This window comes from Actinomadura luzonensis, from assembly GCF_022664455.2.
GTDB lineage: Bacteria > Actinomycetota > Actinomycetes > Streptosporangiales > Streptosporangiaceae > Nonomuraea > Nonomuraea luzonensis.
Map to the genome: position 1 here is coordinate 449,075 of NZ_JAKRKC020000001.1, position 115,343 is coordinate 564,417.

Genomic DNA, 115,343 nt, shown 5'->3' on the forward strand with positions numbered 1-115,343 from the left:
GCGGACGACGCAGGTCACCTACCTGGGCTACGTCTGGGGCACGAAGGTCGCCCTGGACCTCATGGGGCCGCGCAACCAGGGCGCGATCGTGCAGACGGGCTCGGCGCTGGCCCAGCGCTCGATCCCGCTGCAGTCGGCGTACTGCGGGGCCAAGCACGCGATCCAGGGCTTCACCGAGTCGGTGCGCACCGAGCTGCTGGCCGACAGGAGCAACATCAGGATCACCACCGTGCAGCTCCCGGCGGTCAACACGCCGCAGTTCGAGTGGGTGCTGAGCAAGCTGCGCCGGCACCCCCAGCCGGTGCCGCCGATCTACCAGCCGGAGGTGGCGGCGCGGGCCATCGTGTACGCCGCCGAGCACCCGGAGCGCAAGGAGTACTGGGTGGGCGGGATGACCGCCGCGACCCTGATGGCGCAGCGGATCGCGCCGGCGCTGGTGGACCGGTACCTGGCGCGCACCGGCATCCAGTCGCAGCAGACCGACGAGAAGCCGCCGAGCGGCGTGTCCAACCTTTGGGAGCCCGCCGACGACGACCACGACTACGGCGCGCACGGCACCTTCGACCGGCGCTCGACCGCCCGCAGCCCGCAGCTCTGGCTGTCGCAGCACCGCGGCCCGGTCCTGATGGGGCTGGCCGGCGGCGCGGCCGCGGCGGGCGCGCTCGCGTTCCTGCGCCGCAGGTGACCTGACACGCGGAGGACGCGCGGGCTCCTCGGCCGGCTCGACGCGCTGCGCCGCGCGGTGACGGAGCAGGCAGGCCGCGAACCGCGACGGCCGTGACCGGCGCGGGCCCCCGTCCGCATCGGGGCCCGCGCCGGCGCTCACCGGGCGGCGGAACCGGCGGCCCTCACTCGGCCGCCTTCATCAGTTTGGCGTAGGCGAGCTGCAGCCAGTCCGACACCGCCACCGCCGTCATCGTCGCGCCGATCATACGGGTCGCCTTCGGCGCGAACACCAGACCGGCCGCGTAGCCGGTCGCCACCCACTGCGCCAGGCAGAACGGGCAGGCCAGCAGCTCGCCGAGCGCGCTTCGCGGGCTCTCCTGGAGCTCGGCGGGCCCGCTCTGGCCCTCGTACCGGGTGAAGGGGGCGCGGAGGGGGCTCGTGACGGGATCCTTGGCGATGCGCCGCGACACCTTGTGCGTGCAGGCCGCCATCAGCGCCAGGTCCATCACCCCGATCCGGTCCGGCGCCCGCCGCCCGGCCAGCGCGGCCGCCGCCGCGGCGACCGCCACCGTGCCGCCGTAGGCGGCCATGATCCCGAGGTAGCCGCGGAGCGGCCGGTGGTGCTCGCCCTCGTAGGCCCGTTCCGTCTTCTCCAGGATTTCCGTCATAGCTCCCGCGACTACCCTCTCGCGGCCTGCTCCAACGTCTACTTGACCTTTGCCTGGGTAGCCCGGACTCATGAGCAGCCACGGTCACGAGGTCACCGACGCCATCCTGGACACCTTGAAGCGCGCCAGCTCCGGGCTCAAGGACGCCGGGGTCAAGTTCGCGCTGGCCGGAGGTTGCGCGGCGTACGCGAGAGGCGCCGCCCCCTCCCTCCATGACGTCGATTTCGTTCTCACCGAGCACGACGTGCCGGCCGCCCTCGAGGCGCTGCGCGGGCTCGGCTTCCAGACCGCCAAGCCGCCGGAGGACTGGCTGGTCAAGGCGTACGACGAGGGCCGGCTGGTCGACCTGATCTTCCGGGTGTCCGACCTGGACATCACGGAGGAGCTGCTGGACCGGGCCGAGCCGTTGAAGGCGTCGGCGGTGATCGTGCCCGTGCTGGAGGCCACCGACCTGGTGATCTCGTGGCTGCTGCCGCTGTCGGAGCACGCCTGCGACTACGGGGCGCTGCTGGCCCAGGTGCGCGCGCTGCGCGAGCAGGTGGACTGGCCGCGGGTGGCGGCGGTGACGGAGCACTCGCCGTACGCGGCCACGTTCATCACCCTGCTGGAGCGGCTGGGCGTGCTGAGCGGGCCGGTCGAGCCGTCCGGCGACGCCAAGTGGCCCTGACCCGCGCCTCAGCTCAGCGTTAAGCGGGCCGGTGCGGGTAGAGGGCGGAACCATCACCGAGGAGGGTCCTTGAATGCCTGAGCGCGATCTCCAGTACCTGGCCGAGCTGGCCGCCCAACTACGCGTCGACTCCGTCCGCGCCGCCGCGGCCGCCGGCTCCGGCCATCCGACCTCGTCGATGTCGGCGGCCGACCTCATGGCGGTGTTGTTCTCCTGCCACCTCCGCTACGACTTCGCCAACCCCGGCAACCCCGCCAACGACCATCTGATCTTCTCCAAGGGGCACGCCTCCCCCCTGCTGTACTCCCTCTACAAGGCGGCCGGCGTCATCGACGACGAGGAGCTGCTGTCGTTCCGCAAGCGCGGCAGCAGGCTGGAGGGGCACCCCACCCCGCGCCTGCCCTGGGTGGACGTCGCGACCGGCTCGCTCGGGCAGGGCCTGCCGGTCGGCGTCGGCGTGGCGATGGCCGGGCGGCTGGAGCGCATGCCCTACCGGGTGTGGGTGCTGTGCGGCGACAGCGAGCTGGCCGAGGGCTCGATATGGGAGGCCGCCGAGCACGCCGGCGACGAGGGCCTGGCCAACCTCACCGTCATCGTGGACGTCAACCGCCTCGGCCAGCGCGGGCCCACCCGGCACGGCTGGGACACCGGCGCCTACGCCCGCAGGTTCGGCGCGTTCGGCTGGCATACCATCGAGATCGACGGCCATGATCCCGGGCAGATCGACTTCGCGCTCGCCGACGCCTGCAACACCCGCAGACGGCCCACCGTCATCCTGGCCAAGACCCGCAAGGGCGAGGGCGTGCTGGAGGTGGAGAACCGCGAGGGCGCGCACGGCAAGGCGCTGAAGGACCCCGGCAAGGCCGTCGAGGAGCTGGGCGGCACCAGGGACGTCCGGGTCGAGGTGCACGTCCCCGACGAGGGCCCGGCGCCGTACCGGTTCGAGGACGGGCCTCTGGAGCTGCCGGCGTACAAGGTGGGCGACGCGGTGGCCACGCGGACGGCGTACGGGGAGGCGCTGGCGGCGCTCGGCGCGGCCAGGGGCGACGTGGTGGCGCTGGACGGCGAGGTGGCCGACTCGACGAGGACGCAGACGTTCGCCGAGGCGTTCCCCGAGCGCTTCTTCGAGATGTACATCGCCGAGCAGCAGCTCGTGGCGGCCGCGGTCGGGCTCGCGGTGCGCGGCTGGAAGCCGTACGCGGCCACGTTCGCGGCGTTCCTGACCCGGGCCTACGACTTCATCAGGATGGCCGGGGTGAGCGGCGCCTCGATCCGGCTGGTCGGCTCGCACGCGGGCGTGGCCATCGGCGAGGACGGGCCGTCCCAGATGGGGCTGGAGGACCTGGCCATGATGCGGCCGGTGCACGGCAGCACCGTGCTCTACCCGTGCGACGCCAACCAGACGGCGGCGCTGATCGCCGAGATGGCCGAGCTGGAGGGCGTGTCCTACCTGCGCACCACGCGCGGCGACACACCGGTGATCTACGAGCCGGGCGAGCGGTTCCCGGTGGGCGGCTCGCGGGTGCTGCGGCGCTCGGCCGGCGACCGGGCCACGATCGTGGCGGCCGGGGTGACCGTGCACGAGGCGCTGGCGGCGGCCGACGAGCTGGCCGCGGCCGACGTCCCGGTCGGGGTGATCGACCTGTACTCGATCAAGCCGGTGGACGCGGCCGCGCTGGCCGAGGCGGCCACCACGACCGGCAACCTCATCACGGTCGAGGACCACCGGCTGGAGGGCGGGCTCGGGGACGCCGTGCTGGAGGCCGTCGCCGAGCTCGGTCCCCGGGTGGTCAAGCTGGGGGTGAGCGGGCTGCCCGCCTCGGCCACCCCCGAGGAGCAACTGGCCGACGCACGCATTGACCGCCGCGCCATTGTCGCGGCGGTCAAGCGCTTGCTGTGACAGGCCCGGTGATCGGCCGGGGGAAGGTCACCGCGCCTTCGCGGTGGCCTTCCTGTTGGCCTTCTTGATGGCTTCCACCAGTTCCTTCTTCTTCATCTTCGAGCGGCCGCGCACGCCCAGCCGCTTCGCCACGTCCCGCAGGTGCTCCTTGCTGGCGTTGGCGTCCACTCCCTCGGCCGTGCAGCCGGACCGGTCCGTCGCGCCCTTGTCGGACGGGCCCTTCTCGGCCTTCGGCTCCCAGTGGTCGCCGACCTTCTCGAAGGAGTGCTTCAGCGCGGCGAACGCGGTCATGTGAGCGCGCCTGCCCTCTCCGTACTCCTGCACGGCACTGTCGTGCGCCTTGATCCAGGTACGCTGCGCCTTCTTCGGCGAGCGCTTGATCGTGGACGGCAGCTCCTCGACACCTGGCATGCCGTTTCACCTCCTACAGCGGCGGCTCGTCGTAGTGGCGGCGTTCCTCGTACACGGTGGTGCGGCGGGTCTCGGGCTCCGCGATGATCTCGTGACGGTGCACCGGTTCGTCGATGGGACCGACCGCCCTGCGGGTGACGGTGATCCTGTAGATGCCGAACAGGAGACCGACCAGACCGCCGAGCATGAGGATGACCCCCACGACATTGATGTCGAGGCCGGCGAGGTCGAACTCGACGGCCCAGGTGAGGATCGCACCGAGCATGATGAGGATGATGCTTCCGGCGATGGTCATCTGATTTACCTCCTTGACACGAGGAACTTCTATCCCCATGTCGAAAAACAAACCAGTCGTGGTGATCGGGCTGATGGGCTCGGGTAAGACGACCGCCGGCCGCCTCCTCGCGGAGGCTCTTGACCTGCGCTTAAGCGACAGCGACCCGTTCCTGCGGGCGCGGTACGGCGGCACGGCCGCGCAGATCGCCGCCCGCGAAGGCGCCGACGCCCTCCACCGCCACGAGGCCGAGCACGTCCTGCACGAGCTGGCGACCGGCGAGCCTGAGGTGATCGCCGCGGCCGCCAGCACCGTCGAGGACCCCGAGGTGCGGCGGGCGCTCCGCGAGGCGTTCGTGGTGTGGGTGGACGCCGACGACGCCGTGCTCGCCGAGCGCATGAAGTCGGGCGACCACCGCCCCGGCTTCGACCCCAAGGCCATGCGGGCCCGCCGCGAGCCGTACTTCGCGGAGATCGCCGACCTGCGCTGCGACGTGGGCGTCCGGCGGCCCGAGGAGGTGCGGGACGAGGTGCTGCGGGAGTTGCGCTCCCGGGGCCTGGCATAATGATCATGACACATGGGCCCCCCGAGGCGCGCGGGGGGCCTGTGGCGTCCATCTCGTCAACCATCCACCCGCGTCACGCATCTAACCGCACGTGAGTATGCGCTTGGTGCCCGGCGACCCCGAACGGCTCGGCGGCTTCTGGCTGGCGGGCCGGCTCGGCGCGGGCGGGCGGGGCGTGGTCTACGACGCCTACGACGACGACGGCCGCCGCCACGCCGTCACCGTGCCGCGCGGGGAGGCCCCCGGGCGGCGCTACGAGCGCGTCTCCTGCCCGTCGCTGGCCGAGGTCGTCGCGGTCGGCGTGGACGGCCGCGTCCCCTACGTCGTCACCGCGTACGTGGACGGCCCCGACCTGCGGCGGGCGGTCGAGCTGCACGGCCCGTACGCGGGCGGCGAGCTGCTGGCGCTGGCCGACGCGCTCGGCGCGGCCCTGGAGGCGCTGCACGAGGCCGGGCTCACGCACCGGGGGCTCAACCCGGAGAGCGTGCTGCTGGCGGCCGACGGCCCCAAGGTCATCCAGCTGGGGCTGCCGGCCCCCGGCACGGTCGCCGGCACCTGCACCTACCTCGCGCCCGAGACGCTGACCGGCCGCGGCGAGACGGGGGCGGCGGCCGACGTGTTCGCGTGGGGGGCGGTCGTGCTGTTCGCGGCCACCGGGCGCGACCCGTTCGCCGGGGAGAGCCTGGGCGGGGTGATGCACCGGCTGCTGACCGTCGACCCCGACCTGAGCGTCCTGCCCGAGGAGCTGCGCGAGCTGGTCGGCGGCGCCCTCGCCAAGGACCCGGCCGACCGGCCCGAGGCGTCCCGGCTGCGGGTCGCGACCTCCGCGGTGCTGCGCCCGCCCGCCGGGCACGCCGGGCCGCGCTCGCTCGGCGAGCTGGCGGAGGAGGCGTACCAGGCGCTGACGCCCGCGCAGCAGGAGCAGGTGCCCGGCCTGCTGCTGCGGCTGCTGGACGGCGACAGCCCGCACGACGAGGGCGGCGTGCTCGGCCCGCTCATGGACGCCGGTCTGCTGGTGCGCCGCAGCGTGCGGGTGCCGCCCGCGGAGACCGCTGTCGGCAAGCTGGTGGCGGTCGGCGACGGCCGGGTGGCCCCCGCCAGCGCCGCGCTCTACCGGGCCTGGCCCCGGCTGCGCGGCTGGGTGGCCGACGAGCGCGAGAGCCTGCACGTGCTGCGCCGCATCCGCGAGGCCGCCGGCGCGTGGTCGGCGCACCGGCGCGGGCGCGGTCACCTGCTGCGCGGCGAGGAGCTGGACACCGCGCTCGGCTGGGCCGCCACCAAACGCCGCCACCTGCGGCTGAACCAGCTCGAACGGGACTTCATCAACGACAGCGTCACTCTGTCCAAGCAGCGCAGGAGGCTGCTCGCGCCAGCTCTCGGGGTGCTCGGCGCGGTGCTGGCCGTCGCGGTGTCGATGTCGGTGGCGTCCGTACGCGGCCAGCACGAGCTGCGCGGGCAGCTCATCGAGGCGAACGCGCGGGCGGTCGCGGCGCGGGCGGAGGCGCTGCGCTCCTCGGACCCGCGGACCGCGATGCGGCTGAGCGTGGCCGCCTGGCGGCTGTCGCCGGTGTTCGAGGCGCGGGCCGCGTTGCAGGCCTCGCTCACCCAGCCCGAGCTGGGCGTCTTCACCGACCCGGCGCCCGACTCGCGGGCCCGCTACCTGCTGCGCGGCGACGAGCTGGTCAAGTGGGGCGCCGACGCCGTCACCTTCTACGACGTGCCCTCCGGGCGGCGCACCGGCGTGCGGGGCCTGCCGCCGGGCAACCCGGTGCTGAGCGACGACGGGCGCTTCGCCGAGGGCGTGGACGGGCGGCCGGTCGAGCTGGCCACGGGCCGGGCGCCCGGTCCCGGCGCCGCGTACGTGATCAGCCGGGGCAACCGCACCCGGGTGTACCGGGGCGAGCGGGTGCTGCTGGAGGTCACCGACCGCAAGGTGGCGCTGGCCCCGGACGGGACGCGGGCGGCGGTGTCCCGGGCGGACGGGCGGGTCGAGCTGTGGGAGCTGGCGGGGCGCCGCCGGCGGACGGCCACCGTGTCGGTCCGGCCGCCCCGGATGCCCGCCCTGGCGGCGCCGTCGATGGCGTTCAGCCCGGACGGGCGGCTGCTGGCCGTGGCGGGGCGGAGCGGCGTCACGCTCGTGGACACCGCCCGCGCGGCCCTGACCCCCATGAGCCCGCCCGGCCCCGGCGAACCGGTGGTCCCCGGGGCCGAGGACGCGCCTGCCGTTCCCGACAAGTCCGGCCTTCCCGCCCACCCGACCGGCGGAGGCGACCCGGCCGACGGGGGCGACCCGACCGGAGGGGGTGCCCGCTGGACCGTCGCGGCCGGCGGACGGGCGGGCGCGGCCGGCGGGTACGCGACGCGGTTGTCCGCCCGGCCGCCCGCCACCCCCGAGGACACGCCCGTCTTCAGCCCCGACGGCCGCCTCCTCGCCCTCCCCGGCGCCGGCGAGGTCCGTGTGTGGAACGTGACCGAGCGCCGCCTGTCCGGCTCCTACCCCCTCCGCGACCCCCGCCCCGGCCTGACCTTCTCCCCCGACGGCCACTGCCTCCGCTACCTGAGCGGCACCGGCTCGGTGGTCTCGCTGGACGTCTCCGGCCTGCCGCTGCCGTCCGGCGAGCACGAGGCGGCGGCCTTCTCCGGCGACGGCAAGGTGGCCGCCAAGGCGGTCGGCGACGCGACCGAGGTCACCGACACCGAGGACAGCAGGAAGCTGGGCCGCATCGCCGCGGCCGGCGACCTGGCCTTCGACGCGGGCGGCAGCCTGCTGGCCGTCGCCGGCGACCCGGTGACCGTCTGGCGGGTGCCCGGCGGCGAGCTGATGAGCTCCGTCGACGCGGGCGGCGACGTCCTGGCCGTGGCGCTCTCCCCCAAGGGCGACCTGCTGGCCACCGCGCGCGGCGGCACCCTGGAGACGTGGGACGTGCGCACGGCCCGCCGCGTCCGCGTGTACGAGGGCGCGGGCGACCCGGCGCTCGCGTTCAGCCCGGACGGCGCGACGCTCGCCGCCGGCGCCACCCTGCTCGACCTCCGCACCGGCCGCCGCACCCCGCTCGACCTGCGGACCGGCACGCCCGGCCGGGCCACGGCCGACGCCCCGGTGCCGACCGCGCTCGCCTTCTCCCCCGGCGGCAGGACGCTGGCGTTCGGCCTGGACGGCGGCCGGGTGCTGCTCTGGGACACGCGCGGGCGCGAGCGCATCGGCACGATCGAGACCGGCGCCTCGGCCGTCGACGCGCTGCGCTTCTCCCCCGACGGCGATCTGCTGGCCGTCGCCGCCACCCGCACCTCGCTCTGGGACGTGCGCACCCTGCGCCAGGTCGGCCAGGCCGCCCCGGGGACGTCCGGGCTGGCCTTCAGCCCCGACGGCAAACGCCTGCGCGGCGTGGCGCTCGACGGCACCGTCCGCGAGAGCCCGGTCGACCCGGCGCTCGCGGCGCGGGAGGTGTGCGCGCGGGCGGGCGGGCCGCTGAGCCGCGACGAGTGGTCGCGGCTCATCCCGGAGAGCGGCTACCAGGACGTGTGCTGAGCGGGGCGGCGGCCCGTCAGTCGTCCGGGTACAGCTTCAGCACCTTGCCCGAGCGGTCGGCGACGAGGTAGCCGGAGCGGCTGTAGGCGTCGCTGAGGTAGACGAGCAGGACCTGGCGGGGGCTCGTGAAGGTGAAGTCGGGGTCCACGATCAGGTAGCGGGACGTGGGCTTGTCCACGTTGAGGTCCTTGTCCGCCCGCTTGAACAGGGCCGGGAGCGCGTCCCAGTCGTAGCTGTTGAGATCGACGGTGGGGCCGTCGATCTCGCTGCCGAAGCCGGCCGACTTGGTGACCTGGCCGTCGCGGTAGTCGTAGCGCTCGGAGACCTCCGGGTCGCCCTTCTTCGGGGCCTCGACGACGGCGTACGTCGGGTAGACCGTCAGGCTGACGACCTTGGTGCCGCCGATCGCGGGCTTCAGCTTGGCGATCATGGCCTTGACGCCCGCCGGGGTGTGCAGGTTCTCCTGCCGCGACGGGCCGGTGTCCTCGGTGGCGGTCGGGTCGGCGCTGCTGCTGGATAACGGCGTGAACCGCAGGCCGGTCGGGTCGAGGCCCGTGGGCGTGCCGCTGCCGCCGCCGAACGGGAGCAGCCGCCACAGCAGCACGCCGATCACCACCACGGCCGCCACGGACACCGCGCCGAGGGCGCCGCGGCTGGAGCGGCGGGAACGGACGGTGTCCTGGTGCGCCACGGGCACCGCGCCGTACGGGGGCGGGGTGGCCTTGCCGTACGGGGGCGGGCCCGCCTGGCCGTAGACCGGCGGGGCCGCCTGGCCGTACGGGGGCGGGGCCGCCTGGCCGTACGGGGGCTGCGGCGCGGGCAGTTGCCCATAGCCGTGCGTCAGCGGCCCCTGCCCGGCAGCCCGCCCGACGCCCTGCCCGGCACCCTGGCCCGGCCCCGTACTCGGCCCCGTACTCGGCCCGGTACTCGGCCCGGGCGGCGCGCCCGGGGCGGGATCGGCGCGGAACGCTCCATCAGACGACCCGGCCGCGGCGGCGAGCATGCCGTCCAGCGTCTCGACGTCCGGCCGGGCCGCCGGATCGCGCTGGAGCAGGGCCCGCAGGACGGGAGCCAGCGCCCCGGCCCGCTCCGGCGGCGGCACCTCCTGGTTGAGCACGGCGGCCAGCGTCGCGAGCGTCGTGGCCCGGCGCATCGGGTGCCGCCCTTCGACGGCCACGTACAGGAGCATGCCGAGCGACCACAGGTCGGAGGCCGGATCGCCTTCCTGCCCGTTGATCCGCTCGGGCGCTATGTACTCGGGCGAGCCGATAAACGACCCGGTCGCGGTCAGGCTCGTGGACTCCCGCACCGCCGCGATGCCGAAGTCGGTCAGCACCGAGCGGCCGTCCTCGCGCAGCAGGACGTTGGCCGGCTTGACGTCGCGGTGCTGGATGCCGACCGCGTGGGCGGCCCGCAGCGCCGACAGGACCTCGCGGCCGAGCCGGGCCCCCTCGGCGGGCGTCAGCGGGCCGCGCTGGAGGCGGTCCTGGAGCGAGCCGCCGGTGACCAGCTCCATCACCAGCCACGGGTAGCCGTGCTCGCCCGGGTCGACGATGTGGTGGATGGTGACCACGTGCGGATGGTTGAGCCTGGCCAGGGCCCGGGCCTCGCGCAGGACGCGGGCCCGCAGCTCACGCGCCGCCGTGGAGTCCTGCGCCTCGTCGTAGGCGGGGTCGGGCGGCCGGACCTCCTTGAGCGCGACCTCGCGGTGCAGGGCCACGTCCCGGGCGCGCCACACCAGGCCCATGCCCCCGCCACCGAGCCGTTCCAGAAGCTCGAAACGACCGTCGATCACCCGATTGTGCATGGAGAGCAGCGTAGAGCCGCGACGCTCCCCGCGTCATCAGCGTCTCGCCCGCGCCGGCCTCGGCGGCTCACTCGCCGAGATCGCTCAGCTTCCCGATCAGGGCGGTACGCGAGGTGATCCCGAGCTTGGTGTAGATGTGGCTCAGGTGGTACTCGACCGTCTTGACGCTCAGCACCAGCTTGCGGGCCGCCTGCCGGTTGGTGAGGCCCTTGCTGATGAGCACGGCCACCGTGTGCTCCTGCGGCGTCAGGCCGAGCCTCGCGGTGTCCTGCGGGCGCAGCACCGCGCGCCCGCTCGCGGCCAGCTCCAGGTCGCACTGCTCCAGGTACGGCAGCGCGCCCAGCCTCGACAGCGTGAGCTGGGCCGCCTCCAGGTGCTCGGCGGCGGCGGCCCGGCGGCCCCTGCGACGCAGGAACGTGCCGTACGCGAGCTGGATCCTGGCCTCCTCGAACGGCATGTCGAGCTTGGCCGAATGGCCGAGCGCGACCTGGTAGAGGGTCTCCGCCTCGGCCGGCTCGTGCCGGGCGGCCAGCAGGCCGGCGCGGGCGCGCGCGGCGGCGGCGAGCACGCTGCGGCACTCCCCCTCCAACGCCAGCAGCTCGCACGGCACCAGCGCCGCCTCGGCCTCGGCCGGCCGGCCGGTGTTGACCAGGGCGTCGGCGAGCAGCGTGCGCCACAGGACGAGAGCCGGGTCCGCGGGGACCCGGACCCTGGTGAGCGGCACGAGGGCGGCGACGACCGCCTCGTGGTCGCCCCGGGCGGCGGCGGTGAGCGCGTCCGCGCCCGCCGTGGCGACCTGGGCGGGGACGTTGCCGGGACGGCAGGCGGCGCGGGCCGCCCGGACGTGCGCGAGCGCCTGGTCCCACTCGCCGCGCGCGGCCGGGACCAGCGCGGCCACGGCGTGGGCGTAACCGGCCAGCCAGACCTGGCCGAAGTCGTCGGCCGTGGAGGCGGCCAGCTCGCCGTGGGCGGCCGCCTCGTCCCAGCGGCCGAGCCGGTACTCGACCTGGGCCAGGCCGGTCGCCACCAGGAGCTGGAACGCGGCCGAGGCGTCGGCGCCGGCCGCCAGGGCGCGGCTGAGGTCGGCGTAGGCGCCGCCCAGGTCGTCGGCCGCCAGGCGGAGCATGCCGCGGCCGAGCACCGCGTCCGGCTCGCCGGTCTCGGGCTGGCCTGGCGCGCCGAGGCCCGCGCACAGCTCCGCCGCCTCCTCCGGCCGCCCGGCCCACGCCAGGCCCACCAGCCGCGCGAACCGCACCAGCTCCCCCCGCGGCCCGCCCCCACCCCCGGCTACGCGCTCCAGCCCTGAACCGGCGGTCCCGGCCACATCGCCAGCGAGAGGGCTGGTGGCGGCGACCGGCTCCGAGGCGGGCGCCTGGGCGGCCACGGCCGGCGCCACAGCGGGAGGCGGATCGCCGGCGACCCACCCCGGCGAGGCGCCGCCCCGTCCCGAAGCGGAAGGGCGGGCGACGGCCAGGCCGGGGGCGGGAGAGCGGGCGACGGACGGGTTGGGGGCGGGAGGGCGGGTGGTGGCGGACGGGTCGGGGGTGGGGGTGGGGGGTTCGGGGGTGGGGGTGGGGGGTTCGGGGGTGGGGTGGGTGGACCAGTGGACGGCGGCGGGGCCGTCGCCGCGCAGCAGGGCGGCCAGGGCCTGGCGGGCGGCGATGCCCTCGGCCAGGAGCGGGTCCCCGGCGTGCGTCCAGGCGTCGTCGAGCCGCCGCCCCGCCTCCTCCAGCCGCCCCGCCACCAGGGCCACCGCCCCCAGCGCGTAATCGCGGACCGCCGGGTCGGCGGCCGGGCCGAGCTGGGCGGCCAGCGCGGCGGCGTCGGCGGGACGGCCGGCGGCGAGCAGCGCCTCGACCGCCTCGGCGACCAGCCGGTCGCGGCCGGGCCCCTCGTCGGTGAGCTGGACGGCCCGGGTGAGGCAGCCGCACGCGCTGGCCCACCGTCCGGCCGCCGCCTGCCGCCGCCCCATCCTGGCGACCTCGCGCACCAGTCCGGCGTCCACCTGGTCGGCGGCGGCGAGCCGGTGGTGCAGGCGCTGGACGACGTCGTCCACCAGGTCGGCGGCCAGCAGGTGCAGGCCGCGCCGGGTGGCCGGCCCGAGGTCGTGGTAGATCGCGGCCCGGACCAGCGGGTTGGGGAAGCCGGCCGAGACGCCGGCCGCGGTCCGCCACTCGGCCAGCAGGCCGGCGCCGGTCGCCTGTTCGAGGGCGGGCAGCGGCTCGGCCAGTTCGGCGACGCGGGCCACGAGGTGCAGCGGCGCGGAGGTCCCGAGGACGGCGGCGGCGGTGAGCAGCCGCTGCGCCGCGGGCCCGCACCGGCCGAAGCTCTGGAGCACGAGCGTGGTGTAGGCGCGGGGCGCGGGCAGCGGGGCGTCCACGTCGGCCAGGGTCTCGGCGCGTACCTGCTGGAGCAGGGCGCGGGCGTGCAGCGGCACGCCCTTGGTGTGCTGGTGCAGGCGTTCGGCGGCCTGCGGCGTCAGCCGGACGGGGCCGATGCGGGCGCTGAGCGCCTGGAGCTCGCGCGCGGTGAGGCCGTCGAGCGGCAGCCGGAGCGCGGCGCCGCTGCGCAGCAGCCGCCGCAGCCCGTCGGGCAGCCGCGGGTCGTCGCTCTCCCTGACGATCAGCAGCGCCATCACCCGATCGGTACGCAGCCGCCGCAGCGCGAACGTCAGCGCGTGCAACGACGGCAGGTCCGCCCATCCGGCCCCGTCCACGGCCATGACGACCGGCGCGCCGCGCTGCACCTGTCCCAGCAGTTCCAGCAGCGCGGCCCCGACGACCAGCGGGTCCGGGGGGCCGGCCAGGGCGTGCTCCGGGGCGGCGAGGCGGGCCAAGGGCTCGGGCAGGGGGTGAACCTGGGGGGCGAGCTGGCCCAGCACCCCGTACGGCAGCTCCGCCTCGCCCTCCTCGCCGCTGACGTCCAGCACCACGGCGTTCTCGATGGCCGACAGGAACTCCCCGGCCAGCGCCGTCTTCCCGATGCCCGCGGGCCCCTCCAGCACCACGAGAGCGGAGCGGCCCTCGGCGGCCCGGCCGAGCTGGGCGTGCAGGACCGCCAGTTCCCGGCTGCGGCCGACGAACTGGTCGTCCCGGGAGCGCTCGGGTCCGTTGCGGAGGGAACGGGCTGTCATGGACTCCTCCCCTGACCGATTCATCGTGGGCCTTGGCCCGGCGACCGTCCAGTGTCCGCGTTGACCCGAGTCAGCTCCCGCCGTCATCAGGGAGTGGCCCCGGGGTAATCCCCAGGGCGTTCCCTGATGCTCGGGGCTGGGCGCGTTCTTACCGTCCAACGTGGACGAATGCCCCAAGAGCCGGGAGAACACCATGCCGTCCTACATCGCAGAGGAACAACGGGGAGCGGAGGCGCGCATTCTCAACGCGCTGTTCCCCGAGATCCTCCAGGGTCTCCAGCTGACCCATCAGGCGGGTGACGAGTTCGGCGCGGAGCCGCGCCGCCAGCCCGCGGGTCCCCGGATGGAACACCGGCACCTGGAGTACCGGCAGCCGTCGCGGCAGCGGTACCCCGATCCCGAGTCCTACGCCCACATGCTGGCCGACCGGTCCTTCATGGACGTCGCGGCCGTGCTCATGCCGGTGGTGCAGGCGATCACGCCGCCGCTGGTGGAGCAGCTCCTGTCGTTCGGCCCGCCGAAGGCGGAGATCGACCGGCACGAGGAGGACCGGCTGGCCCAGTTCGTGCCGCAGCTCGTCGCCACGATCGCGCCCATCGTCACGCAGGTCCTGCCGGGCCTGCTCCAGTCGATGCACGGGGTCCGCGCCGGCCACCCGGTGCGCGTCACCGACCACGAGCTGAACCAGCGTTACCTCGGCCCGATCCTCCAGGCCATGCTGCCCGCGATCGTCACCCGCCTGCCGGAGCTGCTCGCCGTCGTGCACGGCGACCAGCGTCCTCCGGTCCGTCACGAGCGGCTGCCGGGGCACGGCGAGCTGCAGGTGGTCAGGATCTCCAGGAACGACCTGGTCCACGCCCACCGCCTGCCCGACGGCGACGTGATCCAGCTGAGCGAGACCGCCGCCCCGCCCGGCACGACCGAGGTGCGGATCAGCACCGCCCCGCACGCGCTGTGGTGGAAGGGCGTGCAGGTGACCGGCGACGGCGACCGGGAGATCTGCTTCGCCGGGACCGACGGCGAGCCGGAGGCGAGCTTCGACTCCCGGGCCGCGCAGTCCGGCGGCGTCGTGGTGCTGTGGAAGGCGCAGCTCTTCGGCGTCCGCACCCCGATGTACGTGATCCCGATCTCGGAGCTGTCGCCGGACGGCAAGTGCCTCACCTTCCACTGGGCGGCGGACTGATGGCCGCGCCGATGACCGGGCCCACGCTGCGGCTCGGCAGCACAGGGGAGGACGTCAGGCGGCTGCAGGAACTGCTGCGCTCGCGCGGCCACCGGGTGCGGGTGGACGGGTACTTCGGCGGCTCGACGTACGGCGCGCTGCTGAGCCTCCAGCAGCGCGAGGGCGTCCGGGCGGACGGCGTGGCCGGCCCGGAGACCTGGCGGGCGCTCGGCGAGCCCCGGCAGGAGCGGCAGGAGCGGCACGAGCGGCCCCAGCAGGAGTGGCCCCGGCAGGAGTGGCAGCAGCAGGAGTGGCAGCAGCAGGGCCGCGGTGAGCGCGCCCGCTGGACCCTCATGGTGTGCTTCGCGGGCGAGAACGACCTGTCCGACGCGGCGGGCCGGGACCTGGAGGAGCTGCGGTCCGCTCCGGCGCAGGACGGGGTGCGGGTGACCGCGTTCGTCCGGGAGAGCGGCGGCCGGGCCAGGCACCTCGTGCTCGGCGCGGGCGGCGAGCGGGACCACACCGAGGAGGCCCCGGGCTCCGGTGAGCCGGGCGACACGCGGGCGATGCGCGAGTTCGTCCGCTGGGCGGCGCGGCGCGCGCCGGCCGAGCGGTACGCGCTGGTGCTGTGGAACCACGGCCGCGGCCGGCGGGCCGACGACCTCGACCGGCTCTACGCCGAGGCGAGGGGCCGCCGGGTGCGGCGCGACGTCGAGTCCGGCTACGTGCGGCGGGCGCCGCGCACCGCGATGTCCGGCGAGGAGCCGTCCTTCTCGGAGCTGGTCGAGCTGGCCGAGCACCCGGCGGTGGCGAGGGCGGTGTTCACCGAGCCGGTCAAGCGGCTGCTGACGCTGCCCGCCGAGCACGAGCGCGCGGCGGCGGCCCGTGACGGCACGCTGCGCGCGCTGGACGCGATCGAGCTGCGCGAGCTCCTCGCGGGCGTCCAGCAGGACCTCGGCCGGCCGCTCGACGTGCTGGGCCTGGACGCCTGCCCGATGAGCGACCTGGAGGTCTGCTACGAGGTGCGCGAGCACGTCGGCGTGGTGGTGGGCGCGGAGGAGCCGGAGCCGGCCGGGTGCTGGCCGTACGGCGAGATCGTCGCGGCCCTCGCCGCCGACCCGCGCGCGGACGCGCGGAGCCTCGGCCGGATCGTCGTCGAGCGGTACGCCGACCGCTACCGGGGCACCCGGCACACCGTCACGCAGTGCGCGATGGACGCGACCCGCGTCGAGGAGTTCCTGCGGGAGTTCCACACGCTGGCCGGCGCGCTGCGCGGGCAGGTGCGGATGAACCGGTCCGTGGTGGACAGCGTCCAGTCGGTCGCCACCCGGTTCGCCTGGGACCGCTCGCTGGTGGACCTGCGGACGATGTGCCTGGGGCTGGTCGCGGACTCGCGGACGGACCCGACGCTGGCCTCGGTGGCCGACAAGCTGCTCGCCATGCACCAGCCGGGCGGGTTCATCGTCCAGGAAGCGCATCAGGGAGAAAAGGTCGAGGATTGCGGCGGCCTGTCGGTCTACTTCCCGATGGATCGCACAATTTCCCGCTATTACGCCGATCTCGGGTTTGCCCGGGACACCGAATGGGGTGAATTCCTCAGGGAATACGCGAACGCGCGTACCATCAAGCGTTAGAAGCCACGAGCCGGCGAAAATCACCGGCGCCAAAGGGGCTATTGCGGCCCGGGACCGGCCGCAATAGCCCCTACCTTTGTCCTATGGATCCCCTCATCAGCCGCAGGGCGCTCAACCGGGCCACGCTCGACCGCCAGTTCCTGCTGGCGCGCACCGACCGCGGCGTGCTCGACGTCGTCGAGCACCTGGGCGGCCTCCAGGCCCAGACCCCGCACACCTGGTACACCGGCCTGTGGACCCGGATCGCCGACTTCGACCCGGCGGTGGCCGGCGAGCTGCTGATGTCCCGGGCGCTGGTCCGCATCGCGCTCCAGCGCTCCACCATCCACCTCGTCACCGCCCGCGACTGCCTGGCCATGCGTCCCCTGCTCCAGCCGGTGACCGCGCGCATGACCCGCACCACGTTCGGCAAGCGGCTGGCCGGGGTCGACATGGACGAGCTGGCCGAGGCCGGCCGCGAGCTGCTGGAGTCGCGGCCGATGACCTTCGCCGAGCTGGGGCGCGAGCTGGCCGCGCGCTGGCCGTCGGCCGACCCGCACGCGCTCGGCCAGGGCGTGCGCTCCCTGGTGCCGCTGGTGCAGGTGCCGCCGCGCGGCGTGTGGGGCAGGAGCGGGACGGTCGCTCACACCAGCGCCGAGTCGTGGCTGGGCTTCGAGACGCCCGCGATGACGGCGGGCGAGCTGGTGCGGCGCTACCTGGCGGCGTTCGGGCCGGCGTCGGTCAAGGACGTCCAGACCTGGTCCGGGCTGACCCGGCTGAGCGAGGTGGTGGAGACGCTCGACCTCGTGCGCTTCCGCGACGAGTCCGGCCGCGTCCTGTACGACCTGCCGGACGCCCCGCGCCCGCCCGAGGACGTCCCCGCGCCGGCCCGGTTCATGTACGACTTCGACAACCTGTTCCTGTCCCACACCGACCGCTCGCGGGTGATCAGCGACCTGGGCGCGGGCGTGCTGACCCGGTTCGCGGGCACCAACGTGCAGCCGCGGGCCGTCCTGGTCGACGGCTTCACCGCGGCCGACTGGACCTACCGCAGCGCGAACGGCCTCGCCACGCTCAACGTTCACCAGTGGCAGCCGCTCACGGCGGCGGAGCGGGAGGAGGTCGAGCGGGAGGCGATGGCGCTGCTGGGGTTCCTGACCCCCGACGACAAGCACGAGGTCGCGTTCTTCGGCGCCTCCTCGATGGGCTGACCGCCGGGCCCGGCCGGGGTCAGGCCGACGCCGGTGAGGCCGCCGAAGCGCCGGACCGCCTGGTAGTACGTCCAGGCGAGCCGGTCGCAGGAGGCCCGGCCGGCCTCCGCGTAGCCGGCGCACACCTCACGCAGGTCGTGATAGAACGCCTGGTCCACGTGCGCCTTGTTCGCCGGGAACGCCCCCACGGCCTTGTAGTTGCGGTACCCGAAGTCGTGCCGCCGGCAGGGCAGGCGGAAGTCGAAGCCGAGCGGCCGGTCCGGGCTGCCGGAGCACAGGTCGCTCGACCAGTCGAAGCCGTAGCCCCCCCACGCCTCCTGGTCCTCCCAGGCCAGCCGCCAGGCGAGGGCGCTCGGCGTCGTGGGCCGGGTGAGCCCGGCGAGGGCGGCGAGCTTCTGCTCCAGCGTCACCGCGCGGGCGGCCGGCCCGGTCGCGGCGGTCAGCGAGCAGGCGGCGAGCACGAGCGTGAGGAGGCGGCGTCGGACCATGGCGACCAGAATGGCCCGGCGTGCCTCCGCCGGGCCGCACTTGCGGTTAACGCGGAGGCAGAATGTGCGTCATCACTCGCGCGGGAACGCGCATTTCCGGCAAGTCGCCCCCGCGTCTCGGGCGAAGGCGCTCAGGTCTCGTGCAGGCGGCGGATCACGGCCTGCTTGGCCGAGGCGAACTCCTCGTCCGTCAGCACGCCCGCGCGGTGCAGCTCGCCCAGCTCCGCCAGGCGGCGCAGCACCGCGTCGTGGGCGTCGTCGGCGACCGGCGGCGGCGGCGGCTCAGGCGCCTCGCGCGGGATGCGCGCCAGCACCGCCGCGGCGACCAGCGCGGTCGTGCCGCCGAAGCGCTGGATGCCCCACGACACGCAGCGCGGGTCCTTCTGCGGCTGCCGCGCGGGCCCCTCGCCCTTGACGCGGAAGCGCAGCGTGCCGTAGCCCATGCCGGACTGCGGCTTCCACTCCACGCCCGTGATCTGCGCCAGCGGGTATTCCTGCGGCCCCGCCTGCTCCTTCTCGGCGCTCGCGAAGCCGGTCCACTCCAGCCGCACCCGCTCCCCGTCGAAGATCGCCGTGCCGTCGCCGGCGGTGGCCGAGATAGGGAGGTCGGGGCCGGGCAGCAGGTAGCCGTCGCACGGGCCGGCGGGCTGCTGGTAGATCTCCAGCGTGTCGCGCACCTCGTCGGCGAAGTACTCGGCCGCGCCGGCCCGGGTCCTCGGGATCGCCAGCCGGTACGGGTCGGCGGGCGGCCCGAGCGCCCCGGCCACCGCGTCGGACAGCGGGTCGGCCCCCTTGCGCAGCCGTAAGCGCAGGTGGCCGCCCTTGCGGGCGGGCTCGAAGGTCACCCCCGCGACGGCCTCGCGCGGCACGGCGACCGCGCCCAGCGTGCGGCGCAGCTCGTGGATCTCCTTGCCGCTGCCGGGCACGATGCGCAGGATCTCACCGTTGAAGGTCCACGACCCGTCGGGGACGGCGATCTCGGCCATATCCTCAGCCTAGGACACGCTCGGGGGGTGATCACGTCGAGAGGAACCGCATGGAGATCTTCACGAGCTGGCCCTCCTGGCGGGAGGCCGAGGGCCCGCTGATCCAGGCGCTGCCCGCCCCCACCGTGGACGCGGTGCGCGAGGCGTTCGCGTTCGCCCGCCGCTGCCACGGGGTCCAGCAGCGGCCGACGGGGCGGCCGTACGTGGAGCATCTGCTGGAGGCGCTGGAGGTGGCGGTGGCCGGCGCCGGGCTGCGCGAGCAGGAGGTGCTGGTCGCCGTCGTGCTGCACGACGTGCTGGAGGACACGCCGTGCACCGAGCGGGAGCTGGCGCGGCGCTTCGGCGCGCGGGTGGCCGAGCTGGTGCGGTGGGTGAGCAGGCCGCGTGGCACGGCCAAGGCCGACCACCTGGCCGCGCTGGTCAAGGCGCCGGCGCAGGCCGTGCTGGTCAAGCTGGCCGACCGGGCGAGCAACGTGCAGGAGCTCCAGCGCATGCCGTGGCGGTTCCAGCGGCGCTACTACCTGGAGACGGTGGCGTACGTGCTGCCGCTGGCCGGCGCCCACCCGTGGTTTGCGGAGTGGTACGGCGAGTGGCGTCGCCTCTGGCGGCGTGTGGAGCGCTGGCCGGGCTGAGCCGGGCGGCCCGGTCAGCCGTGCATGCGGGCCAGCCGGTTGCGCACCCCGCGGAAGTGGGCCACGACGGCGGCGGTCGCGGCCGGCCCGTCGCCCGCGAGCACCGCCGCGTAGATGTCGCGGTGCCGCCTGGCCACGTCGGCGGGGGGTTCGTCCGGCGCGCCCAGGTGGTCGCGGAGCTGGTAGTAGACGTCCCAGAACGCGCCGAGGAGCTGGGAGACGAGGGGGTTGCCGAGCGGCCGGTAGAGCAGGTCGTGGAAGAGCCGGTCGGTCTCGGGCGAGACCAGGCCCTGCTCGGCCTCGGCGTCCATGCGGGCGATGACGTCGGCGACCGGGCCGAGCTCGGCCTCCGGACCGAGCGCGATGAGCCGCTGGACGAGCCCGGACTCCAGGATCTCGCGGATCTCGATGAGGTGCGCCAGGTGGTTCTTGCCGTTCTGCAGCGTGATGCGGCTGTGGAAGGCCAGCTCGTCCACGAGCCCGGCCAGGGACATGCGGCCGACGAACATGCCGAAGCCGTGCCGGATCTCGACGATGCCGACCGCCTGCAACGCCTTCAGCGCCTCCCGCACGGAGTTGCGGCTGACCTGGAGCTCCTCCATCAGCTCGGACTCCGTGGGCAGCGGATCCCCCGCCACCAGCCCGCGCCGGACGATGAGGTCCTTGACGCCCTCCTGGGCCTCGACGGCCCGGCTGGTCCTGGCCGGCCGCGCGGCGGGACGCGGGACTGCGGTCATGAAGGATCCTTTCGTCGTAGGTAACAATCCTGAAATCTTGTGTTGACCTCAAGCGACCCGGACATCTAGCGTCCATCTTACGCACGAGATAGGACATGGGATGTCCCATGTTCTACCTACCCAGGAGGCATCCGTGAGCTCTGAGTTCAGCCGCCGCGACTTCCTGCGCTACAGCGGAGCGACAGGTGCGGCGGCGTTCGTCGCGGCCACCCTCGCCGCCTGTTCCGGAGGTCCGGCCTCGACCGGCTCCGTCGGCGCCGGTTCGAACAAGGACCTGATCACCGCGGTCATCGGCTACGGCAACGACCAGAGCTGGGACCCGACGCAGACCGCCTCGGCCTTCGCCATGGCCGGCATCCAGCACGTCTACGAGGGCCTGCTCGACACCGACCCGATCACCCGCGAGCCGTACCCGGCGCTCGCCACCGCGCTGCCGTCCGACCTCAACGCCACGAGCTGGACGTTCACCCTGCGCGAGGGCGCCAAGTGGCACGACGGGCAGCCGGTCACCGCCGACGACGTCGTCTTCACCTTCCAGCGGGTGCTGGACCCGGAGGCGAACGTCCTGGTCGGCAACTTCTTCCGCGCCTGGCTCCAGGAGGTGAAGAAGACCGGCGAGCGGACCGTGGAGCTGGTGCTCAAGTTCCCCTTCCCCGACGCCGCGCCCCGGCTCACCATCGCCAAGATCATGCCGAAGCACGTGTTCGGCCAGCCGGGAGCCTGGGACCAGGCCAAGGGCGGCAAGGCGGTGGGGTCGGGGCCGTACAAGCTGGTCCAGCACAACCCGAAGTCCAACACCGCCTTCGAGGCGTTCGACGGCTACAACGGCCCCCGCCCGGCCACCGTCAGGAAGATGAACTGGCTGACCATCGTGGACGCCTCCGCGCGGGTCGCCAAGATCTCCGGCGGCTCGGCGGAGGCGCAGATCGCCGACAACATCCCGTACGCCAACGTCGACCAGCTCAAGCAGCAGGGCCTGAGCGTCGAGGGCGGCAAGGGCATGAACCACATGTTCCTGATGTTCAACACCGCCGCCAAGCCCTTCGACGACGTACGGGTCCGCCAGGCGCTGCACTACGCGATCGACAAGCGGAAAATAATCGACGTGGCGCTGAAGGGCCACGGCACGGCCTCCAGCTCCTTCCTCAACGAGGGCCACCCCGACCACCAGCGGGCCTCGGTCGTCTACGACTACGACCCCGACAAGGCCAAGGCCCTGCTCAAGGAGGCGGGCGTCAGCGGCCTCACGGTCAACCTCATGGCCGTCAACGTGAGCTGGATCGCCGACTGCCTGCCCACCATCGCCTCCTCCTGGGAGGCCGTCGGCGTCAAGACGACGCTGGAGCCGCAGGACACCGCCGCGCTGTTCACCAAGATGGACCAGTTCCAGGACTACCAGGTGGTGGCCGCCGCCTCGAACCCCAACCAGTTCGGCATGGACGCCGACCTCATCCTGCACTACAACTACGTGCCCGGCGGCCTGTGGATGAAGTACAGCCACTGGGACGGCACCGACGACGCCAAGAAACTCTTCGCCATGATGGACGAGGCGAGCAAGGAGACCGACCCGGCCAGGAAGCGCGACCTGATCCACAAGTACCTGGACCTGGTCGCCGAGAAGGCCGTGCTCTACCCGGTCGTCCACAACGAGCTGATGACCGCCTGGGACCCGAAGAAGATCTCCGGCGTCCGCGCCCAGCCCTACCCCGGCATCAACCTGCTGCAGGCCAAGAGGACATGACGCTCGTCGCCCGGATGCTGCTGCGGCGGCTCCTCATCCTCGTCCCCGTGCTGCTCGGCGTGGTCGCGTTCGTGTTCGTCGTGATGCGCTTCTCCGGCTCCAAGCCCGAGTACGCCTACTTCCAGGGCGCGAACCCGACCCCCGAGCAGATCCACCAGTTCCAGGTCGAGAACGGCCTGCTGGACCCGCTGCCGCTCCGCTACGTGCGCTTCGTGGCCGACCTCGCCCGGGGCGACCTCGGCACCAGCGTGCTCACGAAGAAGCCGGTGCTGGAGTCGATCACCACGGCGCTGCCGCTGACCCTGCAGCTCACCTTCCTCGGCCTGGCCGTGGCGGTGGTGCTGGCGCTGGCGTTCGGCGTGACCGCGGCGCTGTTCCGCGACCGGTGGCCGGACCAGGTCATCCGCATGGTGTCGCTGATCGGCGTGGCCGCCCCCGCGTTCTGGCTGGCGCTGCTGATGATCCAGTGGCTGGCGGTCGGCGAGGGCCTGTTCCCGACCGGCGGCTACATCAACCCGGCCGACTCGGTGCCGGGCTGGCTGCAGTCGATGACGCTGCCCGCCCTGTCGTTGTCGCTGCCGATCGCCGCCCAGCTCACCCGCATCATCCGCACGTCCATGGTGGAGGAGCTGGACCGCGACTACGTGCGCACCGCCGTCGGCAGCGGCCTGCCCCCGATCGTGGTCGTCGGCCGCAACGTGCTGCGCAACGCCCTCATCAACCCGCTCACCGTGCTGGGCCTGCGCATCGGCTACCTGATCGGCGGCACCGTCGTCATCGAGACCATCTACGGCCTGCCCGGCATGGGCCAGCTCATGATCAACGCGGTGCGCGACGGCGATCCCGCCGTCGTGCAGGGCGTCGTGCTCACCATCGCGGTCGGCTTCATGGTCGTCAACCTCGTCGTGGACGTGCTCTACCTGCTGGTCAACCCCCGTCTGAGGAGCGCCGCATGAGACGTGGACAGACCGCGCGCCTGACCCGGCCCGGCATCCGCTTCCGCCGGCTGAAGCCCCTGTCGTGGGCCGCGGTCGCCGTGGTGGCCGTGGTCGTGCTGGCCGCGCTGCTCGCGCCGTGGATCGCGCCGCACTCGCCGTACTTCCAGGAGGCCGCCGGCGGCGGCCCCTCGGCCGCGCACTGGATGGGCCTGGACAGCGCCAACCGCGACATCCTGTCCCGCCTGCTGTACGGGGCCCGCTGGTCGCTGCTCATCGGCCTCGGCGCGACCGGGCTCGCCCTGGTCGCCGGCGCGCTGGTCGGCGCGGTCGCCGCCACCGCGCGGCGCGGCGTGGACGAGACCATCATGCGGGTCCTCGACGTGATCATGGCCTTCCCCGGCATCGCGCTGGCCGCGGTCCTCGTGGCCGTCTTCGGCGGCAGCATCCCGGTGCTGGTCATGGCCATGGCCTTCCTCTACATGCCGTCCGTGGCCCGGGTCGTGCGGGCCAACGTCATCGCCCAGTACGGCGAGGACTACGTGGCGGCCGAGCGCGTCATCGGCGCCCGCACCCCGCACATCCTGCTCAGGCACGTGGCCGTGAACTGCGCCGCGCCGGTGCTGGTGTTCTGCACGGTGATGGTGGCCGACGCGATCGTGTTCGAGGCGTCGCTGTCGTTCATCGGGGCCGGCGTGCGCCCGCCGAACCCGTCCTGGGGCAGCGTCATCGCCGACGGCAAGAACCTGGTGCTGCTCGGCGGCTGGTGGGCCACGGTCTTCCCCGGCCTGCTCATCCTGCTCACCGTGCTGGCGCTCAACATCCTCGCCGAGGGCATCTCCGACGCCTGGGCCGCGCCCGCCGCCCGCCGCGCCCCCGTCCGCGCGGACGAGGACGCCTTCGAGCGGGCCAGGCCCGGCACCGGCGAGGTCGTCGAGCTGCCCGGCCTGGCCGAGGCCGCCCGGCGGCTGGCCGGACGCGCCCGCCCCCTCCCCGAGGGCCCGCCGATCCTCGCGGTCGAGCGGCTGCGCATCGGGTTCCCGGACGCGGCGGGCGGGGCCGGCGTGGACATCGTGGACGGCATCGGCTTCGAGGTGCGCCCCGGCGAGGTGCTGGGCCTGGTCGGCGAGTCCGGCTGCGGCAAGTCGCTGACCGCGCTCACCGTCATGGGCCTGCAGCCCCGCGAGGCCCGCGTCAGCGGCCACGTCCGCTTCGGGCAGCGCGAGCTGCTCACCGAGTCGCGCCGCGCCCGCCGCCGGCTGCTCGGCCACGAGATGGCGATGATCTACCAGGACGCGCTGTCCTCGCTCAACCCCGCCATGACCATCCGCGCCCAGCTCAAGCAGCTCACCCGGCGCGGCGGCCGGCGCACCCCCGCCGAGCTGCTGGAGCTGGTCGGCCTCGACGCCCGCCGCACGCTGCCCGCCTACCCGCACGAGCTGTCGGGCGGCCAGCGGCAGCGGGTGCTCATCGCGATGGCGCTCTCCCGCGACCCCAAGCTCATCGTCGCCGACGAGCCCACCACCGCGCTCGACGTGACCGTCCAGGCCCAGGTGATCGAGCTGCTGCTGCGGCTGCGCGAGGAGCTGGGCTTCGCGCTGATCCTCGTCTCCCACGACCTCGCGCTGGTCGCCGACGTCACCGACCGCGTCGTCGTCATGTACGGCGGCCAGATCGTCGAGGCCGGCGCCACCCCCGCCGTGGTCGGCGCCCCCGCCCACCACTACGCCCGCGGCCTGCTCGGCGCGGTGCTGTCGCTGGAGTCGGGCGCCGAGCGGCTCACCCAGATCCGCGGCGTCGTGCCGTCCCCGGCCGACTTCCCGCCCGGCTGCCGCTTCGCCGACCGCTGCCCGATGGCCACCGACGTCTGCCACGCCGAGACCCCGGTGCTGACCGGCGACGCCACCCACGCCGTGGCCTGCCACCACCCCGTCCGCGCGAGGAGCGAGCAGCATGCTTGAGCTGAAGGACGTGCACGTCGTGCACCGGGCCCGCTCGGGCGGGCTGTTCACCCGCGACCGCGTCCACGCCCTGACCGCCGCGAACCTCACGATCGCCCCCGGCGAGACGGTCGGCGTGGTCGGGGAGTCCGGCTGCGGCAAGTCGACGCTGGCCAGGGTCCTGGTCGGCCTGCAACGCCCGGCCGCCGGCACGGTCACCTTCCACGGCCGGGACCTGTGGGCGCTGAAGGAGCCCGAGCGGCGCGCGCTCGTCGGGTCGAGCGTCGGCATGGTCTTCCAGGACCCCTCCACCGCGCTCAACCGGCGGCTGCCGGTCCGCCAGGTGCTGCGCGACCCGCTCGACGTGCACCGCGCGGGCACCCCCGCCCAGCGCGAGGCCCGGGTGCGCGAGCTGCTCGACCTGGTCGGCCTGCCCGCCTCCGCCGCCGCCGCGCTGCCCGGCCAGCTCTCCGGCGGCCAGCGGCAGCGCGTCGCCGTGGCGCGGGCGCTGGCGCTGGAGCCCGAGCTGGTCGTCGCCGACGAGCCCACCAGCGCGCTCGACGTGTCGGTCCGCGCCCAGATCCTCAACCTGCTGCTCGACCTCAAGGAACGGCTGGGGCTGGCGCTGGTGTTCGTCTCGCACGACATCCAGACCGTCCGCCGGATGAGCGACCGGGTCGTGACCATGTACCTGGGGCGCATCGTCGAGCAGGCCCCGGCCGGGGACGTGCCGCTGCGGGCGCGGCACCCGTACACGCGGGCGCTGTTCTCGGCCACCCCCGGGCTGATCTCGCCGATCAACCCGATCCCGCTCGTCGGCGTCGTGCCCTCGGCCACCCGCCCGCCGAGCGGCTGCCCGTTCCGCACCCGCTGCTGGCGGGCGGACGACGTGTGCGCCGCCGAGATGCCCGCCGCGCGCACCGCCGACGAGCACCACCTCTTCCACTGCCACCACCCGGTGGCGGCCGGAGCGACCGACGTAGAACTGATCCAGGAGCGTTCATGAGTTTGACGGGTGTCATCCCCCCGGTCTGCACCCCTTTGACCCCCGAGTACGAGGTGGACGCCGCCTCGCTCGTCCGGCTGGTGGACCATCTGCTGGCGGGCGGGGTGGACGCGCTGTTCGTGCTCGGGTCGTCGTCGGAGGTGGCGTACCTGACGGACGCGCAGCGGCGGGTGGTGCTGGACACCGTCGTCGGGCACGTGGCCGGGCAGGTGCCGGTGCTGGCCGGGGTGATCGACATGACCACGCCCCGGGTGCTGGAGCACGTCAGGTCGGCGGTCGCCGCCGGGGCGAGCGGGCTGGTCGCCACCGCGCCGTTCTACACCCGCACCCACCCGGAGGAGATCCGCACGCACTTCCGGACCATCGCCGCGCGCGGCGGGCTGCCGCTGTACGCCTACGACCTGCCGGTGTCCGTGCACACCAAGCTGCCCGCCGAGCTGCTGCTGGAGCTGGCCGCCGAAGGGGCGCTCGCCGGGGTCAAGGACTCCAGCGGCGACGACGGCGCGCTGCGGCGGGTGATCCTGGGCCGGCAGCGCGGCCAGGGGACGCCGTTCAGCGTGCTGACGGGCTCGGAGGTCACCGTGGACTCGGCGCTCTGGATGGGGGCCGACGGGGTCGTCCCGGGTCTCGGCAACGTGGACCCGCACGGCTACGTCCAGCTCTACCGCAGCGCCGAGCGGGGCGACTGGGAGGCGGCCAGGGCGGAGCAGGAGCGGCTGGTGCGGCTGTTCGAGATCGTCCGGGTCGGGGGCGCGCGCATGGGCGGCAGCTCGGCGGGGCTCGGCGCGTTCAAGGCCGCGCTGCACCTGCGCGGCGTCATCGACTGCCCGCTCACCGCGCTGCCGCAGATCCCGCTCGACGACGACGAGACCGGCCGCGTCGGCAAGCTCCTCGCCGCCGCCGGGCTGCTCTGACCGGGCTGCACTTACCGGGCGGGCCCCTTCAGCCGATCACGCCGGGCTGGCGAGCTGCGCGATGTCCTCCGCGCCGTCCTCGATGAGCTTCGAGGCCAGGTCGGACAGCGCCCGCCCGGCGGCCAGCTCGTCGCCGATGCCGGGCACGGGCCGGTCGCCCGGGTTGCGGCGGGCGTGCCCCACGCTCTCGTGCCGCTTGCCGTCGGGCGTGAACAACACCGCCGTGGCCGTGGTCAGCGCGTCGTCATCGGTCTCGCTGATCCAGATCTGGACGTTCCACTGCTTGTACTCCACGACGAACACCTCCCTCTTCCGAGCTTCCTCCTCACACCCGTCGAGGTAAAGGCGGTCAGGCCGTGACTTGGGCCTCCGGGGCGACCCGGGCCAGCCAGGCCGCGGCCTCCCCGGCGGGCAGCACGCGCCGCAGCCGCACCGACGGGCGCATCAGCGGGTAGCGCCCGCTAGGGCGCCACGGGCGCTCGTACGGCGGCGGGCCGAGGACGACGACGCGGACCCCGTCCAGGCGGGGGATGTCGGCCGGGCGGCCCTCGTCCCAGACGCGCCTGCCGTGGCCGTCCGCCAGCGTGAACGGGCCGCGCACCGGCAGCCCGCCCGGGTCGTCCAGGGCCTCGGCCAGCAGCGTGCGGAGCTGGGAGTTGTCGCCGATCCCGCCGATCACCACCTCGTAGCCGCGGCCGGCCGGGCGGTGCAGCACGATCAGCCGCTCGTCGTCGAGCACGCGCAGCAGCCCGGCCAGGCACTCCAGGTCGGCGCGCTCGTCCAGCACCGTGCCGAGGGCGGCGATCAGCCGTTCGCGGCCCGGCAGGGCGCGCCGCAGCCGGGGCGAGAGCTGCAGGATCGACAGCACCGGCCGGGTCCGCAGGTGGGCGAGGGACCAGGCGCCGACCAGCTCCACCGCCGTCTCGCGGGTGAGCGGCGCGGCCGTCAGGCGGTCGGCGGTGGCCTCGGTCCAGCGGTGGTCGTCGGCCACGGGCTCGGGCGGCCGGCCGCCGGTCGCCGACCGCCAGTACGCGGCGAACGCGCCGGCCAGCTCCAGGCAGTCGCTCAGCTCGTCCACCAGCGGCCCGGCCACCGGCTCCGGGTCGCCGCCCAGCTCGGCCAGCGCGCCGCAGAGCACCCCGAGCCGGGCGCCGAGCCGTACGGGGACCCGCTCGAAGAGGTCCCCGAGCCGGGCCAGCGTGGCCGTCAGCGCCGGCTCGCCGGCGGTGCGGGCGGCGGCGTGCAGCCGCGGCAGGAGGTCGAGGAAACGTGCGGGGTCCCGGTCGGCCGCGGCGCGGTGCAGTTCGTCGGTGAGTTGATCGAGCATTGCGGCAGGCTATGACACCAGGGGTGACGGAGGACCCTCTTTGGGGGTGAAGCCGGTTACGACCGGCGGACGATCCGGTAGCGCCGCCTTGCCCCGGCCCTGCGCGGCCGGGGCCCGGCCGCGCAGGCCGGCCCCGGGCGGTGCGCATCAGCTCCGGCCCGCCATGCCGCGCTCGATCGCCTCGATGATGCGCGGCCGCATCTCCGCGGCGCTGATGATGGCGTCCACCGAGCCGACCTCCACCGCCCGCTGGATGCTGTGCACCCGGTCGAACTCGGCGGCGACCTCGCCCAGCTTCTCGGCCCGCACCGCCGCCTGCACCTCGACCAGCCGCGCGTTGAGCGCGGCCCGCTCGGCGCCGCTGGCCGCCGAGATGCGGCTCTGCAGGTCGGTGACCCGCTCGTCGGTCGCGGTGCGGTGGCTGACCTCGCTGGCGAACACCACAGCCGCCGCCGGCGCCCCGCCGAGCACCGAGGCGAAGGAGCCCTCCAGCGCCAGCACGGTCAGGTTGGGGTTGAGCGCCTTGGAGAACACCACGAACGCGCCGCCGTGGTAGCGGGAGATCACGCAGAACACGATCGGCCCGTCGAAGTTGACGATCGCCCGCCCGATCTCCGCGCCGTACTCCAGCTGGAGCTTGCGCATCGACTCGGGCGAGCCGTCGAACCCGGACAGGTTCGCCAGCACCACCAGCGGCCGGTTGCCGGAGGCCGCGTTGATCGCGCGCGCGGTCTTCTTCGACGAGCGCGGGAACAGCGTGCCGGCCGTGTAGGAGTCGGGGCCGTCCGTGGGCGGGAAGCCGCGCCGCGGCACCGAGCGCGACTCGATCCCGACGAGGCAGACCGGCCACCCGCCGATGTGCACGTCCTGGACGACCGAGGTCTCCGCGTCCTCCATGCCCGCCCAGCGCTCCAGCACCGGGTGGTCCTGGTCGGACAGGGCGCGCATCACGGTCCGGATGTCGAACGGCTTCTTCCTGTCGGGGTTCTTCGCGGCGGAGAAGATCTCGCCGACGGTGGCGAAGTCGCTGCCGGCGATCAGGTGCGGGTAGCCGGAGACGTCGCGGTCGGCCGGGTCGGCGGTCTCCGCGCGCCGGGGCGCGCTCTCGCCGGGCACGACGTAGGTGTGGTCGTAGTGCGCCATCAGCACGTCGCGGGCGGCCTGGAGGTTGGGCGCCCAGTACTGGGCCTGGCCGTTCGGGCCCATGACCCGGTCGTAGCCGCCGATGCCGTAGTTGTCCTCGGCCGACACGCCGCCGGAGAAGTCGAGGGCCTGCTTGCCGGTGAGCACCATCGCCGAGTCGGGCGTCATGACCAGCACGCCCTTGGTGTGCATGAGCATCGTGGCCTCGGCGTTCCAGTACGGCTGCGCGCCCACGTTGATGCCGGACACCACGATGTTGATCTCGCCGCCCGCCTGGGTGAAGGTGACGATGCGCTTGAGCGCCGCCGCCACCCAGTCCATGTTCTCGGTGCCGGAGGACATCGAGATGCGCGCGCCGGCCGACAGCGCGTACCACTCCAGCGGCACCCGCATCCGCTCGGCCAGGTCGAGCGCGGCGATCACCCGCGAGCACTCCGGCTCCGACAGCGCGCCGAGCGCCTTGGTCGGGTCGCCGAGCAGCACCACGCGGGTGACGCCCTCGGGGTGCCGCACGGTCGGGGTGGTGACGACGCCCGCCACGATCGCCGCCGAGTTGCGCCCCTTCGGCCGGTCCACCGGCACGAGCGCGCCGTGCTCGTCGAGGTCGTGCTCGACGAAGTGGCCGAGCATGCCGGTCAGCTCGTACGGGTACACGTTGCCGCGCCGGGCCGCGCGCAGCACCTTCTGGCGGTAGTCGTCGAGGGGCCGCACCGGCTCGGTGGACGGCTTCTCCACGAACAGGCTGGCGCCGCGGCCCGCGTCGAGCGTGATGCGCACCGCGACCTCGCTCAGCTCGCCCGCGGCGTTGCGCTGGCGGGCGACGAACTCGACCTCCTCCAGGCCGGCGCCCGCCGTGGTCGGCAGGATGCGCTGGACCAGGGCGTTCAGCTCGTCGTGGGACAGCTCGGTGGACGGCCAGACGTACATCATGATGCGGTTGGTGTCGAGCCGCCGGTTCTGCGGGCGTTGCAGCTGGATGTTGCGGATGGCGTCCAGGCCGGCGATGATCGCGTCCTCGACGGCGGGCAGCGCGACCAGCCGGCCGTCGGCCTCGCGCAGCGGCGTCAGGTCGCGCACCTGGCCCATCGCGATCAGCCGCTCGTCGGCGGCGTTGCTCTTCGCGACGGCCTTGAACAGGTAGATCTCCTCGTCGGCGGACGGCAGCCGGGTGAGGTCGAACTCGCGCCACCGCTGGAGCTGCAGGCGCCGGGCGATCTGCGGGTGAATCCCGCGAATCAGCCGATCCTCCACCAGCCCCTGCCCCCCACCGGTTTCCCGCGGCTCCTCGGGGCGGCCCGCATCCGTCCCCTGCCCATCGGGACGGCCACCGGTCGACCGCGGCTCCTCGGGGCGGCCCGCGTCCGTCCCTTGCCCAGCGGGGCGGCCACCGATCACCCGCGGCCCCTCGGGGCGGCCCGCATCCGTCCCCTGCCCATCGGGACGGCCACCGGTCGACCGCGGCTCCTCGGGGCGGAAGGTGAAGTGGTGGTGGATGACCGCCCCGCTGGTGCCCGCCACGATGACCGTGACCCGGCGCACGCCGGCCGGCATGGCGTGCTCGGCGAGCAGCCCGCTCAGCCGTACGGCCATCGCGTCGGCGTCGGGCTGGTCCTCCCAGGTGACGTAGAGGTCGGCGACCAGCCCGCGCTCCTCGGCGTCGGCGGCGAGCGCGCCGACCGCGCCGATGGCCCCGGGCAGGGCCTCGATGTCCACGGCGGTGGCGACGACCCGCGTCGGCCGGCCGCCCGGGTCGGTGCGCTCGGCGGTGACGAACCGGCAGCCGCCGCTGTCCCGGACGCTCACCTCCGACAGGCCGCGGTTGCCGTAGTAGCGGCGGGTCAGCACCTCCAGCAGCGGCGCGTGGTCGCGTCCCGCGTGCCCGATGCGCTGGCCGATCAGCCGGACCAGCGGCTCGGCGCTGGCCACCATCGCCTGGATCCGCTCGGCGCGGTCGGGCGCCTGCGGGTCGCGGTCGAGGTGGCGCAGGTGGTCGCGGACGGAGGCGTACACCCTGGCCCGGTTGCGGCGCAGCAGCGGCTGGGCGAACCAGCGGAACACCACGCCGCGGGCCAGGTCGGAGACCGTGGGGAAACGCACCTGGGTGGCCTCGACCAGGCGTTCCAGGGTGAGCCCGGCGGGCTCGCTCAGCGACTCCAGCGGCGGCGCGCCGGCCAGCCACTGCCGCAGCAGCTCCGAGACGATCGCGACGTCGGTGCTCATGCGCTGCTGGGCCAGGAAGATCCGGAAGACCGCGGCCTCCAGCTCCGGCGTGCGGTCGAAGCCGTCGACGCCGTAGTGGGCCAGCACCTTGGCGAGCTTGGCCTGGAAGCCCTCGGTCAGGCCGGCCCGCTCGACGTCGAGGCTCTTGAGGTAGCTGTGGAAGAACTCGCGCGGGCTGTGCACCGCGCTGTGCGGCTCGGTGTCGGCGTCGCCGCCCGGGGTGTTGCGGCTCAGCTCGCACAGGTCGGCGAAGACGGTGAGCAGGTCGAGCTCGCCCTCCAGCAGCCGCCCGCCCAGCTCGGCGCGGGCGGCCAGGTAGTCGGAGAGCGCCCGCTTGGAGTCGTACGGGTCGGCGTCGAAGCCGAGCAGCAGGTTGCGGAGGTCCTGCAGCGCACGCTCGACCCGGCCGGCGGCGGACAGGTCGGCGGGCTCGGCGGGCAGGTCGACCTCGACCGGGCCGGCCTCCTCGCGCGGCCCCTCCTCGCCCAGCGGCTCCAGGCGCAGGAGCGGCGCGCCGGTCCCGACCTGGCTGCCCACCGACACGGCCAGCTCCCGTACGCGGGCGCGGAACGGCGCGCGCAGCACCGTCTCCATCTTCATGCTCTCCAGCACCAGGATCGGGGCGCCCGCCTCGACCTCGTCGCCGACCGCCAGCGGCGCGCCCACGACCAGCGCGGGCGCCGGGGAGCGGACGACGCCGCCCTCGTCGCGGCTGATCCGGTGCGTGACGCCCTCGACCTCGACCAGGTGGATGGGGCCGTGCGTGGCCGACACCAGGCGGAAACGCTCGCCGTTGACCACGATCGTGGCGCTGTGCGCGTCGAACCGCTCCACCTCGACGTCGGCCAGGGCGCCGGAGACGGCCACCCGGTAGCGCCGCCCGCCGGTGCGGGCCACGCTCACCTGGTAGCCGACGCCGCGCAGCTTGAGGTCGAGCGGGCGGCCGGGGTCGTGCCTGACCTGGGGGCGGCCGCCGTACGCGGTGGACAGCAGCCGCCGGCGGCTCAGCTCCTCCTCCTCGCGGTAGGCCTCGATGGCGACGGCGGCCAGCGCGATCGCCGAGTGGCGGTGGCTGACCAGGCGGCCCTCGGCGCGCACCCGGTCGATCCAGCCGGTGTCGGCGCTGGCGTCGATGACCTCGGGCTGGTCGAGCAGGTCGAGCACGAAGCTCTTGTTGGTGGCGCCGCCGTCGATGAGCACGGTGGTGTCGGCCATGGCGCGGCGCAGCCGGCCGAGCGCCTGCTCGCGGTCGCGGCCGTAGGCGATGATCTTGGCGATCATCGAGTCGAAGTCGGCCGGGATGGTGTCGCCCTCGCTGACGCCGGTGTCGACGCGGATGCCGGGCCCGGCGGGCAGCGCCAGGCGGGCGATGCGGCCGGGGGACGGCGCGAAGTCGCGGTCGGGGTCCTCGGCGTTGAGCCGGGCCTCGATGGCGTGCCCGGACTCGACCGGCTGCGGGCCCTCCAGCCGGCCGCCCGCGGCCACGTGGAGCTGGAGGCGCACCAGGTCGGTGCCGGTGGTGATCTCGGTGATCGGGTGCTCGACCTGGAGGCGGGTGTTGACCTCCAGGAAGGCGAAGATCCGCTCGCCCGGGTGGTAGAGGAACTCGACGGTGCAGGCCCCGCGGTAGCCGACGGCCACGGCCAGCCGCTCGGCGGACGCCTTCAGCTCGGCCGCCTGCTCGGGGCTCAGCACCGGCGAGGCGGACTCCTCGATGACCTTCTGGTTGCGCCGCTGCACCGAGCAGTCGCGGACGCCGAGCGCCCAGGCGGTGCCCTGGCCGTCGGCGATGACCTGCACCTCGACGTGGCGCGCGCCGGTGACCAGCCGCTCCAGGAAGACGACGCCGGAGCCGAACGAGCGCAGCGCCTCCTGGCTGGTGCGCTCGTAGGCGTCGGCGAGGTCGGCGGCCGAGGCGACCATGCGGATGCCGCGCCCGCCGCCGCCCGCGGTGGCCTTGAGCATCAGCGGGTAGCCGATGCGCTCGCCGGCCTCCAGCGCCTCCTCCAGCGTGGCGACCGGGCCGCGGCTCCACGGCGCGACCGGGACGCCGACCTCCTCGGCGATCAGCTTGGCGCCGATCTTGTCGCCGAGCCGGCGCATGGCGTCCGCGCTCGGCCCGACGAAGGTGACGCCGATGCGCTCGCACAGCTCGGCGAAGGCGGGGTCCTCGGCGACGAACCCCCAGCCGACCCAGGCCGCGTCCGCCTCGGTCGCGACGAGCGCGCGCTCCAGGACGGCGTGGTCGAGGTAGGGCCGGGCGGCGGCGGGGCCCAGCGGGTAGGCGAGGTCGGCCTCGCGCACGAACGTGGCGTCGCGGTCGGCGTCGGTGTAGAGCGCGACCGTCTCGATCCGCTTCCCGGTCTCCGCGGACAGGTCACGGACGGTGTGGATGAGCCGCATCGCGGCCTCTCCGCGGTTGACGATGGCGACGCGACTGAACACCGGTTGAATCTCCCAACTTCTCGGCCAAAAGGCGACGTTCGTCCCGCGGCGTCGCCTCCACCTGTCTATACCTTGCTCGATCACCACCGGGCACACGATGTCCGTATCGCTCATGCCCGGGGCCTCGCGTTGTAGGAAACCTTCAAAAAGGCGCCGTGCCCCTGCCCTGACGCGGTCACCGCATTCCCGTACAACGCGAAAGGGGCCGAGCCATCGGCTCGACCCCTGTTCGGACTGGTGCGCCGCCAGGGACTCGAACCCCGGACCCGCTGATTAAGAGTCAGCTGCTCTGACCAACTGAGCTAGCGGCGCAACAGGTGTAACTGTATCAGCCGCGGCGCACTGCCCGCACATCCTCTCGCGATCAGCCGAGCCTGGCGGCCAGGCTGCCGTACGCCCCGATCACCAGGTCCCAGAACCGGGGCACGTCCAGCGCGGTCGCGACCAGCGCGTTCGGCCGGCGTCCGGCCAGGTCGAAGTCGGTGACGGTCATGCCCCGGGTGTAGAGGCCGGCCGTCTCGACGTTGACGACCGCGGGCACGCAGGTGAACAGGGACGGGTCCAGCGTGTACGCCACCGCGCACGCGTCGTGGATGGCCGGGCCGGAGTCGTCCGTCACCGCCTTGTACGACTGAGACCCCGCCACCAGCAGCTCGGCCAGCCTGCCGAGCGGGCGCATCCGCTCCAGCACGGCGGTGTTCACGACGGCGGTCAGGGTCACGTCGAGGCCCAGCATGGTGACCGTCCAGCCGGCCTCGAAGACGATCGCGGCGGCCTCCGGGTCGGCGAGCATGTTGAACTCGGCGGCCGGGTTGTGGTTGCCGCGCGTGTAGGAGCCGCCCATGATGACCAGGTCGCGGGCCCACTCCACGACGCGCGGCTCCTTGCGCACGGCGAGGGCGAGGTTGGTGAGCGGGCCGATGGCGACCAGCGTGATCTCGCCGGGCGCGGCGCGGAGGGTGTCGATGATGAAGTCGACCGCGTGGCCTTCGGCCGCCTTGCGCACGGCGGCGGGCAGCACGACGGCGCCGAGGCCGCTCTCCCCGTGGATGTGGCCGGCCCGTACGGTGTGCCGCAGCAGCGCGCCGGCGCTGCCCGGCGTCACCGGCAGGTCCCCGAGCTCCAGGAACTCCCGCAGGGCGAGGGCGTTCGCCGTGGTCAGCGGGAGGTCGACGTTGCCGCCCACCGTCGTGACGCCCACCAGGTCGAGGGCGTCGCGGGAGCCGGCGGCCAGCGCCAGGGCGAGGGCGTCGTCGATGCCCGGGTCGCAGTCGATGAGAACTTTCTTCACGGGATCGGAGGATACGCACCGCTTCGGGGGAGCCTGACCGGAGGCATGGATCGGGCCGGGCAGTTCCCCCAAATCTGCCCGGCCCGATCGGTGGCGGTCCAGGCCGACGCTTTCCCCCAAAAACGCCGGCGGTCCCGCACTGGCGGCTCGCGGTCCCCCTCCGCGTCCGCTTCGGTGAAGGTCGTTCGGTCAGGTGCCAGTGCTGTGCTCCTGACCTGCTATAACGCTACCGAGACGAATGCAACGGTCGCGTCATAACGGGGTCGAATATCTGTTTAATCCGACTACGGAAGTTCCCGACTAGGGCAGCTCCAGCCGAACCTCCGTACCCTCCTGCAACGACCTGCTCACCGTGCAGTACTTCTCGTGCACCCGCCCGGCCACCGCCCGGAACACCTCGTCGGCCGCCTCCGACGGCAGCTCGACGTCGTAGGTGACCGTCACCGGGCCGAGCTTGTTGGGCTCGGCCTTCTCCGCCTCCACCGTCATCGCCAGCCGGACCAGCCGGTGGCCGCGCTTGGCGGTGAGCGGCTCGACCGTCACGATGTTGCAGCCGCCCACGGCGGCCAGCAGCAGCTCCACCGGCGTGAACACGCCCTCGTCCGCGCCGCCGCCGATCCGCACCTCCGCCCCGCGGGCGTTGGTGGCCCGGAATCCGCCGTCCTCAGTCCGTTCGACACGCACGTTAGCCATGTTTCAGACCCTACTCAGAAAGCTTTCATGTTCGTTCAGGATCGTTGATGGCATGGCAAGCGAGGCGCATGCTCATCACGGTCCCGTTCTGTTCTGGTGCGGTGTCGCGGTAGCCGAGTTCGGCGCGATCCAGCCGGGGTTCGGTTATCCCTGGCGGCCCACCGCGTACGTCGCCGCCGCGCTGCTCGTGGCGCTCGGCCTGCTCACCGTGCAGGCCGCCGGACGCCTCCGCACCGAGGAGGCCAGGCAACGGCTGCGGCTGGCCTCCTACCTGGCCGGCGCGCTGCTGGTGGCCCATCAGTTCAGCTCGCCCGCGTACGTCACCGGCCTCAGCCGGGTCGGTTCGCTGCTGCTGTACGTGCTGGCCGCGGCGCTGGCGGTCTGGAGCCACTCGCTCCCCCGCTCCACCAAGGGCACCCTGCTGATCGCCGACGGCCTGGGCGAGGCCGCGCTGCGGGCCCGGCTGGCCGCCGCCGGCGACGACACGGTGACGATCTACCGCACCGACCGGGTCACCGACGAGCTGCGCGAGCTGGCGGCCCGGCACCGGCTCATCCTGGTCGAGGGCGGCGAGCACGACCCGCGGGCCAAGGAGCGCGTCAGCGCCTCCGGGCTGAGCCGCGAGATCCCCGACATCGCCGAGCGGGCCGTGGTGGTGGCCGGTCCGCGGCGTTTCCAGCGGTACGTGCGCGGCGCGTTGTCGCGGCTGGCCGTGCCGAGGTCACAGATCTATTTCAAATCAGGGCAAAACGTTTAGCCCCACCATACGTCCCGCGTGCAACGGTGGTTCGCGGACAAGGAGGCAAGGTGACGACTTTCCCCGGAACCGCCCGCGTCGAGCTGATCTCCGGCCTGCCGGTGAGCGTGGACATCCGCACGGCCCTGCCGGCCCGCGAGCTGACGCCCCTGCTGGACGACGCGTTCGCCTGGCTGCGTTGGGTGGCCGACACCTTCGACCCCGGCAACGTCGACAGCCAGATCGCCCGGCTCAACGAGGGGCGCACCATCCGGCAGGTCCCCGAGCTCATCGAGGTCCTGCACCGCTGCGACGAGCTGAGCGCGGCCACCGACGGCTGGTTCGAGGCCCGCATCAAGGGGGTCATCGACCCCTCCGGCTACATCAAGGGCTGGGCGCTGGAGCGGCTGTCGCGCGCCCTGTCCAACGCGGGGGCCGGCGACCACCGCATCACGGCCGGCCACGACGTCCGCGTGCGCGGCTCGGCCGCCCCCGGCGAGCGCTGGCGCGTCGGCGTCCGCGACCCGCGCCGCGACGTCGTCCGCAAGGTCGTCTTCGCCCACGACCTCGGCATCGCCACCTCGGGCGGCGCCCCCGTGCTCGACCCGCGCACCGGCGTGGCGCAGGAAGGGGTCGGCTTCGTCACGGTGCTCGGCCCCGACCTCGGCGTGGCCGACGCCTACGCCACGGCCCTGTACGCGATGGGCCCGGCCCTCGGCCGCCGCTTCGCCGCCGAGCTCGCGGCGAAGGGGCCGTACGAGAGCCTGATCGTGGGCCGCGACGGCCAGGAGTTCACCACGCCGGGCTTCGCGGCCCACGGCGGCGCCGAGTCCCGCCTCGCCGGCTGAGCGCGGTGCCGGGGCCGGGGGCGCGGGGTCAGGCGTCGGGGTGTTTGCGCAGGTAGTCGAGGTACACCGGGCGCAGCGCCTCGCCCAGCTCGCCCTCGCCCGCGGCGATCGCGTCGGCCAGCAGCGCCGACACCTTGGTGAGATCGGCGTCCGTCTCGTGCCCGGCGGCGGCCTCCGCGGCCGGGATGACCTTCAGCAGTTCCCACAGGAAACCGAGATCGCCATGGCGCACGGCGTAACGCACCGCGCGCTCGTGCAACTCGTGTGCCGGCAGAGACTCGAGCCCGTTCGCGTCCATCTCACTCCTTCTTCCCCGCACGCCTCTTCCCCTCGCAAGGGCGGCGATAACCGGTGACTACGAAGAGTGACGGCCGGGCACCTAATGACTTACGACCCTATCGCGGCGGCGATCACAAGTGGGAGGATCAACCAGCGTGAGATTCATCATCAGAACCGTCGCGGCGGCGGTGGCCCTCTGGGTGGCCATCCAGTTCGTGCCCGGCATCGACGTCAACGCCTCCACCAACTCCGCCAAGTACTGGGGCGTCCTGCTGCTGGTGGCGCTGATCTTCGGCATCGTGAACGCGATCGTCAAGCCCATCGTGAAGGCGCTGGGCTGCGCGATCATCGTCCTGACCCTGGGGCTGTTCCTGCTGGTGATCAACGCGGCCATGCTCCTGCTGACGAGCTGGATCTCCGGCCAGCTCGACATCCCCTTCCACGTGGACAACTTCTACCCGGCGGCGTTCTGGGGCGCGATCATCGTGAGCGTCGTGAGCTGGGTGCTGGGCCTGATCCTCCCCGACGGCGACTGACCCCGCGCATGCCGAAGGTGGTGCTGCTCGACGGCGCCGGGCTGACCTGCGCGCAGGTCAGCGACGTCGCCCACGGCCTGGCCCGCGTCGAGCTCGGCCCGGCGGACCGGGCCCGGGCCGCGTGGGTCACCGCCCGCGAGCTGACCACCCCGGTGTACGGGCGCAGCACGGGGGCGGGGGCCAACAAGGACGTACCGGTGCAGGAACCGGGGCTCGACCTGCTGCGCAGCCACGCCGTCACGGCCGGGCCGCCGGTCGAGCCGGCCCGGGCGCGGGCGATGCTCGCGGTCCGGCTCAACCAGCTCGTGGCGGGCGGCTCGGGCATCGACCCCGCCGTCCTGCCGGTGCTGGCGGACGCCGTCAACCACGGCTTCACGCCGCCGATCGGGACGTACGGGGCCATCGGCACCGGCGACCTGCCGGCCCTCGCCACCACGGCCCTGTGCCTCCTCGGCGAACTCCCCTGGCACCACTCCCCCTCCGGCGCCGCGGCCGGCCCTCACCCAGGGGACGTGGCCGAAGGGGCGCCCGCCGAGCCGCGGTTCGCGCTCGCCTCCGGGGACGCGTTGCCGTTCATCAGCTCGGGGGCCGCCACCCTGGCCGACGCCGCCCTCGCCTGCCACCGCCTCCGCGGCCTGCTCGAAGCCGCGATCGGCGTCGCCGCCCTGTCGTTCACCGCCGTGGGGGCCTCCGCCGAGCCGCTGGCCGCCGCCGTGCAGGAGGCCCGCCCGCACGCCGGGCAGGCCGCCGTCGCCGCCCGGCTGCGCGGGCTTCTCGCCCGCGAGCAGGCCGCCCGCCTCCAGGACCCGTACGGCTTCCGCGCCTTCGCCCAGGTGCACGGGGCCGCCGTGGACGCCCTCGACCGCGCGACCGCCGCCGTCGAGACCGACCTGAACGCCGCCACCGAGAACCCGCTCTTCGCCGGCTCCCTGGCCTGGCACAACGGCAACTTCCACGCCGCCCCGATCGCCCTGGCCCTGGACGCCCTGCGCGCCGCCGTCGCCCACACGGCCCAGCTCGCCACCGCCCGCCTGGCCACCCTTATGGACCCGGCCTACACCGGCCGCCACCGCTTCCTCGCCGACCGCCCGGGCGCGTCCGGCGTCCTGATCCTGGAGTACGTCGCGCAGGACGCCCTCGCCGAGCTGCGGCACCTCGCGAACCCGGTCACGACGGGCACGGCGGTCATCTCTCTCGGCGTCGAGGACCACGCCTCCTTCGCCGCCCAGGCCGCCCGGCACGCCCTGCGCTGCCTCGAACCGCTGGAGATCGTCCTGGCCTGCGAGCACGCCGCCGCCACTCGCGCCCTCCACCCCTCACCCCCGGACCGGCCCCTGACCACCGACCTCGCCACTTCCCGCCGAGCCCTCACCCACCCCGCCTGACCCCCGGCCCCGCCCGGGTGACTCCGGGGTGGGTGGGTCAGGAGGGGTGGCGGGCGACGGAACCTCGTTCGCGGAGGGTCGGGGACTGGGTGACGCGGCGGCGGCGCACCGGCCCGTCGGCGGCGGCCGCGACGAGCCGGACGGCCGCCCGCACGATGCCGTCGATGTCCCAGTCGACGGTGGTCAGCCCCGGCGTCAGCAGCCCCGACATCGGGTGGTCGTCGTAGCCCATGACCGACACGTCGCCCGGGATCGACAGCCCCAGCTCCTGCGCCGCCGCGTACACCCCGTAGGCGATGGAGTCGGCGAAGCAGAAGACGGCGCTGGGCCTGCGGGCGAGCAGGAGGTCGCGGGCGGACGCGGTGGCGGCGGCCAGCCCGTGGGGCGCGGTGGTGACCTCGATGTCCAGCCCCAGGCGGTCGGCCTCGGCGGTGACGTGGACGTCGGCGGGCCGGTCGGGGGTGCTGGCGCGGGTGGGGGTGAGGACGGCGATGCGGCGGTGGCCGAGGGCGCGCAGGTGCTCCAGGGCGAGGGTGACGCCGCGCCGGTTGTCGAAGATGACCTCGCCCGCCGTGCCCGGCAGCGAGTCGCCGATCGCGACCACGGGCAGCGACGCGCACAGCTCCTTCCAGAACGCGGCCGACGGGTCGAGCGGCTGGACGATCATGCCGTCGACCCGCTGGTCGCGGAGCTGCTGGGCGAGGGCCCGCTCGCGGGCCGGGTCGCCGACCGCGTCGAGGATCAGGGCGTAGCGGTCCTTCTCCCGCAGCCCTCTGCTGATGCCGACGGCCAGCGACTGCTGCCACAGGTCTTCGAGCGAGCCGCAGAGCAGGCCGATCATGCCGGTGCGCCCGCTGGCCAGGGCCCTGGCGATGGGGTCGGCCTCGTAGCCCAGCTCGGCCGCGGCGGCGCGGACGCGCTCCATCGTCTCCTCCGACACCTGCAGGCCGCGCAGCGCGTAGGAGACGGCCGCCGGCGACAGGCCGGTGGCCTGGGCCACTTCACGGATCGTGGCTCTCTTGCGAGGCATTACGCCAGCCTATTGCCTGCCACCGACAGAAACCGGTGACGTAGGACGACCAGCCGGATACACCGGGCTTGCGCGCGGGCCGGGCGGGCGGCGCGACGGCGTTGACAGCCGCGAGGTGAAGCGGTTCACTGAACCGTATCACTGAAGCGTTTCACAGGTTCGATTCCGCAGTGTAGGGTGTTTGCATGTAATACTAGTAGGAAATAGGGGAAGGAGTGATCGTGAGCGGCGGCGTGGACGTGCACCAGCACCTGTGGACGAGCGCGTTCGTCGAGGCGCTGCGGGCGCGCACCGCCCCGCCCCGCCTCGACGGCTGGACCCTGCTCCTCGACGGCGAGCCGCCGTACGAGGTGAACCCGGCCGACCACGAACGCCGCGACACCACCGGCCTGGACCTGGCGCTGGTGTCGCTGTCGAGCCCGCTCGGCATCGAGTTCCTGCCGCCCGAGGAGTGCCGCCCGCTGCTCGACGCCTACCACGAGGGCGCGCTGGCGCTCGGCGAGCCGTTCGGGGTGTGGGCGGCCACCTGCCACAGCGAGCCGGACCCGGACCTGCTGGCCGCCGACCTCGACCGCGGCTGCGCCGGGCTGCAGATCCCGGCCACGGCCGCGCCCGACGACCGGCTGCTGGAGGTGCTGACCGGCCGCGACCTGCCGCTGTTCGTGCATCCCGGCCCGGCGCGCGTCCCGGCCGGGGCGCCGGCGTGGTGGCCCGCTGTGGTGCCGTACGTGCAGCAGTTGCACGAGGCGTGGCACCACTTCCAAGCCGTCGTCCGGCCCCGGCACCCGCGGCTGCGCGTGTGCTTCGCGGCGCTCGCGGGCCTGGCGCCGCTGCACTCCGAACGGCTGATGGCGAGGGGCGGCGCCGGCCGGGGCCTGGTCGACCCCAACACCTTCGTCGAGACCTCCTCCTACGGGCCGCGGGCGATCGACGCGGTCGTCCGGGAGCTCGGCATCGACGTCGTCGTCAACGGCTCCGACGCCCCCTACGCCACCGCCCCCGACCCCGGCCTCGGCGCCGCCGCGGCCCACGCCATCCGCGTCACCAACCCCCGCCGCCTCCTGACCCCAGCACGGACAGGGGCGCCCGTTCCCGTTACCAGGAAGGAGACACTTACGTGAGCACCACCGCCACCGACCCGATCCAGCAGGCCGGCGGGGCCTGTGACGCCCTCCCCGAGCGCACGCTCGACCGGCGCGAGCTGCGTGACCTGGTGGACCGGCTGGCCGCCAGCCCCGAGGAGTGGCGGGAGCTGGTGGACTTCCCCGACGACGGCGGCCGGCACTACGCCTCGCTGCACCGCGACGCGTACGTGGACGTGTGGGTCCTGTGCTGGCGTCCGGAGGACGACACCGGCTGGCACGACCACGACATCTCCTCGGGCGCGGTGCACGTGGTGCAGGGCGCGCTGCGGGAGTGCAACCCGCGCATCGGCGGCGAGCACCTGGAGACGGTGGTGCCCGAGGGGCAGTCGTTCTCGTTCGGGCCGGACCACATCCACCGGCTGACCGGCGCGGTGGACCGCAGCGTGTCCATCCACGCCTACTCGCCGCCCCTGTGGCGGCTCGGGCAGTACTCGATCGACGGCACCGGCGTGATGCGCCGCGTGTCGGTGAGCTACGCCGACGAGCTGCGGCCGCTCGACGACGTCAACGTCGCCTGATCGGGGCGCGCACGTCAGCGGGGACGCAGGACGCAGCAGCTTCCGCAGGGCTCCACGTCGGGGAGCGTGATCCACAGGCAGCAGGTCCTGCGGAAGTAGCCGTCGCCGCCCGGCTCGACCAGGCCGTCCACCGGCTGCCCCACCTGCCTGAGCAGCTCCATGTAGTCGCCGGGCACGACGGTGGTCAGCGGATGGGCGAACGCCTCCGCCGTCGAGCCCCACAGCGTGCGCTCGCCCACCTTGGCCCGGGCGCTGATCGCGGCGACGATCGGCCGCTGCGTCTCCGCCAGCGCCCCGGCGATGGCCTGCGGCCCGGTGATGGCCTCCGCGCCGCCGGCCCAGGTGACGCTCGTGGCGGCGATCGTCACCCCGGCGCCGGACGGCTTGAACCAGGTCTCGGCGAGCCGCATGACCGGCACCCGCCCGTCCAGCGCCCAGCCGAGCGCCATGGGCAGCGTGTGCCAGTAGCCGAAGGTCTTCCAGAACAGCGCCGCGCCGACGTGCCGGGGGGCGTTCCAGCGCCGGGCCGTCTCGTCGATCAGCTCGTCCAGCAGCGTGTACGGCTCCCGCGTCAGCTCCGCGACCGGCGTCCAGGTCGCGTCGGGCTCGATGACGAGCTCCGGCTCGACGCCGATGACGCCGCCGCGCCCGTCGGCCATGCGGCGCAGCGTCTCGCTCAGCACGCCCCGAACCCCTTCCTCATCGGCCGGCCGCACCCAAGGTAGCAGGGCGGCCGGCGAGCCAGCCGGCCACGAGCTGCGCCACCAGCACGCCCAGGATCACCACCAGCGGCACCGTCCAGCCGCCGGACAGCTCGCGCAGATAGCCGAAGAGCAGCGGGCCGAGCGCCGCGATCACGTACCCGACGGACTGGGCCACGGCCGACAGCGCCGTCACCGCCGCAGGGTCCGCCGGGCGCAGCGCGATGATGAGCAGCGCCAGCGCGAACGACGCGCCCTGCCCGATGCCGAGCACCACCATCCACAACCAGGGGACGGTGGTCGGGGCCAGCAGCACGCCGAGGTAGCCGAGCACGGTCAGCACGCCCGCACCCACCACGTACGGCACCTGCGAGGCCCGCCGCCCGGCCAGCACGGGGATCGCGAGCGAGGCGGCAACCTGGACCAGGTTCGTCAGGCTGAGCAGGTAGCCGGCCTGGTCGGCGGGCAGGCCCCGCTCCATGAGGATCGTCGGCAGCCAGGCCAGGACGACGTAGAAGGTGAGCGACTGCAGGCCCATCAGGGCGGTGACGTACCAGGTGACGCGGCTGCGCAGGACGACGCCGAAGGGCCGCGGGCCGCCCTGCGGGCCGCTCCGCCTGCTGAGCGCCTGCGGCAGCCAGAGCAGCGCCGCGAGCAGGGCGGGCACGGCCAGCAGCGCCGTCACCCCGCGCCAGCCGAACCCGGTCAGGCGCTCGAGCGGGACCACCGCGGCCGAGGCGGCGGCCGCGCCGGCCACCACGGCGGAGACGTAGACGCCGGTCATCACGTTGATGCGGGACGGGAAGTGCTGCTTGACGACGCCCGGCATGGAGACGTTCATGACGGCGATCGCGGTGGCGGCCAGGGCCGAGCCGAGGTAGAGCACGGGCGCGCCGTCGAGGCCGCGGAGCGCCACCCCGCAGGCGATGACGAGCAGCCCGGCGAGCAGCGTGCGGTCGAGCCCGATGCGCCGCGCCAGCAGGGGCGCGACCGCGCCGAACACGCCCAGGCAGACGACCATGACCGTGGTGATCGCGCCGCCGCCCGCGGGCGACAGGCCCACGTCGTCCATGATCTCGTCGAGGAGAGGGGAGACACCGGCGATGGCCGGGCGCAGGTTGAGCGCGGTCAGGACGAACCCGGCCATGAGCACCGCTGATCGCAAGGACATGGGGCACCACTCTGGCACATACCGGTGACAACGTTGTCTACCCCCGTCCCGTGAGACATGATCCTGGCGTGAGACCGACGATGAAGGACGTCGCCACGGCGGCGGGCGTGGCGCTGAAGACCGTCTCGCGCGTCGTCAACGGCGAGCCGGGCGTGCACCCGGCGACCGCCGAGCGCGTCCGCGCGGCCATCGACCGGCTGGGCTACAGCCGCAACGAGAGCGCGCGGGTGCTGCGCAGAGGCAGGACGGCCACGATCGGTCTGGTCATCGAGGACGTCGCCGACCCGTTCTACGCGGGCCTGAGCCGGGCCGTCGAGGAGGTCGTGATCGCCCACGACTGCCTGCTGCTCAGCGGCTCCTCAGGGGAGGAGCCGGGGCGCGAGAGGGAGCTGGTCGAGACGTTCTGCGCGCGGCGGGTGGACGGGCTCATCATCGTCCCGGCCGGGGACGACCACACCTACCTGCGGCCGGAGCTGGAGGCGGGCACCAAGGTCGCCTTCGCCGACCGGCCGCCCGGGGCGGGGCTCGCCGCCGACACCGTGCTCGCCGACAACGCGGGCGGGGCCGGGCAGGCCGTACGCCACCTGCTGGAGCACGGCCACCACCGCATCGCCTTCCTCGGCGACGCCCCCGGCATCTTCACCGCCGCCGAACGGCACCGCGGCTACCGCGACGCGCTCGGCGGCCTGTACGACGCGCGCCTGGTCGCGATGCGCCCGCCCGCGCCGGAGACGATGCGGGCCGACCTGGAGCGCATGTTCGCCCTGGACCGGCCGCCCACCGCGCTCTTCACCGGCAACGGGAGGTGCACGGTGGCCGCCCTGCGGGCACTGGCCGGTCAACGGCCGGTCGCGCTGGTCGGCTTCGACGACTTCGAGCTGGCGGACCTGCTGCGGCCGGGAGTGACGGTCGTGGTGCAGGACCCGGCGTGGATGGGGCGGGTGGCGGCCGAGCTGCTGTTCCGGCGGCTGCGGGGGGACGTCGGGCCGCCCGAGCACATCCAGCTCCCGGTGCGGCTCGTCGCGCGCGGCTCGGGCGAACTCCCACCCTGACACCCCTGCGACTGCGGCACCCGGCCCGGCGAAGGGGTGGGAGTCGACCCGTCAGCGGGGGGAGGTCGGTCAGGGAGCGAAGGGGCGCGGCGACCGGTCAAAGGACCGGCGGGCCGCGAAGGGGTGGCGCTCGCACACACGACCGACAGGCGCAGAGGAGTGGGACCGGTCAAGAGGGCCGAAGGGCGGCGGGGGTCAGGGGTGGGGGTGGGCGGGTTGCGGGTGCGGGGTGGGCGCGGGGGGCGGGCGCAGGACGCCGGCCAGCGCCAGCGCCACCAGGACGCCCCCGCCCCCCGCGACCGCGATCGCGGCCCCCGGCCCCAGGGCCTCGCCGAGCGCGCCGATGAGCGCCGCGCCCACCGCCTGCCCCGTCATCAGCCCCGCCGACTGCAGCCCGAACGCCTGCCCGCGCACCTCCTCGGGCACCGCGTCCACGAACCGCCGCTGCAACCCGAGCTGGTACGCCAGCCCGGCCGCGCCCAGCCCCGCCAGGACCGCGGCCCAGCCGATGCCGGGCGCGAGCGCGAAGCCGATCCAGGGCACCCCGAGCAGCGCCGCCAGCGGCAGCGACAGCCGCTCGCGCAGCTCCGGCCGCGCGAACCGGCCCACGACGAACTCCCCCACCGCCATCCCGCCCGCGGCCGCCGCCAGCACCACTCCGGCCCGTCCCTGGCCGCCGAGGTAGGGCACGACCATGGCCTCGGCCCCGGCCAGGCACACGCAGGGCAGCCAGCCGGCGAGCAGCAGCCCCCGCACCCGCCGGTCCCGGACCAGCCGCCGGTTGACCCGCAACGTCTCCCGCACGGCCCCGCCCCACCCGCCGCCCCGGCGCCCGCCGGGCCGCCCGGACTCGCCGCCGCCGCCCGCCGCACTCGAAGCGCGCCCGCCGCCGTCCGCCGCGACCCGGGCGGGCCGGTAGGGCAGGCCCACGCGCAGCACCACCGCCGCCACCGCCGACAACGCCGCCGTGACGGCCAGCGCCCCCGACGGCCCGGCGAAGGCCAGGAACGCGCCCCCGGCCGCCAGCCCCACGATCTGCGCGCTCGCCGAGGCCACGTTGAGCACCGACCGCCCGAGCACGAACGCGTCCCCGGGCAGCACCTCGGGCAGCATCGCCGCCCGCGCCGCCAGGAACACCGGCGAGAACAGCCCGGCGGCCAGCACGACCGCGAGCAGCGCCCACACCGGCAGCCCCGCGTACGCGAGCACCAGGCAGGTCACCGCCCGCACCAGCTCACCGGCGATCATCAGCGCCCGCGGCGCCACCCGGTCGGCCAGTGACAGCAGCAGCAGCCCGCCCACGATGAACGGCAGCCAGCCCGCCATGTACGCCGCCGCCGACAGCCCGGCGGACCCGGTCCTGGCGTACACCAGCACGGACAGCGCCAGCATCTTGATCACGTCCCCGGCGATGAGCAGCACGAAGCTGCCGAACAGCACCCGGAACTCCCTGACGGCGAACACCTCGCCGAACGTCGCGCCCTTCACCCGACCGATGCTGCGGAACGCGCGCCCAGCAGCGCGACTTCTTCGGATATAACCGAAAGGTGCCGGTACGTATCGAGGTCACCCCGCAGGACCTCATGGCCAGCAGGTTCGCGATCTCGCCGCTGATCGAGACCATGCACGCCCAGTGGCGGCTGTCCGGGCGGCTCCCGGCGGGCCCGCTCGACGCGTGGGTGGCCCGCCACCACGCCACGTACGAGAGGCTGGCGCGGCGCCACCCGGTCCTGCGGGCGGGCGCCGCGGTGAGCGGCAACATGGGGGCGGGCAACGTCGACTTCATCGCCCCGCCCCCGACCGCCGTGGACGTGGCCTTCGCCGACGAGCTGGCCGCCGTGCGCGCGACGCCGCTCGCGCAGGCGCACGCCGAGATCGAGCGCGCGCTGGCCCAGCGCCCGCCGGTCGCCGGCTGGGTCAGGGACCTGCTGCTCGGCCCGGAGGTGGTGGAGCTGTTCGCGGCGGCGTACGAGGCGTTGTGGACGGAGATCCTGGCCGGCGACTGGCCGCGCTTCCACGCGGTCCTGCAGCGGGACGTCGCGCACCGGGCGGGCCGGCTGGCCGCCTACGGCTGGGAGGCGGCGCTGGCGGACCTCAGCCCGCGGGTCCGCTGGCGCTCCGGCGGCCACATCGAGGTGCGGATGCTCTCCGGCCTGGACCGCTCGGCCCGCCCCGGCGGCAGGGGGCTGCTGTTCGTGCCGTCGGTGTTCGTCGCGGCGATCGCGACCTATCTGGACGAGCCGTGGCCGTACGCGCTGCTCTATCCGGCCCGCGGCCTGGCGGCGGCCCCGCCCCGGCCGGACGCCGGCCTGTCGCTGCTGATCGGCCGCAGCCGCGCGCGCATCCTCGCCGAGCTGGCCGAGCCGGCCACGACCACGCAGCTCGCCGCCCTGCTGGGCCAGAGCGTCGGCACGACCGGCGGGCACATCGCGGCTCTGCGCCGCACCGGCCTGATCACCGGCACCCGGGTCGGGCGCGGCGTCCTCTACACCAGGACGCCCCTCGGCGACGCGCTGATCAACGGCTAGCCTGTGACGCGAAGGTATAGTCGTTGCGCATCAGTTCTGCAAATCTGTTCAGCTAAGGAGCGCGCGCATGAATGCCGCCGACGTCGCCCCCGACGCGCAGCAGGCCAGGTTCCCGCAGGAGCTGATGTACGCGGCGGCGCAGCAGTACTACATGGAGGACGCCACCCAGGGCGACATCGCGGGGCGGCTCGGCGTCTCCCGGGCGACGGTCAGCCGGCTGCTCACCGAGGCGCGGCGGCAGGGCATCGTCGAGATCAGGGTGCACCGGCCGGCCACGCTCGCCGACGGCCCGCTGGCCGGCGAGGTGGCGCAGGCGCTCGACCTGCGGCGGGTCCACCTGGTGCCCAAGGCCAGCGGCCCGGCCCTCGGCCCGTGGCTGGCGCCGGGGGTGGCCCGGGCCCTGGCCGGCGTGGGGCTGGAGTCGGGTGACGTGGTGCTGGTCTCGTCCGGCACCACCGTGTACGAGTGCGCCCGCGAGGGACTGGGCCAGTTCCCCGGCGTCACGATCGCCCCCGCGGTCGGCGGCCAGGAGGAGCCGCAGCCCTGGTTCCAGACCAACGAGACCACCCGCATCCTGGCCGAGCGCGTCGGCGGCGTGCCCGCCTACCTCTACGCCCCGGCGCTGCCCGGCCCCGAGCTGTTCTACTCGCTGCAGCACGAGCCGTCCGTGCGCCGGGTCATGGACCTGTGGGCGCAGGCCAAGTGCGCCCTGGTCGGCGTGGGCTCGGCGCCGCTGATGCGGCAGATGGTGCCCTCGCTCATGCCGCGCGACGCCGAGAGCCTGCGCCGGGCCGTGGGCGACGTGTGCATGCGGGTCTACGACCGCGACGGCGCCCCGGTCACCTATCCCGGCAGCGAGCGGCTGGTGGCCGCCAAGCCGGAGGAGCTGCGCCGCATCCCGTCCGTGATCGCGGTCGCCGTGGGCGCGGAGAAGGTGCTGTCCATCGTGGCGGGGGCCAAGGGCGGCTACTTCAACGAGCTGGTCACCGACACCCCCACCGCCGAGGGCCTGGTGGCGGCCGCGCACCAGCTCTGAGGACGACCTCCGTACAAGCCGTGAACATCTGTGCTGGACAAAGTTTCTGACTGCGCGCTAACGTGAGCCGCACCACAGGACGTGCCCTGTTGTGAGGGGCTTGTCCGTTTTCGGGGGCAGCGAGCTTTCAGAAACTCCCTAAGGAGCGTCATATGCGGACTTTCGCGTTCGCCGCAGCGGCAGTGCTCGCGGGTTCAATGCTGGCCGCGTGCGGCTCGGGCAGCGGCTCGGGCTCAGGCACGGGCACGGACGCCGGCTCCGGCGGCGGAGGCGCCACGGGCGACCTGCAGGGCGCCAAGGTCGCCTTCCTCATGCCCGACCTCGCCTCCACCCGTTACGAGCTGCAGGACAAGCCCCTGTTCGAGGCCCGGATGAAGCAGCTGTGCCCGAGCTGCGAGGTCATCTACCAGAACGCCGACTCCGACGCCGCCAAGCAGCAGCAACAGGCCAACTCGGCGCTCGCCCAGGGCGTCAAGGCCATCGTGATCGACCCGGTCGACTCCGCCGCCGCGGCCACCATCGTGCAGACGGCCCAGTCGCAGCAGGTCCCGGTCATCGCCTACGACCGGCCGATCCCGGCCAAGCCCGCCGACTACTACATCTCGTTCGACAACGAGAAGATCGGCCAGCTGATCGCGCAGTCGCTGGTGGACCACCTGAAGAAGGACTCCGCCAAGGGCGGCATCCTCCAGGTCAACGGCTCGCCGACGGACGCGGCCGCCGGGCTGATCAAGAAGGGCATCCACAGCGCCGTCGACTCCAGCGGCTTCAAGCTGCTGGCCGAGTACGACACCCCGGACTGGCAGCCGGAGAAGGCCCAGACCTGGGTCAGCGGCCAGATCACCCAGTTCAAGGACCAGATCGCGGGCGTGGTCGCGGCCAACGACGGCACCGGCGGCGGCTCGATCGCCGCGTTCAAGGCCGCGGGCGTGAAGGTGCCGCCGGTCACCGGCAACGACGCCGAGAACGCCGCCGCGCAGCGCATCATCGCCGGCGACCAGTACAACACGATCTCCAAGCCCATCAAGATCGTCGCCGAGGCGTCGGCCAACGTGGCCTGGGACTTCATGCAGGGCAAGAAGCCCGCCGGCAAGACCACGCTCTACGACACGCCCTCCGAGCTGTTCGTCCCCACGGTCGTGACCAGGGAGAACATCAAGGAGGTGCTGTTCGACAGCGGCATCATGAAGGCCGCCGACATCTGCACCGGCGAGTACGCCAAGGGCTGCGAGGAACTCGGTATCAAGTGATGAACGTGCTCTCCCTCCGTGGCGTCAGCAAGACCTTCGGGGCGGTGGCCGCGCTCACGGACATCGACCTCGACGTGGCCGCGAGCCAGGTCGTCGCCGTCGTCGGGGACAACGGCGCGGGCAAGTCGACGCTGGTCAAGATCTTGTCCGGGGTGCACCCGCAGGACGCGGGCACGATCACCTTCGAAGGCCGGGAGGTCGTGATCCCGACCCCGGCCGCCGCGCACCGGCTCGGCATCGCCACCGTCTTCCAGGACCTCGCGCTGTGCGAGAACCTGAACGTCATCCAGAACCTCTTCCTCGGCCAGGAGATCCGCCCGCTGCGGCTCGACGACGTCGCCATGGAGACCCGCTCGTGGGAGCTGCTGCGCCAGCTCTCGGCCAAGATCCCGAGCGTGCGGGTGCCGGTGGCGGCGTTGTCCGGCGGCCAGCGGCAGACCGTGGCGATCGCCCGTTCGCTGCTCGGCGACCCCAAGGTGATCATCCTCGACGAGCCCACCGCCGCGCTCGGCGTGGCGCAGACCGCCGAGGTGCTCAACCTGGTCGAGCGGCTGCGGGAGAACGGCCTCGGCGTCATCATGATCAGTCACAACATGGCCGACGTGAAGGCGGTCGCCGACGTCGTGGCGGTGCTGCGCCTCGGCCGCAACAACGGCACGTTCGCCGTGGACGAGGTCTCCACCGAGGACATCATCGCCGCGATCACCGGCGCCACCGACAACGCGGTGTCCCAGCGCGCGCAGAGGGGGAGGACGCCGTGAGCGCGAGGGAGCGCCGCCCCCTGGAGGAGCGGCGGGAGCGGAGCGACCACAGCGGAGGAAGGGGGCGGCACATGGCGACCGAGCCCGCCGCGCGAAGCGCGGCCACGGACATCGACAAGCTGGACGAGCGGCTGCGGCGACGCGAGGGGCTGCGGGGGGCGCTGGCCGACGTGGTCGAGCGGGCCCGGGGCGGCGACCTCGGCGTCATCCCCGTCGTGGCCGGCCTCGTCGTCATCTGGACGGTGCTGCAGATCCTCAACCCGGTCTTCCTGTCCAGCGCCAACCTGGTGAACCTCACGCTGGAGTCCGCCGCCGTCGGCGTCATCGCGCTCGGCGTCGTGTGCGTGCTGCTGGTGGGCCAGATCGACCTGTCCGTGGGGTCGGTGAGCGGCCTGTCGGGCGCGGTGCTCGCGGTGTTGTTCGTGGGCCAGGGCCTGCCGGTCTGGCTCGCCGTCGCGGCGGCGGTCGTGATGGGCGGGGTGATCGGCTGGGTGTACGGGCAGCTGTTCAACCGGTTCGGCGTGCCGAGCTTCGTGATCACGCTGGCCGGCCTGCTGGCGTTCCTCGGGCTCCAGCTCTACGTGCTGGGCACCAAGGGCTCGATCAACCTGCCGTTCGACTCGGGTCTGGTGAACTTCGCGCAGCTCGCCTTCGTGCCGGCCTGGTTGTCGTACACGTTCGCGGTGGTCGCCGCGGTGTGGCTGTTCGCGAGCGGCTGGCTGCACGCCAGGGAGCGGGCGCGGGCCGGGCTGTCGGCGCGCGGCGTGCCGGTGCTGGCGATGCGGAGCCTCGCGCTGCTCGCGGTGCTGGCGTTCGTGGTGTGGTACCTCGGGCGCACGCGCGGCGTGGGCTGGATGTTCGTCTTCTTCGTGGCGCTCGTGCTGATCATGCACTACCTGCTGTCGCGGACGAAGTGGGGCAGGTCGGTGTACGCGGTGGGCGGCAACGTCGAGGCCGCGCGGCGGGCCGGCATCAACGTCAAGGCCGTCTACACCTCGGTGTTCGTGTTGTGCTCGACGTTCGCGGCGGCCGGCGGCATCCTGGCCGCGGCCCGCCTCGCCGCCGCCAACCAGAGCAGCGGCGGCGGCGACGTCAACCTCAACGCCATCGCGGCGGCGGTCATCGGCGGCACCAGCCTGTTCGGCGGGCGCGGCACCGCGTTCGGCGCGCTGCTCGGCATCATCGTCATCCAGTCGATCTCCAGCGGCCTGACCCTGCTCAACCTGGACTCCTCCATCAGGTTCGTGGTCACCGGGATCGTGCTGCTGCTCGCGGTGATCGTGGACTCCGTGTCGCGGCGGTCCAGGACCTCCCACGGCAGGGCCTGATGACGATCATCTGCGTGGACGCCGGCACCACGGTCATCAAGGCGGTCGCCTACGACGCCGCCGGCGCGGAGTCGGCGCTGGCCCGCCGCGGCACCGCGGTGTCCAGGCCCGCCCCCGGCCACGCCGAGCAGGACATGGACGCGGTCTGGGACGCGGTCGCGGCCACCGTGCGCGAGGTCGCGGCGGGCGCCGGCCCCGTCGAGCTGGTGGCGGTGACCGCCCAGGGCGACGGCTGCTGGCTGGTGGACGCCGCCGGCGAGCCGACCGGCCCCGCCATCCTCTGGAACGACGCCCGCGCCGCCGCCGTCGTGGACGCCTGGACCCGCGACGGCCTGGCCGCCGAGGCGTTCGCGGTCAACGGCTCGTCGGCGGCCTCCGGGCTGCCGCACGCGATCCTGTCCTGGCTGCGGGCGCACGACCCCGGCCGGCTCGACCGCTCGGCCGCGATGCTGACCTGCGGCGGCTGGATCTACGCCCGGCTGACCGGCGAGCTCGCCGCCGAGGAGTCCGACGCCTCCGCGCCCTTCATGGACCTGCGGGCCCGGGCCTACTCCCCCGAGCTGCTGCGCCTGTTCGGCGCCGAGTGGGCCGAGCGGCTGCTGCCGCCGGTGCGCTCCTGCCCGGTCGCCGGGCTGACGCCGCGCGCCGCCGAGGCCCTGGGCCTGCCGGCCGGCGTCCCGGTCGTGATGGCTCCGTACGACATCGTGACGACGGCGCTCGGCGCGGGCGCGGTGACGGCCGGGCAGGCGTGCGCCATCCTCGGCACCACCCTGTGCACCGAGGTCGTCACCGGCGAGCCCGCCCTGGACGGCCCGCCGACCGGCATCACGATCGCGATGCCCGGCGGCTACCTGCGGGCCTTCCCGACGTTCGCCGGCACCGAGGTGGTGCAGTGGACGTGCCGCCTGCTGGGCCTGGCCGCCCCTGACGAGCTGGGCGAGCTGGCCGGGCGGAGCGCGCCGGGCGCGGGCGGGCTGGCGTTCCTGCCGTACCTGTCGCCGGCCGGGGAGCGGGCGCCGTTCTCCGACCCGCTGGCGCGGGGCGCGCTGCTCGGCCTGTCGTTCGAGCACGGCCGCGAGCAGGTCGCGCGCGCCGCGCTCGAAGGGCTGACGCTGGTGATCCGCGACTGCCTGGCGGCCACCGGGGCGAGCCCGGGCGAGCTGCGGGTGTGCGGCGGCGGGTCGGCCAGCGCGACCTGGCTCGGGCTGATCGCCGACGTCACCGGGCTGCCGGTGCGACGGCCGGCCGACGCCGAGGTGGGGGCGCGCGGCGCGTACGTGGCCGGGCTCGCCGCCACGGGCGCGGCGCCGTCGATCGCCGCCGCGGCCTCCGAGCACGTGCGGCTGCGCGACGCGGTGGAGCCGGACCCGGCCCGCCGCGCCTTCTACGACGGACTGTTCGAGGACTTCATGACGTTGCGCGGGAGCACCGCGGGCACCTGGCCGCTGCTGGCCGGGATGCGGGGCCGGGCATGAGCGTGTGGATCGGCATCGACCTCGGCACCCAGAGCGTGCGCGCGCTGGCCGTGGACGAGGACGGCGAGGTCGCCGGCACCGCCGCCCGCCCCCTGACCAGCCACCGCGACGGGCCCCGCCACGAGCAGGACCCCGAGCAGTGGTGGCGCGAGCTGGCCGCCGCCACCCGCGAGGCGCTGCGCGGCGTGGAACCGGCCCGGGTGCGGGGCGTCGCGGTGGCCGCCACCTCGGGCACGATCCTGCTCACCGACCGGCACGGCCGCCCGCTCACCCCCGCCCTCATGTACGACGACCGCCGCGCCTCCGCCGAACGCGCCAACGAGGCGGGCGCCGCCGTGTGGGAGCGCCTGGGCTACCGGCGCATGCAGCCCAACTGGGCGCTGCCGAAGCTGCTGTGGCTCCTCCGGGACGCCCCGCCGGGTGCGCGGGCCGCCCACCAGAGCGACTTCGTCAACCGGCGGCTGGTCGGCCGCGAGGTCGCCACCGACCTCGGCAACGCGCTCAAGACCGGCGTCGACCTCATCGCCGAGCGCTGGCCGGAGGAGGTGCTGGGGCTGCTGCCCGAAGGCGTCCTGCCCGAGGTGGTGCGCCCCGGCGCGCGGCTCGGGACGGTCTGCGCGACGGCCGCCGCCGAGACCGGCATCCCGGCCGGCACGCCGGTGGTCGCCGGCACCACCGACGGCTGCGCCGCGCAGCTCGGCGCGGGCGCGACCCGGGCCGGGAGCTGGAACTCGGTGCTCGGCACGACGCTGGTGCTGAAGGGCGTGACCGAGGAGCTGATCCACGACCCGCTCGGCGTCGTCTACTCGCACCGCGCGCCGGACGGCTCCTGGCTGCCGGGCGGCGCGTCCAGCACGGGCGCGGGCGTGCTGTCCCGCGAGCTGCCGGGAGCCGACCTCGACCTGCTCGGCACGCGGGCGCAGGCCCGCTACGGGCGGCGGCCGGGCATGGGACGGGCGGGCGGGCAGGGCGGGCCCGGGTCGGCGCCGCTGCCGCCGGCCGTCACCTATCCGCTGGTCTCGCGCGGGGAGCGCTTCCCGTTCGACGCGCCCGCCGCCGAGGCGTTCACGCTCGGCGAGCCCGCCGACGACGTCGAGCGCTACGCGGCGATCCTGCTCGGCGCGGCGTACGTGGAACGACTGTGCTTCGACTACCTGGACCAGCTCGGCGCGCCCGTGGACGGCGAGATCATCCTGACCGGCGGGGCCACCAGGAGCGAGTACTGGACCCGGCTGCGCGCCGACGTCCTCGGCCGGCCGGTGACGCTGCGCGAGAACGCCCAGCCGGCGCTCGGCATGGCCGTCCTGGCGGGCGGCGACCCGGCCCGGATGATCAGGACCAGGGCCGTCGTCGACCCGTCCGGTCCCGGTCCGCGGGAGCCGTACCTGCGCTTCGTCGCCGAAATGGAACGGCGCGGCTGGCTCGACCCGGCCGTCGCCGCGCACGCCCGCGAGAGGACCGCCCGATGACCGACCTCGTGCTCGTCCGCCACGGCGAGACCGTCTGGCACGCCGAGAACCGTTATGCCGGCGTCAGCGACGTCGAGCTGACCCCGCGCGGCCACGAGCAGGCGGCCGAGCTCGCCGGCTGGGCGGCCGGGGCGGGCCTGACCGCCGTCTGGGCGTCCACGCTCAGCCGCGCCGTGATCACCGCGACGGCCGCCGCCGGCCGGGCCGGCTGCGCGCTGCGTACCGACCCGCGCCTGCGCGAGCTGGACTTCGGCCAGGGCGAGGGCCTGACCTCGGCGGAGATGCGGGCCCGTTTCCCCGAGGCCCGCGCGGCCTTCGAGGCCGACCCGGCCGCGCACCCGCTGCCAGGCGGCGAGAACCCGGCCGCCGCCGCCGACCGCTTCGTGGCGGCACTGCGGGACATCGCCGAGGACATCGCAGGGGACCCAGCCGGGGACCCCGCCGGGCGGATGCTGGTCGTGGCGCACACCACCGCGATCAGGCTGGCGCTGTGCCGGCTGATCGGCGTGCCGCTCGGCGAGTACCGGCGGCTGTTCCCGCGCCTGGACAACTGCGCCCTGACCGAGCTGCGCCTCCGCGAGGGCGGACGGGCCGCGCTGCTGCAGTACAACTCCCCGATTGGAGCCGTTCGTTGACCATCCGAGTCCTTGCCGCAGGCGATCACTTCGTGAAGAACAGCCTGCTGATCGAAGCGCTGCGGCGCGAGGTGCCCGGCGAGGTGGACTTCCGCGAGCTGACGCTGCCGTGGCCGGTCGTGCCGTTCGGCCGCGTGGGCGAGGTGGACGAGGCCTCGGACGTCGAGGACGAGCTGATCGAGGCGCTGCGCGGCGTCGAGGTCTGCGTCACCCAGATGGCCCCGCTGACCAAGCGCGTCCTGGACGCCTGCCCCGACCTGCGGCTGTTCTGCGTCAGCCGGGGCGGCCCGGTGAACGCCAACCTGGAGGCGGCGGCCCGGGCCGGCGTGGCGGTGACGTTCGCGCCGGGACGCAACGCCGTGGCCACCGCCGAGCACACGCTCGCCATGCTGCTGGCCGCCACCCGCCGCATCCCGCGCACCCACGCCGACCTGGCGGGGGGCGTGTGGCGCGGCGACTACTACACCTACGACAACGTCGGCCCGGAGCTGGAGGGCAGCACCGTCGGCCTGGTCGGCTACGGCGCGATCGGCCGCCGCGTGGCGCGCATGCTCGCCGGCTTCGGCGCCGAGGTGCTGGTGCACGACCCGTACGTGGACGTCCCCGGCAAGGTGGAGCTGCCGGAGCTGCTGCGCCGCTCGCGTTTCGTCTCCCTGCACGCCCGCGCCACCCCGGAGACGGCCGGCATGATCGGCGCGGCCGAGATCGCCGCCATGCCGCCCGGCTCGGTGCTGGTCAACTGCGCCCGCGGCGCGCTGCTCGACTACGACGCGCTGTGCGACGCGCTGGAGTCGGGCCACCTGTTCGGCGCCGCGACGGACGTCTTCCCCGAGGAGCCGATCCCCGCGGGCTCCCGCCTGCTCACGGCGCCGAACCTGGTCATGACCCCGCACCTGGCCGGCGCGAGCAAGGAGACGGCGATGAAGGCGGCCGCGATCGTGGCGGCCGACGTGGCCCGCTACGTCCGCGGCGAACCGCTCGAGCACGTCGCTACCCCTTGAGCGCCCCCGCCATGAGGCCGCGCATGAAGAACCGGCCGAGCAGGATGTAGATCACCATCGTGGGGATCGACGCCAGGATCGACGCCGCCATCTGCTGGCTGTACGGGGTGGCCTGCGCGCCGGCGATGTTGTTCAGCATCACGGTCGTCGGCCAGCTCGTCGGCCCGGTGAGGAAGACGGCGAACAGGAAGTCGTTCCAGAGCGAGGTGAACTGCCAGATGATCACCACGGCGATCGCGGGCCCCGACACCGGCAGCACCACCGACCAGTACGCCCGCAACATCCCGGCCCCGTCCACCCGCGCGGCCTCGATGAGCTGGTCGGGGATCGTGACGTAGTAGTTGCGGAAGATCAGCGTGCAGATCGGGATGCCGTAGACGACGTGGGCGAGCACCAGGCCGGGGATGCCGCCGTAGAACACGCCGTCCAGCCCGGTCAGCTCGTTGAGCCGGACCAGGAGCTGCACCAGCGGGATCATCACGCCCTGGTACGGGATGAACATGCCGAACAGGAACAGCGTGAACAGCACGTCCGCCCCGGGGAAGCGCCATTTGGACAGCACGTAGCCGTTCATCGAGCCGAGCGCGCACGACAGCAGCGAGCCCGGCACGGCCAGCAGCACGCTGTTCCACAGCCCGGGGGCGAGCTTGTCCCACGCCACCCGCCAGGCCTCGACCGTCCACGTGCGCGGCAGGTTCCAGGCCTGGCCGGGATCGGCCTCGGTGAGCGGCTTGAAGCTGGTGACCAGCAGCACGTAGATCGGGATGAGGACGATCACCACGAACAGCGTCAGCACGGCGAACCGCGTCCACTGCGACACGGCCCCGCGCCGCCCGGCCACCGCCGTCATGACTGCCTCTCCTTGCGCACGGACCAGATCAGGTACGGGACGACGAAGATCGCCACGCTGACCACGATGTAGGCCGCGATCGTGGCCCCCTTGGCCGGGTCGTGGGAGTCGAACACCGCCACCCACATGAACACCGCCGGCACGTCGGTGATGATCTGCTTGCCGGACACCGCCACGATCAGGTCGAAGACCTTGAGCGAGATGTGCCCGAGGATGATCAGCGCCGACAGCAGCACCGGCCGCAGCAGGGGCAGCACGACGTGCCGGTAGACCCGCCACTCGGTGCAGCCGTCCACCCGCGCCGCCTCGCGCAGCTCCTCCGGCACGCCGCGGAAGCCGGCCAGGAACAGCGCCATGATGTAGCCGGACATCTGCCAGATCGCGGGCAGCGCCATGGCCGCCATGCCCCAGTCCTGGTCGCGGAACCACTGCCACTCCGGCAGTCCGAGGTAGCCGAGGAGCCGGTTGAGCCCGACGGCCCGCTCCCCCGTCCCCGAGTTCATCAGCCACCGCCACACGATGCCGGTGGCCACGAAGGAGATCGCCATGGGGAACAGGTAGATCGCCCGGAACGTCCCCTCGCCCTTGATCCCCTTCTCCATGAGGAACGCCAGCAGCCAGCCGAGCAGCAGCGCCCCCAGCACGAACACGATCGTGAACATGATCGTGTGATTCACCGACAGGTGCCAGCGCGGCTGGTCCCAGATGTCGACGAAGTTCTTCAGCCCGACGAACTGCCCCTCGGCCACCTGGTTGTGCTTGTCGGTCATCGCGAGCTGGAAGTTCCAGCCCAGCATGCCGTACACGAAGACGCCGATCGCGATGATCGACGGGGTGACGAGGAGCAGCCCGGGCAGCCACGCGCGTGCCCGCCTCACGTTACTTCCCTCCCGGGGCGCGGCGGCGCATGGCCGCCGCGTCCCGCTCGACTGCGTCACTGAGCGCCCGTCATCGGGCGCCCGTCATTGGGCGTTCGCCGTGGCGGCGTCGGCCAGCCCCTGCTGCAGGGCCTTGACGTCCTTGCTGCTGATGTAGAGCCCGACCGCCTCGGTGATCGAGGCCAGCCACGGCTGGCTCACCGAGACGCCGTGCTGGATGGAGCCGGCGAGCTTGTCGTCCGACCAGTCCTTCAGCGCGTCGGCCAGGTAGTCGGTGTAGAGGGACTTGTCGGCGTCGGTGCGCGCCGGGATCGAGCCCTTCTTCGGGTTGAAGGCGTCCTGGCCTTCCTTGCTGGCCGCGACCTTGAGCCAGGCGACGGCCCCGTCGCGGTGCTTGGCGCCCTTGGGGAGGGTGAAGCTGTCGGACAGCCAGAGGTAGGTGCCCTCGGTGCCGGGGGCGGGCGCCCAGTCGAAGTCCTTCTTCGAGGTCTTGCCGAGGCCGCCCTCGGGCGGGTTGTGGAAGTAGCCGTAGGCCCAGTCGCCCATGATGTTGAACGCGGCCTGGCCGTCGGCCACCTGCTTGGCGGCGGGCTGCCAGTCGTCCTGCGGGTCGCCCGCGTAGGTCATGATCTTGGCGAAGTTCTGGAGGGCCTTGGCGACCTCGGGGCTGTTCCAGTTGGCGCCCGGCTTGAACAGCGCGTTGTAGGCGTCGGTGCCGAGGGTGCCGAGCAGGACGTTCTCCAGCAGGTGGGTGACCGTCCACTCCGACCCGATGGACAGCGGGACCTTGCCCGTGGCCTTGACCTTCTCCAGCGCCGCGACGAACTCGTCGATCGTCTTCGGCGCGGCGGCCACGCCCGCCTCCTTGAGCACGGCGGGGTTGTACCAGAGGACGTTGGAGCGGTGGATGTTGACCGGCACCGAGTAGATCTTGCCCTCGACGCTGATCTGGTCGACGAGCTGCTTGGGGAAGACGTCCCTGAGCTTCAGCTCGTCGTAGAGGAAGGTGAGGTCCTCCAGGTTGCCGGCCTTGATGTAGCCCTGCAGCTCGGCGCCCGCGTGGCCCTGGAAGGTGTCCGGCGGCTGGCCCGCCTGGAGCTTGGACTCCAGCAGCGCCTTGGCCTTGTCGCCGGAGCCGCCCGCCACGGCGGCGTCGAAGAAGGAGTAGTTCGGGTTCTGCTGCTCGAAGATCTTCCGCATCGCCGCGAGGCCGTCGGCCTCACCGGGCCCGGTCCACCAGGAGAAGACCTCCACCTGCTGTTTGCCGCCGCCGCCGCTCGCCGCGGGCGACTGGGAGGTGCCTCCTCCGCCGCCTCCGCCGCCGCACGCGGCCAGGCCCAGGACGCCTGCCATCATGATCGAGGCGGCCGCTGACCACCGTCGCATCGCACACCATCCCTTCGAAGTCCCCCGAAGTAGGTGATTCTTGACAACGTTGTCAACGTGGCTGCGGACCGTCAAGGGATGAGGGGTAACAGCTCCGCATAGTCACCCGACGCGTTCGAGCGTGCCCTCGGGGCTCACGGTCACCGTGACGCCGAAGTCGTGGCGCAGACCGGGCAGGTCGAGGCCGCCGGCGGCCACCACCAGCGCCCCCTTGGACAGCGCCAGGCCCACCAGCGCCACGAGGTCGGCGCCTCCGCCCGGCCGCTGCGTGGTCAGCACCACGTCGGACTCGCCGAGCCGTACGGGCCGGTCGAGCTCGGCCATGCCGGCCAGCAGCTCGGCGTGCGACAGCCGCCGCCCGCCGGCCAGCAGCAGGGCGCTCTGCCGCCGGGCGTCCACGGCCGGCAGCGCGGTGGGCTCCAGGGTGAGCAGGGCGCGGAAGTCGATCGCGTCGAGCGCCGCGCCGAGCGAGACGACCTGCCGCACCCGCGACGCCTCCGCCGCCAGGGTCGCCGTGCCGGCCAGGTCGGGGGTGGTGATGAGGGTGCGGGCGTCGCAGCCGCGCAACCGGTCGGCCAGCAGGTCGGGGCCGAGCGCCGGGTCGAGCGGCGCGGCCACGCCGCCGGCCGCCAGCACGGTGTGCACGGCGAGGGTCTGCGCCCCGGCGGTCGAGACGTGCACGCCCACGACCTGGTCGCGCCGCGCCCCCCGGCGCACCAGCCCGGAGGCCGCCCGGGTCACCTCGGTCACCAGCCGCCGGTAGCCGTAGACGTGGCCGCCGCGCAGATCGACGAGGGCCGGCCGGTCGCCGCGCTCGTAAGCCCGGCGGAACACCTCGTTGATCACCGTGCCGGTGGTCGAGACCGTGGGCTTCATGCCCGCCAAGGTAAGGCCGCCGCCCGGCACGCGGCATCCACCGATGTATGTAGGCCGATGTGCATCTCACCATGCGTACGGAGCAGGCCGCCCTCGCGAGGGAACGTGGGCGGGCCCGGACCCTGCGCGGCCCGAGCCCGCTGTCACGCGCCCGGAGCCGGACCTCCACCCCTCCGGAGAGGCCCGACCCCTTGCGGACGCGTGACGTCCGCGTCGGCGCGGAGCCCCCTCCTCCCCGCGCACAGGAAGAAACGGTAGGCGTGCGCAGGGCCGCCGCGCATGAGCCGACCTGGCCATTCGACGATGTAACCGCGACGCCCCGCATTGTGTAGAGAACCGGCCCGCTCAGCGGCTCTCGATGACCCATGCGGCGATCTGTGTACGCGTGGCGAAGCCCAGCTTCGCCAGGATGTTGGCGACGTGCCGGGCCACGGTCGCCGGGCTGATCACCAGCTCGCCGGCGATCGCCCGGTTGCTCAGGCCCCTGGCCACCAGGTCGGCGATCTCGTGCTCACGCGGCGTGAGCCGGCTCCGCTGCCCGGCCGGGGGCGCCGCGGGCCGGTACGGCTCCGCCGGCTCCGGCGGCCGGCCGTCGAGCGCGCACGCCACCGCCCCCTCCACCCCCATGACGCCGCCCTCGGCCCAGAGCACGCCGACCACCGCCTCGCCGAGCGCGGCGCGGGCGGCGGCCAGCACCTCCTCGGTGCGCGTCCGGCTGCCGGCCGCGCAGCGCGAGCCCGCCGCGGCCAGCAGGACCGCGCGCCGGTGGTCGCCCTCGGCCGCCGCGAGCGCCGCCCACGCCTCCAGCCGCCGCCGATGCCGCCGCGCAGCCCCGCGTCGCGGCTGAGCAGCAGCGCCTCGGTGAGCCTGGCGCGGGCCTCGGCGAGGTCGCCCCGGTCGAGGGCGAGCCGGCCGAGCCCGGACAGGCAGCTCACGACGTGCTGCCGGGCGTCGATGCGGCGCAGCAGCCGCAGCCCCGCCTCGTAGTGCCGCCGCGCGGTCGCCGGGTCGCCCGAGCGGCGGGCCACCTGGGCCAGTCCGATCCGGGCGTAGGACTCGCCGTAGTGGTTGTCCAGCTCGCGGCAGGCCGCCAGCACCTCCTCGAACGCCCGCCGCGCCTCCAGCAGCCGCCCCTGGTGCAGGGCGAACTGCGCCCTGGTGCCCTGCGCCAGCGACTCCAGCACCAGGTCTCCGCGCTCCCTGGCGATCCGCAGCGCGCGGGCCAGCGCCTCCTGGTCGCCGGTGAGCTGGGCGGTCACCACGAGGCCGACGGCCTCGCCGTAGTCGTCGCCGGCCGCCACACACAGCTCCAGCCCGGCCCGGACGCAGCGCGCGGCCGGCTCCAGGTCGCCGGCCGCGAGCGCCAGCTCGCCGCGCAGGATCATGGCCTGCCCGCGCAGGGCCCGCGGCACCCGGGGCGCGTCGAGGGCGAGCAGCCGGTCCAGCCGCTCGGCCATGTCGAGCTTGCGCCCGCTGCCGAGCAGCAGGTGACGGGTGTCGTTGAGCAGGGCGAGCGCGACCTCGGGCGAGCCGGCCGCGACCGCCCGGTCGCAGGCGGCGCCGACCTCGGTCTTCAGCCCGTCGAACAGGTTGACGTGCCGTTCGAGCACCGGCCACGAGGTGCGCGCCCCGGGCGCGAGCGCCTGGCGGAAGCCGGCCGCCATCGCCGCCAGCGCGTCCAGGTGCCTGCGCCGCAGCCCGGCCTCCTCGCCGGAGCCGGCGAGCTGCTCCAGCGCGTACTCGCGGACGGTCTCCAGCAGCCGGTAGCGGGCCTGGCCGGCGATCTCGCCGTCGAGCACCACGAGGGACTTGTCGACCAGGTCGCAGAGCCGGGGCAGCACCTCGTCCTCGGCCAGGCCGTGCGCCGAGCAGACCGACTCGGCGAGGTCGAGCGTCCAGCAGGAGCGGAAGACGGCCAGGCGGCGCAGCAGCAGCCGTTCCTGAGGGCTGAGCAGGCGGTAGCTCCAGTCGACGGCGGCCCGCAGCGTACGGTGCCGGGCCGGGGCGGTGCGCGCGCCGCCGGCCAGCAGCCGGAAGCGGTCGTCCAGCCGCTCGGCGAGCTGGCGCACCGACAGCACCCGCACCAGGGCGGCGGCCAGCTCGATCGCCAGCGGCAGCCCGTCGAGCGCCTGGCACAGCTCCACCACGAGCGGCGTGTTCTCGCCGGTCAGCTCGAACCCGGCGCTGGCGGCGGCCGCCCGCGCCGCGAACAGCCGCACGGCCTCGCTGTCCGCGCCGTCCACCGACAGCGGCGGCACCCGCCACACCGTCTCGCCCGGCACCCGCAGCGGCTCGCGGCTGGTGGCCAGCACGGTGACCTGCGGGCAGCGGCCGAGCAGGTCGCGGCACAGCTCGGCGCACTCGCCGACGACGGGCTCGCAGTTGTCGAGCACCAGCAGCACGCGCCGGCCGCCGAGGGTCTCGACGAGGTCGCCGGCGATGCCGAGCGCCGCCGCCACGTGCCCGCGCAGCTCGCCCTTCTCCAGGTCGGCCAGCTCGACGAGCCACACCCCGTCGGCGTGGCCGGGGGCGAGCCTCGCGGCCACCCGTAAGGCGAGGCGGGTCTTGCCGATGCCGCCCGCGCCGCACAGGGTGACGGCGCGCGAGACGCGCATCAGGTGGACGAGCTCGTCCACGTCGGACTCGCGGCCCACGAACGCGTTGGGCTCGGCCGGCAGGTTCGGCGCACAGACGGATCGCAGCATCACCGTGAGTTTGTCACCAACTACTTCGCGTGCCCAGAGATAATCCGCGAGCCGGGCCGGGCACACCTTGAGTCATGGCCGACGAACCCCTTGAGCTCGGCGAGATGTCGATCTCCGACTGGTACGCCCACTCCGACAAGCTGGCCGAGGTCGGCTTTCTCACGATCGCCCGGCGGTTGCCGTCGCTGGTGTCCCAGGCGCTCGCCATCGCGTGGCGGGCCGACCGGCGCGACACCGTGCTGGCGATCACGCTCAACCTGCTGGGCGGGGTGTTCACCGCGTTCGGCCTGCTGGCCACGACCGGGGTGCTCACCGCGCTGTTCAGCGAGGGCCCCACGCCCGAGCGGGTCGTGGCGGCGCTGCCGAGCCTCGCCGTGGTCGCCGGGGCGGCGGCGCTGCGCGCGGTCGTGCAGGCCGGCGCGGGCTGGGCGCAGGCCCGCCTCGACCCGCAGGTCAGCCGGCTGACCGAGGAGCGCCTGTACGGGCTGACCAGCCGCGTCGAGCTGGCCGCCTACGACGACCCGGAGTTCCACGACGCGCTCCAGCGGGCCCGGCTGCGCGGCGTCTCGGTGGCCGACGCGGTGGTGTCGGCCACCGTCGACGTGCTGACCGCCGCCGTCGGCATCGCCGCCGTGGCCGGCGTGCTCGGCGTGCTGCACCCGGTGCTGCTGCCGCTGCTCCTGCTGGCGGTGCTGCCCGACGCCTGGGCCATGGTGCGCGGCGCCAGGATGCGCTACGCCACCCTGTACGCCCTCATCCCCGCCGCCCGGCGCAAGTGGATCATCGGCGACCTGGCGGCCGACCGCTCCCCCGCGGCGGAGGTCCGCTCGTTCACCATGCGCGGCTTCCTGCTGGCCATGTACGACGCGGTGGCCCGCGCCGAGCAGGACGTCATGCTCCGGCTGGCCAGGCGGCAGACGTACGCGAAGCTGGCCGGCGAGGCGCTGAGCGGCCTCGGCGCCGGCCTGGTCTACGCCGCGCTCGGCGTGCTGCTGGCAGTCGCGGCGATCCCGCTGGCCGTGGCGGGCACGGCGGTGCTCGCCATCAGGTCGGCCCAGCAGTCGCTGAGCAACCTGATGTACGCCACCAACCGCCTGTACGAGGAGGGCCTGTACTTCACCGACTTCCTGGAGTTCTGCGCCGACGCCGAGCGCCGGATCCCGGCCGGCCGCACGGCCGCGATGCCGGAGGGCTTCCAGCGGGTCACCGCCACCGGCGTCACCTTCACCTATCCGGGGGCGAAGGAGCCGGCCCTGCGCGAGGTGTCGGTCGAGATCAAGCGGGGCGAGATCGTGGCGTTCGTCGGCGAGAACGGCTCCGGCAAGACCACCCTGTCGAAGATCCTCGCCGGCCTGTACGAACCGGACACCGGAACGGTCCACTGGGACGACACCGACCTGCGCCAGGTCAGCCCCGACGACCTGCGCCTGCGCACCGCCGTCATCGCCCAGGACCACACCCGCTGGCCGCTCACCGCCCGCTACAACATCACCATGGGCACCGACAAGGGCGAGCCCGCCCTGCTCTCGGCCGCCGCCGTCGCCGGCGCCGACGAGGTCGTCGAGGGCCTGCCGCACGGCTACCGCACCCTGCTCGACCGCCGCTTCAAGGACGGCCAGGAGCTGTCCGGCGGCCAGTGGCAGCGCATCGCCGTCGCCCGCGGCTTCCACCGCGACGCCGACCTGCTCATCTGCGACGAGCCCACCGCCGCCCTCGACGCCCGCGCCGAACACGCCCTGTTCGAACGCATCCGCACCCACGCCGACGGCCGCACCGTCCTGCTCATCACCCACCGCCTGGCCAGCGTGCGCTACGCCGACCGCATCTACGTGCTGGAGCACGGCCGCATCACCGAGGAGGGCGACCACGACGCGCTCATGGCGCTGAACGGCCTCTACGCCGACCTCTACTCGCTCCAGGCCACCGCGTACCGGTGATCAGGACAGGGCGGCCTGGATCACTGAGCGCGCGATCGACGCCACGGCGGCGGCCCGCGGGCCCGGCCGCTCCAGCACCACGCCCACGGCCACCTCGGGCTTGTCCGCCGGCGCGAACGCGGTGACCAGCGCCTGCTCCTGCCCGCCCGGCGCGGCCGGCGACCCGCCGGTCTTGGCCGCCACCTCCACGCCCGGCAGGGCCGCGCCGGTGCCGGTCCCGCCGGCGTGCGTCACCGTCGTCATCATCGCCGCCAGGTGCTTGGCCAGGGTCGGCGGCACGGCGGTCCGCCACGGCGCGGGCGCGGCCTGCTTGATCACCGAGCCGTCCGGCAGCCGCACCTCCTCCACCAGGTACGGCCGCATGAGCACCCCGTCGTTGGCCACGGCCGCCGACAACATGGCGATCATCAGCGGGGTGGCCACGTTGTCGTGGTGGCCGATCGCGGCCAGCGCCGTCTGCGCCCGGTCCGTGCCCATCGGGTACCTGCTGGGCGTGGCGGGCAGCGGGATCGCCAGGTGCTCGGCGTTGAACCCGAACGCCTCCGCCTGGTCGCGCAGCAGGTCCTGGCCGAGCCGCAGGCCGAGTCCGGCGAAGGCGGTCTCGCAGGAGACCTGGAAGGCGTACATGAGGGTGGGGTGCGCGTCGCGGCAGCCGGGGTTGTTGCGCACCGGCGCGCGGCCGCCGGGCAGCGGCAGCAGCGCGGGGGCGTCGAGCAGGCTGGCGGGCGTGTACTCGCCGGAGGCCAGCGCCGCCGCCGTGGTGACCAGCTTGAACGTGGCGCCGGGCGGATAGGGCCGGTTCAGCGCGCGGTTCAGCAGGGGCTGCCCGGGGTCCTGCCGCAGCCGCTGGGCGGTCTCGGCGAGCCGCGCCGGGTCGAAGGTGGTGAACGCGTTCGGGTCGTACGACGGGTAGGAGGCGAGCGCCAGCACCGCCCCGGTGGCCGGGTGCAGCGCCACCACCGCGCCCGGGGTCCCGGCCGCCCGCAAGCCCTCGTAGGCGGCCCGCTGCGCCCGCTCGCCGATGGTCAGCCGCACGTCGGCCCCCTCGACCTCGCCCGCCCGCACCAGCGAGCGCACCCTGACGCGGGGGTCGTCGCCGGACAGCACCCCGTCCTCGGCGTGCTCGATGCCGGTGGCGCGGTGCGGGGCCAGGTGGCCGGTGACCGCCGCGTAGACCTCGCCGTGCGGGTAGGCCCGCCGGTACCGGTAGGGGCCGCCGCCCGAGGGGCGGCTGACGGCGACGGGCGTGCCCTCGTAGGTGAGGATGTCGCCGCGCGGGTGGCCGTACCGCTCGATGAGCGGCCGCTCGTTGCGGCGGTCGGCGTTGAGCGCGTGCGAGCCGAACGCCTGCACCAGCGTGACGTGCGCCAGCAGCGTGAAGAGCATGCCGCCGCAGATCAGGGCCACGCGGCCCGTCGACTCGTTGATCCGCCCGCCCCGCGCTCCGGCCATGGATCTCGGTCTAGCAGCCGGAGCGCAAAGGCCGGGCTAGAGCAGGCTGCGGTAGTAGGAGATCTTGTGGTGGATGTAGCCCTGCCGCTCGGTCAGGTTCGCGATCTGGGCCTGCACCTGGCGGTCGTGCTCCTCCAGCAGCCTGATGCGGTCGGGCACGGTGTGGTCGCCGGCGCGGACCAGCTCGGCGAAGCGCAGCATCGTCGCGATGGGCATGCCGGTGTCGCGCAGGCAGCGCAGCATGCCGAGCCAGCCGATGTCCTCCTCGCTGAACCTGCGCTGACCTGCGGCGTTGCGGTCGACGCGCTCCAGCAGCCCGATCTTCTCGTAGTAGCGCAGGGTGTCGAGGGTGAAGCCGGTCTCCTCGACGGCCTCCGCCGGTGTGTACACGCTCACACGCCAAGGATCCCACCTGGAGCGTGCTCCAGGTCAACCGCTTGACATGGAGTGCGCTCCAGCTTCCACAGTCGGTGCCATGAACTTCGCACTCGGGACGATCCCCTTCGGCACCAGCGTCGGCCTGGAGGACACCTTCGCCCTCCTCGACCGCTTCCACGAGGCGGGCGGCACGATGCTCGACACCGCCAACAACTACCCGTTCTGGGTCGAGGGCCGCACCGGCGACGAGAGCGAGCAGGCCATCGGGGCCTGGCTGGCCGCCCGTGGCAACCGCGACCAGGTCTTCATCAGCACCAAGGGCGGCGCGCGGCCCACCGTGCCCGGCGACACCACGCTCGGCTCGGCCGAGGGCCTGTCGGCGGCCGCCGTCGCGCGGGCGGCGGAGGGCAGCCTGCGCCGGCTCGGCACCGACCGCGTCGACCTGTACTGGGCGCACATCGAGGACCGCGCGGTGCCGCTGGAGGAGACGCTGGGGGCCTTCGACGAGCTGGCCAGGGCGGGCAAGGCCGGCGCGATCGGGGCCAGCAACGTCTCGGCCTGGCGGCTGGAGCGGGCGCGCAACGTCTCGGCGGCGCGGGGCTGGGTGCCGTACACGTACGTGCAGGTCCGCCACACCTACCTGCGCCCGCGCCCGCTGACCCGGCTCGCCGAGTCGGGGCACCGGCTGGCCACCGACGACCTGCTCGACTACGTGGCCGCCGAGCCGGACCTGACGTTGTGGGCGTACAACACGCTGATGTTCGGGGCGTACACGCGGCAGGACCGGCCGATCCCGGAGATCTACGACCACCCGGGCACCACGGCCAGGCTCGCCGCGCTGCGCGAGGTGGCCGGGGAGCTGGGGGCGACGGTCAACCAGGTGGTGCTGGCCTGGCTGATGGCCGACGGGGTCGTGCCGATCGTCGGGGTGTCGACGATGGCGCAGCTCGACGAGGCGATCGGCGCGGCGGACCTGAAGCTGGACCCGGAGCTGAAGGCCCGCCTGGACGAGCCCTGCTAGCCCCGTTTTCCGCACGTGCGGGTGTTTGAAGATCGCGGGGTTGCTGTGGTGATCGTCATCACGGTAGGACGTGGCGGGTGAGACAGCATGCGCAGTGGGGCCAGGCCAGTGTCGAGAAGATGCTCGGAGCATTACCGGTGATCGCGGGGTTCTGCTCGCGGCTGCGGATTCGGGAGCTGGTGGATGCGGCCTGCCCGGTGCGTGATGTCGCGGAGCTGACTCATGGTCAGGTGATCGAGGTGCTGGTGGCCAACCGGCTGACCTCGCCCGCGCCGCTGGTGCACGTGCAGGACTGGGCGCGCGCCTGGGCGGTGGGTGAGGCGTTCGGGACCGATGCCGAACTGCTCAACGATGACCGGATCGGCCGCGCGCTGGATGCCATCGCCCCGCATCTGGACCAGCTGGCCGGGTCGGTCGGGCTGGCCGCGATCGAGGCGTTCGGCATCGAGGTGACCCGCCTGCACTGGGACATGACCTCGATCTCGCTGCACGGCGACTACCCCCAGCCCGAGCCCGGATACGCGACGCCGCGTTTTGGTCACCCCAAGGACCGGCGGCCGGACCTGAAGCAGGTCCAGGCCGGGATCGCGGTGGCCGCTGATGGCGCGATCCCGGTCTTCCACCGCGCCTACGACGGCGCGGCCGGTGAGGTCGGGCAGGTCATCGGCGCCATGCAGGGCCTGCAGAAGCTGGCCGGCCCGCAACGCATGCTCATGATCGGCGATTCCAAGCTGATCTCGTATGCCAACCTGGCCGCCATGGACAGGGCGGGGGTGTCCTTCATCGCGCCGGCCTCCAAGCAGTACGTCGGCGCCGCGGCCCTGGCCGGTCAGAAGCTCGCCGACGCGGCCCGGGTGGACTACGTCGCCGCCCGGGACGAGCGCAAGAGCGCTGACCGGCGCGGCCTCTGGCACGTGCACGAGGACGACGCCATGACGCTGGCCGGGCCGCGCAAGAAGGACCCGATCCTGACGCTGCGGCGCATCTTCGTGCACTCCTCCGCCCGCGCCCAGGCCGCCGCCACCGCCCGGGCCAAGAAACTCGATCGCGCCCGCGACGACCTGGCCCGGCTGGAACGCGGCCTGGGCAGCCGCCACTACCCCACCGAGCAGGCCGTCGCCGACCGCCTCGCCGCGATCGGCCGCGACCGCCGGGTCAGCCCCTACCTGACCGCCCAGGCCGGCACCGACCCCGACACCGGCAAACCCACCCTGGTCTGGCACTTCGACCAGAGCGCGATCGACGCCGACGCCGCTACCGACGGCTGGTACGCCCTGCTCACCAACCTGCCCCCCGAGGCCGCCGACGCCGCACAGGTGCTGCGCCACTACAAAGGCCAAGAAGCCGTCGAACGCCGCTACCAGGCCTTCAAAGGCCCGCTGGCCGTCACCCAGCTGTATCTGAAGAACAACCGCCGCATCCACGCACTGATCACCGTCATCTGCCTGGCCCTGCTCATCTTCTGCCTGATCGAACGCCAGGCCCGCCAGGCCCTCACCGCCCGCGGCCAGACCAAGGTCAACGGCCTGTACGCCGGACGGCCCGCGATCCCCACCGGCAGGCTCATCCTCGACGCGCTGGCCGGTATCCGGCTGATCCCGGGCACCGGCCAGTCACCCCCGACCATCCCGCAACCCACCGACCTCCAACTCCATCTCCTGGACCTCCTCGACATCGATCCACGAGACCTCCGCTGAAGATCACGCACGTGCGGAAAACGGGGCTAGCGCGTGCCGGACGAGCCCGGCCGGCGGCTACGGCAGGTGGTCGGCGAGGTAGCGGTGGACGAGCTGCTTGCACTCGGCGATGAGAGCGGGGTCGCCCGCGGGGTCGGCGCGGAAGGCCAGCTTGAGCACGGCGTCGGTGGCCTCGACCGCGACCAGCAGCGCGCGGTCGAGCCCCGGCCCGGCGGGCGCGTCCAGCAGCTCCTGGGTGAGGGCGCGCAGCCGGCCGGCCACGATCGCGTTGTTCTCCACCGCCTCGTCGAGGGCCCGGTGGGTGCCGGGCAGCGCGGGCCCGCCGGGGGCGATGAGCACCTCGCCGAAGTCGACCACGGCGAAGCCGGGGGTGGTGCGCTTCATGTCCACGAACTCGTCGACGGCGAGGTCGACCAGGTCGGTCCAGTGGCCGAGGTCGGTGGCCGCGATGCGCTGCGTGACCCGCTGCAGGAACGCGTCGAGGTTGCGCAGCGCGAGCGCCCGCACCAGGGCCTGCTTGTCGCGGAAGAACTGGTAGAAGGTGCCGATCGGCACCTCGGCGCGGCGCGCGACCTCCTTGGTGGTGAGCGCGTCGTAGCCGAGCTCGTCGAGCAGCAGCGCGCACTCGTCGAGCATCCGTTCCACGCGGACCACGCTGCGGCGCTGGGCGGGACGGCGGCGCAACACACTCGTCATGCCCCCCATCCTGGCGCATTACCGGGAGGTACAGGGAATCCCGGGGTCCGGACGCTAACATGAGCGGCACTCGCATCGACGGGAGGAGCCGGTGATGTTCCTGTGGGGCACGGCCACGGCCGCGTACCAGATCGAGGGCGCCGCGACCGAGGACGGGCGCGGCCCGTCCGTCTGGGACGTCTTCGCCCACGAGCCCGGCCGCACCCGCGACGGCCACACCGGCGACGTGGCCTGCGACCACTACCACCGCTGGCCCGAGGACGTCGCCCTGATGTCCGGCCTCGGCGTCAACGCCTACCGCTTCTCGATCGCCTGGCCGCGCGTCCTGCCGCTCGGCTCGGGCGAGGTGAACGCCAAGGGCCTCGACTTCTACGAACGCCTCGTGGACGCCCTGCTGGAGCGCGGCGTGCAGCCGGTGCCCACACTGTTCCACTGGGACCTGCCGCAGGCCCTGGAGGAGCGCGGCGGCTGGCTGGAGCGGGACACCGCCGCGCGCTTCGCCGACTACGCCGCCGTGGTGGCCGGGCGGCTGGCCGACCGGGTGCCGCTGTGGATCACGCTGAACGAGCCGTTCGTGCACATGGCCTACGGCTACGCCATGGGCGTGCACGCCCCCGGCCGGGCCCTGCTGACGGCGGCCCTGCCCGCCGCGCACCACCAGCTCCTCGGCCACGGCCTGGCGGTGCGGGCGCTGCGCGCGGCCGGCGCGCGCGAGGTGGCGATCACCAACAACTGCACGCCGGTGCGGCCCGCGTCGGAGGGCGAGGCCGACCTGCGGGCCGCCGAGGCGTACGACATCCTGCACAACCGGCTGTTCAACGACCCGGTGCTGCTCGGCGCGTACCCGGACCTGTCGGCGTACCCGCCGGGCCTGACCTGCGTCCAGGACGGCGACCTGGAGGTCATCGCCACCCCGATCGACGCGCTCGGCGTCAACTACTACAACCCCACCCGCATCGCCGCCCCCGCCGAGGACGCCGGCCTGCCCTTCGCCGACGCCGGGATCACCGGTCACCCGACGACGGCCTTCGGCTGGCCGGTCGTGCCCGACGGGCTGCGCGAGCTGCTGACCGGGCTGAAGGCCCGCTACGGCGCGGCGCTGCCGCCCGTCCACATCACCGAGAACGGCTGCTCCCAGCCCGACGTGCCGACCGAGCACGGCACGGTCGAGGATCCCGGGCGCATCGCGTTCCTGGAGGGCCACATCGCGGCCATGCGGCGGGCCATGGCCGAGGGCGTGGACGTGCGCGGCTACTTCGTCTGGTCGCTGCTGGACAACTTCGAGTGGGCCGAGGGCTACCATCAGCGCTTCGGCCTGGTGCACGTGGACTTCGCGACGCAGCGCCGCACGCCGAAGGCGTCCTACCGCTGGTACGCGGAGTTCCTCGCCTCCTGCCGGGACTGACGCCGCCCCCGACGCCAGACCTCGGCGATCGCCCCGGTGGCGGCGATGACCGGATCGCCGGCATCTACTCGGTCACCAATCCGGACAAGCTGGCCGGTGCCCGCTAGAAGACCGACACGTGCACGTGGTCGTAGTGGTTCGCGGTGACGCCGCCGCGGTCGGACATCGGGTCCCAGCCGCCGCCCGAGCGGATGTCGTAGTAGCGCTGCTTCCAGATGATGTACATGACGCCGATGCGGGCGCCGTTCTTGATCAGCCAGTCGGCCAGGGCGTCGCCGTTGGCCTCGTCGGCGCCGGTGGCCATGGTGCCGCCGCGCGACATCATGAAGTCGCAGGCCCGGCCCTTGCCGTGCTCGCCGGGGTCGCCGGGGCGCAGGCAGCCGACGCCGTACCTCATCGGGAAGTTGGCCATGATCTCGGCGCGCACCGCGATCATGCGCGGGGTCAGGCCCTCCGCGCCGCCGGGCTGCTGGAAGCCGTACTTGTTGAGCAGGCGCTGGATCTCGTCGCGCTTGCTCTGCAGGCGCTTGATCTCCTTCTTCATCTTCTCGATCTTGTCGTTGGCGTTGAGCTTCGCCTCTTTCGACTTCTCGATCAGCGCCTCGATGCTCCTGACCCGCTCGGAGCGCTCGGTGGCCATGTAGGCGAGGTTGGCGGCCTGGCCCAGCACCTGGTGGGGCTCGGCCTGCATGCCGAAGATCTTGGTGTTGTCGAGCGGGCCCAGGATGTAGGACTGCTGCGCGATGCGGCCCACCTCAGCCTGGGCGGCCCTGAGCCTGGCCTCCAGGTCGCCGCTGGTGTCGGTGGCCTTCTTGGCCTGGATCCTGATCTCCTCGAGGCTCTGGATCTGGCCCCGGTACAGCTCGTTGAGCTGGGCCGCCTGCTTGGTCAGCTTCCGCAGCTCGGCGGGGCTGGGAGCGGCCGCCGCGGGCCGCCCGCCGGGGAGCACGAGCAGCGCGGCGAGGACGGTGACCAGAACGGCGACGCGCCCGGTTCTCACACCCGTCCCCTCTCCTCATAGTCGGTCCGAAACTATAGAAGATGATCTTGATCTCTGTCATCCGAACGGCCGAACTGCTGCACCTTTGGCGAAGTTCCGGAGGTTTGTCCGATTTAAGGAAGGCGTAAAAAGTTGGGTCTTGTATAGATCGCTCCAACGGTCTGAGATGGCGGTCGAAGTCCCGCAAGGGGCTCGTCTCACAAGGGGGGCAGACAAGCGTGTCTCGAACCACGACCCTCGCCGCGGCCGTCGTCCTCGGCCTCGGCACGGCCCTGGTGGCCTTACCCGCGCAGATCTCCGCGGCGGCGCCGCTCCCGCCCGCCGACCGCATCGAGCTCTACCAGCTCGACAGCGCGCCCGGCACCGGGCAGGCGCTCAGGGAGAAGGGCTACGACGTCGTCCAGCAGCAGGCCGCGGGCGACAAGGAACACGTCGAGCTCACGGCCGCCGCGGCCGACCTCGCCGGACTGAAGAAACTCGGCTACAAGCCCGAGCCGGTGCGCAACCCGCAGGGCCAGACCCAGCTGGAGGCCGCCAAGGCGCAGGCCGGCGGCGGCTACACCGTCTGGAGGTCCTACTCCGAGCCCGGCGGCATCGCCGACCAGCTCAAGGCCCTCGCCAACGCCAACAAGGACCTCGTCAAGCTCCAGTCCATCGGCAAGACCCTGCGGGGGCAGGACATCCTCGCCGTCAAGGTGACCACGGGAGCCCGGCTGCTGCCCGACGGCATCAAGCCGGCCGCGCTCTACTCCGCCACCCAGCACGCCCGCGAGTGGATCGCGACCGAGGTCGACATGCGGCTGCTGAAGTACGTCCTCGCCAACAAGAGCTCGCTGAAGGACCTGCTCAACAGGACCGAGCTGTGGTTCGTCCCGGTGGCCAACCCCGACGGCTACGACTTCACCTTCACCGAGGGCAACCGCCTGTGGCGCAAGAACCTGCGCGACGTGAACGGCGACGGCGCGATCACCAACGGCGACGGCGTCGACCCCAACCGCAACTTCCCCACGAACTTCCACTACGACGAGGAGGGCTCCTCCAGCATCCCGAGCAGCGAGACCTACCGGGGCGCCGGCCCGGCCAGCGAGCCGGAAACCCGGGCCATGGACGGCCTGCTCAAGCGCGTCGGGTTCGAGATGCAGCTCAACTACCACTCCTACGGCCCGCTGCTGCTCTACCCCGCCGGCTTCCAGATCGCGACGCCGACCGCCGACAACCCGATCTACGAGGCGATCACCGGCGACGACGAGAAGCCGGCCGTCCCGGGCTTCGACCCCGACCTCGGCGCCGAGCTGTACACGACGAACGGCGAGACCACCGACCACGCCCACTACCGCTACGGCACGCTGGCCTGGACGCCCGAGCTGGACGAGGGCTGCGACGGCTGCGGCTTCGTCTTCCCCGACGACGAGGCCCTGGTGCAGGCGGAGTTCGAGAAGAACCTGCCGTTCGCGCTCGACGTGGCCAAGTCGGCGGTCAACCCGGTCGAACCGGTCAACCACCTCGGCAACACCACCCCCGACTTCGTGCTCGACCCGTTCCAGGTCAGCTACGGCCGCGACCAGGTGGTGCAGGTCAACGCCAAGCGCAAGCTCGGCCCGGTGCTGCTCAACTGGCAGGTCAACGGCGGCCGTACGCGGACCGCGCTGACCGGCGAGTGGAAGGGCGGCGAGCGCTACGGCAAGGGCTACGACCACTACTACCACTGGATGCGCGGCAAGATCACCGGCACCCGGCCCGGCGACCAGGTCAAGGTCTGGTTCACCTCGCTCGGCAAGAAGAGCGGCGACTTCACCTACAAGGTCGCCACCGACATCGGCGGCCAGGTGCTCGTGCTCGCCACCGAGGACGTCACCGGCCTCAGCCCCGTCCAGGGCGTGAGCGAGGCCAAGTACGCGGGCGCCTACGCCGACGCGCTCCAGGCGGCCGGCTACAGCTCCGACGTCTACGACATGGACAAGATGGGCCGCGTCCCGCCGCACGCGCTCGGCGTGCTCAGCCACTACAAGGCGGTGGTCTGGGAGACCGGCGACGACGTCATCCCGAGGTCGCAGGGCCAGGTGCCCGGCACCACGTCCAAGGGCGGGGTGACGACCGAGCTGGCGGTGCGCGACTACCTCAACGAGGGCGGCAAGCTGCTGCACGCCGGCAAGTACCCGTCGTACGCGGCCAACAACAACGGCGCGTACTACTACGAGCCGGACACCGGCCAGCCCGAGTGCACGGTGCCGGACGACCCGCCCTGCATCCAGGTGTTCAACGACTTCCAGCAGTACTACCTGGGCGCCTACGTCTTCTTCGACGAGGGCGGCACCGACGGCGCCGGCGACCCGTTCCCGGTGAAGGGCCAGGGCGGCGCGTTCGACGGCTTCCAGGCCACGCTGGAGCCGAGCCACACCAACTCGTTCGTGGCCACCTCGGCCATCCTGCCGCCGGACCAGTTCCCGCTGTTCGCCAGCTCGGCCCCGGTCAAGTGGGTGCGCCCCGGGGGCCCGTTCGACCCGCACAGCGGCACCTGGGACGTCTACAGCGGCATCTCCGACGTGGCCTGGAAGCGCCTGACCACGACGGTGGACCTCACCGGCAGGAGCTCCGGCGAGCTGACGTTCTGGACGTCGTACGACACCGAGGCCGACTGGGACTTCCTCACCGTGGAGGCCCGCACCGCGGGCGGCGACGACTGGACCACGCTGCCCGACGCCAACGGCCACACCAGCCAGAACACCGGTGAGAGCTGCAAGACCGAGAACAGCGGCGGCTGGCGGGTGATCCACCCGTTCACGCAGCGCTACCAGGGCCCGGACTGCGAGCCGACCGGCTCCTCCGGCGCCTGGCACGCCGCCTCGGGCAACTCGGGCGGCTGGCAGCAGTGGCGCGTCGACCTGACGCCGTACGCGGGCAAGCGGGTCGAGCTGTCGATCTCCTACATCAGCGACTGGAGCACCCAGGGCGCGGGCGTCTTCCTCGACGACACCAAGGTGACGCTGGACGGCGCGACGGCCGCGGAGACCTCCTTCGAGAGCGACCTCGGCGGCTGGAGCGTCGGGGCGCCGCCCGCCGGCACCTCGGCCTCCATCAACAACTGGTTCCGCACGGACCAGGTGTTCGAGGAGGGCGGCGGCATCGTCACCAAGGACACCGTCTATCTCGGCTTCGGCGCCGAGAGCATCACCGACCAGGCGGCGCGCACGGACCTCGTCAAGCGTTCCATGCGGCACCTGCTCGGCTAGCGGCACCCTCGGAGGGGCGCGGCACCCGGCCGCGCCCCTCTTGCGCGCCCGGCTAGAACATGGTTCGGTCGGCTGTGAGGCATACCTCTGGCAAGCAAGCATTCGGTCAAGCAGGAGGCTCACGACATGCGCCAGCACGACACGCTGTTCATCGGGGGCGAGTGGGTGGCCCCGGCGGGCACCGGCACCATAGACGTCATCTCGCCGCACACCGAAGAGGTCGTGGGCCGGGTGCCGGACGGCACCGCCGCGGACATGGACAGGGCGGTGGCCGCCGCCCGCGAGGCGTTCGACCGCGGGCCCTGGCCCCGCCTGAGCTTCGCCGAGCGGGCCGAGGCCCTGGCCCGGCTGGCCGCGATCTACAACGAGCGGCAGGCCGAGATGGCCCAGCTCATCACCGAGGAGATGGGCTCGCCCATCACCTTCTCCCAGCTCGCCCAGGCGCCGCAGCCGCTGGAGATGCTGAACTTCTACGCCGAGCTGGGCAGGACGTTCCAGCAGGAGGAGCAGCGGCCCGGCCTGTTCGGCCCGGTGACCGTGCGGCGCGAGCCCGTGGGCGTCGTGGCCGCCGTCGTGCCGTGGAACGTGCCCCAGTTCGTCACGATGACGAAGCTGGCGCCCGCCCTGCTCGCCGGCTGCACCGTGGTGCTCAAGCCCGCGCCCGAGACGCCGCTGGACGCGTACCTGCTGGCCGAGTGGGTCGTCGAGGCCGGCATCCCGGCCGGGGTGCTCAACATCGTGCCCGCCGGCCGCGAGGCGGGCGAGCACCTGGTCTCCCACCCCGGCGTCGACAAGGTCGCCTTCACCGGCTCCACCGCCGCGGGCCGCCGCATCGCGAGCATCTGCGGCGAGCAGCTCAAGCGGGTGAGCCTCGAGCTCGGCGGCAAGTCCGCCGCCATCATCCTGGACGACGCCGACCTCGCCGCCAGCATGGGCTTCCTGTCCATGGCCTCGCTCATGAACAACGGCCAGGCGTGCGTGGCCCAGACCCGCATCCTGGCCTCGCGCAACCGCTACGACGAGGTCGTGGACGCCGTCGCCGGCATGGTCGCCGGCCAGGTCGTCGGCGACCCGGCCGACCCCGGCACCGGCATCGGCCCGCTGGTGGCCAAGCGGCAGCAGGAGCGGGTCGAGGGCTACATCAGGATCGGCATGGACGAGGGCGCCAAGGTCGTCGTCGGCGGCCTCGACCGCCCCCGCGACCGCGGCTGGTACGTCGCCCCCACCGTCTTCTCCGGCGTCAGCAACGACATGCGCATCGCGCGCGAGGAGATCTTCGGCCCGGTCCTCGCGGTGATCCCGTACGAGGACGAGGCCGACGCCCTCCGCATCGCCAACGACAGCGACTACGGCCTGGCCGGCACCGTCTGGACCGCCGACGCCGAGCACGGCATGGAGATCGCCCGCCAGGTCCGCACCGGCACCTACGGCGTCAACTGCTACATGCTGCACGCGAACACCCCGTTCGGCGGCTTCAAGGCCAGCGGCATCGGCCGCGAGCTCGGCCCCGAGGGCCTGGCCGGCTACCTGGAGTACAAGAGCATCGCCCGGCTGGGCTGAGGCCCCCGCAAGGGACGGGCCCCGCACGCGTGTGCGGAGCCCGTCCGTTGCCGAAGGCCACCCAGCGCGCCCCCGCGACGCTGGGCAACCGCCTGACTACTGAAGTATGTCCCACGTCCACCGCATCGACGGTTTCCTTCCCCAGGGACTTTCTCCCGGCGGTTTCCTTCCATACGCCTCAGTACGACGTGTATTACTCATGAAAAGTTCGAGGAGATCCACTTGCCGATCCGGCGGATGAGATCGGGGGTCGCGGCGGCCTCCGCGTGGCCGTACCCCGGCTCGATCCAGAGCTCCTTGGGCTCGCGCGCGGCCTCGTAGAGCTGGTGCGCGTGCTCCACGGGGAAGAAGGCGTCGGCGTCGCCGTGCACGACCAGCAGCGGCGTCGGCGCGATCAGCGCGGCGGCCTCGTGCGGCGGCATCGGGACCGGGTCCCACTCCACGCCGGTGATCCTGGTGCGCTTGACCACCCGCGCCGCGAGCCGCCCCACCGGCCGCTCGATCGCCCAGTGCACCTGGCGCATCGGCCGGGTGCCCCGGTAGTACCAGCGGGCCGGGCCGCTCACCGACACCACCGCGTCCACGTCCCGTCGCAGGCCCGCGTGGCGCACGGCCACCGCCGCGCCCATCGAGAAACCCACCACCGCGACCTTCGGACAGCCGGTCGCGCGCAGGTGCCGGACGGCCGCCTCGACGTCGAGGATCTCCTTGTCGCCCACCGTGGTCAGGCCGCCGGAGCGGCCGTGGCCGCGGAAGTCGAAGGCGAGGACGCCGCCGTACTCGCTGAGCACGTGCACGATGCGGCGCGCCGTGCGCTCGCGCCAGGAGCCGGTGAATCCGTGCGCCACGACGATCCCAACCTCTGGCCCAAGCTCTGGCCCGAGCTCCGGCCCTTCGGCCGCGCGGCGGGACGGGGTGTGGGCGGCATCGATGCGGACCCCGTCCTCGGTGCGGAGCAGGACGGGGAAGTTGGGCGCGAAAGGCATGAATACGAGCTTAAGCTCGCTCGACGTCCACCCGGTGCCCGGTGTCCCCCTCACCGGCCCGGCCGGGGCCGAGCCGCGCGCCCCAGCCCAGCCGGACCGCGTTCGGCCCGCTCACGGGATCACGCACCAGCTCCCCGTCACCCCCGCGCCCCTCACTCCCGGCCCCCAAGCCCTTGCCTGAGCCTTCCTCCTCCGGCCCGGGGGCGAGCCCGTGCTCCACGGCCCACACCGCGATCTGCGCCCGCGACGCGAACCCCAGCTTCTCCATCACGTTCGCGACATGCCGGGCCACCGTCGCCGGGCTGATCACCAGCTCCAGGGCGATGCCCCGGTTGCTGAGCCCGCGCGCCAGCAGCGCCGCCACCTCCTGCTCGCGCCCGGTCAGCCCGCCGTAGCGCGACTCGACCCGCACCGGCGCGACCGGCGGCGGCGCGCTCTCGTGGTCGAGCACCCGCCGGGTCACCTCCTCGGCGGGCAGCTCCGTCCCCCGCGACCACAGCAGCGTGACGCGCCCCTCGCCCAGCCGCGCCCGGCCCTCCTCCAGCAGCTCCCGCACCCGTCCCGGCGTGCCGAACTGCCCGATCGACTCCCGCAGCGCGGTGCCCGCCGCCGCGGCCAGCAGCGCCCCCTCCAGGTCGCCCTGGGCCCGCGCCAGCGCCGACAGCGCCATGAGCCCCCGCATGATGCCGCGCCGCTGCCCCGCCCGCCGGCTCAGCGCCAGCCCGGCGGCGACGTGCCGGCGGGCCGCGCGGTGGTCGCCCAGCTCCGCCGCCACCCGGCCGAGCTGGGCGTGACAGCGGGCCAGCTCGACCAGGTTGTCCATGCCCCGCAGCAGCGGCAGCGCCGCCTCGTGGCAGGTCAGCGCCCCCTCAAGGTCGCCGTCGGCCTCGGCCACCGCGCCGAGGTGGGTCAGCGCCCTGGCCTCCGCCCAGTGGTGACCGCACTCCCTGGCCAGGGCCAGGGCCTCCTCGCCGCGCCGGCGCGCGTAGCGGACCTGGCCCTTGAACAGCGCCAGGTTGAGCTGCGCGACCCGGACGGTGGCCAGGTTGAACGGGTCGTCGCAGGCGACCGCCGCCGCCTCCAGCTCCTCCAGGTAACGCAGCGCCCGCTCGCTCTGCCCGAGCCGGAAGAACACGGTGATCGCCACGCCGTACGTGACGCCCAGCCAGTACGAGTACGGGTGCCGCTTCTGCTCCTCCACGGCCCGCGCCACCAGCTCCTCGGCGCGGCCCAGCTCGTCGCCGGCCTCCAGCCCGTACGCGAGGGCGGCCCGGCCCACCGCGACCAGGTCGTCCGGCACCTCCGACAGGTCCATCGCCAGCAGCCGCTCGTGCCAGCCGACGCTCTCGCGCAGGTCGCCCCGCACCGCCAGGATCGCCAGGGCCGCGCGAGCCAGCCGCAGGCCGGGCACCGGGTCGCCGGACTCCACCGCCCAGTCGATCGCGGCCCGGCAGTCGTCCAGCAGCTCCCGCCCCCGGACGAAGTGCGGGAACCGCTCGCCCCACGGCAGCCGGCGCCGCGACGCGGCCGCCTCGTGCCGGCGCTCCATCTCCTCGCACACCACCCGCAGGTGACGCTCGCGCAGCGCCGCCTCCTCGCCGGCCTCGGCCAGCCGGTCGGCGGCGTACTGGCGGATGGTCTCCAGCAGGCGGTAGCGACCGGCGGCGCCCTGATGGAGCACCAGCGACTTGTCCACCAGGCCGCCCATCAGGTCGAGCAGCTCGGCCCTGCGCAGCACGCCGCCGTCGGCGCACACCCGCTCGGCCAGCCCCAGGTCGAACAGCCCGGCGAAGACCGACAGCCGGCGCAGCAGCACCCGCTCCTTGGGACGCAGCAGGTCGTGGCTCCACTCGACGGTGGCCAGCAGCGTGCGCTGGCGCGGCGGCGCGGTGCGGTCGCCGGTCGTGAGCAGGCGGAACCGGTCGGCGATGCGGTCGGCGATGCGGCCCGGGCTCAGCAGCGACGCGCGCGCCGCCGCCAGCTCCAGCGCCAGCGGCAGGCCGTCGAGCGCCCGGCACAGGCGCACCACGCCGTCGAGGTCGCGGATGACGCCCCGCGCCCCGGCCGCCGTGGCCCGCTCGGCGAACAGCACGACCGACTCGGCGTCCGGATGCCGCTCGTCGGGCAGGTCGAGCGGCGGCACCCGCCACACCAGCTCGCCGGGGACGTGCAGCGGCTCGCGGCTGGTCACCAGGAACCGCACCCGCGGACACGCGGCCACCAGCTCGCTGACGACCTCCGCGCAACGCTCGACCACGTGCTCGCAGTTGTCGAGCACCAGCAGCGTCCTGGCCGCGCGCAGGCGCAGCAGCAGGCCGTCGAGGAGCGGGCCCGGCGTCTCGTCGCGCACCCCGAGCACCCCGGCCAGCTCCGGCACCAGCAGCTCGGGGTCGCCGATGCGGGCCAGCTCGGCCAGCCAGACGCCGTCGGCGAAGCAGGGGACGACCCGCGCCGCCACGCGCAGCGCCAGCCGGGTCTTGCCGATGCCGCCCACACCACTGAGCGTGACGACGCGTTCGTCGCGGACGAGCGCGGCCAGCTCGGCCACGTCACGCGCGCGGCCGACGAAACGGTTGGGCTCGGCTGGGAGATTGTGCGGGACGTGCGCCGTCATGTGGGGCCCAAGGGTCGTGGCGGTCACATTCCCGCCTATCCTCCATCGTTCGCGGATGCGGCGCGATCACTTTCCGTCGAGACTTCGCGACTGGGCGGATACGTATGTAGGGCCCTCAGGTCTGCCGCGCTCATCACGATGCGCACCCGCGACTCCTCGGCCGCCTCCAGCGCGCGCGGTAAATCGGAGATCATCACGCGGGCGCGGCTGGCCTGGATGCGCTGCCGGAGCGCGTCGGCCCCGAGGTCGGCCGGCACCGGCCAGGCCACGCCGCCGGCCGCGATGACCGCGTCGGTGGCCACCAGCAGGTCGGGGCCGACCGGCAGGCAGATGAGCACGGTGTCGCCCACCCGCACGCCGCGGCGCCGGAGCTGCACGATCGCGACGGCCGACCTCTCGTCGAGCTGCTCCTCGGTGAGCTTCATGCCGGTGTCGGAGTCCACGATCACGTAGCGCTCATCCATGCTGACCACGGTATGGAGGGGGTCTCGTGCGTACATGGGGCGGAATATGCAGATCCCTATGCAGAACCGTTCGACGCCTGTTCAGCGGCCCACACCGCGATCTGCGCCCGCGAGGTGTAGCCGAGCTTCTCCATGATGTTGGCGATGTGCCGGGCCACCGTCGCCGGGCTGATCACCAGCTCCTCGGCGATGGCCCGGTTGGACAGGCCCCGGGTGAGCAGGCCGGCGATCTCCCGCTCGCGGGCGGTCAGCAGCGAGCGCCGCACCGGCTCGGCCGGGACCGGCTGCGCCTGGCGTACCTGCCGCTCCCCCTGCAGGACGTGCCGGGCCGCGTCGTCGGCGCTCATGGCCCGGCCGCGCGACCACAACGACGCGGTGCGTCCGTCGCCGAGCTTGTGACGGGCCCGGCCGAGCAGCTCCTCGATGCGGATCGTCGCGTGGTGCTGCCCGATCGACTCGCGCAGCGCCGCCGCCGCGGCGGCGGCCAGCACCGCGCCCTCCAGGTCGCCCTCGTGCTCGGCCAGCACCGACAGCCCCACCAGGCAGCGGGCCACGCCCTGGCGCTGACCGGTCTCCCTGCTCAGCGCGAGGCTCGCGGCCAGGCGCTCGCGCGCGGCCAGGAAGTCCCGCAACATCGCCGCCACCCGGCCGATCCTGGCCAGGCAGCGGGCGAGGTCGGCGTCGCTGCCCAGCTCACGCAGCCAGGGGACGGCCATCTCGTACTGGGCCTTGGCCGTCACCAGGTCGCCGCGGGCCTCGGCGACCGCGCCGAGCTGGGCCGCGGTGCGGGCCATGATCCAGCGGTGGCCGTGCTCACGGGCGCGCAGCAGGGCCTCCTCGCCGTGCCGCTGCGCCTCCCGCAGCCGGCCGCGCGTCAGGGCCACCGCCGACAGGCCCGCGAGGCCCGCCGCCTGGTTCCAGGCGTCGCCCGAGCCCGTCGCGACGGCCAGGCCCTCCTCGGCGTGGTGCAGCGCCTCGTCGGCGCGGCCCATGCGCAGCAGCACCACGACGATGAGGCTGTGCATGACGCAGCGCGTGAACACGTGGTCGGGCGCGAGACCGGCCAGGCTCTGCCGGGCCGCCTCCAGCGACCGGCTCAGCTCGTCGCGCGCCTCCAGCCCATAGGCCAGGTACGCCTTCGCGTGCGCGATCTGCCGCGCCGGCACCCCCGGCCCGGCCAGCGACAGCAGCCGCTCGATCCAGCCGACGATCTCCGTGAGGTTGCCGCCGAGCGGCAGCAGCGCCGTACTGATGGTGCACAGCCGCAGCCCCAGCGGGACGTTGCCGGACTCGACCGCCCAGTCGAGCGCCACCCGCTGGTCGTCCAGCAGCGTCTTGCTCGCGCTCAGCGCCCGCAGCCGCTCCGGCCACGGCACGCCCGGGGCGACCATCTCCGTGGTGAAGTGGCGTTCCTGCAGCTCGCACATGACCTTGAGGTGCCGCTCGCGCAGCAGCTCCCGCTCACCGGCCTCCTGCAGCCGCTCCTGCGCGTAGCGGCGGATGGTCTGCAGCAGCCAGTAGCGGGTGCGGCGCTCGTCGCACAGCACGAGGGACTTGTCGACCAGGCCGCCGAGCAGGTCGACGATCTCGGCCTCGGCGATGGGCCGCTCGGCGCACACCTGCTCGGCCAGGTCGAGGTCGAACGCGCCGGCGAAGACCGACAGCCGGCGCAACAACACCTGCTCCTTGGGCGAGAGCAGGTCGTAGCTCCACTCGACGGCCGCCAGCAGCGTGCGCTGCCGGGCGGGCGCGGTGCGGCCGCCCGTGGTCAGGAGCGAGAAACGGTCGTCGATGCGGTCGGCGATCTGGCCGGGGCTGAGCAGGCTCGTCCGGGCCGCGGCCAGCTCCAGGGCCAGCGGCAGGCCGTCGAGCGCCCGGCACAGGCGGACCACGTCGGGCAGGCTGTCCGGCCCCAGCTTGGTGCCGGCGGCGGCGGCCCGATCCAGGAACAACTGCACCGACTCCACCTCAGCCGCCCCACCCCTCATCCCCACCTCCCCCCCGAACGCCTCGACCTCCGGGAACGCTCCAACCCCACCCGCCTCTCCGTCCCCCTCCGAGGACGGCGGGCCTTCAGACGACGGGCCATGAAGGTGGGGTTTCTCGTAGGACGGCCCTTCGCGGAACGACTGATCGGAGTGCGGCTCGTCCAAGGGCGGCCCGTCCGGATGCACCCCTCCGCGGCGCCGCACCTCGCCGGACGCGGGGGCTGCCTCCCGGAGAACATCGGGCGGGGCAGGCAAACCCGACAATTCACCACGTGACACTTCACCGGGCCAGGCTTCCCGCGACACCTCAGGCGGGAGGACACCGCCCGCTCCTGCGTCCCGCACCCGCACGTCAGGTGCGGCCGACCCGGAGGACGCGACCTGGGGCAGGGCAACCTGGGGCAGCGCGACCTGGGGCAGCGCGACCTGGGGCAGCGCGACCTGGGGCAGCGCGACCTGGGGCAGCGCGACCTGGGACAAGCCGATCTGAGGCGAGGAAGGCGGGGCTGGCGCTCCTCGGCGTGGCGCTCCCTGGGCCTGCGGCTCGCTGAGCACCGATTCCACCCGCAGCACTCCCCCGCGCCGCGCCCCCTCAGACACCACCCCACTAGACACCACTTCACCAGACATGGCCTCACCGGACAGCACCCCGCCAGACAGCACCCCGTCAGACAGCGACCCGTCAGACAGCGACCCGTCGGGCGGCGCTCCACCCTGCAGCGCTCCACCCTGCAGCGCTCTACCCCCCGACGGCCTGCCCTCCGGCGGCGCTCCACCCCCCGATGGCCGGCCCTCCGGCGGCGCTCCACCCCCCGGCGGCCGGCCCTCCGGCGACCGGCCCCGGGAAGGGCCGTTGCCGGGCAATCGGCTGAGCTGGGCCTCGCTGAGCAGCCCTCCCCCATGCGGCGCTCCGCTGGGCAGCACTGCCGCCGGCAACCCCTCACCCTGAGGCGTCCCGAACGGCGGTGTGCCCTCCGTCGGCATCGCACCCTGCGCCGACCCGCCCTGCGGCCCACTCGTGCGTGGCGCTTCACTGCCCGTCGCCCCGCCCCGCGCCCCGCCAGCGGGCGTGGTGATGGGCGGCACGTCAGCGCGCGACGTCCCATTGAGCGGCCCATCGACATGCGGCGTCCCACTAGGCGGCGCGTCTGCCTGCTGCGTCGCAGGAAGCGATGCGGCCGCGTGCGGTGCGGCCGTGCGGGAGGCGACGGCTTGAGGCGCAGCAGGGCGCAGCACAGCCGAGGCCAAGGCGGCGGTGGCGGCGGCGGCCGGGGCGAGAGCGACCGGGGCGGCAGCATCAGGAGCGGCAGCGACCGGAGCGACGACGGCCTCAACGGCGAAGGCCGGGGTGGCGGGGTGTCGCGCGGCGGCGGGCGGCGCCGCGCTCAGCAGCTCATCGGGACGCGGGGCGCCGTGGTGGGGTGCGGTGGCCGGCGGCGTGGCGCCGTCAGGGGCGGCGACCTCGCCCGCCTCGCCCCTCACTCGACCTTCCCAGGCATGAGGACCAGCAGCGAGGGCGGGAGCTTCCGTCTCCTCGACACCCCGACCAGGGAGGAACTGAGCGGCGGGCTCCGGGAGCCCCAAGCCGCCGGAAGCAAGGGCGGGAGCCGCCACCTCCTCGACACCCTGACCAGAGAGGAGCTGAGCAGCGGGCTCCGAGGGGCACACGCCTCCGGAGGTGAGGACGGGAGCTGCCGTCTCCTCGACACTCTGAGCAGGGAGGAGCTGGGAGGCGAGGACGGGAGCTGCCGTCTCCTCGGCACCCTGAGCGGGGAGGAGCTGGGCGGCGGGATCCGGGGGGAGGGGGGCGGGTGGGGGTGGCAAGGGGGTGGGGTCGGGGAGGTCGAGCGGGGGGACGCGCCAGATCAGCTCGCTGGCGATCCGCAACGGCTCCCGGCTGGTCGCCAGGACGCTCAGCCGGGGGCAGGCGGCCACCAGCGCGGCCGCGGTCTCGGCGCAGGCGTCCACGAGGTGCTCGCAGTTGTCGAGCAGCAGCAGGCAGCGGAGGTCGCGCAGCCGCGCGGTCACGGTGTCGAGCAGCGGCCGGTTGGCCTCCTCGCGCACCCGCAGGACGCGGGCGATCTCCGGGACGACCAGCTCGCCCCGGCTGAGCCGGGCCAGCTCGACCAGCCAGACGCCGTCGGCGTAGGCGGGCAGCAGCCCGGCGGCGACCCGCAGGGCCAGGCGGGTCTTGCCGATGCCGCCGACCCCGCACAGCGTCACGACCCGCGTACGGCCGAACAGCCTGCGCAGGTCGTCGAGGTCGCGCTCACGGCCGACGAACCGGTTGGGCTCTGCTGGAAGGTTGTGCCTGGGGGGCTCTGGCATGTGGTCACCCTGCGTCGCGGAAGGATCACACTCTCCCACAGTGTCGCACTTTTAGAGGCCGAGCGAGCTGACGACGGCTCTCTCGTCCACGACTCGCAGGATCGGGTCGCCGAGGAGCCGCCGGGCCAGGTCGTACGGCGCCACCACGATCGTGGCGCGCCGCTCCTGGGCCAGGACGCGGCAGCCGATGACGCTCGGCTCGTGGGCGACCACCACGTGGGCGCCGGTCATCATGGCTAAATCGATGACCCGCAGGCCGCGGAAGGGCTCGCTGACGGCGCTGATGACGATGTCGTCCTTGCCGACGACGAGCCGGGCGGCGAGCCGCCGCAGGTCGCCGGCCAGCTCGATGTGGTCGAACATGCGCACTCCGTCGAGCGTGACGGCCGGCCCGGCCACCGGCCCGAGCTCCACGACCCCGGCGGTCAGCAGCTCGCCGAAGGGCCGGGCGCCGGGCGCGGGCTGGAAGGAGAAGACCTGTTCGACGTCGGCGGCGGCCGGGTCGTGGTGGCGCTGGGTGATCAGCATGCGCGCCTTGCCGGTGTTGCCGAGCACGGCTACGCCGCCCGCCCAGGCCACGGCGTGCACGGCGACCGGCAGCGACGCGCCGAGCGGCACGTCGATGAGCACGTGGTCGCCCTGCTCCAGGCCGTGGCGGCGCAGCCCGGCCGCGGCGCGCGTCACCCGCCGCACGAACGCGGCGTACGTCAGCACCTCGCCGGTCCTGACGTCGCTCACGGCCGGTTCGTCGCCCTTGGTCGGCGCCGATGCCGTCACCAGCTCTGTCCACGTCATGCCGTCAATCTAGGCAGCGGGCCCGCGCTTGCCATGCGCACAAATGTGCAACCGGGTATGTAGGTCGGCGGTGCCGTGCGTACATGATGCGCCGTCCTAGGCTTGATCCATGCCGGACGACTCCTTGGGGCGCATCCTCGACGCCGCCTACGCGGGGATGCTGGAGCAGGGCCTGCGCCGGCTGACCATGGATGACGTGGCCCGGCGGGCGGGGCTGTCCAGGGTGACGCTCTACCGGCGCTTCGCGGGGAAGGGCGACCTGATCGGGGCGGTGCTGCAGCGGGAGCTGCGGCGGTTCCTGCGGGCGTTCGAGCAGGAGCTGGCGCCGCTGCCGGCGACGGCGGACCGGGTGGTGGAGGGGTTCGCGGTCACGTTGCGGCTGGTGCGGGCGCATCCGCTGCTGACCCGGCTGCTGGCCACCGAGCCGGAGACGATCCTGCCGCAGCTCACGGTGGAGGCGGGGCCGTACCTGGCGGTGGCGAGGGAGTACCTGGCCGGGCGGCTCGCGGCGCCCCGCGCGGAGGCTCAGGAGGCTGAGGAGGCTGAGGAGGCTGAGGAGGCTGAGGAGGCTGCGGAGGCTATGGAGGCCGCGGAGGCGGTGGCGGAGACGTACGTGCGGGTCGCGCTGTCGTTCGTGCTGATCCCCGACAGCGCGATCCCGCTGCGCGACGACGCGGACGCCCGCGCCTACGCCCGCCGTCACCTGGTGCCCCTTCTGCCGCGGAACGGGCTCGCGTGCCCGCCACCGCGCCTGCCCACCGAGGGGGATCAACTAGACTTATGAGGCCGCGACTTCGCGCGGCCGCCCCCACGACACAGAGCGAGACGTCATCATGCCTTTGAACAGCCGCGACGACCTGCGGAACATCGCGATCATCGCGCACGTCGACCATGGCAAGACCACGCTGGTCGATGCCATGCTCTGGCAGTCCGGGGCCTTCCGCGCCAACCAGGACGTCGACGACCGCGTCATGGACTCCAACGATCTGGAGCGCGAGAAGGGCATCACCATCCTCGCGAAGAACACCGCGGTCCAGCACGGCGGCATGACCATCAACATCATCGACACCCCGGGCCACGCCGACTTCGGCGGCGAGGTCGAGCGCGGCCTGTCGATGGTCGACGGCGTGGTGCTGCTGGTCGACGCCTCGGAGGGGCCGCTGCCGCAGACCCGCTTCGTGCTGCGCAAGGCGCTGGCCGCGAAGATGCCGGTGATCCTCTGCATCAACAAGGTCGACCGTCCCGACGCCCGCATCAGGGAGGTCGTGGACGAGGTCTACGAGCTTTTCATGGACCTCGACGCGACCGAGGAGCAGATCGACTTCCCGATCGTCTACGCCTCGGCGAAGGCCGGCCGGGCCTCGATGAACCGCCCGGACGACGGCGGCATGCCCGACTCCGAGGACCTGGAGCCGCTGTTCGACATCATCAAGTCGACGATCCCGGCCCCCACGTACGACCCGAGCGCCCCGCTGCAGGCGCACGTCACCAACCTCGACGCCTCCTCCTACCTCGGCCGCATCGCGCTGTGCCGCATCCACCAGGGCCGCATCCGCAAGGGCCAGCAGGTGGCCTGGTGCCGCACCGACGGCTCGATCCAGCGCGTCAAGATCACCGAGCTGCTGATGACGGAGGCGCTGGAGCGCAAGCCGGCCGAGGAGGCGGGCCCCGGCGACATCATCGCGATCGCCGGCATCCCCGACATCATGATCGGCGAGACGCTGGCCGACCCCGACGACCCGCGCCCGCTGCCGCTGATCACGGTGGACGAGCCGGCCATCTCGATGACCATCGGCACCAACACCTCGCCCCTGGTCGGCAAGGTCAAGGGCGCGAAGGTCACCGCCCGCATGGTGAAGGACCGCCTGGAGAAGGAGCTGGTCGGCAACGTGTCGCTGCGCGTGCTGCCGACCGACCGGCCCGACGCCTGGGAGGTGCAGGGCCGCGGCGAGCTGGCGCTGGCCATCCTGGTGGAGCAGATGCGGCGTGAGGGCTACGAGCTGACCGTCGGCAAGCCGCAGGTGGTCACCAAGGAGATCGACGGCAAGGTGCACGAGCCGGTCGAGCGGCTGACGGTCGACTGCCCGGAGGAGTACCTCGGCGCGGTCACGCAGCTCCTCGCGGTGCGCAAGGGCCGCATGGAGCACATGACCAACCACGGCACCGGCTGGATCCGGATGGAGTTCGTGGTGCCGGCCCGCGGCCTGATCGGCTTCCGCACCGAGTTCCTGACCGAGACGCGCGGCACCGGCCTGGTGCACCACGTGTTCGACTCCTACGAGCCGTGGTTCGGCGAGCTGCGCACCCGCGCCAGCGGCTCGCTGGTGGCCGACCGCTCGGGCCCGGTCACCGCGTTCGCCATGCTCAACCTGCAGGAGCGCGGCGCGCTGTTCGTCCACCCGGGCACCGAGGTCTACGAGGGCATGATCGTCGGCGAGAACTCCCGCTCCGACGACATGGACGTCAACATCACCAAGGAGAAGAAGCTCACCAACATGCGCTCCTCGACCTCCGAGGAGACGGAGAAGGTGATCCCGCCGCGCGTGATGTCGCTGGAGCAGGCCCTGGAGTTCATCCGCGAGGACGAGTGCGTGGAGATCACCCCGGACGCCGTGCGCATCCGCAAGGTCGTGCTCGACGCCGCCGCGCGGGGCCGCGCCGCGGCTCGTGCCAAGCGCGCCTGAGCGGCCATTCCGTAGCGTTATCCGGGGTAAGCCCCGCCTGTAAGAGCCCGCGTATCGGCATGTGCGATGCGTGGGCTCTGCTGTGTCGTACCGTAAAGAATGATTGTCATGGGAATAGCCGTAATCACACCGTGACGCTATTCGCTGTGTAATAGATATTCCCATCGGAGAATTATCCGAATTGTGGGAAAGCTCCGGATGGTAATCGCATCCGGGCTGGCGCTGGTGTCGTTCGGGGCGATCTTGTGGTGCACCTTGACCGCCAGGCCGGTGGCGGCGCCCGCGGCGCCGAGGAACGCGGCGGCCCCCAACCCTTGGGTGCTGGCCGCCTCGAAGGCCGACGCGGCCACGGGCTCGGCCCGCCGGGCGAGCACCGAGGTGCTGCTCTCCCTGGCCGCCGACCAGGACCTCACGCCGGTGCCCGCGGGGCGGATCGACCCCCGGCAGCGCCAGATCAAGGTGACCGTCGTCCACACGCTGCGGATGGCCGCCCAGGATCCGCTGCTGGGGGCGCTGCGCCAGGGCGGCGGCTTCCCCGGCACGCTCCAGCAGGTCACCGACGCGGTCTTCGGCGCGGTGAAGGTGGACGGGCCCGGCCTGGCCCCCACCACGCGCGACGCGCCGGTGCTCAACACCGACGCCTCCGGCACGCTGGCCGTCTTCACCGTCACGCTCCTGCGGCAGGTCGGCAAGGACGCGCTGCTCACACTGGACTTCGCGGCCCCGAACGCCTTCCCGCTGATCGTCCAGCGGCGCACGATCAGCGTGCTGCCCGGCGCGTGGACCGTGCTGCGCCAGGACGGCATCACGCCGATGCGGGAGCAGGCGGAGTGGCTGGAGTTCGCCATCGGCGCCACGCCGGTGGTCATGACGCTGGCGCCGGACTCCGCCGGCTTCCCCGACGTGGCGGAGGAGCAGGACTTCTCCTGGGCCACCGCGCTCGGCGTGCTCACCGCGGTCGTGCTGCTGGTCTTCCTGCTGCGCTCGCTCGGCCGCGGCTGGTGGCAGCGGCTGCCGAACAGGGAGCTGGTGATCGGGCTGGCGCTGGCCGCGCCGACGCTGGTGATTCCGCTGGTGGCGAGGGACTGGTCGGCGGTCGCGTACGTGGTGCTCTTCGTCGCCGTGCCCGCGCTCGCGCTGCGTCACGCCGGGCGGATGCTGCCCACCAGCCCGCCCTGGAACACCCGCGACCTGCTGGTGGTGACGGGGCTCGGCGTGGTGGTCGGGCTCGGCATGCTCATCTGGTCGTGGCTGCACGGCCAGCTCGGCGGGCAGGCGCTGCTGACCGGCGGCGCGGTGGCGGCGCTCGCGGCGGCGGGGGCGGCGGTGGGGTTCAGCGTGGACCTCGGGGTGCGGCCGGTGGTCGTGCGGCTGGCGGTGTTGTCGGCGGAGGCCGCGATCGGGCTGCTCGCGCTGGCGCTGTGGCTGCGGGCGCTGCTGTCGGGGGTGTACCCGCCGGACAGCACCCGGCTCGTGCTGGCCCTGAGCTGGGCGATGATCCCGGTCGCGGCCGTCGCGGTGGCGACCAAGCAGTGGAGCCGGGGCGCGGTCGTGGGCGCGGTGGCGGTCAGCCTGCTGGTGCAGGGGTGGCCGACCGAGTGGCTGGACACCGGGTCGTGGAGCCTCGCCGTGCCGCAGGCGGTGCCCTCCGTCGGGGTGCTGCGGCTGGACCCGATCGTGCGGGGGGTGCTGGGGCTGCTGCTGCTCGGGTTCGTGATGCTGGTGCTGCGGCTGCGGCGGCTCGGCGGGGAGCTGGCGGCGGTGGACAGCCAGGTCGCCGAGTCCACCATGATCGCGGTGCTGATGGTGCTCTACATCACGCCGAGCGGCATCACGACGCTGGCCGACATCAACGTGCCGCTGCCCCTGCTGGCGATCACCTCCGTCGTGGCCTGGGCCACCGCCCGCTGGCTGCTCAGCGGCCCGCACGTGGCGGTCGTCGAGCCGACGACGCAGGAGCAGCACCGCCAGCTCGTCCGGGCCGCCATCCACAAGCGGCTGCTGCTGGTCGCCGAGCAGGAGCTGTACCGGGTCGGGCGTGGCCGGCTCGGCTCGGGCGAGATGTCGATGGCGGACTTCGACCAGCGGCGGCACGCGCTGGAGGCGGCGCTCGCCAAGCACGGCCGCCACCCGGAGACGGCCTTCGCCACCGCCGCCGCCTGCACGCCCTGGCTGAACGGCGTGCACGCCTTCACCATCGGCCTGCTGCTGAGCCTGCCCTTCACCATCGTGTACGGCCTGCCGCAGGGCGTGGACCTGACCACCTGGCTCTTCGACGCCCGCTACCTGCTCACCCTGCCCGCCTTCGGCTTCCTGTACGGCTACTTCTACCCGCGCGTGCGCGGCACCCAGCCGATGACCAAGGCCCTGCACCTGACGGCCGCCGCCCTGCTCACCGAGCTGTCCGGCTACCTGTCGACGCTCGCCGAGCCCGACATCGGCGCCTTCGACAAGGCGCAGGTGGCGGGGATCGTGGTGGGCCAGGTGACGCTGGTGTGCGTCGGTCTCGGGTTGTTCTGGGAGTGGCGGATCATGCACCTGGCGGACGAGCCGTGGGCCCGGGTGCGCAACCTGCGGAGCATGCGCAGCCTGGCGGCCCCGACGCTGGCGCTGGCGCTGGCGATCGGCACGACGGCGGCGACGTCGGCGGCCGGCACCACGGTGGACCACATCCTGAAGGGCGACCAGGTGTCGAGCGGCGGCGGGCCCTGAACGTTCAGCGGCGCCGCCTCAGCGGCGCGGCAGCTCGCTGCCCCGCACGTGCGTGCAGAGCCAGTCGAGCAGCGGCGCGAAGTCGCGCCAGGTCTCGGCCACCCGGACGCGGGCCTCGGGCGTGGACACCCAGGGCTCGGGATCGAAGCGCCTGCCCGCGTACAGCGACTTGTGGCGCAGCAGCTCGATGCGGGGGTGGTCGTCGCCGAAGCCGCGCGGCCGGGTCTTCAGCCGCTCGCCCCCCAGCGTGTGGCCGGCCGCCGTCAGCGCCTCGGTGACGGCGGTGAGCGGCTTGCCCGACAGGTCCTCGTCGACGGCCGCGCGGTAGCGGGCGACCTGGTCGGACGCCTGCGTGTAGCAGCCGCCCGCGACGAACAGGCCCTGGGCGCTGATCTCGACGTAGAGCCCGATGCCGGGCTGCCGCTCGACGAAGGCGCCCTGATGCGTCTTGTACGGCGACTTGTCCTTGGCGAAGCGCACGTCGCGGTGCGGCCGGAAGAGGTGGGCCGGCCCGAACTCGGGGGCCAGCTCGCCGGCGAGGGCCAGCATGGGCGCCCGCACGGCCTCCTCGTAGAGCCCTTTGTGCTGGGCGAACCAGGACTTGGAGTTGTCGGCCTCCAGGCCCTCGTAGAACAGGAACGCCTCGTCGGGGAAGCCGGTGAAACCCATGCGGTAAGAGTGCCACGCCGCACCGACGAAACGGCAATCCGATCAGCGCTCGGTGTACATCCTGCCCGGCACGGGCGGGCGGCCGTACAGCTCGGAGATCGTGACGAAGGTGAAGCCCTTGCCGCCGAGCGCGTCGAGCACCCGGGGCACGGCCTGCACGGTGGTGGGGTGGATGTCGTGCATGAGGACGATCGAGCCGGGCGTGGCGGTCGCCGCCCGCCGGATCACCTTGGCGGGGACGCGGTCGCGCCAGTCCAGGGTGTCCACGTTCCACAGGATCTGCGCCAGCCCCTCGCGGCGGGTCTCCCTGGCCACGTGCGCGTCGGTGGACCCGTACGGCGGCCGCATGACCCGCATGCGCACCCCGGTGAGCCGCCGCACGATGTCCTGGGTGTGCTGCAGCTCGCGGTGCACCCCCTCGTCGGACAGCCCGGCGAGGGCCGGATGGCTCCAGGAGTGGTTGCCGATCTCGTGGCCCTCCTGCACGATGCGGCGGACGGTGTGCCCGCCCTTGTCGGCGGCCACCATCTGGCCGATGACGAAGAACGTGGCCCGCACGTCGCGCTGCTTCAGCAGGTCGAGCAGCCGGCCGGTGTGCTCGCCCGGGCCGTCGTCGAAGGTCAGCGCGACGCACTTGACGCGGCCGCAGTCGAACCTGCGGCTGCGCGGCCAGCCGGGCTGGATGGCCGCCAGGCGCCTGGCGAGCTGGGCGGGATCGACGGCGGCCGCCCGCATCGGCACGGTCGGCGGCGCCGTGGCGGCGTGCCGGTGCGCCACCGACTGGGTGACGCAGGCCACCAGGGCGAGCAGGGCCAGCGGCAAGGCCCAGACGCGCATGTTTCCCCCCGAGACGCCGCAGGCGGGGGGCTCAGATCATGGATAGTCCCGGGCCGGCGTCCCCCGCAGTTCCCTGGCCAGGTCGTCCCACCAGAGTGGGATATCGGCCTGCAGTTCCTGGAAGCGGCGCGCCACGCGTATGGCACATCCGACCGGATCCGTACCCAGATGCCGACGTTTCACCGGTCCTTCCTGCCATCGGTAAAAACCGTCCCTATAGCGAACGACCAGGCCGATCCACACGGAGATGGTCTCCTCGTCGCCCAGTTCGTACGCGCTGGTGACGCCCAGGCCATGAAGCTCCGTGTGCAGCTTCTCCGTCGCCGCTCGGGCCTCAGTCACACGCCACCCCCTGCGGACGTCTCGCCGTACACCCAGGGATGTACCCAGCAACAGGCAACCGCCGTCCAAAGCATGGAGTAATCATGAAACTCCTCCGGGTGATCCGGAGGTCATTCGACGTTATTGGTCGTGCGGCTCGCGCGGCTCGGCGACGACCATGACGATGCGCAGCTCCCCGGAGCCGCGGTTGGCGTAGCGGTGGGGACGGTCGGCGGTGAACAGGACGGCGTCGTCCTTGCCGATCACGTGGCTCTTGCCGTACACGGTGAGGGTCAGCTCGCCCTCCAGGACGGTGACCATCTCGCGGGTGCCCGGCGGGTGGGCGTCGCCGTCGTGGTGCTCGCCCGGGCCGATGCGCCAGTCCCACAGCTCCAGGATCATCGGCGAGTCGGCGCCGACCAGCAGCCGGGCGCGCACGTCGCCCTGGGTGAAGGTGACGACGTCCGCCTTGTCGACGATGCGCACCATGGGCACGTCGCCGACCTCGACCAGCCGGGCCACGGTGACGCCGAGGGCGGAGGCGATGCGGGTGAGGGTGGACACGCTCGGGTTCGTGCGGCCCTGCTCGACCTGGACGAGCATGCCCCGGCTCACTCCCGACCTGGCGGCGAGCTGGTCCAGCGTCAGCCCCCGGTAGGAGCGCTGGTAGCGGACGTTGTTCGCGATGGCCTGGGTGATCAGCTCGGGGTCCTCCATGCGGTGCAGTGTAGTGAATTACGGTTGCACTCCATTGCACCCATTATGTTGTACTAAGAGTGCAATGCAGTGGACCGAAGGGAGCGACGGATGACCGCGGTGATCCTGGCGACCGCCTGCGCGGTGGTGTACGGAACGGCCGACTTCTTCGGCGGGCTGGCCACCCGACGCACCCAGGTGCTCGCGGTCGTCGTGCTGTCCCAGCTCGCCGGGCTGGCGCTGATCCTCGCCCTGCTGCCCCTGCTGCCGGGCGCGGCGAGCGCCCCGGCGCTGCTGTGGGGCCTGGCCGCCGGGCTGTCCGGCGCGGCCGGGCTGGCGCTGTTCTACCGGGCGCTCGCCACCGGCGTCATGTCGGTGGTCGCGCCCACCACGGCGGTGACCTCGGCCGCGCTGCCGGTGCTGTTCGGCCTCGCGACCGGCGAGCGGCCGCAGTTCTGGGCGCTCGTGGGCGTGGCGCTGGCGCTGGGGTCGGTGCTGCTGGTCAGCCAGGACCGCTCGCCCGCCGCGCGCGGCGCCTCCGGCGGCCTCGCGACCGCGCTGCTCGCCGGGGCCGGGTTCGGCGGCTTCTTCATCCTGCTCGCCATGGCCCCGGCCGAGGCCGGGCTGTGGCCGCTGGTGGGGGCCCGCCTGTCGTCGGTGACCGTGGTCGCGGCGGTGGCGCTGGCCACCCGGCGGGCGCTGCGGCCACAGGCGGGCGCGCTGCGGGTGATCCTCGCGGCGGGCGTGCTCGACATGGCGGCCAACGTCCTCTATCTGCTGGCGCAGCGGGAGGGGCTGCTCAGCCTCGTCGCGGTGCTCGTCTCGCTCTACCCGGCCAGCACGCTGCTGCTGGCGAGGCAGGTGCTCGGCGAGCGGCTGAACGCGATCCAGGTGACCGGCGTGGCATGCGCGCTCGGCGCGGTCGCGCTGATAGCCGTTGCGTAGTGCCCGCGAGGCTTGTTACGTTTCGCCCGTGCGGCCCGACCGGGCACGGATCGATGGCGAGGGTCTGAGGCACGTCGGCGTGCCGTACGACTCTGATGACGCCTTCCTCCGCCTCACCGTGCCGCGCGTGCGGGCGGCGCTCACCGAGGGCCGCCGGGTGCTGGTCATCACCCGCAAGGAGCGGCTGGGCCTGCTCGCCGACGCGCTCGGCCGCGACGCCGGGCACATCGACGGCCGGGCCGCGGACTCCTGGTACGGCCACCCGTACCGGACGCTGGCCGCCTCCCACGAATACACCAGGGGCCGGCGCACGCTCGTCATCGGCGAGCCCGTGTGGGCGGGCAGGAGCGAGCGCGAGACCAGGGAGCTGATCCGCTACGAGTCGATGGTCAACGCGGCGCTGGTGAACGCCTCGGCGGTCCTGCTGTGCCTCTACGACCTCCGCACCGTCCCGCCCGCCGCGCTGGAGTACCACGAGGTCAACCACCCGCTGCTGCTCGGCGGGGACGGCGAGACGCCGAGCACCCGGTTCGTGCCGCCGCAGGAGCTGGTGCTGAGCGGCGACCTCGCGCCGCTGCCCGAGCCGGGGCCGGGGGCGGTGACCCTCCGCTTCACCGGCCGCGAGCTGAAACGGCTGCGGCACGGCGTGGGCGAGTGGGCGCGCACCGCCGGCCTGGCCGCCGACCTGGTGACGTCGCTGGTCATCAGCGTCTCGGAGATCGCCGCGAACAGCGTCGAGCACGGCGCCGGGCACGGCACCATCACCATGTGGAACGCCGACGGCGAGCTGATCTGCGAGATCGCCGACCCCGGCGGCGCCCTGGAGGACCCCTTACCCGGCTACATACCACCCGAGCCCGAGTCCCCGAGGGGTTACGGGCTCTGGATCAGCAGGCAGCTCTGCGACCTGGTGGAGCTGCGCGCGGAAGGCGGCGTGCTGCGCGTCCGCCTTCATCTGTCTCTGGGGCGGGTCTAGGCGGCCCGCTGGCTGGGGACGCGGAGCGCGCCCTCCTCGCGGGCGTACTCCTCCAGCATGCCGCGGAGCTGGCGGCGGCCCCGGTGCAGCCGGGACATCACGGTGCCGATGGGCGTGCCCATGCGCTCGGCGATCTCCTTGTAGGCGAACCCCTCCACGTCGGCCAGGTAGACGGCCACGCGGAAGTCCTCGGGGAGGGAGCGCAGGGCGTTCATCACGACGCTGTCGGGCAGCCGGTCGAGCGCCTCGGTCTCGGCCGAGCGGAGGCCCGTGGAGCTGTGCGACTCCGCGGCGTGCAGCTGCCAGTCCTCGATCTCCTCGGCGGCGGAGAGCTTGGGCGAGCGCTGCTTCTTGCGGTAGTCGTTGATGAAGTTGTTGGTGAGGATACGGTGGAGCCACGCCTTGAGGTTGGTGCCCTCGCGGAACTGGTGGTAGGACGTGTAGGCCTTGGCCACCGTCTCCTGGACGAGGTCCTCGGCGTCGGCGGCGTTGCGGGTCAGGCGCATGGCGGAAGCGAAGAGCTGCGACGTCACGGGCACGACATCGCGCTCGAACCAGTCCTGGCGCTGCTCATCGGTCATGGTGATCAAAATTCATTCCCCCTTGCGCTGTCCCCCGTCTCGGCAAAGGCCGTCTGCCGACGGTCTCATCATGGCAAGTCCCGGTTAAGGGACGCGTTAGCGAGGATCCGCCTAGGTCAGAAGGGGTTTCCGTCCATCTGCTCGTGGCGTGCGTGATCACGTCCACGGCCGGACAAGTCTCATTATCATAACACTACCCACCCGATTTGGTAGTAATAGTGGCCGACATCACAGGGGATAGCGTAGGCACATGATTGTCGAAGACCGTCACGACTCGGGGACGCGCCGCTGGGTGGCGGAGGCCATACTCAAGGTGGAGGCCGACGCCAACCGGAGTTGCGATACACACCTGCACGTCTTTCCGCTGCCCCCGCACTGGGGAGTAAACCTCTACTTGAAAGACGAGTCGGTGCACCCGACCGGTTCACTGAAACACCGGCTCGCCCGCTCCTTGTTCCTGTACGGCCTGGCCAACGGCTGGATCGGCCCCGCCACCACGATCGTCGAGGCCTCCAGCGGCTCCACGGCGGTGAGCGAGGCGTACTTCGCCAGGCTGCTCGGCCTGCCCTTCATCGCGGTCATGCCCGCCTCCACCTCTCCCGAGAAGATTCATCTCATTGAGTTCTACGGCGGGAAGTGTCATCTGGTTGCCGATCCGGCGACCATTTATGAGGAATCTCACCGGCTGGCCACCGAGACCGGCGGCCATTTCATGGACCAGTTCACCTACGCCGAGCGCGCCACCGACTGGCGGGGCAACAACAACATCGCCGAGTCGATCTTCCACCAGATGGCGATGGAGCCCCACCCCGAGCCCTCCTGGATCGTCGTCGGGGCGGGCACCGGCGGCACCTCCTCGACCATCGGCCGCTACATCCGCTACCGCCGCCACGCCACCCGCCTCGCCGTCGTCGACCCCGAGGGCTCGGCCTTCTACCCGAGCTGGACCACCGGCGACGCCGCCGTCACCGCGCCGGGCTCGCGCATCGAGGGCATCGGCCGGCCGCGCGTGGAGCCGTCGTTCCAGCCGTCCGTCATCGACCGCATGATCGCGGTGCCGGACGCCCGCTCGATCGCCGCCATGCACTGGACCCGCGAGGTCACCGGCCTGGACGTCGGCGGCTCCACCGGCACCAACATGGCCGCCTGCGTCCGGCTGGTGGACGAGATGCGCCGCGCGGGCGAGCGCGGCAGCGTGGTCACGCTGGTCTGCGACAGCGGCGACCGCTACAAGGGCACCTACGGCGACCCGGCCTGGCTAGCGGCGCAGTCCCTCGACATCGAGCCGCATCTGGCCGAGCTGCGCGCCTGGCTGGCCCAGTAACTCCCGCAGGCGGGCGGCGTTGCGCTGGGAGTTGTCGGCGCAGCAGTTGTTGGTGAGCACGTGCGTGGTCGCCGCCCGCTCCGCCAGGCCGGCGATGCGCGCCGCCCACTCCCGCAGCTCCTCCTCGCCGTACAGGTAGCCGAACTTCTCCTCGATCACCCGGCTGGTCCACTTCCGCGAGTGGCCGTGCAGGCGCACCACGGCGAGGTCCGAGGTGGCGGCGAGCACGGGCGGGATCGAGGACGGGTGCCCCTGCGGCATGTCCACGCACACGTACGGCAGGTCGTGCGCGGCCAGGAAGGCGAGCGTGTCGTCGCGGTGGTCGTCGTCCATCCAGGCGGCGTTGCGGAACTCGACGCAGATCCGCATCGGCCGGCACCGGTCGCGGCAGCGCAGCAGGTAGCGCCGGTTGCTCTCCCCAGGCGGGAACCAGGGCGGGAACTGGAACAGCAGCGCGCCCAACCGGCCCGCCTCGTGCAGCGGCGCGAGCGCGCCGAGGAACCGGTCCCACACCTCCTCGACCAGCTCCGGCGGCAGGTCGCGCGGGTAGAGCGCGCGCCCCGGGTCGCCGCCGAGCGCCTCGCGCAGGTCCTTGTGCAGCGCGGACGGCCGGGTCGGGTGCTGGGTGAGCAGGGAGAACGCCTTGACGTTGAAGGTGAAGCCGTCGGGCGTGCGGTCGCGCCACAGCTCGGCGGTGCGCCGGGCGGGCGGGTGGTAGTACGTGGCGTCCACCTCGACCAGCGGGAAACGGCTCGCGTAGTAGGCCAGCCTGGCCTCAGGGGTGCGGGCGTCCGGCGGGTACCAGCCGGAGGCGAGTAAGGACTTGTCCGTCCATGACGCGGTTCCGACGAGGATCTTGCTCATCCGCGCCCGCTACCCCGGCGGGCCGCGTTCTCACCGGGCACCTCGATTAGGTTAGCCCTGCCTAACCTGGCATACTCCACCAGGATCAGGACGAAACGCCGAGGAGGAGCCGGGTGAGCGCTACCGCCGCCGCGCCGCGCCTCCTCGCCGCCCGGCGCCGCCGGCTCGGCGTCCTGGCCGCGTTGCTCGCCGCCGTCGCCGTCGCGCTCGTGCTGAGCGTCACCGTCGGCTCCAAGCCCGTGCCGCTCGCCGACGCCTGGCACGCGCTCACCGCGCCCACCGGCGCCGAGAACGACGTCGTCATCCGCTCCCTGCGCCTGCCGAGGACCGCCCTCGGCGTGCTCGCGGGCCTCGCGCTCGGCGTGGCGGGCGCGCTCATGCAGGGCCACACCCGCAACCCGCTGGCCGACCCGGGGCTGCTCGGCGTCACCCAGGGGGCCGCGTTCGCGATGGTCGCCTCCATCCTCGTGCTCGGCGTCTCCACGCTGCCCGGCTACATCTGGTTCGGCCTGGCGGGCGCGCTGCTGGCCAGCGTGGCGGTGTTCGCGCTCGGCATGGCGGGCGGCCGGGGCGGGCCGACGCCGGTCACGCTGGCGCTGGCCGGTACCGCGGTCAGCGCCTTCCTGTACGCGCTCACCTCCACCCTCGTGCTGCTCGACGAGCAGGCCATGGACGTCTTCCGCTTCTGGCAGGCCGGCTCCGTCTCCGGCCGCGGCGCGGACGTCGTCTGGCAGGTGCTGCCGTTCGTCGCGGCCGGCCTGGTGCTGGCGATGGTCAACGCCCCGGGGCTGAACGCGCTCTCCCTCGGCGAGGACGTCGCCCGCGGCCTCGGCCAGAACCTCGCCCTGACCCGCGCGGTCGGCGTCGCCGCCGTCACCCTGCTGTCGGGCGCGGCGGTGGCCGCCTGCGGCTCGCTGGCCTTCGTCGGGCTCATCGTGCCCCACCTGGCCCGGCCGCTGTCGGGCACCGACCACCGGTGGCTGCTGCCGTACTCCGGGCTGATCGGCGTGGCGCTGCTGCTGCTCGCCGACGTGGTGGGCCGCGTCGTCGCGCCGCCCGGCGAGCTGGAGGTGGGCGTGGTGCTGGCGCTGCTCGGCGCGCCGTTCTTCGTGGTCATGGTGCGCCGCGGGAAGCCGGTGCGCCTGTGAGCACGACCGCGCCGTCCCTGCGCGCCGGCGGGCTGTCCTGGCGGGTGCGCCCGCGGGCCGTCGCCGTCGTGCTCGGCGGGCTCGTCCTGCTCGGCCTCCTCATGGCCCTCGGCATGCGGCTCGGCGAGCTTCCCATGTCGCTCGCCGAGGTGGTCTCCGGCGCCTTCGACGCGGGCAGCGCCGGCCACTTCGTCGTCATGGAGCTGCGCCTGCCGCGCGCGCTGACCGGAGCCCTGGTCGGGGCCGCGCTCGCGCTGTCCGGCGCGATCATCCAGTCCATCGCGCGCAACCCGCTGGCCAGCCCCGAGATCCTGGGCGTCACCACGGGCGCCTCCGTCGCGGTCGTGGCGGGCGTGGTCGCGACCGGCAGCGTGGTCGGCGGCGCGACCGGCCTGCTCGCCACCCTCGGCGTCCCTCTCCTCGCGCTGCTCGGCGGGCTCGCCGGCGCGGCCGTCGTGTACGCCCTGGCCTGGCGGCGCGGCCTGGACGGCTACCGCCTGGTCCTGGTCGGCATCGGCGTGGCCGCCGTCCTCACCAACGTCAAGTTCTGGCTGCTGACCGTCGGCGACGTCAACGACACCGCCCGCGCCATGGTGTGGATCAGCGGCTCGCTGAACGGCCGCGGCTGGGAGCACGTCGTCCCGGCCGCGCTCGCCCTGGCCGCGCTGGTGCCGGCGACGCTGCTCGGCGCCCGCTCCCTCGACGCGCTGCGCTTCGGCGACGACACCGTGACGGCGCTCGGCGTGCGCACCGGCGCGGCCCGCGCCCTGCTGATCCTGGCCGCCGTGCTGCTGGCCGCCGTGGCGACGGCCGCGGCGGGGCCGATCGCGTTCGTCGCGCTGGCCGCGCCGCAGATCGCGCTGCGCCTGGTCCGCTCCGGCCGGCCGCCGCTGCTCAGCTCGGCGGTCGTCGGAGGCGTGCTCACCACCGGCGCCGACCTGATCGCGCGGACCGCGTTCTCCCCCGTCGAGCTGCCCGTCGGCATCGTCACGGCCGTGCTGGGGGCGCCGTACCTGATCCACCTGATCTGGAGGGCCCGTAAATGAGGCTGCGTCAATGAGGCTGGAGGCCAGGGGCGTCACGCTGGGCTACGGCGAGCGGATCGTGGTGGACGGGCTCGACCTCGGCGTCGAGCCGGGCACCGTGACCACGATCATCGGCCCGAACGGCTGCGGCAAGTCCACGCTGCTGCGCGCCCTCGGCCGGCTGCTGCGGCCGCGGGGCGGAGAGGTGCTGCTGGACGGCAAGCGCATCGACCGCGTCCCCACCCGCGAGGTCGCCAAGGTCCTCGGCGTGCTCCCGCAGGCGCCGGCCGCCCCCGAGGGGCTGACCGTGGCCGACCTGGTCGCGCGCGGCCGGCACCCGCACCAGACGTGGTACCGGCAGTGGTCCTCCGACGACGAGGCGGCCGTCGCCGCCGCGCTCGACCTGACCGGCCTCGCGGACCTGGCCGAGCGGCCGCTGGAGGAGCTGTCGGGCGGGCAGCGGCAGCGGGCCTGGATCTCCATGGCCCTCGCCCAGGGCACGGACCTGCTGCTGCTCGACGAGCCGACCACGTTCCTGGACCTGGCGCACCAGGTGGAGGTGCTGGAGCTGGTGCGCCACCTGCACCAGGAGGCGGGCCGCACGGTCGTCATGGTGCTGCACGACCTCAACCTGGCCGCCCGCTACGCCGACCGGCTGGTCGCCATGCGGGCCGGGAAGGTCGTCGCGGCCGGTCCGCCGCACGAGGTGCTCACCGAGGAGCTGCTGGCCACGGTGTTCGAGCTGGAGGCCAAGGTCATCCCGGATCCGGTGGCGGGGACGCCGCTGGTCGTCCCGATCCGGCCGCGCGCTCAGGCCGCAGCTCCGCCAGCCTGACCCGGCGCAGCGGCGAGCGGGCCACCGCCGCCGCGATGACCAGCCAGCTCACCCCGGCCACCGCCATCAGCGCGTACGCGTCGCGCGACCGCGACTCGAACACCCCCGTCGCCACCGAGGCCAGCGGGATCGACAGGAACGCGATCGTCCTGGCCGTCCCGATCACCCGGCCGAGCAGGTGGTCGGGGACGAGGAGCTGCCGGACGGTCACCGTCGCCACGATGGACGTCCCGGCCGCCGCGAACTGCCCCATCCAGGCCAGCCCGATCGCCACCGGCCCGCGCGCCACCACCAGCGCCAGCATCGACAGCCCGCCCGCCGCGATCGCCCAGCAGACCACCCGGACCGGCGCGACCCGGCGGATCAGCCGGCTGCCCAGCCACGCCCCGAGCACCGCCCCCGCGCCCTGGAAGGCGTAGACGACGCCGATCTGGCCCGGCGTGAACCCGTGGTAGGAGCTCAGGTAGTACACCAGCCCGGCCAGCAGCAGCCACACGCCGAAGTTGCAGGCCAGCGCGTACAGGGCGGTGGTGAGCACCACCCGGTCGCCGCGCAGCAGGAACCGCAGGCCCTCGCGCACGTCCGCCACCAGACGCCCGCGCGCGCCGGCCGGCTGCGGCGCGGTCCTGACGAACCAGATCAGCAGCGCCGACACCAGGAACGTCGCGGCGTCCACGTAGACCGCCGCCTGGTAGCCGAGCCCGACCACGATCGCCCCGCCCGCCACCGGGCCGATCATGTTGACCGCGTGCTCGCCCACGTGCAGCCGGGCGTTGGCCTGCGGCAGCCGCTCCACCGGCACCAGCGCGGGCACGATCGACCGGAACGCGGGCTGGTAGAGCGGGTCGACGCAGGCCAGCAGGAACGCCACCGCGTAGAGCGGCCACGTCGTCGTCACCCCGGCCGCCACGAGCCCGGCCAGCAGCACGGTGATCGCCCCGGAGAGCAGGTCGCCCGCCACCAGCAGCCGCCGCCGGTCCAGCCGGTCGGCGAGCACGCCCCCGACCATGCCGAGCGCCAGGTACGGCAGGTACTCCATGACGTAGACCAGGCCGGTGCCGAGCGCGGAGCCGGTCAGGTCGTACACCAGCAGCGGCAGGGCCAGCCGGTAGATCCAGGTGCCGAAGGAGGAGGCGAGGAAGGCGGTCAGCAGGAGCCAGTACCGGCGGCCCACCCGCTCACACCTCGGCCAGCGCCCGCCCGACGTCCGGATCGTCCGGGGCCAGGTCCGCGGCGCGCAGCAGGTCCCGCCTGGCCCGCTCGGGCAGGCCGGCCGCCCGGTACACCACCGACCGGTTGAACAGCAGCTCCGCGCTCTCCTCCAGGGCGAGCGCGCGGCCGAGGTCGGCCAGGGCGGCGTCGTGGTCGCCGTGCGCGTGGGCCAGCTCGGCCCGGCCGGCCCACGCCGCCACCAGACCGGGGTCGGCCTCCAGAGCCAGGTCGTAGGCGGCGCGCGCCTCCCCCGGGCGGCCCTCCGCCTGCTCGACCTGGCCGAGCACGCACAGCAGGTGCGGGTCGCGCGGCGCCGCCGCCAGCCCGGCCTCCACGTCCTTCCTGGCCAGGACGTACGCGCCGGTGGCCGCGTGGATGCCGGCCCGGTTGACGTAGGCGGGGGCGAAGTCCGGGTCCAGCTCCAGCGTGTGGTCCAGGTCGGCGCGGGCGCCGGCCAGGTCGCCGGCGGCGTAGCGCAGCTCGGCGCGGTTGTAGTACGCCTCGGGGAAGGGCGGGCTCAGCCGCATGACGGCCTCGTAGTCGGCGAGCGCCTGCTCCGGCCGGCCGAGCTTGTGCAGCAGGTTGCCCCGGTCCAGGTAGTAGTCGGGGTAGCCGGGGTCGGCGGCGATGGCGCGCCCGTAGTCGGCCAGCGCCTCCTCGCCGCGGCCGGCCAGGGCGAGGAGCTGGGCGCGGTTGGCGTACAGGACCAGACGGTGGATCGGATGCTCGCCCGCGAGGCCGGTCCCGGCCAGGTCGAGGGCGCGTCCCACCAGCTCCATGGCGGCCGCGTGGCGGCCCCTGCGGACCTCGACGAGCGCCTTGCCGTTGAGGTCGAAGCCCAGGTGGAAGGCGCGCTCGCGGGGGTCGGGCAGCAGGGAGGTGATCGTGATGGCCTCGTTGACCCAGGCCAGGGCCTCCTCCGGGTCGCGCCGGGCCGGGTCGTGGTGGCGGACCAGGATCATGGCGGTGGCGTAGGCCATCGTGGCGCGGTGCCTGGGGTCGGTGACGCGGCGGCGGGCCTCGTCGTACAGGGCGCGGGCCTCGTCCTCGCGCTCGACGGCCTCCAGCGCGTTGGCGACCCGCTGCAGCAGCCGCTCCCAGGCCCCCGGGTCGTCGTCGTAGGCCATGGCGCGCAGCCGGGCCAGCCCCGACTCGGCCATGGCGTGGTGGAAGCCCTCGTCGCGGTAGCGGTCGAAGTCGTCCGGCAGGGGCCCGGCGGAAGGGGCGGACGGGCCCTCGTCCAGGCGCAGCAGGCCGGGGTCGAGCCGGCGGCGCAGCACGGCGACCAGCTCGGCGTCGGTGGGGTCGGCCTCGCCCAGGTTCGTCACGGTGACCGCGAGCCCGGACGTGCCCTCCAGCAGGTCGCGGACGAACTCCGCCAGCCCGTTGGCCAGCCTCAGCGTGCGCCGCGCGCCCGGCACCAGCACGCGCTGGGCCCGCGGCAGGTCGTCGGCCAGGGAGCGCCTGCGGGCCGGCACGAGCGGCCGCAGGGCGGGCGCCGCGGCCCTGATCTCGATGTCGTGCGCGGCCACCAGGCCGGGCCGGCTCTCCAGCGCCCGCGGGACGAGGTGGCCGAGCAGCGCGGCGGCGAACGTGTACGGCCCGCCGAGCCGGCGGTCCGCGTCGATGACGATCGGGTTCACGTGACCTCCGTGCGGCCGGCGCCCCTGTGTGAGGAGGCGCCGGCGCGGTCGGACTCAGCCGTTGTGCCTCGGCGCGGCCGCGGCGGTGACCTTCATGGTGCCTGGCCGGTGAACGACGATCTTCTTCATGAGGGCGACCTTTCAGCACTGACGATCATTGATGACCGGTACATGTCAGCACAGGGAAAAGTCACCCAACAAGGGATCTTCTGGTAAGGGCTCTTACACCCTCTAATACGGTATGTCCGGAATTAGTCGCCGAGGATCGCGTCCACGAACACCTCGGGGTCGAACGGCGCCAGATCGTCGGGCCCCTCACCGAGCCCCACCAGCTTGACCGGCACGCCCAGCTCCCGCTGCACGGAGATCACGATGCCGCCCTTGGCGGTGCCGTCGAGCTTGGTCAGCGCGATGCCGGTGATGTTGACGACCTCGGCGAACACCTGGGCCTGGCGCATGCCGTTCTGGCCCGTGGTGGCGTCGAGGACGAGCAGCACCTCGTCCACCGTGGCCTTCTTCTCGATGACCCGCTTGACCTTGCCCAGCTCGTCCATCAGGCCGGTCTTGGTGTGCAGCCGGCCGGCGGTGTCGACGATGACCGTGTCGGCCTTCTCCTCCATGCCCTTGGTCACGGCGTCGAAGGCCACCGACGCCGGGTCGGCGCCCTCGGGGCCGCGCACGGTGTCGGCCCCCACGCGCTCGCCCCACGTCTGGAGCTGGTCGGCCGCGGCGGCCCGGAAGGTGTCGGCCGCGCCGAGCACGACCTTCTTGCCGTCGCCGACGAGCGAGCGGGCCAGCTTGCCGGTGGTGGTGGTCTTGCCGGTGCCGTTGACGCCGACGACCAGCACCACCGCGGGCCGCTCGCCGTGCTTCTGCACGTGCAGGGTGCGGTCGAGGTCGGGGTTGACCTGGATGAGCAGCTGCTCGCGCAGCAGCGCCCGCACCTCCTCCGGCGTGCGGCTGCCCAGCACCTTCACCCGGGTGCGCAGCTCCTCCACCATCACCTGGGTCGGCGCGACGCCGACGTCGGCGGTGATGAGGCTCTCCTCGATCTCGTCCCACACCTCGTCGTCGAGCCGGTCGCGGGACAGCAGCTCCAGCAGGCCGCGCCCGAGCGCGCTCTGCGAGCGGGCCAGCCGCGAGCGCAGCCGCACCATCCGGCCCGCGGACGGCGGCGGCACCTCGACCTCGGGCGCGACGACCATCGGCTCCGCCGGCGGGGCGGGCGGCGGCAGCGTGGTGGTCGCGCCCTCCCGCTCCTCGCCCGCGGCGGCGGGCGGCTTCTCCGTCTCCTCCGGAATCGGGAGGGTCTCGGGCGGCTTGACCGGCGGCGCCTTGCGGCCCGGCCTGAACAGCAGGAAGAGACCGCCGGCCGCCAGCAGGGCGACGACGGCCACGATCACGATGACGCCGAGGTAACTCTCCACAAGATGTCAGTTTTCCAGATCGAGTGTCATGGTCACGCCCCAGGCCACACCGATCAGGCCGACTCGCGCTCTCTGAGCCGCTGACTGACGACTTGCGTGACCCCGTCGCCACGCATCGACACGCCGTAGAGCGCGTCGGCGATCTCCATCGTGCGCTTGTTGTGCGTGATGACGATGAGCTGGGAGCTCTGCCGCAGCTCCTCGAAGAGCGTCAGCAGCCGCTGCGTGTTGGTGTCGTCGAGGGCCGCCTCGACCTCGTCCATCACGTAGAACGGCGACGGCCGCGCCTTGAAGATCGAGATCAGGAACGCCACCGCCGTCAGCGACCGCTCACCGCCCGACAGCAGCGACAGCCGCTTGACCTTCTTGCCCGGCGGCCGGGCCTCGACCTCGATGCCGGTGGTCAGCATGTCGCTCGGGTCGGTGAGCACCAGCCGGCCGTCGCCGCCGGGGAAGACGCGGGTGAAGATCTGCTCGAACTCGCGGGCGACGTCCTCGTAGGCGGAGGCGAACATCTGCTCCACCCGGTCGTCGACCTCCTTGACCACGGTCAGCAGGTCGCGCCGGGTCTTCTTCAGGTCTTCGAGCTGCGAGGTCAGGAACGCGTGCCGCTCCTCCAGCGCCGCGAACTCCTCCAGCGCGAGCGGGTTGACCTTGCCGAGCTGGGTCATCTGCCGCTCGGCGGCCCTGGCCCGCCGCTCCTGCTCCTCACGCACGTACGGAACCGGCGGCTCGCCGGGGACCGGGACGTCCGGGCCGTACTCGGCGATCAGCGCCTCGACCTCGACACCGAACTCCTCCAGCGCCCGCTGCTCCATCTGCTCCAGCCGCAGCCGCTGCTCGGTGCGCGCGACCTCGCTGCCGTGCACCCGGTTGACCAGCTTGTCGAGCTCCTGGCCGAGCTCGCGCACCCGCAGGCGCACCTGCTTCAGCTCGGCGTCCACGGCGACCCGGGCGAGGTCGGCCTCGTCGCGCTCCCTGGCGGCCAGCCGCACCGACTCGGCGAGGACGGCCAGCACCCGCTGCGCCCCCTTGCTGACGGCCTCGGCCAGCGCCGCCTGACGCCGCCGCCTGGCCCGCTGGGCGGCCGCCTGGGCGCGTTCCTCGCGTTCGCGGCGGGCGGCCCGCAGGAGGGCGTCGGCGCGGCCGTCGATGCCCTTGACGCGCTCCTCGGCGGTGCGCACCTGGAGGCGGGTGTCCATCTCGCGCTGCCGGGCCGCCTCGCAGGCGGTGGCCAGCTCGTCGCGGAGGTCGGTGGTGGGCTCGGACTCGAGCTCCTGGGCGTACTCGGCCTCGGCCAGCCGGATCTCCAGCTCGGCCAGCTCCTCCAGGCCCTCGGCGCGGGCCTCCTCGGCCTTGACGACGCTCGCGGCCAGGCGCTCGGCCTCGGCGCGGGCGGCGTTGGCGGCGGCCTCCAGCTGGGCCAGCCGCCGGGCGGCGGCGGCGTTGCGCTGGTCGGCCTCGCGCTGGCGGCCCCTGACCTGGTCGAGCGCGCCCTGGGCGGCGCTCACCCCGGCCTGGGCGGTGGTGACGGCGGTCTGGGCCTCGTTGACCCGGGCCTGGGCGGCCTCCAGCGCGGCCTGGGCGCGCTGCTCGCCGGCGATCGCCTCGTCGAGGGCCGCCGCGGTCTCCTCCGCCCGGCCCTCGGCCTCCTCAAGGTCTCTGACGGCCTCGTCGAAGGCGGCCCGGACCTGGAGCACGGACTGCCCGCCCGCCGCGCCGCCGCTCGCCACGCGGGCGCCCACGACGTCGCCGGCCATGGTGACGGCCCGCAGCTCAGGGTGCCGCTCGACGAGCGCCCGCGCGGCCTCCAGGTCGCCGACGACGGCGACGTCGCGAAGGACGTGGTCGAGGGCGGGCCGCAGGTGGTCGGGGACGGTCACCAGCTCGGCCGCCCACCGCGCCCCTTCCGGCGCGGCCGCCCTGGCGCCGTCCGCGGCGCCCGGGAGGGCGACCAGCAGGGTGGCCTGGCCGGCGTCCTTGGCGCGCAGCAGGTCGAGGGCCCGCACCGCCGTGTCGAGGGTGCTGACCGCGATCGCCTCGGCGACCGGGCCGAGCACGGCGGCGACCGCCGCCTCCGCGCCGGGGGCGACCTGGAGGGCGACGGCCAGCGGCCCGAGCACCCCGGCGAGATCGGCCTCCAGCACGGCCGCGCCGCCGTCGCCTTGGCCAGGCCCAGCTCCAGCGCGTCGCGACGGGCGGCCAGCGCGGCGGCCGCGCGCTGCGCCTGCTGGTCGGCGGCCCGCGCCGTGGCGACCGCCGAGCGGGCCGCCTGCAGCCCGGAACGCGGCCCGTCCAGCGCGGCCTTGGCCTCCTCCGCCGCCGCCCTGGCCTCGTCGGCGACGGCCCTGGCCGCCTCGACCGCGGCCTGCGCGGTGGCCAGCTCCTCGGCCAGCGCGGGGTCGGCGGCGGGCTCCTCCAGCCGCCGGGCCTCCAAATCGTCGCTCGCCTGCCGCTCGCGCCCCTCGGCGTCGGCCACGGCCTGCCGGAGCCGGCCGATCTCCTCCTCGGCGGCGCGGGCGCGGCTGCGTACGGAGTCGACCTGGCCGCGCAGCTTCGCCAGGCCCTCGCGGCGGTCGGCGGCGGCCCGCGCGGCCAGCGAGAGCCGCCGTTCCTCGGCGCTCAGCTCGGCCTCGTGCCCGGCCCGCGCCTCGACCGCCTGCTCCAGCAGCTCCTGCGCCTGCTCCAGCTCGGCCTTGAGTATCAGCTCGCGCTCGCGCACCTCGGCCGCCTCGCGTTCGAGGTCTTCGGGGTCGCGGCCGCGGCGCTCGATGGCGGCGGCGTCGAGGGCGTGCCGGTGGCGCTCGGCGGCGAGCTGCTCCAGGCCGGTGATGCGCTCACGCAGCGAGGACAGGCGGAAGAAGGTCTCCTGGGCGGCGGCGAGGCGCGGCTGGGCCTCGGCCTCGGCGGCCTCCAGCGCGCCCTCGCGCTGCTGGGCCTCGGCCAGCTCGGCCTCCACCTGGGCCCGCCTGGCGGTGATCGCGGCCTCGTCGGCGGCCTCGCGCTCCAGGGTGGCCCGCAGCGTGCCGACGTCGTCGGCGAGCAGCCGCAGCCGGGCGTCGCGGAGGTCGGCCTGGATGACGGCGGCCTTGCGGGCGATCTCGGCCTGCCGGCCGAGCGGCTTGAGCTGGCGGCGCAGCTCGGTGGCGAGGTCCTGGACGCGGGTCAGGTTGGCCTGCATGGCGTCCAGCTTGCGCAGCGCCTTCTCCTTGCGCTTGCGGTGCTTGAGCACGCCGGCGGCCTCTTCGATGAAGGCCCTGCGGTCCTCGGGGCCGGCGTGCAGCACGGCGTCGAGCTGGCCCTGGCCGACGATGACGTGCATCTCGCGGCCGATGCCGGAGTCGGACAGCAGCTCCTGGATGTCCAGCAGGCGGCAGGTGTCGCCGTTGATCGCGTACTCGCTCTGGCCGGAGCGGAACATCAGCCGGCTGATCGTGACCTCGGTGTAGTCGATCGGCAGCGCGCCGTCGGTGTTGTCGATGGTCAGCGTCACCTCGGCGCGCCCGAGCGGCGGGCGGGAGGAGGTGCCGGCGAAGATGACGTCCTCCATCTTGCCGCCGCGCAGCGACTTGGCGCTGTGCTCGCCCATGACCCAGGCGAGGGCGTCGACGACGTTGGACTTGCCGGAGCCGTTGGGGCCCACCACGCAGGTGATGCCGGGCTCGAACCGCAGGGCGGTGGCGGAGGCGAAGGACTTGAAGCCGCGCAGGGTGAGGGTCTTCAGGTACAAGCGCGACCCCCTTCTCCCTGACCGGACTTCCGGGAAAGCCTACTGGTCCCGGTCGCCCGGCGCAGTTCGCGCCGGGCGGGGTGAGGGCAAATAGCAAGGGACGCCTCGTCGAGACGTCCCTGGGTCTTGCGCTCCGATCACTCTCAGGTGAGTGCCGGCTCGCGCTCCTGCATGCGGCTTAGCGCCTCGTCGCGGGTTTGCGCCGCAAGAGCGTCGTTGGTGGCCTGAAGTCGGATGAGTTCTGCCTCCAGATCACGGATACGCTGCTGTAGGCGGCGCATCTCCGAGACCATACGAGGGTCAGGACCGCCGACGTGGCCGAGTAGAGCCTTCGCCATGGTAAAGGGTCCTCCACGCTGAGTGACCAGACTGGTTCGCGCACTTCTATTCCGCGGGAGGGGTGCGCGTGGTACCTAACAAGAGTCGCACCGGCAGTGTGGGCGGTCAAGTCGAACAAACCGCTGCGTCCTACTGATGGGCACTCCCGACATACAACTATACCCTATTTGGGCGGTTTAGCGAAAGCGGCTACCGCTCCACAAACCCGCCCAAACTACCTCGGGGTTCGCTCCACCGTTCCACTACTCCATCGACCCTTCCCGGCGTGTCGCAACCTCTGAGCAGCTCCAGGAGCTTGACGCAGTCCGCGCGCGAGCCCTCCGCGACGACCTCGACCCGGCCGTCGTCGGTGTTGCGCGCCCACCCCGTCAGACCCAGCTCCAGTGCCCTGGCCCGGGTCCACCATCGGAAACCGACACCTTGGACTCTCCCCCGGACCCAAGCCGTCAACCTGGCGTTTTCCGAATTTTCCGACATCTTTCCTCTCGCCTCCCGGGCGGCCGTCAGGCGACCAGGGCGTCCCCGGCCCCGAGCGCGTGCCCGGCCGCCGCCTCCGCGAACGCCCTGACCGCCGCCGTCTCCGCCGCCTTCACCCAGGCGAGCCCGAGGATCGACGGAGCCAGCCCGCTGACCGGGACGAAGCTTACGTCGGGCCGCAGATGGTGCTCGGTGGTGGGGGCGCAGAAGAGCATGCCGCCCCGCCCCAGCGCCACCTGTGTCAAGCCCTCCTGGGCGGTCGCCACCTCGCCGGCGCGGGGTATCGGACGTCCGGAAGGGGTCACGGAGGGTGCCGACCGCTCCCGCCACCACAGCGGCGCGGGCCCCCGGAGACCGATCAGGGGGACGTCCGCCAGCTCCTCGGCCGCGATCCCCGCCCGGCCCGCCAGCGGATGGCGGACGGAGACGCCGAGCCGGTAGGGCACCCGGTTCAGCGCCGGCCCGGTCGCGAGGTCCGGCTCGCGCACCGGCAGCAGGGTGAAGACCACGTCCACCTCGCCCGCCCGCAGCTTGCCGAAGGGGTCGGAGAGCGGGATCTCCACCAGCTCGGCCGACGAGCCGGGGTGGCGGCGCTCGAAGGCCCGTACGCTGCCCGTGACGGCGTCCGTGGGCGTGGCGAGGAAGCCGATGCGCACCACGCCCGTCACCTCGCGCGCGGCGGCCCTGGCGCGGCTCACGGCGCCCGCCAGGCCGTCGTAGGCGGGCCTGAGGTCGGCCAGGAAGCGCTCGCCGAGCGGCGTCAGGCGCACGCGGCGGCTGGTCCGGTCGAACAGCCTGCCGCCGATCCTGGTCTCCAGCGCGCGGAGGAGCTGGCTGACCCGGCCGGGTGACAGGTAGAGCCGTTCGGCGGTGCGGGCGAAGTGCAGCTCCTCACTGAGCACGACGAAGCACTCCAGCTCCCTGAAGTCCATCCCTGCCTCCGAGCGATCGCTTAGCCTGCCTAAACCAAGCCTTCGGACTTCGCCATTGTTCCCGCCGCGCGGCCGGAAGAAGGCTGAGAGGCATGACGACAACCTTGGGAACCACCGTGGCGCGGCCCCGGACGATCGCCGTGTCCTCGGTCGCGCTCGGCACCTTCACGCTCGTGACCAGCGAGATGCTGCCCGTCGGGCTGCTCACCTCGATCGCCGCCGACCTCGGGGTGTCGCCGGGGACGGCAGGGCTGATGATGTCCGCGCCGGGGCTCGTGGCCGCCGTGGCCGCGCCGGTGCTCGCCGTGGCCGCGCGCCGGGCCGATCGGCGGAGCCTGTTGCTCGGGCTCATGGCGCTGCTGGCCGTGGCCGACCTCGCGGCGGCGCTCGCGCCCGGCTGGGCGGTGATGCTGGCGGCCCGGGTCGCGACCGGGGTGAGCATCGGCGGGTTCTGGGCGTTCGCGGCGGGGCTGGGGGCGCGGCTGGTGCCTGAGCGGCAGGTCGGGCGGGCCACCTCGATCATCCTGAGCGGGGTGTCGGTGGCGTCGGTGCTGGGGGTGCCGGCGGCGACGCTGGTGTCGTCGGCGGCCGGCTGGCGGGCCGCCTTCGCCGCGATGGGCGTGCTGGCCGTGGCCCTGCTCGCGCTGCTCGCCGCCACCCTCCCGCCCCTGCCGGGCGACGCCCCCGCACGCCCCGCCGCCGCTGAGCACGCCGACGGGCTCCCGTCCGCGCCCGAGGACGCCCCCGCGCGGCCGGGGTTCCGGCTGTCGCGGCCGCTCGCCGTCGTGCTCGTGCTGACCGTGCTCGTCATCGCCGGGCACTTCGCCGCCTACACCTACGTCCGGCCGTTCCTGGAGCAGGTCGCGCACGCCGGGCCGGGCCTGGTCGGCGCCGCCCTCCTGCTGTACGGCGCCGCCGGCGTCGCCGGGAACTTCGCCGCCGGGGCCCGCGCCGCCCGCGGCCCCCGGGCCGTCCTCGTCGTGCTGGCCGCGCTCATCGCCCTCGCCACCGCCGCGCTGCCGGCCCTCGGCGGGCCGGGCGCCGTCCTGCCCCTGGCGGCGCTCGTCGTCTGGGGGCTCGGCTACGGCGGCGTCGGAGTGACGCTGCAGCTGTGGATCATGCGCGAGGGCGGCGGCGAGCTGGGCACGGCGCTCTTCGTGAGCGCGTTCAACCTGTCCATCGCGCTCGGCTCGCTGCTCGGCGGCAGGGTGGTGGACGGGGTGTCGATCACCGCCGCGATGTGGCCGGCGGCCGTCCTCAGCGTGCTGGCCGCTGCCGTCGCTGGCATCTGGGGCAGGAGTAGGACGAGCGGTTCATGAACGCCTCCCGCCTGATGGCGGTGCCGCAGCGCGAGCACGGCAGGTCGCGGCGGCCGTAGACCTCGAGCGACCGGTCGAAGTAGCCGCTCTCGCCGTTGACGTTGACGTACAGGCTGTCGAACGACGTGCCGCCCTGGCGCAGCGCGGCGGCCATGACCGTGCGGACGGCGGCCAGCAGCTCGGCGATCTTGGGCCGGGTGAGCGTCTCGGTCGGGCGGGCCCAGTGCAGCCGGGCGATCCACAGCGCCTCGTCGGCGTAGATGTTGCCGACGCCGCTGATCAGCGACTGGTCCAGCAGGGCCCGCTTGACCTCGGTGCGCCTGGCCCGCAGCCGCCGGGCGAACTCGGCGTCGTCGAAGGCCGGCTCGAACGGGTCGGGCGCGATGTGCGCGATCGGCTCGGGCACCCCGTCCATTAGGGCGGTCAGCATGACGTGGCCGAACGTGCGCTGGTCGACGAAGCGCAGGTCGGGGCCGCCGTCCTCGAAGCGCAGGCGCACCCGCAGGTGCTTCTCCGGCGGCGTCTCCGGCTCGACGACCAGGAGCTGCCCGCTCATCCCCAGGTGCGCCAGCAGCGCCTCCCTCGCGCCGGACAGCGGCAGCCACAGGTACTTGCCGCGCCGCTCGGCCGACAGCACCGTCCGGCCCTTCAGCCGGGCGGCGAACTCGTCGGCGCCGGGCACGTGCCGCCTGATCGCGCGGGGGTGCAGCACCTCCGCCGAGGCGATCTCGCGCCCGACGACCCACTGTTCGAGGCCGCGCCTGACGACCTCGACCTCCGGCAGCTCCGGCATCCGACCCCGCCCCCCGTCGCGTGGCTCAGCCCGCGGCGGGCTGGCTCTCGCGCTGCTTGTCACGCTCCTCGCGGCGGGCCCTGATGCGGGTCCACGCCGCCTCGGCCGCCTGCTGCTCGGCCTCCTTCTTGCTGCGCCCGGTGCCCGATCCGTACGACTCGCCGCCGACCCGCACCATGGCGGTGAACGACTTGGCGTGGTCGGGGCCGCTCTCCTCGACGTGGTACTCGGGCACCCCGAGCGCCTCGGAGGCGGTGAGCTCCTGCAGCGAGGTCTTCCAGTCGAGCCCGGCGCCGAGCGACGCCGAGCGCACGATCAGCGGGTCGAACAGCAGGTGGACGACCCGGAACGCCTCGTCGAGACCCTTGTCGACGTAGATGGCGCCGATCAGCGCCTCCAGCGTGTCGGCCAGGATCGAGGACTTGTCGCGCCCGCCGGTGCCCTCCTCGCCCCTGCCGAGCCGCAGGAAGCGGCCCAGCCCGAGGTTGCGGGCCACGTCGGCGAGCGCCCGCATGTTGACCACGGCCGCCCGCAGCTTGGCGAGCTGACCCTCGGGCAGGTCGGGGTGGTTGCGGTAGAGCGTGTCGGTGACGACCAGGCCGAGCACCGAGTCGCCGAGG

The 115,343-nt window shown here is 73.7% G+C and carries 92 protein-coding genes, 1 tRNA gene and 3 pseudogenes (2 of these 96 running past the window's edge); 46 read left to right on the top strand and 50 right to left on the bottom strand.

The features are described 5' to 3' along the window. Positions 1-685: the 3' portion of an SDR family oxidoreductase gene (locus MF672_RS02190; RefSeq protein WP_242376084.1), read on the top strand. 323 nt of this gene lie to the left of the window's left edge; 685 of the gene's 1,008 nt are visible here — the last part of the coding sequence; the start codon falls outside the window, past its left edge; the stop codon is at positions 683-685. Positions 686-848: 163 nt separating this feature from the next. Here MF672_RS02190 and MF672_RS02195 read toward each other — a convergent pair whose 3' ends face one another. After that, on the bottom strand, positions 849-1,334 hold the full coding sequence (locus MF672_RS02195) for a DUF1360 domain-containing protein (protein ID WP_242376085.1): 486 nt from the start codon (positions 1,332-1,334) through the stop codon (positions 849-851). Between the two features lie 70 nt (positions 1,335-1,404). On the opposite strand from MF672_RS02195, the gene MF672_RS02200 reads away from it, so the two are divergent. After that, positions 1,405-2,001 carry a nucleotidyltransferase gene (locus MF672_RS02200; RefSeq protein ID WP_242376086.1) on the top strand — a complete coding sequence of 199 codons (597 nt, stop codon included), beginning with the start codon at positions 1,405-1,407 and terminating at the stop codon, positions 1,999-2,001. Between the two features lie 73 nt (positions 2,002-2,074). Beyond that, a complete protein-coding gene (locus MF672_RS02205) occupies positions 2,075-3,901 on the top strand; it encodes a transketolase (RefSeq protein ID WP_242376087.1) in 1,827 nt (608 codons plus the stop codon). Between the two features lie 27 nt (positions 3,902-3,928). On the opposite strand, the gene MF672_RS02210 is transcribed toward MF672_RS02205, so the two are convergent. Beyond that, positions 3,929-4,312: a ChaB family protein gene (locus tag MF672_RS02210; RefSeq protein ID WP_242376088.1), complete on the bottom strand. Its 384-nt coding sequence runs from the start codon at positions 4,310-4,312 to the stop codon at positions 3,929-3,931. Positions 4,313-4,325: 13 nt separating this feature from the next. Next, on the bottom strand, positions 4,326-4,607 hold the full coding sequence (locus MF672_RS02215) for a hypothetical protein (RefSeq protein ID WP_242376089.1): 282 nt from the start codon (positions 4,605-4,607) through the stop codon (positions 4,326-4,328). Between the two features lie 37 nt (positions 4,608-4,644). Here MF672_RS02215 and MF672_RS02220 point away from each other — a divergent pair, with 37 nt between their 5' ends. Continuing rightward, a complete protein-coding gene (locus MF672_RS02220; protein ID WP_242376090.1) occupies positions 4,645-5,151 on the top strand; it encodes a shikimate kinase in 507 nt (168 codons plus the stop codon). Positions 5,152-5,248: 97 nt separating this feature from the next. Further along, complete coding sequence (locus MF672_RS51195; protein ID WP_302893283.1) at positions 5,249-8,680, top strand: protein kinase domain-containing protein; 3,432 nt, start codon at positions 5,249-5,251, stop codon at positions 8,678-8,680. 16 nt (positions 8,681-8,696) lie between these two features. Here the strand turns inward: MF672_RS51195 and MF672_RS02230 are convergent, their stop codons facing one another. Both MF672_RS02230 and MF672_RS51200 read right to left on the bottom strand, forming a co-directional pair. Continuing rightward, on the bottom strand, positions 8,697-10,487 hold the full coding sequence (locus MF672_RS02230) for a serine/threonine-protein kinase (protein WP_242376092.1): 1,791 nt from the start codon (positions 10,485-10,487) through the stop codon (positions 8,697-8,699). Between the two features lie 67 nt (positions 10,488-10,554). Next, on the bottom strand, positions 10,555-13,620 hold the full coding sequence (locus tag MF672_RS51200) for a helix-turn-helix transcriptional regulator (RefSeq protein ID WP_302893144.1): 3,066 nt from the start codon (positions 13,618-13,620) through the stop codon (positions 10,555-10,557). Positions 13,621-13,813: 193 nt separating this feature from the next. On the opposite strand from MF672_RS51200, the gene MF672_RS02245 reads away from it, so the two are divergent. The 3 genes from MF672_RS02245 (at position 13,814) to MF672_RS02255 (ending at position 17,606) form a co-directional block, all read left to right on the top strand. Further along, positions 13,814-14,803, top strand: a complete 990-nt coding sequence (locus tag MF672_RS02245; protein ID WP_242376095.1) for a hypothetical protein — start codon at positions 13,814-13,816, stop codon at positions 14,801-14,803. A gap of 11 nt (positions 14,804-14,814) precedes the next feature. Continuing rightward, entirely contained in the window at positions 14,815-16,416 is a 1,602-nt protein-coding gene (locus MF672_RS02250) for a clostripain-related cysteine peptidase (RefSeq protein WP_242376097.1), read from the top strand. Positions 16,417-16,499: 83 nt separating this feature from the next. Continuing rightward, on the top strand, positions 16,500-17,606 hold the full coding sequence (locus MF672_RS02255; protein ID WP_242376098.1) for a winged helix DNA-binding domain-containing protein: 1,107 nt from the start codon (positions 16,500-16,502) through the stop codon (positions 17,604-17,606). A gap of 53 nt (positions 17,607-17,659) precedes the next feature. Here the strand turns inward: MF672_RS02255 and MF672_RS02260 are convergent. Beyond that, a pseudogene (locus MF672_RS02260) lies at positions 17,660-18,094 on the bottom strand (phospholipase); the annotation flags it as partial. Positions 18,095-18,225: 131 nt separating this feature from the next. Further along, positions 18,226-19,080: a DUF4429 domain-containing protein gene (locus MF672_RS02265; RefSeq protein WP_242376099.1), complete on the bottom strand. Its 855-nt coding sequence runs from the start codon at positions 19,078-19,080 to the stop codon at positions 18,226-18,228. Positions 19,081-19,130: 50 nt separating this feature from the next. Between MF672_RS02265 and MF672_RS02270 the strand changes: the two genes are divergently transcribed. After that, complete coding sequence (locus MF672_RS02270) at positions 19,131-19,712, top strand: HD domain-containing protein (protein WP_242376101.1); 582 nt, start codon at positions 19,131-19,133, stop codon at positions 19,710-19,712. Positions 19,713-19,726: 14 nt separating this feature from the next. Here MF672_RS02270 and MF672_RS02275 read toward each other — a convergent pair whose 3' ends face one another. After that, positions 19,727-20,449: a FadR/GntR family transcriptional regulator gene (locus tag MF672_RS02275; RefSeq protein ID WP_242376102.1), complete on the bottom strand. Its 723-nt coding sequence runs from the start codon at positions 20,447-20,449 to the stop codon at positions 19,727-19,729. A 133-nt stretch (positions 20,450-20,582) separates the two neighbouring features. Here MF672_RS02275 and MF672_RS02280 point away from each other — a divergent pair, with 133 nt between their 5' ends. Genes MF672_RS02280 through MF672_RS02300 form a run of 5 tightly spaced genes read left to right on the top strand, consistent with a single transcriptional unit; the run spans position 20,583 to position 26,985 of the window. Then, positions 20,583-22,190 carry an ABC transporter substrate-binding protein gene (locus tag MF672_RS02280; RefSeq protein WP_242376103.1) on the top strand — a complete coding sequence of 536 codons (1,608 nt, stop codon included), beginning with the start codon at positions 20,583-20,585 and terminating at the stop codon, positions 22,188-22,190. Continuing rightward, positions 22,187-23,146, top strand: a complete 960-nt coding sequence (locus MF672_RS02285; RefSeq protein ID WP_242376104.1) for an ABC transporter permease — start codon at positions 22,187-22,189, stop codon at positions 23,144-23,146. The genes MF672_RS02280 and MF672_RS02285 overlap by 4 nt, the downstream gene beginning before the upstream one ends. Continuing rightward, positions 23,143-25,086 carry a dipeptide/oligopeptide/nickel ABC transporter permease/ATP-binding protein gene (locus MF672_RS02290; RefSeq protein ID WP_242376105.1) on the top strand — a complete coding sequence of 648 codons (1,944 nt, stop codon included), beginning with the start codon at positions 23,143-23,145 and terminating at the stop codon, positions 25,084-25,086. Before MF672_RS02285 ends, MF672_RS02290 begins: the two co-directional genes overlap by 4 nt. After that, positions 25,079-26,071 carry an oligopeptide/dipeptide ABC transporter ATP-binding protein gene (locus tag MF672_RS02295; RefSeq protein WP_242376106.1) on the top strand — a complete coding sequence of 331 codons (993 nt, stop codon included), beginning with the start codon at positions 25,079-25,081 and terminating at the stop codon, positions 26,069-26,071. Before MF672_RS02290 ends, MF672_RS02295 begins: the two co-directional genes overlap by 8 nt. Further along, the gene (locus MF672_RS02300) at positions 26,068-26,985 is read left to right on the top strand and encodes a dihydrodipicolinate synthase family protein (RefSeq protein WP_242376108.1); all 918 of its coding nucleotides are present in this window, start codon (positions 26,068-26,070) and stop codon (positions 26,983-26,985) included. Before MF672_RS02295 ends, MF672_RS02300 begins: the two co-directional genes overlap by 4 nt. A 36-nt stretch (positions 26,986-27,021) precedes the next feature. Here MF672_RS02300 and MF672_RS02305 read toward each other — a convergent pair whose 3' ends face one another. The 6 genes from MF672_RS02305 to MF672_RS02330 form a co-directional block, all read right to left on the bottom strand. Then, positions 27,022-27,279: a DUF1876 domain-containing protein gene (locus tag MF672_RS02305; RefSeq protein WP_242376109.1), complete on the bottom strand. Its 258-nt coding sequence runs from the start codon at positions 27,277-27,279 to the stop codon at positions 27,022-27,024. 55 nt (positions 27,280-27,334) lie between these two features. Next, positions 27,335-28,312 carry a hypothetical protein gene (locus MF672_RS02310; RefSeq protein WP_242376110.1) on the bottom strand — a complete coding sequence of 326 codons (978 nt, stop codon included), beginning with the start codon at positions 28,310-28,312 and terminating at the stop codon, positions 27,335-27,337. Between the two features lie 147 nt (positions 28,313-28,459). Next, a complete protein-coding gene (locus tag MF672_RS02315) occupies positions 28,460-34,120 on the bottom strand; it encodes an ATP-binding protein (RefSeq protein ID WP_242376111.1) in 5,661 nt (1,886 codons plus the stop codon). A 235-nt stretch (positions 34,121-34,355) separates the two neighbouring features. Beyond that, a tRNA-Lys gene (locus MF672_RS02320) sits at positions 34,356-34,432 on the bottom strand. Positions 34,433-34,484: 52 nt separating this feature from the next. Then, positions 34,485-35,411 (bottom strand): nucleoside hydrolase, encoded by a 927-nt coding sequence (locus MF672_RS02325; RefSeq protein ID WP_242376112.1) that lies wholly within the window; start codon positions 35,409-35,411, stop codon positions 34,485-34,487. 300 nt (positions 35,412-35,711) lie between these two features. Further along, positions 35,712-36,104: an OsmC family protein gene (locus MF672_RS02330; RefSeq protein ID WP_242376113.1), complete on the bottom strand. Its 393-nt coding sequence runs from the start codon at positions 36,102-36,104 to the stop codon at positions 35,712-35,714. Between the two features lie 52 nt (positions 36,105-36,156). On the opposite strand from MF672_RS02330, the gene MF672_RS02335 reads away from it, so the two are divergent. Next, positions 36,157-36,861, top strand: a complete 705-nt coding sequence (locus tag MF672_RS02335; RefSeq protein WP_242376114.1) for a ferredoxin reductase domain-containing protein — start codon at positions 36,157-36,159, stop codon at positions 36,859-36,861. Positions 36,862-36,911: 50 nt separating this feature from the next. Beyond that, complete coding sequence (locus tag MF672_RS02340) at positions 36,912-37,688, top strand: FAD:protein FMN transferase (RefSeq protein WP_242376115.1); 777 nt, start codon at positions 36,912-36,914, stop codon at positions 37,686-37,688. A 28-nt stretch (positions 37,689-37,716) separates the two neighbouring features. Here MF672_RS02340 and MF672_RS02345 read toward each other — a convergent pair whose 3' ends face one another. Continuing rightward, positions 37,717-37,986 (bottom strand): hypothetical protein, encoded by a 270-nt coding sequence (locus tag MF672_RS02345; protein WP_242376116.1) that lies wholly within the window; start codon positions 37,984-37,986, stop codon positions 37,717-37,719. Positions 37,987-38,122: 136 nt separating this feature from the next. On the opposite strand from MF672_RS02345, the gene MF672_RS02350 reads away from it, so the two are divergent. After that, entirely contained in the window at positions 38,123-38,503 is a 381-nt protein-coding gene (locus tag MF672_RS02350; protein ID WP_242376117.1) for a phage holin family protein, read from the top strand. 8 nt (positions 38,504-38,511) lie between these two features. Then, a complete protein-coding gene (locus tag MF672_RS02355; RefSeq protein ID WP_242376118.1) occupies positions 38,512-39,888 on the top strand; it encodes an aromatic amino acid ammonia-lyase in 1,377 nt (458 codons plus the stop codon). A gap of 37 nt (positions 39,889-39,925) precedes the next feature. Here the strand turns inward: MF672_RS02355 and MF672_RS02360 are convergent, their stop codons facing one another. After that, positions 39,926-40,918 (bottom strand): LacI family DNA-binding transcriptional regulator, encoded by a 993-nt coding sequence (locus MF672_RS02360; RefSeq protein ID WP_242376119.1) that lies wholly within the window; start codon positions 40,916-40,918, stop codon positions 39,926-39,928. 221 nt (positions 40,919-41,139) lie between these two features. On the opposite strand from MF672_RS02360, the gene MF672_RS02365 reads away from it, so the two are divergent. After that, positions 41,140-42,039 carry an amidohydrolase family protein gene (locus MF672_RS02365; RefSeq protein WP_242376120.1) on the top strand — a complete coding sequence of 300 codons (900 nt, stop codon included), beginning with the start codon at positions 41,140-41,142 and terminating at the stop codon, positions 42,037-42,039. Continuing rightward, positions 42,036-42,581: a cysteine dioxygenase gene (locus tag MF672_RS02370; RefSeq protein WP_242376121.1), complete on the top strand. Its 546-nt coding sequence runs from the start codon at positions 42,036-42,038 to the stop codon at positions 42,579-42,581. Before MF672_RS02365 ends, MF672_RS02370 begins: the two co-directional genes overlap by 4 nt. Positions 42,582-42,595: 14 nt before the next feature. Here the strand turns inward: MF672_RS02370 and MF672_RS02375 are convergent, their stop codons facing one another. Further along, positions 42,596-43,264, bottom strand: a complete 669-nt coding sequence (locus MF672_RS02375) for a hypothetical protein (RefSeq protein ID WP_242376122.1) — start codon at positions 43,262-43,264, stop codon at positions 42,596-42,598. Positions 43,265-43,280: 16 nt separating this feature from the next. Further along, positions 43,281-44,453 carry a CynX/NimT family MFS transporter gene (locus MF672_RS02380; RefSeq protein ID WP_242376123.1) on the bottom strand — a complete coding sequence of 391 codons (1,173 nt, stop codon included), beginning with the start codon at positions 44,451-44,453 and terminating at the stop codon, positions 43,281-43,283. Between the two features lie 68 nt (positions 44,454-44,521). On the opposite strand from MF672_RS02380, the gene MF672_RS02385 reads away from it, so the two are divergent. After that, positions 44,522-45,505, top strand: coding sequence for a LacI family DNA-binding transcriptional regulator (locus MF672_RS02385; protein WP_407654695.1), 984 nt, complete (start codon positions 44,522-44,524; stop codon positions 45,503-45,505). A gap of 195 nt (positions 45,506-45,700) precedes the next feature. On the opposite strand, the gene MF672_RS02390 is transcribed toward MF672_RS02385, so the two are convergent. Further along, a complete protein-coding gene (locus MF672_RS02390) occupies positions 45,701-46,993 on the bottom strand; it encodes an MFS transporter (protein WP_247815143.1) in 1,293 nt (430 codons plus the stop codon). Positions 46,994-47,052: 59 nt separating this feature from the next. On the opposite strand from MF672_RS02390, the gene MF672_RS02395 reads away from it, so the two are divergent. From MF672_RS02395 to MF672_RS02435, 9 genes are all read left to right on the top strand, one after another. Then, on the top strand, positions 47,053-48,033 hold the full coding sequence (locus MF672_RS02395; protein WP_242383754.1) for a DUF5937 family protein: 981 nt from the start codon (positions 47,053-47,055) through the stop codon (positions 48,031-48,033). A gap of 67 nt (positions 48,034-48,100) precedes the next feature. After that, positions 48,101-49,069: a sugar-binding transcriptional regulator gene (locus MF672_RS02400; RefSeq protein ID WP_242383753.1), complete on the top strand. Its 969-nt coding sequence runs from the start codon at positions 48,101-48,103 to the stop codon at positions 49,067-49,069. Positions 49,070-49,221: 152 nt separating this feature from the next. Further along, positions 49,222-50,319 carry an ABC transporter substrate-binding protein gene (locus MF672_RS02405; RefSeq protein ID WP_242383752.1) on the top strand — a complete coding sequence of 366 codons (1,098 nt, stop codon included), beginning with the start codon at positions 49,222-49,224 and terminating at the stop codon, positions 50,317-50,319. Further along, complete coding sequence (locus MF672_RS02410; RefSeq protein WP_407654696.1) at positions 50,319-51,080, top strand: ATP-binding cassette domain-containing protein; 762 nt, start codon at positions 50,319-50,321, stop codon at positions 51,078-51,080. The genes MF672_RS02405 and MF672_RS02410 overlap by 1 nt, the downstream gene beginning before the upstream one ends. Continuing rightward, positions 51,077-52,408: a sugar ABC transporter permease gene (locus MF672_RS02415; protein ID WP_242383750.1), complete on the top strand. Its 1,332-nt coding sequence runs from the start codon at positions 51,077-51,079 to the stop codon at positions 52,406-52,408. The genes MF672_RS02410 and MF672_RS02415 overlap by 4 nt, the downstream gene beginning before the upstream one ends. Continuing rightward, on the top strand, positions 52,408-53,883 hold the full coding sequence (locus tag MF672_RS02420; protein WP_247815144.1) for an FGGY-family carbohydrate kinase: 1,476 nt from the start codon (positions 52,408-52,410) through the stop codon (positions 53,881-53,883). Before MF672_RS02415 ends, MF672_RS02420 begins: the two co-directional genes overlap by 1 nt. After that, on the top strand, positions 53,880-55,352 hold the full coding sequence (locus MF672_RS02425; protein WP_242383631.1) for an FGGY-family carbohydrate kinase: 1,473 nt from the start codon (positions 53,880-53,882) through the stop codon (positions 55,350-55,352). Before MF672_RS02420 ends, MF672_RS02425 begins: the two co-directional genes overlap by 4 nt. Next, a complete protein-coding gene (locus tag MF672_RS02430; protein ID WP_242383630.1) occupies positions 55,349-55,987 on the top strand; it encodes a histidine phosphatase family protein in 639 nt (212 codons plus the stop codon). The genes MF672_RS02425 and MF672_RS02430 overlap by 4 nt, the downstream gene beginning before the upstream one ends. After that, positions 55,984-56,988: a 2-hydroxyacid dehydrogenase gene (locus MF672_RS02435; protein ID WP_242383629.1), complete on the top strand. Its 1,005-nt coding sequence runs from the start codon at positions 55,984-55,986 to the stop codon at positions 56,986-56,988. The genes MF672_RS02430 and MF672_RS02435 overlap by 4 nt, the downstream gene beginning before the upstream one ends. Here MF672_RS02435 and MF672_RS02440 read toward each other — a convergent pair. The 6 genes from MF672_RS02440 to MF672_RS02465 all read right to left on the bottom strand — a co-directional run bounded on the left by MF672_RS02440 (position 56,978) and on the right by MF672_RS02465 (position 63,683). Next, positions 56,978-57,838, bottom strand: a complete 861-nt coding sequence (locus tag MF672_RS02440; protein WP_242383628.1) for a carbohydrate ABC transporter permease — start codon at positions 57,836-57,838, stop codon at positions 56,978-56,980. The genes MF672_RS02435 and MF672_RS02440 overlap by 11 nt on opposite strands. Further along, a complete protein-coding gene (locus MF672_RS02445) occupies positions 57,835-58,716 on the bottom strand; it encodes a carbohydrate ABC transporter permease (RefSeq protein WP_242383627.1) in 882 nt (293 codons plus the stop codon). Before MF672_RS02445 ends, MF672_RS02440 begins: the two co-directional genes overlap by 4 nt. A gap of 84 nt (positions 58,717-58,800) precedes the next feature. After that, on the bottom strand, positions 58,801-60,102 hold the full coding sequence (locus tag MF672_RS02450) for an ABC transporter substrate-binding protein (RefSeq protein ID WP_242383626.1): 1,302 nt from the start codon (positions 60,100-60,102) through the stop codon (positions 58,801-58,803). Between the two features lie 102 nt (positions 60,103-60,204). Further along, complete coding sequence (locus MF672_RS02455; protein ID WP_242383625.1) at positions 60,205-60,978, bottom strand: AMP-binding protein; 774 nt, start codon at positions 60,976-60,978, stop codon at positions 60,205-60,207. A gap of 345 nt (positions 60,979-61,323) precedes the next feature. Continuing rightward, positions 61,324-61,470 (bottom strand): response regulator transcription factor, encoded by a 147-nt coding sequence (locus tag MF672_RS02460; protein ID WP_247815145.1) that lies wholly within the window; start codon positions 61,468-61,470, stop codon positions 61,324-61,326. Next, the gene (locus tag MF672_RS02465; protein WP_247815146.1) at positions 61,455-63,683 is read right to left on the bottom strand and encodes an ATP-binding protein; all 2,229 of its coding nucleotides are present in this window, start codon (positions 63,681-63,683) and stop codon (positions 61,455-61,457) included. The genes MF672_RS02460 and MF672_RS02465 overlap by 16 nt, the downstream gene beginning before the upstream one ends. A gap of 74 nt (positions 63,684-63,757) precedes the next feature. Here MF672_RS02465 and MF672_RS02470 point away from each other — a divergent pair, with 74 nt between their 5' ends. Beyond that, on the top strand, positions 63,758-65,620 hold the full coding sequence (locus MF672_RS02470) for an ABC transporter ATP-binding protein (RefSeq protein WP_247815147.1): 1,863 nt from the start codon (positions 63,758-63,760) through the stop codon (positions 65,618-65,620). Here MF672_RS02470 and MF672_RS02475 read toward each other — a convergent pair whose 3' ends face one another. Then, complete coding sequence (locus MF672_RS02475; protein ID WP_242384065.1) at positions 65,621-67,072, bottom strand: penicillin-binding transpeptidase domain-containing protein; 1,452 nt, start codon at positions 67,070-67,072, stop codon at positions 65,621-65,623. A gap of 36 nt (positions 67,073-67,108) precedes the next feature. Further along, positions 67,109-67,468 carry a MerR family transcriptional regulator gene (locus MF672_RS02480; protein WP_242384066.1) on the bottom strand — a complete coding sequence of 120 codons (360 nt, stop codon included), beginning with the start codon at positions 67,466-67,468 and terminating at the stop codon, positions 67,109-67,111. A 79-nt stretch (positions 67,469-67,547) separates the two neighbouring features. Here MF672_RS02480 and MF672_RS02485 point away from each other — a divergent pair, with 79 nt between their 5' ends. Both MF672_RS02485 and MF672_RS02490 read left to right on the top strand, forming a co-directional pair. Next, positions 67,548-68,471 carry an aldo/keto reductase gene (locus MF672_RS02485; RefSeq protein ID WP_242384067.1) on the top strand — a complete coding sequence of 308 codons (924 nt, stop codon included), beginning with the start codon at positions 67,548-67,550 and terminating at the stop codon, positions 68,469-68,471. A gap of 77 nt (positions 68,472-68,548) precedes the next feature. Continuing rightward, positions 68,549-70,168 carry an IS1634 family transposase gene (locus MF672_RS02490; protein ID WP_444861101.1) on the top strand — a complete coding sequence of 540 codons (1,620 nt, stop codon included), beginning with the start codon at positions 68,549-68,551 and terminating at the stop codon, positions 70,166-70,168. A 57-nt stretch (positions 70,169-70,225) separates the two neighbouring features. Here the strand turns inward: MF672_RS02490 and MF672_RS02495 are convergent, their stop codons facing one another. After that, complete coding sequence (locus MF672_RS02495) at positions 70,226-70,864, bottom strand: TetR/AcrR family transcriptional regulator (protein WP_242379620.1); 639 nt, start codon at positions 70,862-70,864, stop codon at positions 70,226-70,228. A 94-nt stretch (positions 70,865-70,958) separates the two neighbouring features. On the opposite strand from MF672_RS02495, the gene MF672_RS02500 reads away from it, so the two are divergent. After that, entirely contained in the window at positions 70,959-72,269 is a 1,311-nt protein-coding gene (locus MF672_RS02500) for a GH1 family beta-glucosidase (RefSeq protein WP_242379622.1), read from the top strand. 103 nt (positions 72,270-72,372) lie between these two features. On the opposite strand, the gene MF672_RS02505 is transcribed toward MF672_RS02500, so the two are convergent. Beyond that, positions 72,373-73,269 (bottom strand): coiled-coil domain-containing protein, encoded by an 897-nt coding sequence (locus tag MF672_RS02505; protein WP_242379634.1) that lies wholly within the window; start codon positions 73,267-73,269, stop codon positions 72,373-72,375. 218 nt (positions 73,270-73,487) lie between these two features. Between MF672_RS02505 and MF672_RS02510 the strand changes: the two genes are divergently transcribed. Both MF672_RS02510 and MF672_RS02515 read left to right on the top strand, forming a co-directional pair. Then, complete coding sequence (locus MF672_RS02510) at positions 73,488-76,499, top strand: M14 family metallopeptidase (protein ID WP_242379643.1); 3,012 nt, start codon at positions 73,488-73,490, stop codon at positions 76,497-76,499. 126 nt (positions 76,500-76,625) lie between these two features. Next, a complete protein-coding gene (locus MF672_RS02515; protein ID WP_242379645.1) occupies positions 76,626-78,059 on the top strand; it encodes an aldehyde dehydrogenase in 1,434 nt (477 codons plus the stop codon). A gap of 197 nt (positions 78,060-78,256) precedes the next feature. Here MF672_RS02515 and MF672_RS02520 read toward each other — a convergent pair whose 3' ends face one another. The 6 genes and pseudogenes from MF672_RS02520 to MF672_RS02545 form a co-directional block, all read right to left on the bottom strand. Further along, complete coding sequence (locus tag MF672_RS02520) at positions 78,257-79,045, bottom strand: alpha/beta hydrolase (protein WP_242379646.1); 789 nt, start codon at positions 79,043-79,045, stop codon at positions 78,257-78,259. A 10-nt stretch (positions 79,046-79,055) separates the two neighbouring features. Then, positions 79,056-81,659 (bottom strand): LuxR C-terminal-related transcriptional regulator, encoded by a 2,604-nt coding sequence (locus MF672_RS02525; protein WP_242379648.1) that lies wholly within the window; start codon positions 81,657-81,659, stop codon positions 79,056-79,058. A 35-nt stretch (positions 81,660-81,694) separates the two neighbouring features. Further along, complete coding sequence (locus MF672_RS02530; protein WP_242379658.1) at positions 81,695-82,123, bottom strand: AMP-binding protein; 429 nt, start codon at positions 82,121-82,123, stop codon at positions 81,695-81,697. A gap of 56 nt (positions 82,124-82,179) precedes the next feature. Further along, a complete protein-coding gene (locus MF672_RS02535) occupies positions 82,180-84,111 on the bottom strand; it encodes a LuxR C-terminal-related transcriptional regulator (RefSeq protein WP_247815149.1) in 1,932 nt (643 codons plus the stop codon). Between the two features lie 1,956 nt (positions 84,112-86,067). Then, positions 86,068-86,439 (bottom strand): annotated as a pseudogene (locus tag MF672_RS52005) (nSTAND1 domain-containing NTPase); the annotation flags it as partial. 51 nt (positions 86,440-86,490) lie between these two features. After that, on the bottom strand, positions 86,491-87,234 hold the full coding sequence (locus MF672_RS02545) for an AMP-binding protein (protein ID WP_242379674.1): 744 nt from the start codon (positions 87,232-87,234) through the stop codon (positions 86,491-86,493). A gap of 109 nt (positions 87,235-87,343) precedes the next feature. On the opposite strand from MF672_RS02545, the gene MF672_RS02550 reads away from it, so the two are divergent. From MF672_RS02550 to MF672_RS02560, 3 genes are all read left to right on the top strand, one after another. After that, positions 87,344-88,018 (top strand): TetR/AcrR family transcriptional regulator, encoded by a 675-nt coding sequence (locus MF672_RS02550; protein WP_242379676.1) that lies wholly within the window; start codon positions 87,344-87,346, stop codon positions 88,016-88,018. 49 nt (positions 88,019-88,067) lie between these two features. Next, entirely contained in the window at positions 88,068-89,918 is a 1,851-nt protein-coding gene (gene typA / locus MF672_RS02555; RefSeq protein ID WP_242379678.1) for a translational GTPase TypA, read from the top strand. 198 nt (positions 89,919-90,116) lie between these two features. Further along, positions 90,117-92,630: a hypothetical protein gene (locus MF672_RS02560; protein ID WP_242379680.1), complete on the top strand. Its 2,514-nt coding sequence runs from the start codon at positions 90,117-90,119 to the stop codon at positions 92,628-92,630. A gap of 18 nt (positions 92,631-92,648) precedes the next feature. Here MF672_RS02560 and MF672_RS02565 read toward each other — a convergent pair whose 3' ends face one another. The 4 genes from MF672_RS02565 to MF672_RS02580 all read right to left on the bottom strand — a co-directional run bounded on the left by MF672_RS02565 (position 92,649) and on the right by MF672_RS02580 (position 95,174). Continuing rightward, positions 92,649-93,299 (bottom strand): DUF2461 domain-containing protein, encoded by a 651-nt coding sequence (locus MF672_RS02565; protein ID WP_242379682.1) that lies wholly within the window; start codon positions 93,297-93,299, stop codon positions 92,649-92,651. Positions 93,300-93,341: 42 nt separating this feature from the next. Further along, positions 93,342-94,136 (bottom strand): polysaccharide deacetylase family protein, encoded by a 795-nt coding sequence (locus MF672_RS02570; protein ID WP_242379685.1) that lies wholly within the window; start codon positions 94,134-94,136, stop codon positions 93,342-93,344. Positions 94,137-94,172: 36 nt separating this feature from the next. Next, positions 94,173-94,478: a hypothetical protein gene (locus MF672_RS02575; protein ID WP_242379687.1), complete on the bottom strand. Its 306-nt coding sequence runs from the start codon at positions 94,476-94,478 to the stop codon at positions 94,173-94,175. A gap of 120 nt (positions 94,479-94,598) precedes the next feature. After that, positions 94,599-95,174 carry a helix-turn-helix domain-containing protein gene (locus tag MF672_RS02580; protein WP_242379690.1) on the bottom strand — a complete coding sequence of 192 codons (576 nt, stop codon included), beginning with the start codon at positions 95,172-95,174 and terminating at the stop codon, positions 94,599-94,601. A gap of 90 nt (positions 95,175-95,264) precedes the next feature. Here MF672_RS02580 and MF672_RS02585 point away from each other — a divergent pair, with 90 nt between their 5' ends. Further along, positions 95,265-96,098, top strand: a complete 834-nt coding sequence (locus tag MF672_RS02585; protein ID WP_242379692.1) for an EamA family transporter — start codon at positions 95,265-95,267, stop codon at positions 96,096-96,098. A gap of 79 nt (positions 96,099-96,177) precedes the next feature. Next, positions 96,178-97,074, top strand: a complete 897-nt coding sequence (locus MF672_RS02590) for an anti-sigma factor RsbA family regulatory protein (protein WP_242379695.1) — start codon at positions 96,178-96,180, stop codon at positions 97,072-97,074. Here MF672_RS02590 and MF672_RS02595 read toward each other — a convergent pair. Next, entirely contained in the window at positions 97,071-97,655 is a 585-nt protein-coding gene (locus MF672_RS02595; protein ID WP_242379697.1) for a sigma-70 family RNA polymerase sigma factor, read from the bottom strand. The genes MF672_RS02590 and MF672_RS02595 overlap by 4 nt on opposite strands. A 250-nt stretch (positions 97,656-97,905) precedes the next feature. Here MF672_RS02595 and MF672_RS02600 point away from each other — a divergent pair, with 250 nt between their 5' ends. Next, positions 97,906-98,979 carry a PLP-dependent cysteine synthase family protein gene (locus tag MF672_RS02600; protein ID WP_242379699.1) on the top strand — a complete coding sequence of 358 codons (1,074 nt, stop codon included), beginning with the start codon at positions 97,906-97,908 and terminating at the stop codon, positions 98,977-98,979. Here the strand turns inward: MF672_RS02600 and MF672_RS02605 are convergent. Next, positions 98,914-99,843: a DUF72 domain-containing protein gene (locus MF672_RS02605; RefSeq protein WP_242379701.1), complete on the bottom strand. Its 930-nt coding sequence runs from the start codon at positions 99,841-99,843 to the stop codon at positions 98,914-98,916. The genes MF672_RS02600 and MF672_RS02605 overlap by 66 nt on opposite strands. Before the next feature lie 113 nt (positions 99,844-99,956). Here MF672_RS02605 and MF672_RS02610 point away from each other — a divergent pair, with 113 nt between their 5' ends. From MF672_RS02610 to MF672_RS02620, 3 genes are read left to right on the top strand one after another with little or no spacing between them, the layout of a single operon-like run. After that, entirely contained in the window at positions 99,957-100,991 is a 1,035-nt protein-coding gene (locus MF672_RS02610; protein ID WP_242379703.1) for a FecCD family ABC transporter permease, read from the top strand. Continuing rightward, complete coding sequence (locus tag MF672_RS02615; RefSeq protein WP_242379706.1) at positions 100,988-102,037, top strand: FecCD family ABC transporter permease; 1,050 nt, start codon at positions 100,988-100,990, stop codon at positions 102,035-102,037. The genes MF672_RS02610 and MF672_RS02615 overlap by 4 nt, the downstream gene beginning before the upstream one ends. A 10-nt stretch (positions 102,038-102,047) precedes the next feature. Continuing rightward, the gene (locus tag MF672_RS02620) at positions 102,048-102,851 is read left to right on the top strand and encodes an ABC transporter ATP-binding protein (RefSeq protein ID WP_242379708.1); all 804 of its coding nucleotides are present in this window, start codon (positions 102,048-102,050) and stop codon (positions 102,849-102,851) included. Here the strand turns inward: MF672_RS02620 and MF672_RS02625 are convergent. The 7 genes and pseudogenes from MF672_RS02625 to MF672_RS02655 form a co-directional block, all read right to left on the bottom strand. Then, complete coding sequence (locus MF672_RS02625; protein WP_242379711.1) at positions 102,772-104,025, bottom strand: MFS transporter; 1,254 nt, start codon at positions 104,023-104,025, stop codon at positions 102,772-102,774. The genes MF672_RS02620 and MF672_RS02625 overlap by 80 nt on opposite strands. Positions 104,026-104,029: 4 nt before the next feature. Continuing rightward, the gene (locus MF672_RS02630) at positions 104,030-105,706 is read right to left on the bottom strand and encodes a tetratricopeptide repeat protein (protein WP_242379713.1); all 1,677 of its coding nucleotides are present in this window, start codon (positions 105,704-105,706) and stop codon (positions 104,030-104,032) included. A 251-nt stretch (positions 105,707-105,957) separates the two neighbouring features. Further along, complete coding sequence (ftsY, locus tag MF672_RS02635) at positions 105,958-107,133, bottom strand: signal recognition particle-docking protein FtsY (protein WP_242379715.1); 1,176 nt, start codon at positions 107,131-107,133, stop codon at positions 105,958-105,960. A gap of 53 nt (positions 107,134-107,186) precedes the next feature. Beyond that, positions 107,187-110,863: pseudogene (smc, locus tag MF672_RS02640) on the bottom strand (chromosome segregation protein SMC). 143 nt (positions 110,864-111,006) lie between these two features. Then, positions 111,007-111,201: a hypothetical protein gene (locus tag MF672_RS02645; protein ID WP_090938435.1), complete on the bottom strand. Its 195-nt coding sequence runs from the start codon at positions 111,199-111,201 to the stop codon at positions 111,007-111,009. Positions 111,202-111,391: 190 nt separating this feature from the next. Next, positions 111,392-111,679, bottom strand: a complete 288-nt coding sequence (locus MF672_RS02650) for an acylphosphatase (protein ID WP_242379244.1) — start codon at positions 111,677-111,679, stop codon at positions 111,392-111,394. A gap of 26 nt (positions 111,680-111,705) precedes the next feature. Next, positions 111,706-112,611: a LysR family transcriptional regulator gene (locus MF672_RS02655; RefSeq protein WP_242379242.1), complete on the bottom strand. Its 906-nt coding sequence runs from the start codon at positions 112,609-112,611 to the stop codon at positions 111,706-111,708. Between the two features lie 92 nt (positions 112,612-112,703). Between MF672_RS02655 and MF672_RS02660 the strand changes: the two genes are divergently transcribed. Beyond that, on the top strand, positions 112,704-113,930 hold the full coding sequence (locus tag MF672_RS02660; protein WP_242379240.1) for an MFS transporter: 1,227 nt from the start codon (positions 112,704-112,706) through the stop codon (positions 113,928-113,930). Here the strand turns inward: MF672_RS02660 and mutM are convergent. Both mutM and rnc read right to left on the bottom strand, forming a co-directional pair. Beyond that, entirely contained in the window at positions 113,869-114,723 is an 855-nt protein-coding gene (gene mutM, locus MF672_RS02665; RefSeq protein WP_242379238.1) for a bifunctional DNA-formamidopyrimidine glycosylase/DNA-(apurinic or apyrimidinic site) lyase, read from the bottom strand. The genes MF672_RS02660 and mutM overlap by 62 nt on opposite strands. A 25-nt stretch (positions 114,724-114,748) precedes the next feature. Continuing rightward, a protein-coding gene (rnc, locus tag MF672_RS02670) for a ribonuclease III (protein ID WP_242379249.1) crosses the window boundary here: on the bottom strand, positions 114,749-115,343 show its 3' portion. The gene runs 140 nt beyond the window's last position; only the last 595 of its 735 coding nucleotides appear in the window; its start codon lies off the right edge, out of view — the gene reads right to left on this strand; its stop codon occupies positions 114,749-114,751.

Excerpts from the sequence above, each read along its gene's own strand:
- mutM (WP_242379238.1), bottom strand. The coding sequence starts at position 114,723 with ATGCCGGAGCTGCCGGAGGTCGAGGTCGTCAGGCGCGGCCTCGAACAG.
- MF672_RS02250 (WP_242376097.1), top strand. The coding sequence starts at position 14,815 with ATGACCGGGCCCACGCTGCGGCTCGGCAGCACAGGGGAGGACGTCAGG.
- MF672_RS02535 (WP_247815149.1), bottom strand. The coding sequence starts at position 84,111 with ATGAGGGGTGGGGCGGCTGAGGTGGAGTCGGTGCAGTTGTTCCTGGAT.
- MF672_RS02620 (WP_242379708.1), top strand. The coding sequence starts at position 102,048 with ATGAGGCTGGAGGCCAGGGGCGTCACGCTGGGCTACGGCGAGCGGATC.
- MF672_RS02495 (WP_242379620.1), bottom strand. The coding sequence starts at position 70,864 with ATGACGAGTGTGTTGCGCCGCCGTCCCGCCCAGCGCCGCAGCGTGGTC.
- MF672_RS02300 (WP_242376108.1), top strand. The coding sequence starts at position 26,068 with ATGAGTTTGACGGGTGTCATCCCCCCGGTCTGCACCCCTTTGACCCCC.
- MF672_RS02360 (WP_242376119.1), bottom strand. The coding sequence starts at position 40,918 with ATGCCTCGCAAGAGAGCCACGATCCGTGAAGTGGCCCAGGCCACCGGC.
- MF672_RS02265 (WP_242376099.1), bottom strand. The coding sequence starts at position 19,080 with ATGGCCGAGATCGCCGTCCCCGACGGGTCGTGGACCTTCAACGGTGAG.
- MF672_RS02545 (WP_242379674.1), bottom strand. The coding sequence starts at position 87,234 with ATGACGTGGACAGAGCTGGTGACGGCATCGGCGCCGACCAAGGGCGAC.
- MF672_RS02470 (WP_247815147.1), top strand. The coding sequence starts at position 63,758 with ATGGCCGACGAACCCCTTGAGCTCGGCGAGATGTCGATCTCCGACTGG.
- MF672_RS02440 (WP_242383628.1), bottom strand. The coding sequence starts at position 57,838 with ATGACGGCGGTGGCCGGGCGGCGCGGGGCCGTGTCGCAGTGGACGCGG.
- MF672_RS02585 (WP_242379692.1), top strand. The coding sequence starts at position 95,265 with ATGACCGCGGTGATCCTGGCGACCGCCTGCGCGGTGGTGTACGGAACG.
- MF672_RS02335 (WP_242376114.1), top strand. The coding sequence starts at position 36,157 with ATGGCAAGCGAGGCGCATGCTCATCACGGTCCCGTTCTGTTCTGGTGC.
- MF672_RS02525 (WP_242379648.1), bottom strand. The coding sequence starts at position 81,659 with ATGACGGCGCACGTCCCGCACAATCTCCCAGCCGAGCCCAACCGTTTC.
- MF672_RS02455 (WP_242383625.1), bottom strand. The coding sequence starts at position 60,978 with ATGAAGCCCACGGTCTCGACCACCGGCACGGTGATCAACGAGGTGTTC.
- MF672_RS02595 (WP_242379697.1), bottom strand. The coding sequence starts at position 97,655 with ATGACCGATGAGCAGCGCCAGGACTGGTTCGAGCGCGATGTCGTGCCC.
- MF672_RS02380 (WP_242376123.1), bottom strand. The coding sequence starts at position 44,453 with ATGTCCTTGCGATCAGCGGTGCTCATGGCCGGGTTCGTCCTGACCGCG.
- MF672_RS02605 (WP_242379701.1), bottom strand. The coding sequence starts at position 99,843 with ATGAGCAAGATCCTCGTCGGAACCGCGTCATGGACGGACAAGTCCTTA.
- MF672_RS02475 (WP_242384065.1), bottom strand. The coding sequence starts at position 67,072 with ATGGCCGGAGCGCGGGGCGGGCGGATCAACGAGTCGACGGGCCGCGTG.
- MF672_RS02550 (WP_242379676.1), top strand. The coding sequence starts at position 87,344 with ATGCCGGACGACTCCTTGGGGCGCATCCTCGACGCCGCCTACGCGGGG.
- MF672_RS02275 (WP_242376102.1), bottom strand. The coding sequence starts at position 20,449 with ATGACCGCAGTCCCGCGTCCCGCCGCGCGGCCGGCCAGGACCAGCCGG.
- MF672_RS02520 (WP_242379646.1), bottom strand. The coding sequence starts at position 79,045 with ATGCCTTTCGCGCCCAACTTCCCCGTCCTGCTCCGCACCGAGGACGGG.
- MF672_RS02645 (WP_090938435.1), bottom strand. The coding sequence starts at position 111,201 with ATGGCGAAGGCTCTACTCGGCCACGTCGGCGGTCCTGACCCTCGTATG.
- MF672_RS02330 (WP_242376113.1), bottom strand. The coding sequence starts at position 36,104 with ATGGCTAACGTGCGTGTCGAACGGACTGAGGACGGCGGATTCCGGGCC.
- MF672_RS02420 (WP_247815144.1), top strand. The coding sequence starts at position 52,408 with ATGACGATCATCTGCGTGGACGCCGGCACCACGGTCATCAAGGCGGTC.
- MF672_RS51195 (WP_302893283.1), top strand. The coding sequence starts at position 5,249 with ATGCGCTTGGTGCCCGGCGACCCCGAACGGCTCGGCGGCTTCTGGCTG.
- MF672_RS02450 (WP_242383626.1), bottom strand. The coding sequence starts at position 60,102 with ATGCGACGGTGGTCAGCGGCCGCCTCGATCATGATGGCAGGCGTCCTG.
- MF672_RS02655 (WP_242379242.1), bottom strand. The coding sequence starts at position 112,611 with ATGGACTTCAGGGAGCTGGAGTGCTTCGTCGTGCTCAGTGAGGAGCTG.
- MF672_RS02270 (WP_242376101.1), top strand. The coding sequence starts at position 19,131 with ATGGAGATCTTCACGAGCTGGCCCTCCTGGCGGGAGGCCGAGGGCCCG.
- MF672_RS02600 (WP_242379699.1), top strand. The coding sequence starts at position 97,906 with ATGATTGTCGAAGACCGTCACGACTCGGGGACGCGCCGCTGGGTGGCG.
- MF672_RS02205 (WP_242376087.1), top strand. The coding sequence starts at position 2,075 with ATGCCTGAGCGCGATCTCCAGTACCTGGCCGAGCTGGCCGCCCAACTA.
- MF672_RS02405 (WP_242383752.1), top strand. The coding sequence starts at position 49,222 with ATGCGGACTTTCGCGTTCGCCGCAGCGGCAGTGCTCGCGGGTTCAATG.
- MF672_RS02660 (WP_242379240.1), top strand. The coding sequence starts at position 112,704 with ATGACGACAACCTTGGGAACCACCGTGGCGCGGCCCCGGACGATCGCC.
- MF672_RS02355 (WP_242376118.1), top strand. The coding sequence starts at position 38,512 with ATGCCGAAGGTGGTGCTGCTCGACGGCGCCGGGCTGACCTGCGCGCAG.
- MF672_RS02200 (WP_242376086.1), top strand. The coding sequence starts at position 1,405 with ATGAGCAGCCACGGTCACGAGGTCACCGACGCCATCCTGGACACCTTG.
- MF672_RS02570 (WP_242379685.1), bottom strand. The coding sequence starts at position 94,136 with ATGCGCGTCTGGGCCTTGCCGCTGGCCCTGCTCGCCCTGGTGGCCTGC.
- MF672_RS02530 (WP_242379658.1), bottom strand. The coding sequence starts at position 82,123 with ATGGATGAGCGCTACGTGATCGTGGACTCCGACACCGGCATGAAGCTC.
- MF672_RS02345 (WP_242376116.1), bottom strand. The coding sequence starts at position 37,986 with ATGGACGCGAACGGGCTCGAGTCTCTGCCGGCACACGAGTTGCACGAG.
- MF672_RS02560 (WP_242379680.1), top strand. The coding sequence starts at position 90,117 with ATGGTAATCGCATCCGGGCTGGCGCTGGTGTCGTTCGGGGCGATCTTG.
- MF672_RS51200 (WP_302893144.1), bottom strand. The coding sequence starts at position 13,620 with ATGACAGCCCGTTCCCTCCGCAACGGACCCGAGCGCTCCCGGGACGAC.
- MF672_RS02210 (WP_242376088.1), bottom strand. The coding sequence starts at position 4,312 with ATGCCAGGTGTCGAGGAGCTGCCGTCCACGATCAAGCGCTCGCCGAAG.
- MF672_RS02195 (WP_242376085.1), bottom strand. The coding sequence starts at position 1,334 with ATGACGGAAATCCTGGAGAAGACGGAACGGGCCTACGAGGGCGAGCAC.
- MF672_RS02485 (WP_242384067.1), top strand. The coding sequence starts at position 67,548 with ATGAACTTCGCACTCGGGACGATCCCCTTCGGCACCAGCGTCGGCCTG.
- MF672_RS02400 (WP_242383753.1), top strand. The coding sequence starts at position 48,101 with ATGAATGCCGCCGACGTCGCCCCCGACGCGCAGCAGGCCAGGTTCCCG.
- MF672_RS02425 (WP_242383631.1), top strand. The coding sequence starts at position 53,880 with ATGAGCGTGTGGATCGGCATCGACCTCGGCACCCAGAGCGTGCGCGCG.
- MF672_RS02565 (WP_242379682.1), bottom strand. The coding sequence starts at position 93,299 with ATGGGTTTCACCGGCTTCCCCGACGAGGCGTTCCTGTTCTACGAGGGC.
- MF672_RS02215 (WP_242376089.1), bottom strand. The coding sequence starts at position 4,607 with ATGACCATCGCCGGAAGCATCATCCTCATCATGCTCGGTGCGATCCTC.
- MF672_RS02580 (WP_242379690.1), bottom strand. The coding sequence starts at position 95,174 with ATGGAGGACCCCGAGCTGATCACCCAGGCCATCGCGAACAACGTCCGC.
- MF672_RS02310 (WP_242376110.1), bottom strand. The coding sequence starts at position 28,312 with ATGCTCGATCAACTCACCGACGAACTGCACCGCGCCGCGGCCGACCGG.
- MF672_RS02230 (WP_242376092.1), bottom strand. The coding sequence starts at position 10,487 with ATGCACAATCGGGTGATCGACGGTCGTTTCGAGCTTCTGGAACGGCTC.
- MF672_RS02255 (WP_242376098.1), top strand. The coding sequence starts at position 16,500 with ATGGATCCCCTCATCAGCCGCAGGGCGCTCAACCGGGCCACGCTCGAC.
- MF672_RS02285 (WP_242376104.1), top strand. The coding sequence starts at position 22,187 with ATGACGCTCGTCGCCCGGATGCTGCTGCGGCGGCTCCTCATCCTCGTC.
- MF672_RS02295 (WP_242376106.1), top strand. The coding sequence starts at position 25,079 with ATGCTTGAGCTGAAGGACGTGCACGTCGTGCACCGGGCCCGCTCGGGC.
- typA (WP_242379678.1), top strand. The coding sequence starts at position 88,068 with ATGCCTTTGAACAGCCGCGACGACCTGCGGAACATCGCGATCATCGCG.
- MF672_RS02410 (WP_407654696.1), top strand. The coding sequence starts at position 50,319 with ATGAACGTGCTCTCCCTCCGTGGCGTCAGCAAGACCTTCGGGGCGGTG.
- MF672_RS02290 (WP_242376105.1), top strand. The coding sequence starts at position 23,143 with ATGAGACGTGGACAGACCGCGCGCCTGACCCGGCCCGGCATCCGCTTC.
- MF672_RS02220 (WP_242376090.1), top strand. The coding sequence starts at position 4,645 with ATGTCGAAAAACAAACCAGTCGTGGTGATCGGGCTGATGGGCTCGGGT.
- MF672_RS02430 (WP_242383630.1), top strand. The coding sequence starts at position 55,349 with ATGACCGACCTCGTGCTCGTCCGCCACGGCGAGACCGTCTGGCACGCC.
- MF672_RS02465 (WP_247815146.1), bottom strand. The coding sequence starts at position 63,683 with ATGCTGCGATCCGTCTGTGCGCCGAACCTGCCGGCCGAGCCCAACGCG.
- MF672_RS02245 (WP_242376095.1), top strand. The coding sequence starts at position 13,814 with ATGCCGTCCTACATCGCAGAGGAACAACGGGGAGCGGAGGCGCGCATT.
- MF672_RS02650 (WP_242379244.1), bottom strand. The coding sequence starts at position 111,679 with ATGTCGGAAAATTCGGAAAACGCCAGGTTGACGGCTTGGGTCCGGGGG.
- MF672_RS02515 (WP_242379645.1), top strand. The coding sequence starts at position 76,626 with ATGCGCCAGCACGACACGCTGTTCATCGGGGGCGAGTGGGTGGCCCCG.
- MF672_RS02500 (WP_242379622.1), top strand. The coding sequence starts at position 70,959 with ATGTTCCTGTGGGGCACGGCCACGGCCGCGTACCAGATCGAGGGCGCC.